This window comes from Tamlana carrageenivorans (genome assembly GCF_002893765.1).
In the GTDB taxonomy this organism is placed as follows: domain Bacteria; phylum Bacteroidota; class Bacteroidia; order Flavobacteriales; family Flavobacteriaceae; genus Pseudotamlana; species Pseudotamlana carrageenivorans.
This window is the reverse complement of sequence record NZ_CP025938.1, coordinates 403701-519043: the sequence shown is the minus strand read 5'-3', so window position 1 is coordinate 519043 and position 115343 is coordinate 403701. Positions and strand designations below refer to the sequence as shown.

Here is a 115343-nt window from a genome sequence, read left to right as displayed (position 1 = left end):
ATAAGCGAAAAAGCACCAAGGCATAGAAGGGTAAAAATATATTCATAATGATTGCGATTTAAAAAGCCGAAATTAAAGATACATCATTAATCATGGAATTGTTAAAATTAGTTTAATATTTTTTGTTTTTCGATGTGTTCTAAATTCACTGATTCTCGATCTAAATCAGATTGTTTTAAGTCTATACATTTTATAATCTAAAAGGTTCTCAAGATGATTGAGTTAAATTATAACATGTAGATAATCGATTACAATTATAGGTGTGGTTAAAATTATTTTTTACATTAGCGTGAATAATAACTTGCTGAACTCCAAATTGGAACAAATCGATAATAATAATTTAGAAGCCTTCATTCCTCTTTTAAAAGCAGGGGATAAAGCTGCTTTTAAAGTTATTTTTGAAGCCTATTATAAGCGTTTATATGCATTTGCTTTAAATTATGTGAAGAATACTTATGCTGCTGAAGACATTGTAACTCAAGTTTTATTAAAACTTTGGCAAAAACGACAAAAGATTGATACCATAAAAAATTTAAAATCGTACCTATATACTATGGTTAAAAATGCGGCTATCGATTTTAATAAAAAGGAGAGAAAAATGATACGGCTTGATGTTAAAAAGCACGATACAATTCCGTTAAAAAATCAATTTATTATTGAAGAGGAAACCCATGCTATTTTATTTCAGGCCTTAGAGCGTCTACCAGAAAAATGTAGAAAGGTTTTTGAGATGTCTTGTATAGATGGTGTAAAATATAAAGACATAGCCGAAGAACTTCAAATTAGCATTAATACCGTGAAATCGCAACGCGCTAGAGCCGTAGATTTACTTAAAGCCCAATTAAAAGACTACCCGTTTTTTCAAGTATTATTGGCTACTTGTTAAAAAAATGTAAATTTTTTTTATTTTTTTTCCACCCTAAACCTGTTTTTTATCGTCATATTAATAAAAGATCCTGTGTTATATTGGTTTTTTGATAATTTTTTGATTTCAAAATTATCATGTTAATAATAAGGATTAAGAAAGCATTGATAGGAAAATGGCAGATTATAAACTAACAGAATTTCAAATAGCAGAATTAATTTATAAGTCTGTAAGCAAAACTATCTCGGTTGAGGAACAAGCGGTTTTAGATCAATGGTTAAGTGTTGCATCTAATCTAGAACTTTACAATAAAATTACAGATCGACAAAATATTCAAGATAAGTTTGCAATTTATAAGCATATAGAAACCGAAAAGGCTTATAAAAACATTGAAGCCCGTTTATTTGAAACGGATAATTCATCTAAAGCTTTTAAACTAAAACATTATTTAAGATATGCAGCTATTCTTATAGTGTGTTTGGCTTTTGTATATGCTCTGAAAGATAATTTTTTTACATATAACGACCCGTTTGTAGTGCCAAATGAAAACGTGGTGCTTCAGTTGGAAAATGGCACCGTGAAAATAATTAGAGAGGATGGTTCCACGCAAGTAGTAGATGAAAATGGCCAAGTAGTGGGGAATCAGTCTGGAAATAAAATCGCATATAATAAAGTTAATGATCAAGCGGAAAAACTGGTCTATAATACTTTAAAGGTGCCCTATGGGAAACGTTTTGAGATTGAGTTATCTGATGGTACAAAAGTTTATCTTAACGCTGGAACATCGTTAAAATACCCCGTTCAGTTTATAAAGAATCAAAAGCGTGAAGTTTACCTAACGGGTGAAGCTTTTTTTAGTGTCTCGAAAGATGAAAAGCACCCTTTCTTAGTGCATACCGATGATTTAAATGTACAAGTTTTGGGTACCGAGTTTAATTTTTCAAGTTATCCTGAAGATGATGAAGTTAACGTGGTTTTGGTAGAAGGAGCTGTTAATTTGTTTACAACCAACAACCAGGAATATAGTAAGCGTTTAAGTCCAGGTTTTATGGGAGTATACCAACGTGGTTATTCTGGAGAAATTTCAACAACACCAGTTATTACAGATGTTTATACCTCTTGGATACATGGTGGATTGGTTTTTCGAAACATGACATTTGGTAATATTTTGAAAAAAATGGAACGGCATTTTAATGTGACTATAATCAATAATAATGTTGAATTAACCGATGAAAAATTTAATGCCAGTTTTAGAGATGAGCCTATTGAAAAGATTTTAGAATATTTTAAAATCACATACAACATTGATTACACTATTAAGAAAAATATAATAACGATTAATTAAAAGCAAATTTTGCCTATGACGTAGTTCATTCTGTATATCATACCATTCGGTATAAGACCACAAGCATATCTTTAATCTTCAAGTTAAAATGAAGAACAAAAAAATCGGAAAATGGTGACGCATTTCCCGATTTATAAAAGATGTGATTAAACTAAACTTAATAACCACAATTAAACATTTCAAAAGTATGAAAAAACTTCTTAACAAGAGAAGAAGCTATCATCGTCCACCACTAAATTTCGATTTAAAGATGAAGCTCAGTGCTCTATTTACATTAGTTGTATTTTTTACCTTACAAGCTAATAATTCGTATTCGCAAAAAGCGAAAATATCGTTAAACTTAAATAACGTTACGGTTCATCAAATTATAGATAAAATAGAGAGCTCTACAGAGTTCCGGTTTGTCTATAAAATAAAAGATGTAAATCTAGAACGCACCCTCTCTATTAATGTAGAAAAGGAATCTATAAATAATGTACTAAGCAAAGTATTTCAAAGCACCGATACCGCTTTTCGTATTGTAGATAGGCAAATATTTTTGCTAAAGGAAACGTCTAATGGGACAGAAACCAAGGTTTCCACTGCTTCAGTGGAGTCATTAGGAGTTCAGCAAAATTGGATATTGAAAGGGACAGTTGTCGATAACTATGGCATACCTTTACCAGGTGCTAATATTATTGAAAAAAATACAACTAATGGCACACAAACCGATTTCGATGGGAATTTCACTTTAACTGTTGCTAGCAAAGAAGCGGTTCTGGAAGTGTCCTTCGTAGGATATACCACAGCGAATGTACCTGTAAATGGTCAAGCCGAATTAGATATTGTTCTTACCGAAAATGCTGCTGCTTTAGATGAAGTTGTAGTTGTGGGGTATGGTACTCAAAAAAAGGCCTTAGTAACAGGAGCAAGTGTTCAAGTTGATGGCGATGATTTAACTAAAATGAATACTGCAAATGCCCTTCAAGCGATGCAAGGGCAAACGCCAGGGATGCAAATCACCTCGACTTCAGGCCAGCCAGGAGAAAGTTTAAATGTCGTGATTAGAGGCGTTGGATCTACCTCAGGTAGTAACCCTTTATATGTGGTCGATGGTATTTTAACTGGTGATATTTCGTATTTAAATAACTCCGATATTGAATCTATTTCGGTCCTAAAAGATGCTGCTTCCGCTGCAATTTATGGCTCGCAAGCATCAAATGGAGTGATTTTAGTAACTACTAAAAAAGGAAAACGTGGGTCTGCTCAAATTACTTTCGATCAGTTTTACGGACTCCAATCTTTGGCTAGAAAGGTTGATTTGTTAAACACTAAGGAATATGCGACCATGGTTAATGAAGCAGCCCTAAACTCAGGGAAGAATCCCTATTTTACAAACGACCAGATCGCTAATTTAGGAGATGGAACCGACTGGATAGACGAGATGTTTGTAGATAATGCAGCGACTCAAAATTATTCTATAGGGGTGTCGGGAGGTTCAGAAACTTCAGTGTATTCTTCTTCACTTTCGTATTTCGGACAGGAAGGTATTGTAGGTGGTCGTGATTTATCGAATTATGAACGTTATAATTTCCGATTTAATTCTGAACATAAACTCTTTAATGATGTGGTAACCTTTGGTGAAAATTTAAGTTTTGCTTACATCAAAAAAAATGGTATTGGAGTCGGTGATCAATATAACAACTCTTTAAGAAGTACTTTTAGAGTAAGTCCTCTGCTGCCGATGTATGACAGCAATGGAGATTATTACGACACCAGTAACGATAGTGCGCCATGGTTGTCTGGTAGCGCCAACCCTTATGCCGAAATGCTGTATAATAATCAAAATGAGAGCGATAACCAGAAGCTTCTAGGTAATGTGTACTTGGAAATTGAACCGATTAAAAATTTAACCTTTAGAACCACTTTAGGTTTAGATTATTATGCTGGTGAAGGACATTCTTATAGTCCAACTTATAATTTATCTATTTATTCCTTTAGAGAGCAGGATAATACCTCGCAAAGTATGAATAAAGGGAAGTCTATAACCTGGGATAATTTGTTAACTTACAAATTTGATGTTGCAGAAAATCATCATTTTGAAACGATGGTGGGATCCTCTTCAATTAATTATGATGGGACTTACATCAATGGATCTAATGTAAATAATATTCTAGGCGGATTAAAATACGCTTGGCTAAATAATACAACCAATAGCACGGGAGCCCCTCTAATGAGCGTTGGTGGTGGAAAATCTGAAAACAGAAGAATGTCTTATTTCGGAAGATTTAACTATAATTTTTCAGAGAAGTATTTAATCAATGCGACTTTTAGAGCAGATGGTTCGTCAAATTTTCATCCTGATAATCAATGGGGATACTTTCCTTCGGTTTCCGCCGGTTGGATTGTATCAAACGAAGATTTCTTGAAGGATTCTGGCGGTATAAATTTCTTTAAATTGAGAGGAAGCTGGGGGCAAGTAGGAAACCAAAATATTGATGCTTTTCAATTTTTAGCGCCTATACAAACAGAAACTACTAATTATATTTTCGGAAATGAAGAAGGTGTTTTAACGCCAGGAGCTTACCCTAATAGGTTGCCAAATAAAGATCTGAAATGGGAAACTTCAGAGCAAATAAATGTAGGTTTTGATGCGAGGTTTTTCAATAATGCGTTAAGCGTTAATTTCGATTGGTACAAGAAAGACAACAAAGATTGGTTAATTATAGCACCTATTTATGCAACAGCAGGCGCAGATGCTCCATTTATTAATGGAGGTAACGTAACCAATACAGGCGTTGAATTGGCTTTAAATTTTAATAATAATATTGGAGCTTTTAATTACAATATTTCAGCCAATGCCGCGTACAATGATAATAAAGTAGGTGAAATTCCAACAGCCGATGGTATTATTCACGGCGAAACCAATCAGTTATATGATAATGCACCAGAATTTTATAGAGCCGAAGACGGTTTTCCTTTATGGTATTTCTGGGGGTATGAAACCAATGGTGTTTACCAAACACAACAGGAAGTAACTGATGCAGGAATTCAGCCAAATGCCGTGCCAGGGGATATCATTTATAAGGACTTAAATGGAGATGGTAGAATAAGTATTGAAGATAAAACCATGATTGGAGATCCTAATCCAGATGTAACTTATGGTTTTTCTTTCTATGCAAACTACAAAGCTTTCGACTTTTTATTATCGGCTAACGGTGTGGCTGGAAATCAACTGGTGCAATCTTATAGAAACCCAGGTGCTTTTAATAATTATACTTCAGATATATTAGAACGTTGGACGGGTGAAGGCTCTTCTAATACCATTCCTAGAGTCACCGAGGATGGTAAAAATTTCGCAGATTTTTCAGATTTGTATGTTAAGGATGGCGATTTCTTAAGAATAAATACCTTAACCGTTGGTTTAGATTTAGCGAAATTAAGATCTAGTAAGCCCTTATTTGCTAAAGAATTAAGAGTATACTTCTCAGTATTAAATCTTTACACTTTTACCAAATATGAAGGTATGGATCCTGAAGTAGGATTCGGAACAGATGGTTCGTCATCTGGTGTCGATATTGGATATTACCCAAGGCCAAGAACCATAATGATGGGCTTAAATGTTAAACTTTAAAAACAAAAAAAATGAAAATTAGATATATATACATTTTATGTTTAGGGGTTTTATCTCTAGGCTCTTGCGATATAGAAACCGAGCCCTTAACACAGTTAACCGATACCAATTTTTATACCACCACCGACGATGCTTTTACCGCGTTAGTAGGTTGTTACGACGGTCTCCAAGTCGCAACAGGAGCTTCAGGTGTGGGACTTCCAGTGGCAACCGAGATTTTTTCAGATGATTGCTTTGGTGGTACAGGAAATGCCGATGCCTATAACTATGCGGCTTTAGATGAATTTGATATCACCAGAGCTCCAAGTTTCGTCGATATTTTTAACGATAACTGGGTGGCGTACTATAAAGCCATTTACCGTTGTAATGTGCTGCTTTCAAAAATGGATCAAATTAATTGGGAGGGTAACGATACTTTAAGAATGACTATTGAGTCTGAAACCAAGTTTATTCGTGCTTATGTTTATTTTGAGATGGTACGCCTTTGGGGTAACATTCCGTTATTAACAGAGCCTTCAACAGAAAATATACCACAAGCCGATCCTGCCGATGTGTATCAGGTAATTGCTGAAGATTTACTTTTCGCTTCTAATAACCTCACAACAGGAACTTATAATACGGTTGATGCGGGTCGCGTAACGAAATGGGCAGCTAAATCTCTATTAGCTCGTGTGTTTTTATATTATACAGGATATTACGGTACGTCAGATTTGGTTGGTGTAGTTTCAAAACAGGAGGTCTTAGCGCATTTAGAGGATGTTATCGCATCTAGCGGTCACGGATTAGTTGATGATTTTGCAAGTTTGTGGCCTGTATCGGCGGCAGCGGCAGGAATAAATTATGCAGGAGAAGATAATGAAGAAATCGTATTTTCAATTCGCTATACTTATACTAGTGATTACAACGGAAATACCGATGGGAACCATTGGTTGGTTTTATTCGGAATGCGTGAGTATTCTTATGTGCCTTACGGAAACGGTTGGGGCGTAACTGTAAATTCAAAACTTTGGGATGCCTACAGCGATACCGATATGCGTAAAACTGCTACAGTTATTTCGGTAGATGATGAAGGTGTTCCGTTTGATAAAATTGACAACCAACGCGAGTATACAGGGTATTACAATAAAAAATATACGCCTATGTCTATTTTGGATGAAGACGGCAATCCAATTTCTTCAGTAAATGAGTATGGGGTTACCGATTTTCAAATCAATCAATACCAAGATTATGTAGTGTTAAGGTACGCCGATGTGCTTTTAATGGCGGTCGAATTAGGTAGCTCAAATGCCCAAGCTTATTATGATGAAGTAAGACAACGCGCCTATAAATCGAATTTTGTGAGTAAAACCGTTTCTCAGGACAATATTTTAGAAGAAAGACATCTGGAATTTGCTTTAGAGGGGGTACGTTACTACGATCTTTTACGTCAGGGCGTAAACACGGCAGCTTCAACCATTGCCGAAACAACCACTTTGTTAAGTGGCGGTGTAGCAGAAACGAAAACAATTTCTGCTAGTAATATTCAAGCGACTAGTGGCTTGCAACAAATTCCAAATACACAAATTACATTGTCTGGTGGAGTTTTAAAGCAAAATGCTGGATGGTAATTTTTAACTAAACTAAATTTTTTAAGAATGAAAAATATTAAAAATCTATTGGTATCATTTTTTGTGTTTGGAGTGGCGTTTTTAATGACCTCTTGCGAGCCAGAAAATCATGCTTTGGGAAAAACACTCGATAAATCTGATATCAAATACAGTATTGAACAAGATTTTACAGTCGACCCTGGAGGAAATACGGTTATCATGACCAATGAAACCAAAGGAGTGACTTTAACTTGGGACTACGAAACAGGGCGCTCAAACAAAGCTACAGAAGTGGTTAAGTACGCTTTTAAAGGTGATTATACCATTAAAATTACGGCAGTAACTCCTGGTGGTTTGGTCGAGCTGGATCCAGTTACAATAACAGTTACCGATGATAATTTAAGTTATGTAGATGATCCATTATGGAACTTGCTATCTGGTGGTGTGGGAGAATCTAAAACATGGGTGCTCGATTTAGATGCCAATGGCGTTTCTAAATATTTTAACGGCCCCATGTATTTTTACGGAGTTGATAATGCCTGGTTAGAAAGTGGCGGTCCTTGGGATGGTGGTGATACTGGTTGCTATGGCGACGATTGTTGGAATTGGAGTCCAGATTGGATAGGTAATGAGTGGATTGCTGCTCAAGGCGATTATGGTACCATGACGTTTAGTTTGGATGGTGGGCCATTTTTAACCACCGATCATTTGATGATTCCGAGTTACGGACAAGAATCTGGCACGTATTTCTTGGATGCTGATGCTAAAATATTGACGACATCGGGAGCAACGATTTTACATACCAATGAAAATGATGCTTGTGTAGACAATTGGTATACCATGAAAATATTTTCGATCACCGAAAACACACTTCAACTTGGTGTTTTAAGAAAAGATAGTTGTGATGGTGCTGCAACCCTAGTATTTAATTATATCACCAAAGAATATAGCGATAACTGGGTGCCCGAAGATCTTCCAGATCCTACGCCAGATATCGATCTTGACGGCGGAACAGTAGATGATCTACTCACAACCACGACAACTACATCTAAAACTTGGTACATGAGTCCAGATAGTCCGTTTGATTGGACCGACCTCGACGGAAACTTGTTAAATGGTTGGCAAACTTCAGCCGATTATGAGGCTGCAGGATGGCCAGGATATACCTCGGCCGACGAAGCTACTGTAATCAATAATAAAATTACATTTTCTAACGACGGTACCATTTCAACCATAGATAGTAATGGGGTACAAAGTGATGGAACTTATGTAACCGAGTCTGGAACCAATATCATTACATTTTCAAACATTACTCCTACATTTCCAATAGGAAGTTCTTGGGCTACAGCTACTACGACTTCTTTAAACCAATGGAAAATTGTTAAAACAGCCAAAACAGCGGGTGTTGTAACCGATATATGGTTTGGGAAAAGAGATGAAACTGGAAAGAACGAATACATGGTGTTCCATTTTGTTTTAGATACTGGTGGTGCTGTAACGCCTTCACAACCAACAGGAACTGAGTTGACTTTCGATAATTCTAAGTTTGTGTATGGTGATTTGGAAGGTAATGGTAATCTCAGACTCGAATTCTTTAATGAATTTGGAACTACTTTTTCCGATCCACCACTGAATCCTAACGATGTGGCTATAACCGACCGTATTGAAATTACCTTTACGCTTAGTGGTATCAATTTAGCTAGTGGCGCAGTAGGTAATTACACAGCAGATTACCAATACGCTTCCGCAGGCTGGGCCTTTGGGTATTGGGGTGAAGGCACAAAAAATAGTGGCGACACCAATATTACTGGTGATGGTACTTATACTGTTATACTCACGCCTGGACAGGATGTTTCTGGAGCCGTAGTTTTCGTGATCGATATTTTTGGTTTAGGCGCTGATATTACCGACCTGACAGCAGTTACGGCAACGGTAGACAAGATAGAAATGTTTTAAATCTTATACATTTTGATGGTTTTCCGTTTTGTATTAATCATGAATTCGGAAAATGATTTGAATTTGTTGAGGAGTATTAAGTGCTTAGGGTTTTACTGCGTATTAGTAAAACCCTACACTTAATATTTTCCATTCAGCTGAGGTTTTGTTGACGCTTTCAAAAGAAATCCAAGAAGCCTTATGAAATGATCTGAATAATCAAATTCAAAATGCGTACACAAAAAAATAAATCACATTCAAATAAAAATGATTAAAAATAAATTAATCTTCGGCCTGTTAGGGTTGTTTTTAGCGGCTTGTGCTATCAAAGAAAAGTCTTTTTCAAGTACCGATCGAGGGATTCTAATTCATATTCCCAAAAATGATAGTGCCGATGCTAAAACAATTAGTTTAGAGGTTTTGGGTAACGCCCTCATTCATGTGTCGGCAATACCCGAACAAGCATTTCCAAAAGACAGTAGCTTAATTATAGTAGACCCAAATAATAAAGTAGCTTTTGATGTTGTAGAAATAGGAGATTCCGTAAAGTTATCAACCAAAAAAGTAAACGCCATGGTGTCTCTTATGGATGGCGGTATTCGGTTTAAAGATAAATCGGGAAACCTAATTTTAGCTGAAGCTACAGGTGGCGGCAAACGGTTTAACCCCATTGAAGTAGAAGGTACGGAGGGCTATACCGTACGTCAAATTTTTGACTCCCCATCCGATGAGGCCTTTTATGGTTTAGGTCAACACCAAGCCGATGAGTTTAATTACAAAGGCAAAAGCGAAGAGTTGTTTCAGTATAACACCAAGGTTTCTGTACCGTTTATTGTTTCTAATAAAAATTATGGTTTGCTTTGGGATAGTTATGCGCTAAGCAGATTTGGTGATAGCCGTCCGTATGTACAGCTCAATGAGTTGTTCACTTTATATGATAAAAACGGCAATAAAGGTCAACTTACAGGTACTTATACGTCAAAAGAAAAAGGTGTAGAAACTTTGATTAGAGATGAGAAATCTATCTTTTTTGAAGATGTTAAAAGCATAAAAAACTTACCTCAAAATTTCCCATTAAAACAATCAAATGTCACTTATGAAGGGGCTATTGAAGCTTCCGAAACAGGCGAATTCAGCTTTACCTTATATTATGCAGGCTATGTAAAAGTATTTATAAATAATGAATTGGTAGTTTCAGAACGTTGGAGAACAGCGTGGAATCCAAATAGCTATAAATTCAAACTAAATTTAGAAGCAGGAAAATCCGTGCCCTTACGCATTGAATGGCAGCCAGACGGAGGAAGTTCATATTGTGGTTTACGTGCCAGAGCGCCTCAGCTAAAAGAAGAAAAGGATAATCAAGTTTGGTGGAGCGAAATGAACAAAAGCTTAAATTATTATTTTGTTTATGGCGAAACCATGGACGATATCATTAAAGGCTATCGAACACTTACGGGTAAATCGCAAATTATGCCTAAATGGGCCATGGGCTACTGGCAAAGTCGTGAGCGCTATAAAACCCAAGACGAAATTTTAGGAGTTTTAAAAGAATTTAGAGCGCGGGAAATACCTATTGATAATATTGTATTGGATTGGAATCATTGGGAAGAAGACCAGTGGGGAAGTCATGAGTTTGAAAAAAGTCGTTTTCCAGACCCAAAAGCTATGGTCGATTCTATTCATGCCATGCATGGTAAAATGATGATTTCAGTATGGCCGAAATTTTATAAAAATACCGAGCATTTTAAGGAGTTTGATAATAAAGGTTGGATGTATCAACAGGCCATTAAAGATAGTATTCGGGATTGGGTAGGGCCAGGGTATATAGGTTCATTTTATGATGCTTATTCCGCAGGGGCTAGAAAATTGTTTTGGAATCAAATTTACGAGCATTATTATCCTTTAGGTATTGATGCCTGGTGGATGGATGCGAGTGAACCTAATGTTTTGGATTGTACCGATATGGATTATAGAAAATCGTTACAAGGCCCTACAGCATTGGGACCTTCAACCCAATATTTTAACACCTATGCCCTCATGAATGCCGAAGCCATTTATGAAGGACAACGTAGTGTAGCGCCCAATAAACGCGTGTTTTTATTAACCCGTTCAGGTTTTGCAGGATTGCAGCGTTATTCCACAGCGACGTGGAGTGGTGATATTGCCACGCGCTGGGAAGATATGAAAGCTCAAATTTCGGCAGGACTAAATTTTGCTGTTAGTGGTATTCCATATTGGACTATGGATATTGGTGGTTTTTGTGTTGAAGATCGCTATGTAGCTGGTCAAACGATTTATAATAAGACAGGGAAGGAAAATGCCGACTACAAAGAATGGCGAGAACTTAATACCCGTTGGTACCAATTTGGTGCATTTGCTCCCTTGTTTAGAGCACATGGGCAATACCCTTTTCGTGAAGTTTGGAATATTGCACCCAAAGAGCACCCTGCTTACCAATCCATTACTTATTACACCAATTTGCGCTACAGGTTAATGCCGTACATTTATACACTAGCTGGCAAAACTTATTTCGACGATTATACGATAATGCGTCCTTTAGTCATGGATTTTAGTACAGATAAAACGGCAGAAAATATAGGCGATCAATTCATGTTTGGACCAGCATTTATGGTGGCTCCTGTGTATGAATACGAAGCTCGGAACAGAGCTGTTTATTTTCCTTCAGAAACCCAATGGTACGACTTCTATTCAGGTGAATCTATTAATGGAGGACAAACCTTAAATATTGATGCGCCATATGAGCGAATACCTTTATTTATTAAAGCTGGATCCATTATTCCAGTAGGACCAAAAATTCAGTATACCGATGAGAAAAAAGCTGAGAATATAACACTATATGTATATGGAGGCCAAAATGGAACTTTTAATTTATATGAAGATGAAGGCGGAAATTACAATTACGAAAAAGGCGATTATGCGCTTATTCCATTTCGTTATAATGATGAAGGTGTATTAACTATAGGAAATCGTCAAGGCGAATTTAAAGGTATGCTTAAAGAACGCACTTTTAACATCGTTTTTGTAGATCAAAAGAATCCAAAGCCTTTTGATTTTGAATCCGAAGGGCTAACCGTAACCTATGATGGTACAGAACAGACGATTTCTTTAAAATAAAGATGAAATACTTATGAAAATCAAAAATAAAATACCTCCTACACTCATGATTGTCCTTGCAGTCATAGCGCTTTCTTGTAAGGAGGAAAAACAGAGTTCAGAACAAACAGAAACCAATATGGTTGAAGCTAACGTCGTCTATCAGGGTACCGAAATTAGTTTAGAAAACGAAATGAAAATCGATACGCTACTTTCTAAAATGACTTTGGAAGAAAAAGTTGGCATGCTTCACGGCAATAGTATGTTTGCAACTGGAGGTGTAGAACGATTAGGGATTCCAGAACTAAAAATGGTTGATGGTCCCCTGGGAATTCGTGAAGAAATTTCGCAAGACAGTTGGGCGCCCGCCGGATGGGATAACGATTTTGCAACCTATTATCCTGCGGCAGGTGCTGTGGCAGCCACCTGGAATCCTGAGCTGTCATACCTGTTTGGAAACAGTGTGGGAGAAGAAGCGCGAGCACGTGGTAAAGATATGTTACTGTCTCCTGCAATTAATATCATTAGAACGCCACTTGGTGGAAGAACTTACGAGTATTTCACCGAAGACCCTTTTCTTAATAAAAAATTAGCGGTGCCTTTTGTGGTGGGATTACAAGAAAATGACGTGATGGCTTGTGTCAAACATTTTGCCGTGAACAACCAAGAAACCAACAGAGGAACAGTTGATGTTTTGGCCGATGAGCGCACGCTTCGTGAAATTTATTTGCCTGCCTTTAAAGCAACGGTTGTTGAAGCACATGCTCACAGTTTAATGGGGGCTTATAACAAGTTTAGAGGCGACTATTTGTGTGAAAACGATTATATGCTGAACAAAATTCTAAGAGATGAATGGGGGTTTCGAGGTGTTGTGGTGTCCGATTGGGCTGCGGTACATAGTACGGTAAAATCTTTAAAAAACGGTTTGGATATCGAAATGGGAACACCAAAACCTTTCAATGAGTTTTTTTTAGCCGATAAATTAATTGCTGCCGCTAAAAATGGAGAGATTTCAGAAGAAGAAATTAACAAACATGTGAAACGTATTCTACGAGTTTTATTTCAGGTGAAAGCCATAGATGGCGAAAATAGAGTGAAAGGTAGCCTTGCAACCGAAGCACATTATAAAGACGCCTATGATGTTGCTGCTGAAGCTGTTGTGCTGTTAAAGAATGATAAAAACCTATTACCCTTAAAATTGGAGGGGGTAAAATCGATAGCTGTTATAGGTAACAATGCTAAAAAAACGAATGCTCTAGGCGGATTTGGTGCTGGGGTTAAAACCAAAAGAGAGGTGACGCCTTTAGATGGTTTAACCAATAGATTGCCAGAAGGCGTAAAAATTAATTATGCTGAAGGGTATTTGGAGCGCTATTCTAAAAACGAAAATGATAAAAAGGAGGAGGTGACCTTACATGGACCATTAACTGTTGATGAACTTGATGAAGCCAAATTGAATGAAGCTATTGAAGCGGCTAAAAATTCGGATGTGGCTATCATTTTCGCAGGATCGAACCGCGATTATGAAACCGAAGCTTCAGACAGACGGAATCTATTTCTGCCATTTGGTCAAGAAGAGCTCATTAAAAAAGTATTGGAAGTTAACCCAAACACCATAGTTGTAATGATTGCGGGCGCCCCTTTTGATTTAACTGAAATTAAAAAAGAGGCTTCAACTTTAGTATGGAGTTGGTTTAACGGATCGGAAGGTGGTCATGTTTTGGCCGATGTAATTTTAGGAAACATCAATCCTTCAGGAAAATTACCCTGGACCATGCCAAAACGTATTGAAGACTCTCCGGCACACGCTACACACAGTTTTCCAGGCGAAGCTTCGGTAAATTATACAGAGGGAATTTTAGTAGGTTACCGTTGGTTTGATACTAAAAAAATAGAACCATTATATCCTTTTGGTTACGGATTGTCGTACACCAGTTTTGAGTTTTCAGAGTTAAAAACCAATAAAAAAGAATACGAAGTAAATGAAGTGATTGAAGTGACTTTCGATATAAAAAACACAGGAGATCTTGACGGAAAAGAAGTGGCGCAATTGTATGTTTCAGATCCAGAATCTTATGTTGAAAAAGCTGCTCAAGAACTAAAAGGTTTCAAAAAAGTATTCGTAAAAAGCAGAGCTTCAACACAGGTTACCATACAATTGCCTGTTAAAGAATTGGCGTATTATAACGAGGTTATAAAAGATTGGTTAGTAGAACCAGGAACTTACAAAATAAAAATAGGAAACTCTTCTAGGAACATAACCGAAGAAGTTTCAGTAAACATTAAGTAATCAATTCGGAATATATCATGAAAACAATAAACATTAAATTCGTAATTACTGCATTTGTTTTTTTTACTCAAATGGGTTTGCTGTCTTGCAACTCCGAATCTTCTTCAGATGATATTCCAGACAAGGAGGAGGAAATACTTAATACCCTAACTGTAGATAAAACTACAATAGATTTGGAAAGCATAGAAAGCAGTACAGATATCAGCATTACAACCGATGTTGATACCTGGGTAATTAGTAGTTCTGGAACCAGTTGGATTACTTTAAGTGAAATCTCAGGAACTTCTGGAACCAGTATTGTTAAAATTACAGCCTCCGAAAACTTAAGTATTCAAGGGCGCTCTGCGGTTATAACCGTAAACGCTAATAATGTTGATGCTGTTAAAATTACGGTTTCTCAAGCAGGAGCATCTTCGGCAAATGGTATATATCCAGATTATAATACCAACTCCATCGCTGCCGATCCTACGGGAATGAGCAGTACCGCAGAAGAAATTGCTGCTAAAATTTCATTAGGTTGGAATATAGGGAATACACTCGAAGCTACTGGAGGCGAAACCGCTTGGGGAAATCCAATGGTAACTAAGCAACTCATCGACTTGGTTAAGGCGAATGGGTTTAATTCCATACGTATTCCTTGTGCTTGGGATCAATATCTAGAAGATGTTGATAACGCAAAAATTAAAGAAAGTTGGTTAAATCGTGTGAAGGAAGTGGTGCAATACTGTGTGGATAACGATATGTATGTGATATTAAATATTCACTGGGATGGTGGCTGGTTAGAACTTAATGTTAATGAAGAAAGTAAAACTCAAGTTAACGCAAAGCAAAAAGCCTACTGGGAGCAAATTGCAACTCATTTTAGAGATTACAACGAGCGTTTGCTATTTGCAAGTGCTAACGAACCACATGTGGAAACTGCCGAACAAATGGCTGTTTTAAACTATTATCACCAAACTTTTATCGATGCTGTTCGTGCTACAGGAGGAAGAAATTCTTATCGAACACTAGTGGTTCAAGGCCCTTCAACAGATATTGAAAAAACAAACAATTTAATGTCAACTTTACCAACCGATTCGGCTACAGACCGTTTGATGGCAGAGGTGCATTATTATACACCATACCAGTTTGCCTTAATGACAGCAGATGAATCTTGGGGAAAAATGTTCTACTATTGGGGAACAAATTATCACTCAACTACTGATGCTGTTCGTAATACCACTTGGGGAGAGGAAACCGATTTAGAAAACTATTTCAAATTGATGAAAACCCAATTTGTAGATAAAGGAATTCCAGTTGTTTTAGGTGAGTTTGCAGCTATTAGACGTACTACTTTAACAGGCGATAATTTGCAATTACATTTAGATTCTAGAGCTTATTATTTAAAAACGGTTGTACAGCAAGCTAAAGCAAATGGCTTATTACCTTATTATTGGGATGCCGGTGGATTAGGGGATCTTGGTACCGGTTTATTTGATAGAAGTAATAATTCTGTTTTCGATACTCAGGCTTTGAATGCCTTAGTTGAAGGGTTAAATTAAAGTTTAAAAAATAGAATTTATGAAAAACCCTTATTTTCAATGTTTAATTATTTTGTTAGTTGCGTTTAGTGTACAAGCACAAAACGCTACTAAATTTTTTCCGAAGGAAGATTTAATGACCATCGGGATTTATTATTATCCAGAACATTGGGATAAAAGGGACTGGGAACAAGATATTAAAAATATTTCAGAATTGGGATTTGAGTTTATCCATCTTGCCGAATTTGCTTGGGTAGATATGGAACCTCAAGAAGGTGTTTATACTTTCGGTTGGTTAGATGAGGTTATAGACTTAGCAACAAAGTATAAGTTGAAGGTTATTTTAGGCACGCCAACAGCCATTTCGCCCGTTTGGATGGGCATAAAATATCCAGAAATTTATTTAATGGGTTCAAATTATTTGCGAGCCGAACACGGTACACGTGCCCAGCAATCGCTTACGAATCCAGTTTGGCGAAGTTTTTCAAAAAAACTAATTACAGAATTAGGAAAAAGTTACGGGAAAAATCCAACGGTTATAGGATGGCAATTGGATAATGAACCAGAAGCCAAAGCAGATTATAGTCCGTCGTCACAAAAGGCCTTTCAGAAGTGGTTACAAAGTAAATATGAATCGATTGAAGCTTTAAATTTTGCTTGGGGCACTGCTTTTTGGAGTCAGCGTTATAGTGATTTCAGCCAGATTAAAATCCATAATGCCAATCATGTTGGCTGGTGGGGTACAAATCCGCACGCACTATTAGATTTTAAACGCTATTCTGCAGACGTGCAAGCCGAATTTTTAGACTTTCAAGCTGAAATTCTTCGTCCGTTAATTTCAGAAAAACAGTATATAACCACAAATTACACGGCTACAACATCAACTTCAGACCCAAGACGTACTAAAAAGTTAGATTTTAACGCCTTTACATCGTATCCCAATAAAGGACAAGCTAATATTGGTGAAAACGGATTCAGATTAGGCGATCCTAAAGAATTGTCTTTTGCATTAAGTTTTTATAGTCCCGAAAATCATGTTTCGGGGGTTATGGAATTGCAACCAGGGTTTGTAAATTGGGGAAACATCAATCCGTTACTTCAACCTGGCGCCTTACGCATGTGGCTTTACCACTGTTTTGGTGGCGATTTAGCATTTGCTTGTTCGTATCGCTACCGACAAATTAATTATAGCTCGGAGCAATACCACGGCGGTATAACAACTTTAGACGGTGTAACCTTATCGCAAGGCGGAAAGGCTTATAAACAGGTTATTGATGAAATGAAAATGCTTAGGAAAGCCTATAATTCAAAAGCCAAAGCACCAAAAATATTAGAGGAAAGAAAAACTGCTTTGCTATGGAATTACGATAATTTATGGAGTATGAGTAGGCAAGGGCAAACGAGTCAATGGCACACACTTTCGTTTTTTCAAAAATATTTAGAAATCACAAAGTCGTTTGGAGTGGCTTCAGATATTATTTATGAAACGGACGATCTAAGTGCTTATAAAGTGGTTATTGCTCCAGCTTTCGAGCTGGTTGATGAAGCTTTAATTAAAAAATGGGAAACCTATGTGAAACAAGGTGGAAATTTAGTTTTAACGGTTAGAACAGGTGTTAAAGATAGAAACGGACATTTATTTAGGTCGGGATATGGCGAACAAATTTATCCGTTAATTGATGCTCAAATCGATTATTTCGATCAGTTATTACCGCATATGAAGGGGACGATTTCCAGCAGTCAAAAGGAATATTATTGGAACAATTGGGCAGATTTAATCAACGCAAACAAATCAGAAAACGTTTTGGCGACTTACACCAACCAGTTTTATGCTGGTAAAGTTGCCGTGGTTACAAATAAAATAGGAAAAGGAACGGTGACTTATATTGGTGTGGATACGGATGATGCCCAATTAGAAAAAGATGTTTTAAAAGAAGTTTATAAGAACGCGAATATTAGCACTGAAAATTATCCAGAAGGTGTTTATGTGCAGTGGCGTGATGGCTTTTGGGTGGCTGTAAATTATGCTTCTAATCCTTACGCGTTAAAAGGCTTAGAAAGTGCAACGTTTTTAATAGGCGATAAAGTCATTAAATCAGGAGGTGTTTCGGTATGGAAGCCATAATAACCTTATTAAATTAGAAATATGATTTCTATTCAAAAAATATTTATACTAGCTACTTTGTTTGGTTTTTTTAGTTATGACTATCCTGTGGTTGGTCAAGAGTTTCAAAACGTTCAGCGACTTTGGTATACATCCCCTGCCGAAGATTGGAACAACGCCTTGCCTGTTGGAAATGGTAGGTTAGGGGCGATGGTATTTGGAAACCCGATTCATGAACGTATTCAGTTGAATGAGGATTCTATGTGGCCCGGAAGTGCCGAATGGCCAAATTCTAAGGGCTCTCCAGAGGATTTAGCAGAAATTAGAGCTTTAATTAAAGCCGGAGAAGTACATCTAGCCGATAGTTTAATAGTTGAGCGTTTTTCCTATAAAGCGGTGGCTAGATCACACCAAACCATGGGAGATTTGTTTATTGATTTTGAAGACAAAAAAGTGTCAAATTATACAAGAACCTTAAATTTAACCGAAGCCTTTGCGAGTTCAAATTATGAGATGGATGGCTATAAAGTGACTCAAAAAGTGTTCGCTTCCGCGGAAGATGATGTGCTTGTTGTAAACATATCCACTGAAAACCCAGAAGGCTTAAATTATAATTTGAAATTGAGTCGGCCGCAAGATCAAGGGCGTGAAACGGTTCGTGTGTATTCTATTTTAAATAACACTTTAAAAATGGAAGGCATGGTAACGCAATATGGCGGGATGCTAAATTCTGTGCCAATCGAAATTAATCATGGCGTTCGATTTGAAACTTTGTTACAGGTTAAAAACGATTCAGGATCTGTTTCAGCAAACCAAAACGAACTTCATTTAAATAATGTCAAAGCGGCTACGATTTATATCGTGTGTAATACGTCGTTTTATACCGAAAATTATGCGCAAAAAAATGAAGAGACGCTCAAAAAAATTAATAGTTCTTCTTACCATAATATCTTAAATCGACATATTGAAGATTATCAAAGCCTATTTTTAAGAACACAATTAGACTTAGGGCATCATGAGCTAGATTCATTACCAACAAACGAACGATTAAAACGTATCAAATCAGGAGAGAATGACATAGATCTAACAACTAAATTATTTGATTATGGTCGTTATTTATTAATTTCAAGTTCGCGTCCAGGTACGAATCCAGCAAATTTACAGGGTATCTGGAATGAACATATTCAGGCACCTTGGAATGCCGATTACCATTTAAATATCAATTTGCAAATGAATTATTGGTTGGCCGATGTCACTAATTTAAGTGAGTGTCACCAGCCACTTTTTAATTTATCTGATCGCTTAATAGAACGCGGAAAAATATTGGCTAAGGAACAGTATGGTATGCGCGGTACAGTAGCACATCATACAACCGATTTATGGGCAACACCTTGGATGCGTGCCGAAAAACCCTATTGGGGTTCTTGGATTCATGGTGGGGCTTGGGTGGCTCAGCATTATTGGGAGCATTATCGTTTTACAGAAGATGTAGACTTTTTAAAAAAGCGCGTGTATCCGGCTTTAAAAGCTTATGCCGAATTTTATTCCGATTGGTTAGCTTTAGATCAAAACGATAATTCTTTGGTGTCGTACCCAGAAACTTCTCCTGAAAACGCTTATCTGGCAGCCGATGGTAAACCTGCAGCGGTTTCGAGAGGTAATGCTATGGGCTATCAAATTATAGCCGAAATTTTCGATAACACGATAGCAACGGCTCAAATTTTAGGTTTTGAAGATAACTTTATAAAAACCATTTCCGAACAAAGAAGTCGTTTACGTGCAGGTATCCAAATAGGTTCCGATGGTCGACTTTTGGAATGGGATCACGAATATGAGGAGCACGAAAAAGGACACCGGCATATGTCACATTTGTATGCCTTGCATCCGGGTGACGATATTACCCTTCAAAATCCAGAGCTTTTTGAAGCAGCTAAAAAAACCATTCGGTATAGATTGGATCACGGTGGAGCTGGCCCGGGATGGAGTCGCGCATGGATTATCAATTTTTTTGCTCGTTTACTGGATGCTCATGCTGTAGAAGAAAACATTCAGTTATTCAAAGAGCGTTCTGTATATGGAAATCTATTAGATGTGCATCCGCCTTTTCAAATTGATGGTAATTTTGGTTTTACAGCTGGAATAGCAGAGGCGCTTTTACAGTCGCATGAAGGCTTTTTGAGGATCTTACCAACCTTGCCAAATTCATGGAAATCAGGAACAATTTCGGGTTTGAAAGCGCGTGGTAATATTCTTGTGGATATCTCTTGGGAAAATAACCAGCTTAGGGAGTTAACCCTGACTTCTTCAGTGACTAAAGATGTATCTTTAGTCTATAAAGGAGAAACAAAACGAATTCGATTAATAAAGGACACATCGTTACATCTGGATAAAAATTTAAACTAAATAACTATGAGAATGTACCTTTTAATGCTGAGCTGTATTTTTAGCATCGTCGTAAATGCACAAGTAGAATTGCCTTTATTGTTTTCAAACGATATGGTGTTGCAACGCGATAAACCGATTCCTGTTTGGGGATGGGCCAGTGCAAATGAGCAGATTGAGGTGGTTTTTCATAATCAAATTCATAAAACTAACGCCAATCATCACGGGCGTTGGAAGCTTGATCTCAATCCAGAAGCAGCAGGAGGCCCTTTTACTTTAATTATAAAAGGTAAAAATATAATAGAGATTTCTAACGTCTTGGTTGGAGAGGTCTGGTTGTGTAGCGGACAATCGAATATGGAATTTACAGTGCGTCAGGCGAAGAATTTTGAAGAAGAGGTAAAAGATTCAAATTACCCCATGATTCGACAGTTTTATGTTGAAAATGATATGGCATCTCAGCCAAAATCAAAATTAAAGGGAGGGAGGTGGACGGTGTGTAATGCCGAGAATGTCGCGGAGTTTACAGCCGTTGGCTATTATTTTGCAAAAGAAGTTTATTCAAAAATAAAGGTGCCCATTGGTTTAATTCATGCGTCTTGGGGTGGTACTTGTGTGGAAACGTGGGCCAGCAAGGAAGCTTTAAAATCTAATAAGGAATTCAAAGCCGTAATAGACAAACTTCCTGAGACTGATATTCATGAAATTGCTAGAATTCAAAAAGAGAAAAGAAGAGCGGCGATTGAAAAATTACAAGGTCATCCTGTAAGTTCAAAGGAAGAATCTGAATATATAAAAGCAGTATTCAACGATAAAAATTGGCCAGAAATGCAGGCTCCTATGCTTTGGGAAAATCAGCAATTAGGCAATATAGACGGCATCGTTTGGATGCGCAAAACCTTTCAACTTTCAAAAGAAGATATAGATAAGGATGCGGTGCTATATTTGGCTAAAGTAGATGATGTGGATGTGACTTATGTTAATGGTGTTGAGGTTGGAACGACTTCACAATACGACGCCCAAAGAGTGTATAAGGTGCCTTCAGGTGTGTTGAAAGAAGGAAATAATGTGATCGCTGTTAAAGTTATCGATTATACAGGCGGCGGCGGTATTTGGGGGGCGCCTTCAGAATTAAAATTAACAACAGAAAGCCGTGTTGTTCCGCTTTCTGATACGTGGAAATTTCAAGTCGTAGAGCTTAAAAGCGACGTTTCTCCCAACGATTTTCCATCTTTGTTGTACAATGCTATGATTAATCCGTTGGTCCCTTTTGCTATACAGGGTGTTTTATGGTATCAAGGGGAAGCAAATGTGGGGCGTGCTGTACAGTATAAAGATGTTTTCCCTTTAATGATTAAAGATTGGAGGAAACAATGGAAACAAGGCGATTTCCCTTTTTATTTTGTGCAACTTTCGTCCTTTGATGAGTTTGGAGGTAATAGTATGAGAGGGAGTCGGTGGGCCGAATTAAGAGAAGCCCAAGCGGCAACCTTAGAGGTGAAAAATACAGGAATGTGCGTGACTACAGATATTGGAAATGCCACAGATATTCATCCAAAAAACAAACAAGATGTGGGTAAGAGATTGGCAGCTGTTGCGTTAAATAAAACCTATGGAATTGCACAGGTTTATAGTGGTCCAATTTTTAAAGGTATGGAGATTAAATCTCCAAAAGTCATATTAAATTTTAATCATATAGGTTCAGACTTGATGGTGATGCCTAATGATAATGCCTTACAGGGGTTTGAAATTGCAGGAACAGATGAAGTTTTTTACCCGGCTAAAGCTCAAGTGGTTAATAATACGGTTGTGGTGCAAAGTGATAAAGTATTAACTCCAGTTGCTGTGCGATATGGTTGGGCTGATGATGCTGGGCTTTGTAATTTTTATAATAAAGAAGGTTTTCCTGCAATGCCGTTTAGAACAGACTCTTGGAACACGATTACAAAAAAAGTAAAGTATTTGTCTTCAAATTAACATAGAGAATTTTAATTTTCATGGATATCGAACCTGTTTTATGGTTTATCTAAAATTTATGATTAGAAGCTATAATTGTAAGCAAATAATAAAAATAACACTGTTAATTATGTGTTTTTATACCTTTAGGTTGCATTATTAATAACATACAAAAAATGGTGCTTTTATCTATCATATAGTAGGAAAAACACAGTGCCAACTAGCCTTGAAAAAACATGAAATCAATACCTTTTGTTTGTTATACAAACTAAAAATATGGTAAAAAGATGCTTAAAAACGCTTTGTTTTTGAGGGGATTTCATCACTTTCACTTAATTATGATGAATTTAGGAAAAAAATTATTGTAAATAAATTTTAAATGATTACATTTGTGTAATCGATTACATAATAATTTGACATGAAAAATTACGACATGAGATACGCTTCAAGTCCTGAAGCAGTTAAAAAGTACGACACACAACAATTACGCGACGAATTTTTAATTCAAAATTTATTTAGCCAAGATGATATCAAGTGGGTGTATACGCACTATGATAGGTTTATGATTACGGGAGTAGAGCCTGTTGAAAAAGCAGTGACGTTAGAAACGATTGATCCTTTGAAGGCTTCATTCTTTCTAGAGCGTAGAGAAATGGGGATTATAAATATAGGTGGTGCTGGTACCGTTACCGTTGATGGCACCGTTTATGAAATCGATAACAAAGAGGCTCTTTATTTAGGCCAAGGAAATAAAAGCGTCATATTTAAAAGTAATTCTGCTGATGCACCTGCTAAGTTTTATATCAATTCAACACCCGCACATAAAGCCTATCCAAACAAAAAAATTGGAAAAGACGATGTTGAGGTTATCGAGTTAGGTGCTCCAGATACTGCTAATGCGCGTACCCTTAGAAAATATATTGTTAATAGCGTTGTTGATGTTTGTCAGCTGCAAATGGGAATGACCTCATTAAAAACGGGAAGTGTTTGGAATACCATGCCTTCGCATGTACATGACAGACGTATGGAGGTTTATTTTTATTTCGAAGTTCCAGAAGATCAGGCCGTATGCCATTTTATGGGGCAACCACAAGAAACAAGACATATTTGGATGGCTAATAACGAAGCTGTTATTTCTCCGCCATGGTCCATTCACTCTGGTTCTGGAACAAGTAACTACACCTTTATCTGGGGTATGGCTGGTGAAAATCTAGATTATGGAGATATGGATGTATGTAACAACAATGAATTAAGATAAAAAGATAAAGATATTATGTCTGTAAAATTATTTGATCTCACCGGAAAAGTAGCCTTAGTAACAGGAGGAGTTCATGGTTTAGGTATGGCAATGGCTAAAGGTTTAGGGGCAGCAGGTGCAACATTAGTGATAAATAATAGCACGCCTTCAACCTTAACTTATGCCATAGAAGACTATAAAAAATGTGGTTTAAAAGCTTATGGTTATTCCTTCGATGTGACCAACGAAAGTCAAGTTATTCAATCGATTAAACAAATTGAAGAAGAGGTAGGCCCCATAGATATTTTAGTTAATAATGCCGGGATTATAAAAAGAACCCCAATTATAGATATGGAGGTTCTAGATTTCGAACAGGTACTCAAAGTAGATTTAGTAGGCCCTTTTATTATGGCTAAGCATGTTGCTAAAGGTATGATTGGTAGAGGTGGCGGGAAAATTATAAATATTTGCTCCATGATGAGTGAATTGGGAAGAACTTCTGTAAGTGCATATGCAGCTGCTAAAGGAGGTTTAAAAATGCTAACAAGAAGCATGGCTACGGAATGGGCTAGGCATAACATTCAAACCAATGGAATTGGTCCGGGCTATTTTGCGACGTCTCAAACAGCTCCAATTCGTGAAGATGGTCATCCTTTTAACGAATTCATTATTAACAGAACGCCAGCAGCACGATGGGGTGATCCTGAAGATTTACAAGGCGCAGCAATTTTTTTAAGTTCTAAAGCGAGTGATTTCGTTAACGGACATGTGGTGTATGTTGATGGCGGGATATTAGCAACTATAGGGAAACCTTCCAACGAAGATTAAAATTTTTAAAACATGAGTAGGACATTTATTAATGACAATTTTCTTTTAGAAAATAAATATGCTGAAGAGTTGTATCATAATTACTCAAAAAATCAGCCTATCATAGATTATCATAATCATTTACCTCCAGAACAAATAGCCGAGGATAAAACTTTTAATAACATCACGAATGTTTGGATTAATGGCGACCACTACAAATGGCGTGCGATGCGAACTTTAGGGATAAACGAAAAGTTTATTACGGGTGATGGCTCTGATAAAGACAAGTTTTTAAACTGGGCTAAAACGGTGCCTTACACGATGCGTAATCCATTGTACCATTGGACTCACTTGGAATTAGCAAGGTATTTTGGTATTACCGATTTGCTGAGTGAAAAAACAGCAGAAAGCATTTGGGAACAAACCCAAGAAAAATTAAATTCGGATGGTTATAGCTGTAGAGGGCTTCTTAAAAAGTAAATGCTGAATTGGTTTGTACTACCGAAGATCCAATCGACACTTTAGAACATCATCAAAAAATAGCCACAGAAAACATCGGATTTAAAGTAAGTACAGCTTTCCGTCCCGATAAAGCTATTTTAATTTCTAACGAAGGTTATAACGATTACTTAGTAGAACTGGGGAAAGCCGCTGGTGTTTCTATTAATTCATTTACAGATTTATGTGATGCTCTAAGGAAAAGGATTCAGTTTTTCCATGATAATGGCTGTAGATTGTGTGACCATGGTTTAGATCAAATTTACTACGAAAATTATACCGGAGCAGAAGTGAGTGCCATTCTTCAAAAGCAATTAGCTAATAAAACCATTACCAATGAAGAGGCGCTAAAATTCCAAAGTGCGGTATTGGTATATTTATGTGAATCTTATCATGAATTTGGTTGGGTACAACAATTTCACCTAGGAGCTCTAAGAAATAACAACGCACGTATGCACCGTATTTTAGGTCCAGATACGGGTTGGGATTCTATTGGAGATTATCCGCAAGCGCAAAAGCTATCCGCTTTCTTAAATGCTTTAGACAGTAAAGATAAATTAACGAAAACCATTATTTATAACTTGAATCCGGCAGATAACGAAGTGATGGCTACCATGATTGGTAACTTTAATGACGGTAGTGTAAGAGGCAAAGTGCAGTTTGGTTCTGGATGGTGGTTCTTAGATCAAAAAGATGGCATGACCAAACAATTAAACGCCCTATCAAATATGGGATTAATTAGTTGTTTTGTTGGGATGTTAACCGATTCACGCAGTTTCTTGTCATTCCCAAGACATGAGTATTTTCGTCGTATACTTTGTAACCTTTTAGGAGATGAAATTTTACGTGGCGAATTGCCAAATGATATGGAGTGGATCGGAAAAATGGTTTCGGATATCAGCTATCATAACGCGAAAAATTATTTCGATTTTTAAACCAATATAATGTGTAACCCTAATCTTCTTAGTCCCGTGTTAAGGAGTTTTTAAAGCGAAATTTATTGTGCCTACAGTACAGGTCAATGAATTAAAAAGTTTTCAATTTCAGAGTATAATGAAAAAATTAAATAGAGAAAATGTAGGATTGGAAAAAAAACATCCAATTAAAATAGTTCAATTTGGAGAAGGTAATTTTTTAAGAGCCTTCATTGGATATGCTTTTCAAGAACTTAATAAGGCAGCCGATTTTAATGCTGGTATTGCTGTTGTTCAACCAATTGATAGAGGTTTAGTAAAAATGCTAAACGATCAAGATGGTTTATATACCCTTTTTATGAAGGGGATTAAAAAAGGAAAAGACATCCAAGAGATTGAATTAATTGATAATATCGTAAAAGGTGTTGACCCTTATGCTAATTATAACGAATATGTCAGTTTAGCAAAAGAAGAATCTCTAGAGTTTATAATTTCAAACACTACTGAGGCAGGAATTGCTTATGTTGAAAGTGACACTGCTGAAATGCAACCACCTAGCTCATTTCCAGCGAAATTAACTGTGCTTTTACACGAGCGTTTTAAATATTTTAATGGTGATTCTAATAAAGGACTTACCATCATTCCTTGCGAACTCATTAATCATAACTCTGAAACTTTAAAAGAAATAATATTAAAGTATATTACTGATTGGAACCTTGGAGAGGATTTTAAAACTTGGATTTTAAAGCACAATGGTTTTCATAGTACTTTGGTGGATAGAATTGTTCCAGGTTATCCAAAAGATGACATTGAGGCTTATAATGCACAATTAAATTACTCAGATAATTTAATTGTAGCAGCCGAAGTTTTTCTATTATGGGTAATTGAAGGAGGAGAAGATTTGAAAGCTAAATTGCCATTTGATAAAACCGATTTAGATGTTAAGATTGTAGGTGATATGCAACCTTATAGAACTAGAAAAGTTCGTATTCTAAATGGAGCACATACCGCTATGGTGCCATTTTCTATCCTTTACGGAAATAAAACAGTAAAACAATCGGTTGATAATGCCTTTACAGGGCCATTTATTCAAACAGCCGTTTTCGATGAAATCATTGATACTTTAGAAATGGATAAAGACGAGTTAAATAGTTTTGCTGATGAAATTTTCGACCGTTTCAGAAACCCATTTATCGTACATAACTTATCTAGTATCGCATTAAATACCGTTTCTAAATTTAAAGTTCGTGTTTTACCGAGTTTATTAGGGTATGTTGCGCTTCATAAAAAAGTTCCAACTAACTTAACTTTTGCTTTCGCGTCGTTAATTCGTTTTTATAAAGGCACCTTTAATGGAGAAACTTTACCTGTTCAAGATAGCGAAGATATCGTTGCTAATTTTGCCAAAATTTGGGAATCCAACGATTACAATCAAGTCGCTAAAGCAGTATTAAGTAATACGGAGTATTGGGGAGAGGATTTAACTAAAATTGAACAATTAACCGATGCAGTTGCCTTGGCTTTAGAGGAAATTGATGCAAACGGTATTGAGGCAGGATTTGCTAATTACAGCAAGAAATTTTAAGTACATAGTGTAACTTTAACAAGTTAATAGCATGCAAAAGAAAATAATAAAAGTAAACAAACCGGATAATGTTGCTGTAGCTTTAGTGAATTTAAAAGCTGGAGAGGTTGTTTCTTTTGAGGGAGAGGATATTAAAGTGCTTTCAGATACGAAGTCGAAACATAAGATTGCTTTACAGAAATTTGAATCTGGAGACAGAATCATCATGTATAGTGTTCTTGTAGGGACCGCAAATGGAATCATAGAAAAAGGTGATGTTTTAACGGTTGATAATGTAAAACATCAAAGTGAGAAAGTTTTTGGAAAAACAGAATCCTTTAGTTGGACAGCTCCAAATGTAGATAAATGGAAAGATAAAACCTTTATGGGGTATCACCGTCCCGATGGCCAAGTAGGTACCGAAAATGTATGGTTGTTTTTTCCTTTAGTGTTTTGTGAAAACAGAAACATTGAAATTTTAAAAGATATTTTCGAACGCGAGCTTTTAAAACAAAAGGTGAATCCGCATCAAATGTTGTTACGTTCACTGGTTAGTGGACACGAAGAAACTGCTGAAACACCAACATCAACCGATGTATTTAAAAATATAGACGTAAAATTTATCACGCATCCAGGTGGTTGCGGCGGTATTCGTCAAGATTCCGAAATTTTAGCAAAACTATTAGCAGGTTATGTAAATAACCCCAATGTCGCAGGGGCTACGGTTTTAAGTTTAGGCTGCCAGAACCTTCAAATTAGTGTGTTTAAAGAAGCTTTAAATGCGATAAATCCTAATATGGAAAAGCCTGTTTTAATTTATGAGCAGCAGCAAATGGGGACTGTCGATGAGATGTTAACAGCAATCGTTAAGGATTCTTTTGAGGCCATCAAAGAAGCTAATAAGCAAGAACGCCAACCAGCACCAATATCTAAATTAAAAGTAGGTTTAGAGTGTGGTGGTTCCGATGGGTTTTCAGGAATTTCTGCAAACCCAACTTTAGGTGCTGTTTCCGATTTATTAGTCGCGCTTAATGGTACTGCTGTTTTAGCTGAATTTCCTGAGTTATGCGGTGTAGAACAAGAACTGGTAAACCGTTGTGTAGACGAGGAAGATGGTAAGAAGTTTTTACAATTAATGAAAGATTTCGAAAAATCGGTGGTCGATGCAGGCTCTGGATTTGATATGAATCCGTCTCCAGGAAACATTAAGGATGGTTTAATTACCGATGCGATGAAATCTGCTGGAGCTGCTAAAAAAGGTGGTACATCACCTGTAGTAAGTGTTTTAGATTATGGTGAGTATATTAAGGAGCCTGGTTTAAATTTATTATGTACACCAGGAAACGATGTAGAAAGTACGACTGGTTTGGTAGGATCTGGATGTAATGTCGTGTTGTTTACTACGGGATTAGGAACGCCAACAGGAAACCCTATTGCACCAATTATAAAAGTCTCGTCTAATACCGAACTTAAAGAAAAAATGCCTGATATTATCGATATTGAAACTGGTGCTGTTATACGTGCTGAGAAATCTATTGATGAAATGGCTGAAGAGATGTTAGATTTTATCATTGAAGTGGCTAGTGGTAGAGTACAAACCAAAGCTAAGCTGTTAAATCAAAATGATTTCATTCCTTGGAAACGCGGAGTGTCCTTATAGTCGCAAAAAATATAAATGGAACATAAAAAAACCAAGATTGAAAAATCTTGGTTTTTTTATTATATCGCTTGGTCGTTTTTAATCGGAATGGCTTCTCTTAAAGAGGACTGTCTGATGATTAATTGTGGATCGAGAACCACTTTCTTTTGAGAACGAATATTTTTAGAGTTATTAACTTCCTCTAAAAATACTTCGGCAGCTAATTTTCCCATTTCAATTGGAGACTGGTCTACAGACGTAATAGATAGCTCCATGAGCTCTGTAAAGGGTTCGTTACTAAAACCGATGACGCCCATATCTTCAGGTACGCGTAAACCATGATCTTTAATTTCCTTAATAGCTCCCAGGGCAGAGAAATCACTAGCAGAAAATATGCCATCAGGAGGATTATCCATTTCTAAAAACGTTTTAGCCACTCTTCGGCCTTCTTCAACTTTACTAAATGCTTCAATAACTAAGTTTTCGTTAAATTCTAATCCATTATCTATGACAGCTTGTTTGTAGCCCAAATACCTGTTGTTAAATATTTGTAGGCGTCTGTCGTTAGAAATATGGGCAATGCGCTTGTAACCTTGATCAATTAAATGTTGGGTAGCTTCGTAAGCCCCCTTAAAATCATCTATTGTTACAGAGCTTACACCATTAATATCTTTTCTTCTATCAAAAAATATCAAAGGAATATTTTCCTTTAATACACTGTTATATAGGTCGTCGTTATCTCGTTGAATGTTTGGAATAGACATGAGAATACCATCTACTTGCAGATTTAATAATGAGTTGATGTTACTGGTTTCTATACGCTCATCATCATGGCTCTGACAAATAATAATGTGATAACCTTCAGGGTAAAGCGTTTCTTCGATACCTCTAATAACAGAACCAAAAAAGTTTGTGTTAATTCGTGGTACCACGACCCCGACGTTATAACTTTTTCCACTCTTTAAGGCCTTAGCAAGTCTGTTTTGCTCATAATTCATCTCGCGAGCAGTCTCTAATACGAGCTTTCTAGTAGCCACACTAATTTTAGGGTTGTCATTTAATGCACGAGAAACAGTAGCTGCTGTAATGTCTAATTTCTTGGCAATGTCATAAATTGTAGTTTTTTTCTTCATTAATAAGATGGGTATATCTTCACGTCAAAATTAACTAAAAAAAATGTTTGACCAAATTTAGTTTTATATGGTAAATTATTGGCGTAAATGCTTAGTTGGTTATCTAGTTAGCTTACATATTCAAAAGGGAAAAAGCTTTGAGTGTATGTTGGGTTTTTTATTTTTCACCTAATAATAACTGTAAATGATAATGCAATATAGCATTAAAAGTAATCGATTACAAAAATTAAATCAAAAATAGAAGGAAAATACGCTCATACCAATCGTTTTATATAAATTAAATATGTTAAATGTAAGAATATGAAGATTTAGTGGCTTTTTATTTACAAATATCATATTTTATCTTCATATAAACGATAAAGAGCTCATTGTTTACAAGGCTTCACTGCAGTTTAACTTCCTTTTTATTGGAGGTTATAATTTCCTAAAAAAGACTAATTTATTTATAAATTAACAAAATTTTTAGAAAAAAACTCACAATATTTGGTTATTCAATTTTTTTTCAGTTCTTTCGTAATCGATTACATGTAGTGTAGTCAGAAAACTAAACTTTAACTAAACAATTTATTGAACTATGAAGAGTAAATCTTTATTGCTGAAATGTGCTAAGCATTTCGGGGCATTAATTGTGTTTTTATTTTTAAACACCCTATACGCCCAACAAGGAACTACAGTGACTGGAGTCATAACCGATTCCGAAACTAATACACCGCTTCCTGGTGTAAATGTTATTGAAAAAGGTACTAGAAATGGTACCTCTACAGATTTTGATGGAAATTTTACACTTACCGTATCTTCTTCAAATGCACATCTAGAACTTTCTTATATAGGATATAAGACTCTCGACGTTGCCGTTGCGGGAAAATCAAGTATCACGGTGGCCCTAGAACCAGATGCACAATCGCTAAACGAGGTTGTTGTTGTTGGTTATGGTAGTGTTAAAAAGAAAGATTTAACCGGGTCAGTTGGTACGGTTGGACCTGAAGCTTTAACCGAAAGGAATATAACAGATCCTCTGGAGGCGCTTCAAGGTAATATTGCTGGTGTTCAAATTGCTTCATCAACCGGACGTCTAGGAGATGGTTACGATATTAGCATTAGAGGTCAAAACACCTTTAATCCAAATGCGCAACCCTTGTTTGTTGTCGATGGTGTTCCAACAGATGGTATCGACTTCTTAAACCCACAGGATATTGCTAGAATTGATGTTTTAAAAGACGCATCATCTACCGCTATTTATGGTTCTAGAGGTTCTAACGGTGTTGTAATTGTTACAACAAAAAATGGATCGACTGCGAAGGCAGGCTTACATGTATCGTTTGATAGTTTTTTTGGAATTAAGGAGGCTGCAAGAATTCCTGATTTCATGAATGGAGAAGAATGGTTCACATACCATAAAACGGCTTATGCTGGTGGTAATTGGAATCGTACTCCAGATGAGGTTTTAAATGCAGCAGCTGCAGAGAGTAGTAATTCATTACTTAGAGAACGCGCTGCAAATGGTTTTAATTTCGATTGGGTTGATGCTGTTTTAAAAACTGGTGTTCAACAAAATAATTATGTGAATATTTCTGGTAGATCAGAAAGTGGCTTAGGCTATAATATTGGTATTGGTGCCCAAAATGAAACTGGTAATATTGAAAATGAATCGCTAGATAAGTATACTTTTAAAGCAGGTATAGACCATAGGTTAAACAATAAGTTTACCCTTGGTGTTAATTTAACTTTTGCTAATACGGTTGAAAACTTAGGTAGTAATGATGCTATGGAAAGTGCTTTTAGATTTAGCCCATTAATGAGTCCTTATGACCACCGTGATGGAAGTTTAATACAAAGACCAGGTAAGGTTCGAACCACAGCAGATGATGCTTGGTTACTGAATAAAACAAGTACGGTTAATCCACTGGTAGATATTGCTAATGTAGACAACGAAAGAACAAGATGGAACGGTATTGCAAGTGCATTTTTACAATACAATGTAAATGATTGGCTTTCTTTTAAAACATCTTATTCTGGAAACTACCAAAACCTAACTCATAATAGCTTCTTTGGCGCTTTATCTATTGAAGGAGGAAGAAGAAACAATATGTCATCGGCACAATCTTATAAAGAAGAGGTTTATGCTTACACATGGGATAACCAATTTAATATAGATTATAGTTTTAACGAAGACCATAATGTTAAACTTTTAGGGTTGCAAACCATGTATGCTAATAAAGTGACAAGATCTTTTCAACGTGGTGATGATTTTCCTTTTGAATCAACATCTTATAACAACATTGCATCTGCCGATGGAGCCGTTTATCTTTTTGATCCTACTGGTACTTTTGACGGATTACCATACGAGAAAAATACACTTTTGTCGTATGCACTACGTTTAAATTATGATTACAAAGGAAAGTATTTGCTTACCCTATCCAATAGATGGGATGGTTCATCACTTTTAGGAAATGATAGAAAATGGGATTCTTTTCCTTCAGCAGCTTTAGCTTGGAGAATGATTGATGAAGATTTTATGGCCAACCAGTCTACGGTCTCCGACTTTAAAATAAGAGTAGGTTATGGATTTACTGGAAACAACGTAATTGATACCTATAGTACACAGCGTTTATTAAATGAAAGAGTTTTTTACGATTATAATGGCGCTACAACAACTGGCTGGTTAGATCAATTGGCTAATTCTGAATTAGGGTGGGAAAAAACAAGAGAATATAATATAGGTTTAGATTTTGGCTTTTTTAATAATAGAATTACTGGTAGTGTAGATTACTATGACAAACTATCAGATGATTTATTATTAAGACAACGATTACCTGTGGAATCTGGATACGAAGATATTGTTAATAACATCGCATCGGTAAGCAATAAAGGGATTGAAGTACTTTTAAATACAGTTAACGTTCAAACGTCTAATGTGCGATGGGAGACCACATTCACGTTTACTAAAAATAATAACAATGTAGAATCTATTTCTGATGGTGTTAACAGATTATTTTTAGATTCGGATGAAGTGATTCAAGTAGGTAAGCCTTTAAATTCATATTACAATTATAAATTTAATGGTATTATTCAAGAAAACGAAGCTGGTAAGTTTGGACAAGCCGAAGGTGAAGCTCAAGTGTTAGACGTTAATAATGATGGCGTTATTAATCCTGATGATGATAGAATGATATTAGGAAATAGCGATCCAGATTGGTCTGGTAGTTTCTTTACTAAATTATCGGTTGGTAATTTCGATATTTCTGCATCTGTTATTGCTAGCGAAGGACAGTTTGTTTACAGCCCATTTCATGCCAATTTTCTAAATACAAGAGATAGAGGTAGAAATAAATTAAACATTAAAACTTACATTCCTCAAAATGCTGGAGGATTACCAGTGCAGCCTTCTAATGATTACCCATTAGCTAGAGGTGAAGGTGATTATTGGAATTCAAATGGCGTGGGCTACTATAAAGATGTTTCTTTTGTAAAAGTTAAAAATATATCTCTAGGGTATAATTTTAACGATAATATTATAGATAGACTTAAGATGAAAAATCTAAGAGTTTATGCTAATGTTTTAAACCCTTTTGTATTCAGTGATTTTGATGGATTAGATCCAGAATGGGCAGGATCATCATTTCAAAGAGGTGGTGTTTCTTCTATAACTTATCAATTAGGTTTAAGTGTTAAATTTTAATAAAAAAGAAAATGAAAAAAATAATATTAAGTTTTAGTATTTTAACAATGATGCTAACTTCTTCTTGTAGCGATTACTTGGAAGAATCAGCAAAACATAGTGAGTCTCCAGATTCGTTTTATACATCCGAGGTTGGTTATAACTCATTAATGGCTGCAGCATACACGCAATTAAGAAATATATACGGACAGGAACCTTATTTATTTTGTTCTGGTACCGATTTATATGCAGATGGAAAAAGTAATGGTCCGGTGGGCTTAACCTCTTATACGGCTCTTGCTGCTGGAAGTGAAAATATTTATGAACTGTATGAAGCAGGCTTTAAGGCCATACGTGTTTTTAACACCGCGCTACACTATAATGCATTAACAAGTCAAACAAGCGATATTGACGCTAAAAGGGGTGAGGTACTTTTTTTAAGAGCACTTACGTATTTTACTTTAGTACAAACTTATGGCGGCGTGCCTTTAATAGATCAGTACGTAGAAGTACCTGGATTTGCATACAGTCGTGAATCGGCAGAAACTATTTATACACAAATTCTGGAAGATTTAGAAACTGCAAATACCTTAGTGCCTTCTGGTAGTTTTAATGGGAAAGTTACTAAAAGAGCTGTAACACATTTGTTGTCTAAAGTTCACCTAACTAGAGCATATGAAGATTTTGCTGCTTCTAATGATTTTGCCAATGCTGCAAAATATGCCGATGAAACCATTGCTGGGGAATCACTTACTATCCCTTTTGATGAGTTATGGGATCCAAGCAATGATTTAAATGATGAAACCATCTTTTCAGTACAATATGATGCAACTTCTATAGCAGACGACCCTAACAATAATGGTAACCAACAGCAAAATTTCTTTGGACCTTATATGGGTGGAGCTGAAATTGCTGGTGATTTCCCATGGCGAGCAGAAAGGTTAGTAGTAACCAAAAGAGCTTATGATCTTTTTGAACAAAATGATGCTAGATTTACAGCCACTTTTATGCCTGAAATTTATGAAAGATACTACGATTTTTATGATGTAGCCGATAAGTCACAATTACAAGTATTGCATTACTATGCGCGTACTCCAGCCGATACCATTGGTTATAGAGCTAATAATCCAAAAGTAACATTTCATATGTATCCAGATATTTTTGCTGGAAATGGGGTTAATGAGGATTTTGGAACTATTCCTGTTAAAAAATTCGATGACCCAACATCGCCTTTTTCATTAGGAAATGGTACAAGTACTAGAGATATTGTATTAGCTAGATTAGCGGAATCTTATTTAATTGCTGCCGAGGCTTATTTAAATTCTAATCCTTCACTTGGTTTAGAAAGACTTAACGAAGTAAGAAAAAGAGCAGGTGTAGCCCCTGCAACGGCTGCCGAATTTGATATCGATTATATTTTAGAAGAACGAGGAAGAGAATTAATGGGTGAATACCACAGATGGTTTGATTTGAAACGTACAGGTAAATTAGTTGATTATGCTTCTGTGTATAATTTTCAAGTAGATGCGGGTAACTTTGTTGGTAAAGATGGCGTTCTCAAAATTTTACGTCCAATCCCACAAGAAGTTTTAGATTTAAATCAGAATAAAGATTTCAAACAAAATCCTGCATATCAATAGTAATTAAAGCGGTTAGTTTTAATATTTAAGTTAGTTTTAAAAGGAGGTTTCTTGTTTATAGAAGCCTCTTTTTTATTCTAAGGTTTTTGTTCAGTATGTTAGGGTTGCGATTAAATAGATTTACTTTAAGGAATTTAAAGTAAGAAAATAACGAAATCATTGTTGTTCTTAGAGGGCTATTGCTGTATAGTAATTATTAGTGTCTCAAGTAGTTTAAATTGGTTTTTGAAACGGTGATCCTCTAGATTCATTTATCTGTTTTTAACAAATACCTAAAATAAATTAACTAAAAATATATGAAAGTTTCTGTAAATTTTTTTAAATTTGTAATCGATTACATTGAAACTGATTTATAGAAATAGATATGAACAAATTTTTGAAATTCTCAAGCCTTTTTATGGTTTTACTGGTTATGGCTTCGTGTAGTAGCGATGATGATGAAACTAAGGAAGAAAAACCAGCTGAGGTATTGGTTACAAATATTACCATTATAGGTAATGATATCACAGATGGAAAACCTATTAATTTGTCGGCCGATCTAGCACCTTCTGATGCTACGAATACAAACGTAAACTGGAGTGTGTCCGATAAAAAAATCGCAGAAGTTAGCTTGTCTGGCGTTCTCACACCAAGAGATAACGGCGAGGTTACGGTTATAGCAACCGCTAAAGATGGTAGCGACGTTACAGGTGAATTGGTAATTAAAATTTCTGGCGTAACACACGGCACCGTTTTAAAGGCAGAAAATATGTTACTATGGCAACGTAGTAATGGCGGATGGCCCAAGGAACCTCATAATGACTTTTCAGGATACAATCGAGAACAAACCGCCGCAGAAAAAGCTCAAGCTATAAGTGAAAAGGAAAATACAGATACGACTATAGATAACGATCACACCATTGGTGAAATTCGTACCTTATTAGAGGCTTATAAACAAACCTTTAATCCGGCATACTTGAATGCAGCAGAAAACGGCTTGAAATATCTTTTTGAAGCGCAATACGATAACGGTGGATGGCCTCAATATTATCCAGACCGAAGTGGTTATAGGTATCAAATTACATTTAATGATAATGCTATGGCTAACGTTATGGAACTGATGTGGGATATTTATAAAGGTGAAAATGACACAGAGAACTTCGATGAAAGTTATAGAGCTTCGGCTAAAACAGCTTTTGATAAAGGGATAGAGGTAATTTTAAAAACACAAATTACAGTAAATGGAGTGAAAACAGCCTGGTGTGCACAACATCATGATGTGACTTTACAACCCGCTAAAGCTAGATCGTATGAGTTACCATCAATTAGTGGATCTGAATCTGTTGGTGTGGTGCGAACGCTTATGTTGGTAGAAAGTCCTTCTTCAGAAATTAAGCAAGCTGTTCAGGATGCTATGCAATGGTTTGAAGATGCAAAATTATACGATATCGATACTAAAAAAACGACAACTAATGGGCAAGCAGATGTCGTAGTTGTTTCATCCCCAGGAAATATTATTTGGGCACGCTTTTACGATTTACAAACCAACGAACCATTTTTCTGTGGCAGAGATGGTATTAAGAAAAAGACGCTTGCAGAGATTGAGCAAGAAAGAAGAGCAGGCTATGCTTGGTATGGTAACTGGCCTTCAAAAATAGAAACAGAATATAAAAACTGGAAAAGTAAACTGGGTATTTAAAAATTTAGTAGTGTTTTAAACACAGTTAGTTTTTTATTGTTCAGAGGTGCTTATGTTTGGCCATAGGTACCTCTTTTTGTATGATATGGTTTAATATTTATTTTTGACTATTGACTATTGACTATTGACTATTGATTATTGATTAATGATAATTGAGTATTTAATGAAAAAGGTACAGTTTACTAGCAAATAGTACATTGCTTACTACTAACAGCCTACGGCCTTTCAAATTGAATATTTACCATTAATCATTGAGTCATTATTGAAAAAAGTATAGTTTAATTGCATACAGCCTACTGCCAATAGCTTTTCAGAACACCTTATTCAAAAAATTTACAGTATAGGTAAAGGTGGTTTCAAACCAAGGGTGTACCAGCCAAAAGGAATGCGGACTATCCGGAATGGTGTGCACTTCGTTGTAAATGTTAAAGTGATTAAGGCGCTTCACCATATCATCACGACCAGCATGAAAACGAGGTTGAGCGCTATTAATAAAAAGTGTTGGAGGTGTGTGCTCGTTAACATATTCTAAAGGAGAGGCTTCCTTCCAATTTGACCAATTCTCTTCTCGGTTACCACCTAGCCAAATGCTAGCCATTTTTCCTTCATCTCCCGCTTCAGGGTGAATGAACGATACGATACCATCGACATTAATTATAGCTTGTACGTCATCAGATATAGAAGCTCCTGATTCATAAATTTCAGCATTTGGGGTAACACCAACTAAGGTGGCTAATTGAGCACCTGCTGAGGTTCCTAAAACAGCTAATTTATCCGGGTTTATATGGTATCTCGCCGCGTGCTTTTTTACAAATTTTATAGCATCTTTAATATCAATAACGGCTGCTGGATAGGGTGCTTCTAATCCGAGTCGATACGACACAGCAATGCCAATAAAACCGTTAAGGGCTAAATGCTGCGCCATAACACGTTGGTTCTCTTTTTGTCCCGTAAGCCAACCTCCTCCATGGATAAGCAATACGGCAGGATGCATTTTAACATGTATTTCCTTTGGTATGTAAATGTCAAGCTTTAATTCGGTAGAATCTGCAGTTTTGTAAACGATGTTTTCTCCATAAAAAATTTGATCTGTAATTAAGGGTTTTATGGGACTGATATCCTCATAATTTTTCTTTAGTTTGTCATAAGTTTTTTCAACAGTATAGGGCGTAAATTCTGATGCTTTTTGAGCCCAGATGGAGCTGCTCACACTCAATAAAAGCATTAATACTAGGGTTTTAGATACATGTTGCTTTTTCATAACGTAGGATTTAATTCTGGTATTTCTTTATAAACAAATCGAGCATCTTCAGTTGCTTCTTTGGGATGAAAGTGTTATCGGGATTCGGCGATACTTACAATAAAAGCGTAAGGCGATTTTCAGCCACAGCACTATGTATTTTTGTTTGTTGCATCGTCTTAATTTCTATAAAAAAAAACTTGTCAAAAATATTAATAAAGCTTGAGCTTATATAACTTTTGACAAGTTTAGATTTCAGATTCTACCCGTTTTAAGTCCTAGGGCTTATATTTTATAAGTTTATTTATTTTTCAACCTTAAAATAATCAATATCGGCATAACCGCCACGTTTAGCTTCCATAGTACTAACTGAAAATAAACCCACTTTAGCACCAATCCATTTGCCTTCTTTAGCTTTAAATGGTTTGCCTATTTTTTTGAATTTTTTTCCGTTTTCAGAATAACTGAATTGACACATGGCGTTTGGTCCAGTAATGGCTACTTTAAAATAAGCCATATTCGATTTAAGCTTTTTTTCTTCTACAACCACTTCTGAAGCACCATTAATAGCATCTTTACATACGACTTGTTTGATGAAAAAATCGCCATGATCGTTGTTAATACTCAGCGACGCATAATCCATACCCATGATAATTAATCCAGCCGATTTACCTAGTTTTGCTTCTTCAGGGATTAAAGTGATTTTCGTTGTTGCCGTAAATTGGGGAGCCGGAAACTTTTGAAGCAATAGATTAGGCATGAGCCATAAATTGCTTAAAGGTTCGGTGGGTTTTATGGAAAACAATCTCAAATAGTCATTTCCTGGTAACTTCGCATGCCAAACCACATCGTTATTGGCGTTCCATTGCCATTGTAAGCCTATATTTTGACCGTCAAAATTATCGGTTTCGTAAGGTGTTTCAATCGGATAGCTTTGCCCTACGTTAGGTTTTTTATGTGTTTTTACGGGTTCACCAATACCATTGCCATCGTAATCTTTTCCCATAACTGGCCAATCGTTTTCCCAAGTCATGGGTTGTAAATGCACGATACGTCCGTAGGCATTAACGTCTTGGAAATGGTAAAACCAGGATTCCCCCTCAGGTGTTTCTACCCAAGCCCCTTGATGCGGCCCATTAATTTTGGTACTACCTTGTTCTAAAACGATCTTCTCTTCATAAGGGCCGTAAATATTTTTAGAACGTAAAATGAGTTGCCAACCCGTTGGAACACCTCCAGCAGGAGCAAAAATGTAATAATAGCCGTTTCGTTTGTAAAATTTAGACCCTTCAACGGTTTCGTGATGGTCATGACCATCAAAAACATGGGTGCCTTTATCTAACACTTTGGTGCCTTCGGGGTTCATTTTATTAACACTAAGTAAGCTTTTTACCCCGGCACGACTTCCTGCGTAAGCATGTACCAAATATGCATCGCCATTATCGTCCCATAAGGGAGAAGGGTCTATAAGTCCTTTACCAGGCATCACAAGAACGGGGTCGTCCGACTTGCCGTAAGGGTCTTTGGTTTTAACCATATAAATCCCAAAATCGGGATCGCCCCAATAGATGTAAATTTCGTTATTATGATAACGAATGCAAGGTGCCCAAACCCCATTACCATGTTGTGGAATTTTAAAAGTTTCAGCAGGAACCTGCTCTGGTAAAGCATGATTAATAAGTTGCCAGTTTACCATATCTTTTGAATGTAAGATTGGTAGGGCAGGAGCAGCATTAAAACTTGAAGCTGTCATATAATAATCATCGCCAACACGCACAACATCAGGATCGGAATAATCGGAATATAATATCGGGTTGTTATAGGTGCCGTTGCCGTTATCGGCAACCCAAACTTCCGAAACATAAGGTTTCTCGGTTTGGGCTATGAGAAGTGTACTAAATAAGCAACAGAAAATTAAAGGATATAACTTCATTGAAATGCTATCTTATTTATTTAATTCTAAACTAGCCATAATGAAAGGCCCTGTACCTTTAGGGTCGTTAGAACGAATTATTTCTCCTATGTAGTATTCGTACGAGCCGTCACGGTAAGGGTCTCCGCCTAAACCAGCTACACCACAACATTTGTTTAGGTTTATTACGCCGTTTTTTTCTACAGTTACTAATTTATCAATAAGTACGTCATAGGCTTTTTCTGCAATGGTTAAATACTTTGCAGGTAAGTAGCCTTTATTAGCACCTTTAGCAAATGTGTAAGTGAACATAGCAGTTCCTGTAGCTTCTAGATAGTTTCCTTCACGAGCGCCTTGGTCGAGAACTTGCCACCATAATCCAGATTCATCCTGAACTTTAGCAATGGCTTCTGCGTATTCGTTTAAGTATTTTATGATGCGGGCTCTTCCTGGGTGATCGCTAGGTAAATCATCTAACACATCAACCATCGCCATACCGTACCATCCCATACCTCTAGACCAGAAGTGTTGTGAATTTCCAGTGTCTTTATTCGCCCAACGTTGTTCTTTACTTTCATCCCAACCATGGTAAAGTAACCCCGTTTCTTTATCCTGACTGTGTTTTTGGATCAGATCAAATTGAAGTACTACATCATCATAAATGTGTTTTTTCTTAGCCTCATCTTCAATGTAAGTTTTAGCATAGCGCAAATGGAAAGGTTCTGCCATATATAAACCATCTAACCACATTTGATACGGGTATATTTTTTTATGCCAGTAACCACCTTCAGAAGTTGTAGGTTGCGACTCCATTTGGCTGTTTAAAGTTTCCATAGCCGTAAGGAAACGTTGCTCCTTAGTTTTAGGGTATAAATACAGTAAAACATCGCCAGATTTTATCATATCTAGATTTTGATTGGATAGCTTATAAGTTAGAATGGTACCTGTGCTATCAATCATTTCATCGGCATAATCGTAAATATATTGATAAATTTTTTCGTTTTTAGTTTGTTCGTAAACACGTGCTGCGGCGTCTAAAACTAAGCCGTTGGTATAGCTCCATTTTGGCTTATCTCTAAAATCCAAAAGCGAGGCTTTTGGAAAGCGTTCAATTTCAGAAAGCATCATGCGTTCCGACCATTTTAAAGTTTCAGGTACCACCTTTTCAACAGCAGCGGTTTCTGCTTTAGTTTCGGTTTCCGATTTGGCATCTTTACACGATGTGGTGGTTAAGCCTAAGGCTAGTGCAAATAATGCGATATAGGTTGTAGTTTTCATTTGTTTAAATTTTGTCAAGAACCTTTGGTTCGGTTATTTAGTTATTTCGATGGGTAATGCCCTTTGTTTTCCAAATGCCCATTTTGGGCTTTCATAAGTTTATTTAGTTTATAGCGTCGGTTTGATCTAAAGTTGCTAATTTGTTGTTGAGGTCGGCGATAAAAGCCTCTTCAGTTTTAATCCCGTTAGGTTCTTGTTCCCAAGCTCCTAAAAAGTAGTAAGTCACAGTTTTAGTGGTTGGTTTGAATATCACAAGATGATCATGTTGGCCTTCTTTTTGCTCGGCTACTTCTTCAAGTTTATAGAAAAGTGCCATACCTAAATTATCTGGAGGACTAGCTAAGGTTTGAACTCCGTAAGTAGCAATATAAGCCCATTTTTTGCCTACCTTTTTAGTTACAGGAATACCTTTTGCAATTACGATACCCGTACATAATCCTTCAATTTCTTTTGATGGCGTTAATTCAGCCTTTGTGAAACGATCTTCAGGATAAATACTTAATACCGATTTTAAATCGATGCTGTCATCACCCGTTTTCCAGTCTTTATAAGAAATCGTAATAGCTGATTCGCTATCGGTATTTGAAATAGCTGCATGGGTATCTTTCACGTTTTGGAAATGTACTATGGTATCGGCTACAATACGACCGTAACCACCAATACCCATTGATTTTCCAGCTTTTAAAATATCTTGTCCCCAAGCTGATGCTTCGTGGTAAGAATCGAATCCATCTTGTCCAACTTCAGGAAGCACCATAGTGTCAACCTTTTTACCAAAAATGTCGATAGCATTTCTCCAATCTAGGTACAAGCGGTAGCCAACCTGACTGTTTTCCCAACCAGGACCTTCATAACGAATGTACCATGTGTGATCGGTATGTTCTTCAGGAACTTGAAGTTCATCTACATTTTTAAACGAAGTACTACCACTGTATTCTTGGTGGCTTCTAGGGCCATCAACCCATTTTCCGCCTTGAGCGATAGAAATTTCTGCATAGGTTTTAGGAGCTTTATTATTTTCTTTTACAACTTCAACGGCTGTTGAGGTTTCTGTTTTAGTTTGGTTGTCTTTGCAAGCGTATAAGCTTAAAAAGGCAATAGATAGTATGGCTAATTTTTTCATGTTTTATTTTTGAAATGGTTTTTCTTAATAAAATAAATTGAATGTCTAAAGTCAATCGTAAGCCATAACGTCAACCTGAACTTGTTTCAGGTGCTCAAACACAATCGCGTATCGATGTTTGCAAGTATTATGTCATGCTGAAACGAGTTTAGCATGACACGAAAAATAACGTTATAACCCAATTTAGACCTTCAGATAAAATAAATAAGCTCTAAATAACTGGAATCGTTTGATGTAAAAGAAAACAACTTTAATTCAAACTATTTAGGGCTTATTTAAAAATCATTTGAGTGTTGTAAGTTTAGTATGATTTGCCGTTTATCGTGGTGTTTTCAAACACGATAGGTTCGGAATGTTCAACTTTCATTGGGGTTTTGGCTCCTTTAATGTGTACGTTTGTAAAGGTGACATTTTCTATTTTAGCTTCTTCACGACCATTAATTAAAATTCCGTATTTCCCACTGTTTTCTACCGTCATGTTTTCTAAATGCACATTTTTGATCGATGGAATATGGTTGCCCTCCTGGTTGGCGTATATACCGTAGTGTAAGTTGATGCGTAAAGCAGCTTCTTTAACTTGCCCCACTTGAACATCTTTTACAAATAAATTTTCTACGAAACCACCTCTAAGCGTATTGGTTTTAATACGAATGGCACGGTCTAGGTTTGGACTATCCATTTTACAGTTTCTAACAAACACATTTCTTACTCCAGCAGAAATTTCAGAACCCAGCACCACGCCACCATGACCATCCTTCATGTAGCAGTTTTCTACAACAATATTTTCGCTGGCAATATTAACGGCACGACCATCTTCATTTCTACCAGCTTTAATGGCGATACAGTCATCACCAGTATCAAAAGTACAGTTGGCAATATGTACGTTTTTGCTGTATTCAGGGTCGCAACCATCGTTGTTTGGACCGTGGCTCGATACCGTTACGCCATCAATTCTAACATAATTGCAACGTAAAGGGTGAATTACCCAGAAAGGCGCATTAGTAATGGTAACGCCTTCTAGTAATACATTTTCGCAATCCATAGGTTCGAAAAAGGTGGGACGCAGTTGGTAGCCGTCTCCAAAAGTTCTATCGGCTACAGGAATTTGAGCTTCATTCATTTGGCGTAAACGTGGTAAGTTAATCGAGTCGTGCTGTTTTACAGCACCTTCAACATAACCATATTTATCTTTACCGCACCATGGCCACCAGTTTTCGTTACTTCCTTGTCCGTTTAAAACCCCTTTACCTGTTACGGCAATGTTGTTTTGCTTGTATGCACGAATAAGCGGTGAATAATTCATCAATTCCACGCCTTCATAAGAGGTGTGAACAATGGGTAGATAGTCTTTGTGGTTGGTTGAAAAAAGGACCTGAGCACCTTCTTCTAAATGCAGGTTGACATGACTTTTTAAAACAATTGGTCCCGTTAAAAAATCACCGGCAGGAATAATCACTTTACCACCGCCTGCTTCATGACAAGCATCGATAGCTTTAGCTATAGCTTCTGTATTCAAAGTTTTTCCATCGGCTACAGCGCCATAATCGGTAATGTTGAAAGTGTTATCCGGAAATTCTAGAACTTTTATGGACTTAATAATGTTATCGGCCTCAATAAAAGAATCTGCTTTTGCTACCACTTCTGGTTGCTTCGATTTTTCTTTACAAGATTGCATGGTGAAAGAAAAAAATGCCATACAAACTATGGCCAACAGAACTGTTTTTTTTTGTGTTTTCATTTAGAATAAGTTTAATTGTAATCGATTGTATAAAAATACTAAAGTTGGAACTGTTAGCATAATTTTAGTGTATAATATTACGTTAATAATTTGATGGTAAAAAGGGGTATAGTGTTTTAAATATTTGTATTCCAATTATCTATGTCTTTTAGAACATTTTCCCTGTTGAATTTTTTAACGTTTTTTTTAGTCAGTTTTTTGGCCCAAGGAACTCGGTTATTCGAAGCGCCAGGTCCGGATGTATTATACTCGCCATAAAAGGTGGTTTTTTCGGCATGTGGTTTGTTCCAATTATGCCATCCTTCGGGTTTGATATGCTTGTCCATAACACAATCTATCCACACAGTTTGGGCATAATCTCGCCACGGACGGCCAAGGTAGAAACTGTTTTCTTCTGCGTTTCCTGTAATCTTACAATTTTTGAACACAAAACCATAAGCAGATGATTTGTTGGTTGAAGCGGCTGTTATGTACCCTTTGTTTTTACAATAGATTTCACAGTTTTCAAAATATCCCGTAGACCAACCGAATATAAAATCGACAGTGCCTTCAATGTAACAATCTTTATAGTATTGGCGGCTATTTTCACCATGTAAGTATAGGGTGTCTTGGTTTCCAAGAAATCTGCAATTTTCAAAAATCACTTTATCACCATCCACACGCACCGCTACGGCCTGACCTACGGGGCCTGCACTATTTTCGAACGTGATGTTTTTTGCGGTAAAATTATTGCCAAATACATAAAAGGATGTGGAACCAGTGGTTCCAACTTCCTCACCAAATATGTTATGTTTTTGAGCAAAATCGTCGTAAGTTAAAAGGGTTTCGGTTTTACTTTCACCTATAAAAGTGACTTGTGTTTTAGAGGCTGGAAGCACGAGTTTTTCTTTATATACCCCTTTTTTAATATAGATTTTTGTTTCTTTTTTTCTAAAATCGGGAACGGCATTAATAGCCTCTTGAACGGTTTTAAAATCGGAAACCCCAGTTTTGCCCACAACAAAATCGTAGGCCACACCGTTTATGATTGTTTTTTGGTGCGTATACACCACTAAGTTGTTGGTGTAAACTTCAATATTGCTATACTTTTTATCCAAGTTGTTTAAATGGGCATCATTTTCATTGGGGTTGAGTTTGTGTTTTTTCTCCCAGTCGTCCGGCATTCCATCTTTGTCGCTATCTAATGGAGCTTTTTCGGATTTTAAAATGGGCCATCCACCAACATTATCTTGGGAATCTATAATGCCGTTTTTATAATCAGCACTCCCTTCTTTGGTGTTGTGAACCACTCTAGCATCTGGTGCATCTCTAAATAAACTCGCGCCAGCATATTTTAATACCTTTTTGTAAGCCTCTTCGGCGGTATCGGTTTTTATGTTTTGGTTTATTGAGATTTCAGATTCTAATTTAGCCTCTAAAGGATTTTCACATTGTACACCGCCATTCCAATTGTTTTTTGAAATTTCATCATAACCATGTACATAATTGCCGTTCACATAAAATTGACCATAAGGTTCAGAAGGATCTACGATACGGTCTAGTTTTGAAGAAGTTGTTGCAGGACCCGATTTAAAATAATTGTTTACGAGGTTGTATCGCCCTTTTTCGCCGCCATAAATATTGTTTTCGCCCCAATTATAAATCACATTATTTCTGAAATCTACAAACTCATTTTCGGAGTTTGCTGTGGTTTTAGATCCGCTAAACCTTGGGTTTCTACTGTTATTGCTAACTATTAAGTTGTGATGGAATGAGGCTTTTACACCGCCCCAAATACCACCATAGCCATGAGCCCCTTTTTGATGTACCGATCGGTTTAAGGCTTCGGAAATGATACACCATTGTAGGGTGAAATTTGTATTATCGTAAAAGGAGGCATTCTCATCGGTAGCCCAACTAATGGAACAATGATCTATGATAACGTTGTTGGTATTTCTACAACCTAGGGCATCGCCTTCTACATTGTGGGTGTCGCCCATTCTAAATCTTAGATAACGGAGTATCACATTATCGGCTTTTATGGTGAACGGATAGCCTTTAATGGTAATACCATCACCAGGTGCGGTTTGCCCTAAAATGCTGAGGTCGCCACGATTTACATCCAAATCGGATTGTAATTCAATAGTTCCAGATACAGCAAAAATAATGATTCGTGGCCCTTTTTTAAGTATGCCTTTACGCAGGCTACCTGCGCCACTATCATTTAAGTTGGTTACGGTATATATGAGTCCACCTTTACCTCCTGTGGCAAATTGTCCAAACCCTTCAGCCGTTGGGAAAGCTAAATTTTGAGCATGGATAGAACAGGCTAGGAGTAGGGTGATAAGATATAAAAGTGTTTTTTTGAACATAAAAAACGATGTGTTGTTATTCATTATAAAAATATGGATTTCGGGGCTTATAAGATTTTTGAATTAAGTTTTCAAAGATTTAAATGCTACCAATTAACTTAAAAGCCATATAATTTGGCCTCATGGATACAAAGCCTGTACTGGGTTTTTGATATTAATGGACGTTCTGTAAAGCAAGTTTTAAGAAACAAAAAAGGTATACACATGGCATACCTTTTTTTAATACAATCAATGAAAATTTGGATTATAACCAACGTGGGTCACCAATATTATTGTCTATAATTAACTGGCTAGTTACTGTAAAGTCGCCATTTAACGGATCAACAAACCCAGGGTTTTCAGTAAATCCAGCACTGTCGAAAACAGTTTGTCCTGAATTGAAGAACCCATCAGCATTGTGGTAGTTGTTACTTCCAAATGTTGGATTAGGATCTGTTCTACTCTGGTCTGAATAACCTTCAGAAGATGTTTCTGTAATCAAGTTGTTTTGAGATGTAAAAGTATTCGTTTGGAATCTCACATACATCAATCTTTTAGAGCTAGAATCTGAGCAACCATATAATGTGCAGTTTTTCAGGATAATATTACAATTTTGACCAGTTTGCGTTTGTGAACCAGCGTCGTCAATTCTGAAGAAATCACGACCAGGAGCACAGTTGTTAAAGGTAGAGTTAGTCACTGAAACATTAAATACATTAGAGTTTCTAAAGTCGATGAAATCACCACCGTTTGTCCAAATATCTGTAACGATACAATCGTCTACAACCACCGATTGGACGATAGCGTCTGTCGTGCTACCGGCTATAAATGATTTGTTGTAATCACTAATAACACAGCCTGTAATAGTTAACGAGTTGTAGTTATCAGCCTCGTTATATCTTACTACATCTTGGTTGATTGTTTGTCCGTTACCTTCTCCCATTAATACTAAATCAATTAAGCTAACATCGGTTGCACCAGCTAATACTGAAAAGGCTAGTTTAAGCTGTGGCTTAAAATCTGGGTGTAAACCTCTAATCGTGATTGATTTTGTTAAATCTACTTCAGCCGACTGCGCGGTGTAATCACCTTCTTTTAAAAGTAAAATGTCTCCAGGCATGGCATTATTAATAGCCGTAACAATATCATCAGTTGGAGATAATAAAGTGTTATTTCCAATGGCAATAGTTGTTGTAATTGTAGCGTTACCTCTGTTTTTTGTGTTATTAAATAAAATAACTTTATACTCAGTTTCTGGAGTTAATCCATTAACCGTGGCTACACCAGCTGCTTTTTCATCAGCAGTGATATCGTGAATTACGGCACCATCGTTGAATGATAAATGCGTTACATTAGCGCCTGCTTCCCATCTTAAGGTGGCGGTAGTTGGTTGTGCATCACCCGGTTGGTATGGCGCCATTATTTGCTCCGATAAAGTGGTTACCTCGCCGTAAGCATATTTAGAATCGTCTAGTTCTCTAGAACTAAGTGCTTTTACTCGAATAGAATAAACCGTTTCACCTTCTAATCGAATTAACACAGGTAGCTCAGAGCTTTTCACGTCTTGAGACAAGAAAATGGTGTTAAAATCTGGGTCGTCAGCACTAAACTCAACGAGGTAATCAGAAATCCCGTCTTCTATGGTCCAATTAAGTTCCACATAGGTTTGATTTCTAACTGTCGCTTTTAGGGCTACAGGCGCGAACTCTCTTTCGAATTCAAGTTCTTCTACTAAATCTTCGTTGTACCCACAGCTGTTAACAAGAACAGTTAGTACCAAAGCGAAGATGGTTTTATATAAATATTTAGTTTTCATAATCATATGCTTATTTGTTGTTTTATTATGATTAATAACCGTAATCATTAGTCAAGGTGTTATTACTTCCATCAATAAATACTTGCCAAATTGGCCAGAATTGCTTGGTGTCAGGGTCGGCGCTATATAGCGTGTTGGTTCTATCTTCAGTAACACGATCCCAGTTGATTGCTGTATAATCTGGTCCTGGGTTATAAATTTCACCTCTATTTAAACCGTAAGTAATTAAGGTTTCGTTGTCGGCGGCATATTTATAGTAAATTGTTGATGGAACATCAGCGTATTCACCAGTACGCGCTTTAAGGTTGATTAACTTATCTTTAGTTTCTGCTAATTTAGTACCTAATAAGTTCCAACGGATAAGTGCTTGTTTACGTTCCATTTCACCTGTAAACTCGAATTTATGTTCTTCAACAATAGCATCAAGCATGGCTTGTTTACTTCCTAAAGCATTTACATAAGCATCCACCTTCGTAGCATAATCAGTGGTTTTGAACGCTCTTCTTCTTAATTCTTTTAAGTAAGGCGCAGCTGCTCCAGGACCTTGTAACTCATTGGCCGCTTCAGCAGCAATTAATAAGACTTCGGCATAACGCATGTATATTTTATTCATGCCATCGTCGTTAGTAGATGTAACACGTCTATTCATCCATTCATAACGGTACTTTCCAAAATACCATCTTTTTGAATCGGTATATTCTTGTTGGGCAAAACCATATTCAGGGTTACCTATGTCAACAGCTGTACCCCATTCATAAGGGATGCATGTGATGTCTCTCCTTTCGTCAGCTTCATCAAAATCGTAAAACAAGTTGGCTACAGGTCCTGCTTGACCACCTCTAGGTTGAGCAGTATGTTGGTCTACACTTGTGTGTCGGATACCGAAGGTAAAGGTTACACGACCACGACCATCGGCAAAAGGAATTTCCCATAAAGACTCTAAACCAGCATTGTAGTTTTCTTCGTTAAGGTTTCTCCATAAACCTTCAAAAGTAGGGAAGAGGCTAACTGTGCCACTAGAAATAACCGATTGACATTCTGTTAAGGCTAATTGATACATGTTAGCAACGGATAATTCTGGATCCTTGCTACGTCTAATACCATCAGGGTACTGTTGATATCCACTAGCTGCCATGGCTATACGTGCTCTTAAACCTTTAACAAAAGCTTTGTTGATACGCTCAACACTAGTAGTTAAGTTGGTTTCGTTTGGCCATGCTACTAAAGTTACGGCCTCACCTAAATCTGCAATGATTTGTTTGTAAACTATGTCACGGCTTGATTTTGGTAAGTACACGGTTTCACTGTTAATCGGTTCGAAACGTGCAATGACATCCCCCCAAGCTTTTATTAAATCGGCGTAATACACGGCACGAAGTGTTAAAGCTTCTCCTAAGTACTGCCCAAGTTCCGTCCCGGGTTCTGGGTTACCATAAGTTCGGATACCTCTAATACAAATGTTTGCGCGCTCAATGCCTTTGTACATTTCAGCCCAAGCATTGTCGTCACGATTCATAGAGGCATTATTAGCAGTTGCTACATATCGAGCCAATTCACCTTCGGCATCGCCGTCATTTTCAGAATCGTATAAATATTCGGTATCTGTATTTGTACCGTAAAAAGGTAGAAATCGCCCTCTGTACGAGTTGGTTTCCATCATGGGTTCAATAATACCGTCAATCGCCCCTTTTGTTAAACCTGGGGTAGAGAATATCAATTGCTCATCGAGTGTTGATTTCGCAGGAGCTTCCATGAAATCTTCACCGCAAGAGCTTAGCATTGCTGCTAATATTAATCCTGTAATTATTAAAATTTTATTTTTCATCTTCTAAAGAATCTTTTTATTAAAAGTTTAGGTTAAGTCCAAAAATGATTTGTCTACTTTTTGGATAAGGAGAGTAATCTACTCCAGGAGTCAATGGTGTTCTTCTTCTAGTGCTTACTTCTGGATCTAAACCAGAGTAATTTGTAAGAATGAAAACGTTATTAGCAGATAAGTAAAATCTTAATTTAGATAAACCTGCTTGCGACGAAAATCTTTCAGGAACAGTGTAACCTAAAGAAATGTTGTTTAATCGTAAGAACGAACCATCTTCTACAGCCCAGTCGCTAAATACGTAACGAGCCATATAAGGAGACCACATGCTTGTGTTTTCGTTTAATGCCGCTAATTGCGTAGGGTCTGTTACAAGTTGTCCAGTATTCGGATCAATATTGTTCCATCTTTCACCTTCAGCCATAATAGAGCTTAGGTTTCTATATTGGCCATTCGGGATGTTTGCTGTTGTAAACTCGATTTTATTAGCGTTATAAACATCATTTCCAACACTCCAGTTAAATGCAGCTGTAAAATCAAATCCATAGGCATTAGCATTAATGGTTAAACCGCCTGTAAAGTCAGGATTGGCGTTACCAATAACAGATATATCATCATCATTTACTTTGCCATCACCGTTAACATCGACTAGCTTCATTGAACCAGGTCTTAAGGTACCAATAACATCTGTACTATTTACCACACCTGATTTTAAAGTATACTCTTGAGTTACTGGATCATAATTAAAATCATCTACCTCATAACGGCCTGCATTTTTAAATCCAACCATAGTCCCTAATTGACCACCAACGGCAATTTCATATTCATTTCCAATTTGAGAAGACGCCCAATTGGTACGGTCGTAGAAATCTTCCATTACCCCTAAGGAGTTAATTCTGTTTATGTTTCTAGACATATTTATCGCGAAACTTAAACCAACGTTCTCTTTATTAATAGCAGCAAAGTTTAAAACACCTTCAAGACCTTTGTTTTCAACTTCACCCATATTTCTGTACTGGTTATCATAACCTGTACCAGGTGTAGGGAATCTAATTAGCAGATCGGTCGTAATATTTCTGTAGGCCTCAATAGAACCGCTTAATGTGCCTTTGAATAAATCGAAATCAAGACCTAAGTTTTGAGTGATGGTAGTCTCCCATTTTAAATCTGGATTGGCTAAGTTATTTTCTGGAGCCCAGAAATTAGCCACATTATTAATACGAAGGGTTGGACTAGATCTAAAATTTTGTACAGTTTGTCCAACAGGTATGTTGTTGTTACCTGCTTCACCGTAACTTACCCTTAATTTAAGCGTATTAATCCAACTTACGTCATCTAAGAAAGCTTCTTCAGACATTTTCCATGCGAAAGCGGCAGAAGGGAAGTAGCCCCAACGGTTTTCTTTAGTAAATTTACTAGAAGCATCTGCACGAAAAGTTGCAGTTAATAAGTAACGGTTTTTAAAATCATAATTCATACGACCGAAGAAAGATAATAACTTATCATCTGGGCTATAAAAATTATCAATTTCAATTGGAGTTCCTTGAGTCGTTAAACGCATGGCATTTTTAATATCAAAGAAGTCTGGTAGGCCATGAACCGTATTTGATAACCTATTGCTCTCTGAAAAAATCCACTCATGACCAACAAGAACTTTTAAACTGTGATTTTCGTTTAATATTTTATCAAAATCGTAGTTAAAAGTATTTGCATTTCTGAAACGGTTTCTTTTTCTGTCATAGAATTCTATAGCTGGTTGGTTTGGGAAATCTGTTTTATCTGTAACATAGTAAGTGGTCTTACCATAGAATCTGTAATCCTGATCGTTGTAGTTATCTAAACCTAAATCTGTTTTAAAAGTTAGGTCTTCAGTCATTTTCCAAGAAAAACTACCTAATAAGTTAAAGTTTTTTCTAAGCTGTAAACGTTGGTTGTCATGTACAGCAATAAAAGGGTTAACCAATTGGTTGGTTATATCTGGATCTGTTTCATCGGTACTAAGTCCTGAAATAGGAATTGGAGAATAGGATACACTGTGTTTTAAACGTGAATCGGCAGAAGATACCTCATTTTGTTCGTTAGCACCGCCACCATTAATTTCGGTGTCTGAATAACGGAAAGTCATCGATAAATCAACCTTATCACTGGCTTTATTTTTTAAAGCAAACGACAAGTTGTTTCTTTTGAAGTTAGACCCCACCATAATAGCTTTTTCATCATATAAAGCATAGTTGAAGTTAAAGTTGATTTTCTCAGAACCACCACGAATCGATAAGTTACGGCTTTCAACCTCACCCATTTGTCCGTAAATTTGCTTTTGCCAATTATTACCCTTTACTCCTGCGTATTGGTCTTGATCTTGCCATAAGCCGAAGTACTTTTCGTAAGATTGTAAGTTATCTCTTAACATAGCATATTCGTGCTGCCATTTCACGAAATCTTCTGGATCTAATACGTCAATGGTATTGGCAATAGTTTTAGCACCGTAAAAGGCATTAAAGTTCACTTGAATTTTTCCTTCCTTACCACTTTTAGTTGTAATGATGATTACACCATTCGCACCACGAGAACCGTAGATTGCGGTTGAGGAAGCATCTTTTAATACGGTAAGACTTTCGATATCTGTGGGCGACACATCACTCATACTATTAACAGGGAAACCGTCAACAATAATTAATGGGGAAGCGTCTTGAGTTAAAGATCCGCCACCACGTACTCTAATTTGAATCTCAGAATCCGGAGAACCTTCAGGAGACGATACTTGTACACCAGCCATACGCCCTGTTAAAGCTTCGGCCACACTAGCGATAGATTGTTTTTCTAAAACTTCACCACCTACATTAGCAACAGAACCTGTTAAATCTGATTTACGAGAAGTTCCATAACCTACAACGATAACTTCGTCTAGAGATTCTAAACTAGGTTTAAGCGTTACGTTAATAACACTGTTACCTGAAATATTCGCCTCATGAGTAATGTATCCTACATAAGAAAACACTAAAGTCGCATTGGCATCCACATCTGGTAAGACATATTTACCATCAAAATCGGTTGTTGTACCTTTGGTCGTTCCTTTTACAAGGATAGTTACTCCGGGCAACGGACCCCCTATGTCGCCATCCAGCACCTCTCCTTTAATGGTAGTCGAATTTTGAGCATTAACGCTTTGAGCGCCTAACAATAGCAATCCTACAAATAGGGCCAAATGCGCCTTTCTGTAGGGACTAAATTTTTTTCCTTTAAAAAAGGAAAAAACTTGATTTGATAAAAAAAAGTTAGTCATAAAGTATTAAAGTTTAGTTATAAATTAAATATTTCATTTCCGATTTGTAGGCACTTAATTGGTTGTTTAGCGCAACTACTTGTAATCGATTACAAAGATATGTGAATTATAACAAAAACCAAATTAAAAGTTAATAATCGATTGGTTTGTTGTTAAAATTATCCAGTTCGTCAGTTTTAAGGATTATAGTTGTTGTTTTGTGTAATTGTTATTTTTTAGAAAATAAAATGAATATTCCTTATTGTAATGATGTATAAATATAGAATATTTGTGTTATTTGAAAAAAAGAAGAGCTAAAAATTTTAGATTTACTTCAGTCTAAATGTTAATTTTAGCATGTTATTTATGTTAAAAATCATACAATATTGAAAAGTTTTTAAGCGCTCTGTTTTTTATTATAAAATAAAAACACCCTTCTAAAATAAAAGTTTAGAAGGGTGTATGGTGTAATCGGTTAAAATGTTACAGACCTACTTTTTTAGAAGTATTTTGTCTGTGACTTTAGAACTCGAGTACGTTTTTATTAAGTAAACACCTGTTTTAAGTTCATTTAAGTTTATTTGCTGAATGTTTTGTGATTCTAGCTTTAAAACCAGAACGCCTTGAATGCTATAAACTTCAACTTTTTCAACTTGAGAAGAACCAGTAATGTATAAAAAGTCTTTTACAGGGTTCGGGTAAAGTTTCAATGTATTTGATTGTTCACTATCTATACTTAAGGTGTCGTATTCCAGATTCATATAATATAAATTGGCGGTATCACCTTTTGTTATTTCGTGACTTCCTGCGCTTAAAGATATACTAGCTATACCGTTTACAATATCATAAGATACCCCGTCAATTTTTATGCTTCCACCTTGGGTTTCGTTAAATACCAATGTTAAGGTAGAGGCCGATACTGTTGAAAAACTGATGCTTGTAGACGATTCAATTTTTAAACATTGTGTTAGGGTTAAGGCATTGTAAACAACGGTTCCCTTAGATGTAGAAAGATTTCCGCTTATGGTATAAAAAGAACTGTTCTTTCCAGAGGTCGTATAGTTATGTTCCTCGTCTCCACTTGGTGAAGGTGCTGGAGCTGCTGAAGGTGTTGCTGTAGCTACATTGGATTCTACAGAGGCATCGGCGATCACCCAGTAGAAGTAAGGTGTATCGTTGGTTACGCTTAAATCTTCATAAGTTAGCGTATTGGCATCTGTGATATCTGTTAATTTTGTTCTGGTAGATAGGTCTGAACTTGTGTTTCTATAAATAGTAAAGGAGTTGGCCGCATAATGGCTTACAGTCCATTGAAGAGTTACACTCATGTTGCCAGGCGTTGCATGAAGTGTTACTTCTGGGTCTGGACCTTGATCACCTTGGATACAAACTAACGACGTGGCGTAGCTTGTTAGTTTCGCTTTTAAAGCAGAATCTACAGCGTACGACGTATCGTCGGTAGCATTATTAAAAGTCCAAGTAAAATCCCCACCAAACATGCGTCCAGCATAAGCCATAGTGTTGTTTTTAGCGTCTTCGGGCGAATCGGCTGTGTAACTATACATGATAGACCCATTAGTGTCGAAGTTGTTATGCGTGTTCGAGCCTTCGTAGGAAGTTACAGAGCTCGGAACCGGTTCATTTCTGCTGTTAACCACATAAGCATCGAAATCTACCGTAGAATTTGGAAAACTTGAATCGCCATAGGCTACAAAGCGTCGAGCGCCTTCAATATAGTTGTTGTAAGCTTTAATTGCCCCACCATCTTCTTTAGAAAAAGTTGGCATGTTGCTATAATCGTTAGCGTTTTTACTTTCATCAAATACATCCGACCCTTGCATAGACGTAAGAATAGGGTATTTACAGTTTCTAAAATAGTTAGCTTCAACAAATACTGAGGAAGCGTTTGTAGCGCCCACCCCATATTTAGAATTCCCATCGTAATAGTTGTTGTAAACATGCACGCTGTGACTTCTAATACGCGGGTGACGACTATCGGAGTGGTCGTACCAGTTGTGGTGGTAAGTTAGGTATTCTGGAGATTCGGTGCCATTACCTAAAAGGTTTGATTTTCCTGAATCCCAAAAATGGTTGTATGAAATGGTGACATAGCCCGATCTTTTACTGTCTAAAGCGCCATCGCCTTTAGCTTGGTCGGAATCGCCTCCTGCGCCACCGTAAAAGAAATCGTTATGGTGTACCCACACATAAGCGTTATCTTGTTGTAATCCAATATTATCGCCTTCATCACTGTCGCAATTCATGGTGGCGATGTTTCGAATTTCGACATTATTTGCGTTTTTAATGCGAATACCCCAGCCGTCGGCCGTAGCATCGTCGCCAACACCTTCAAGCGTTGTAGATTGCGACGTATTGTTTTTGTTTTCAATAACAATATCACCTTTATCCATATAATCTAAATCTGTAATTTGTCCGATTAATCGAACAATTAAAGGGCGATTATCTTGACCTTTTTTAAAACCTTCCAAAATATTCTGCAGACCAACACAAGGGTTGGCGTTTGCTCCAGTGACGTTTAATTCAATGGTGTTTTTGGTGTTTTCGGTAATGTATAGGATTACGGCGTTTGGTTTTACCGTACCATCCAAATTATAGGCACTTGGGTTGCCGCCGTTAGAAAATGCAAACCCTGTACGGTCATGTGGTAAAACCGTGATGTTTCCAGTGGTGCTAAGCGGGCCTTCAACGCCTGATATGACTGCAGCGACACTTATGGTATAGGTTCCTGCTTTGAGGCCTAGGAGGTCTGCACGCTGGTAACCCGAGTAGCACCTAATAAGTTGGTCGTCAATTTTTTTGTTGTTATACCCTTCGCCAGAGTAATACACGTTATAATGGTCGGCACCATTTATAGGGTCCCATTTTACGTAAGCAGATTCTAGCCAACCGTTAGCTTCGGTGATGTTGACATTTTGTGCTATGATGCTGAGGGTAGACAGCATAAGCATTGTAAAAAAAAATAATTTTTTGAACATAGTTTAAGTGGTATTTAGTTAATAATGGTTTGTTGGTTTCATCGACTTGTATTTTTAATTGTCTTAATGTAATCGATTACTCAAAATTATATTTATTTTTGTAAATTCAGTAGTTAATTCCTTTTATTCGATGAAAGGTTTAATTTTTTAATAAATCAGGACACGTACTATCCAAAAGCTTAATAGTGAGGGCTAGTTTTAGAAGTAGATATAAAATTGTTCGATCTGTAATTTGTTAATTCAAATTATTGACATACTTTCGTGCAATCGATTACTTTTATTCCGGTCTTATTGCTTGTTCATACTTTCCGTCCGGTAAGGATAGCTTAATAGTATGGATTGAAGCTTTTTTCAACTATAAAAAACTTGGCAGCTCCTTGAATATTTAAAGAACCATTTTAAAAGGAATATAAAACGAAATGGTTCAGGTATTACACAGCGCTGCTCTACTAAACTAAAGAGTAACTTAAACTAAATTAACAATGAAAAAAAATTCCTTTTTTATGATGATGGCATTGTCCCTTATGGCATTTATGGCTTACGGACAAACAACAACGACCTACGAGTTAGGCGTTGAAACCAATTTAACAGAGACCTCTCCTGGGTCGGGGATATTAGCCTCGGCTGATGGAAAAATTAGAACGCCTGATGCCACCACAAATTACCACAGTTCAGGCTATGGCTATGTTTTTAAAGGCGGAAATATTTTAGAGTTAGATGTTGCAAGTGGCAGCACAACGGTACGTTTTTATGGTTCTGTTTATAGTAATGGAAATATGGATGGCGGCACAACATCTGGTGGATCAGATTTAGGAAGTCACGATGTGAAAGTCTCTATCGATAAAACAGGAACTTACGAGTATACCTATTTAGGAGGAGCAACTACATTGTATTTCACTTTCACAGGTTCTGATGCTTATACACCTAAAATTGAAGTCGTAAATACCGCAGTTACCGTGGTGAAAACGCAAGTTTGGGATTTCGGTGCAGAACAACTTGATGCGTTTCTTTACGACAATATGCTCGATGAAGCGGCAATAAATGCTTGGTACCCTGGTGTATCTCCTGGAACTTCAGGTGAAAACCTACCAGAATCATTTGATGCTGGTCCGTTAAACTGGACAGGAAAACCTAGTTCAGATCGATTAAGAACGACCAATACCAATCTAACCCGTACCGATGAAAATATTAATGGCGTAACCGGGTATACAGGAAGACTATATCAAAATGGGGCGTCTTCTAGCACGCAAAGACTTTGGACTATCGATTTGGATGAAGATGATGAGATCACGATATTTATGTTGGCTCAAAATGGTGTAGGTGAACTTCATTTTGAAAACACAACGGCAGGCGATCAAAATGATGTAGTTACTGTTGGCGCTACTTTACAAGAAATAAATTTTATAGCAAAAAGTGCTGGAACTTTTAAAATCTACGATCCAGCTGATAAACCTAGTTATTATAGAATACATAGAAAGCCAGCCGAATTTGTTACTGTAGCCGTGACTATTGATGAAGCTGCTGCAGCAGGTATTCCTAGCGGCTATACTTTAGATTTTACCAATCGTGAAACGGGGAAAGTATTCTCAGAAGTTGTTTCGTCTGGAAGCTGTAATGTAGCTTTGCCTATTGGTCATAGCTACGACTTAAGTCTTGGTGGCGCTAATGGTTATGTGATATCAAACGGATTAACCTTTGATGCGACTAACGCGACAACCACGCACGATGTTACTGTTGCCAAAGTAGATTTACATACTTTAACCGGTTCTATTACAGGTTTAACCGATTTAAGTAAATTAACATTAACCTACGAGCCAGATCCTGCTGTAAATACGGTTTATAGTCCAATCGTTTCTATAAATACAAGTGCGGCAACTTACTCGGTAGACCTGGAGTCTGGTGTGGAATATACCATTATTGCAGAAGGTGTTGATGATTACCAAATGTCTAGTAACACCATTACTATTAATGCTACTCAAACTACCGATATAGATTTTACAGCAAAACCATTGTACACCGTAGCTGTTAATACACCAGATTTAGATGCTACACAGCATGCTGCATTGGAATTAACTTTTACCAATTTAAACGATAACAGCTATGTGTATAGTTTTACCAATGTTGATGCGGTGACTTTACGCGATGGCGTATACACCGTAAGTTATGGTGGGTTAGATGCCTATGCGCTTGAATTAGCTCTTACAGCAAATTTAACTGTTAACGGAGCCAATACTGCCATTAATTTAACTTTTAATCCGGTTACAAACTGGAGTTTCGATGATAAAAACATCGTAGCAAGTGATACTCATTATAAAGGTTTAGTAATTTCTGGTGTTAAAAATGAAGTAGCTAAAGGGCACTTAGTAGCAGGAAATTCGAACACGATTGAAGTATCTATGAATCCGGGCGATAAAATGATTGTGTCTTACTACTATCAAGCGAATTTTTCTATTGAAAGTGGGACACCGGTTATAGGAAATAGTAACAGCACCAGTTTGATTGAACGTGTTGAGTATATGTATACAGAGGCTACAGCAGGAACTGTAACTTTAAATGTATTAGGTACCACTTATTTTACTAATATTCAAGTGACGCCAGCGGTAGCTTTTGCCGACACAATTACTGTAGGTTCTGGTAAAGATTACCTGACTATTAAAGAAGCTTTAGTAGCCATAGCTGAAATGGATCGCCCAAATGATGAGCGTGTTACGGTTTTAATTGATCCAGGGAACTACGAAGAAATGTTAGTGATTAACGTTAAAAATGTCACCTTAAAAAATGCATCTTTATCTCCAAGTATTGCCATTCTTAATAAGGGTGTTGATATTGATGCGAATGCGGTTAGAATTACGTCTTACTACGGACAAAAATATAACTTCTATAGCCAAGGACCAGATAACAAATGGAGTGCTGAAGCTTTAGCCGTTAACAAAGCGAACGGGTATACAATCTACGAAAATAAAGAAGGTACAGGTGGCGGATCGTCGTACTGGAATGCAACAGTTGTTGTAGCTGCTGATGGATTTACTGCAGAAAATATTATTCTGGAAAACTCCTTCAATCAATACATATCTTTAAAAGAATCTCAAGATGTTGTTGAAGCTAAAAAATCGGCTTCAGTACCTGTAAGACCAACAGATTACGGTAATACCGATGTTCAAGACCGATCGAAAGGTTACGTCACCCAAGCTGCTGCCATTGGTATCGCAAATAACACCGATAAAGTGACTTTAAATAATTGTCGTGTGATTGGGCGTCAAGATAGTTTCTATGGTGGGTCAGGATCTCGCCTTGTGGTGTATAAAGGTGCTATGATGGGGGCTGTAGATTATATTTTTGGTGGTATGACCGCTGTATTCTATCAAACAGATTTTGTACTAAATACCAGCGACTCCTCTAGTGATGCGGCTTATATTACAGCAGCTCAACAAGATAGCGGTAGAGGGTATTTAATGTACCAATGTCATGTTAAATCCACCATTCCAGGGGTTGAAACGGCTTCTCAACATGGTTCTAAACCAGGTTATTTTGGCCGTCCTTGGCGAGCCAATACCAGTGAAGTTGTGTTTCTAGAAACGACTATCGATGCATCAACCTATCCTGGTTCGGAAGGTTTGTCACTAATTAGTCCAGAGGGTTGGACAAACTCTTTAAGCGGTGAATCAGATTTAATGTATGAATATGGAACCATAGAGAAAGCACCAGTTGATAATTCGGCTAACCGGGCATCATGGTCTACCGTATTAACCGCACCAGTATTAAAAGATGGTACCGATGCTGTACCGTTTGAGTTTACAAAAGGTAATGATAACTGGGATCCTATTTCTGTTCTTGTTTTAGATGTAACTAATCCAGCGGAAGCTGCCAATACGGTATTGATTAAAGGTTATAACGGTCAGATTTATATTTCGAACGTGAAATCTCAAACTAAAATTGAAGTATACAATATCACAGGAGGCGTTGTAAAAACATTTAGTACGTCTACAGATCGTAGTTTTCAAATAAATAATGGCATCTATATTATTAAGGTGAAGAATGCCGAGGGTGTTAAAGTGGTTAAAGTTTTAGCACATTAAAAACCAAGTAAGCCTATAAATTAGGTTTTTAAAGAAGTAGGAGGCTGTCTCAAAAAATTGAACAAATCGTCATGCTGTACACGATACAGAATGTCATATCATTGAGAATTTAATGATTATGAGCATCTGAAATGAATTCAGATTGACGTAAAATCAACTTTTTAGGACAGCTTCTTTTTATTTAGGAAAAACCGAATCTCTTAACGTTAATAGGTGATAAAAATGTTACAGAACTGTGTTTTTTTCACGAAATAACAAAAAATTGAATGTTAAAAATGAAAATTATTTTGTTTAATCAGAAATAATATATAATTTAGGCAATCGATTACAATAACTAAATTTAATAACTAAAAACTTTTTAAAAATGAAAAAACAATTACTTCTAATTATTTTACCAATTTTACTTTTTTCGGTAACAATACAAGCACAAATAGTCTCTGATGAGGTTTGGGACTTAGGTGGCAATACTTCAGAATTTCCAGCAGGGGATGATTACGCCACAACAACTACCATACGAGGATTAAATATTGTGCCTGGAGGCTCAACTTTTGGTAAAAGAGAACCTAATGCTCAAACGTGGCCGGATGGCTATACTTCAGTGAATCGTTTTAGAGGTCAAGGAAGTAGTGCGGTAGGTACCGATGGGTTGCCAACACGACGTTACTTCCGTTTTGAAGTAGGTGGTGCAGTAGCTGTTAAAGTTTGGTACCGATTTAGTGGGACAAGTACACCTCGAGCATTAATTATTAGCGATGGTAATGGGAATGTATTAGCTAAACTGGATAGTCCAGGGGATACAGATACGCGTTACCTAGAAGTGGATTATACCGGTAAGGGAACTGATATTCATATTTTTTCATCTGATAACGCTGTAAACTATTATAAAATAGAGGTGAGTTCTACACTTTTAAGTAATAAAGATGTTAACTCAAAAGTTTCAACTCATGTACAAGCGGTTGGAAACCAAGTGTTAGTTTCTAATGTCACAAGTGCAACGTCTATCAATGTTTACACGCTTACGGGAGCTTTAGTGAAATCTTTAAGAGCTTCTTCAGATACTAGATTCTCCTTAAAATCAGGTTTTTATATCGCAACCGTTAAAACGATTGAGGGAGAGAAATCAGTGAAATTATTAGTGAGATAATAATTCTACAACAACAACAACAACTTATTTGAACTAAAAAAGGGTGTCCGTTATGGATGCCCTTTTTACTTTTAGGGCAGCTTGTATTTTAAATTTCGGTGTTTTGGGCACCAATTAATAGGTTTAAATCTGCAAGATTTAGTAATTTTATGCAATCGATTAAAATGAATTAAATTTATGCGTAATTATAAGCTATTATTAGTGGGTTTTATGGTGGTGTTTGGTCTGCAAATTCAGGCGCAAGTGCATCCCAAATCATGGGGAAGAATTGTGCATCAAGAGGAAGGTGCTTGGTTTGCCTCAAAAGAAGCTATAGACATTGCAGAAAATGTATTGATTTACCAACGCGATATAGGAGGCTGGCCTAAAAATATTCAAATGCAAAAACACTTAAGCGCTTCAGAAATATCCCAGTTAAAAAGACAGAAGTCTAGCAGTAAAAATGTGACCACCGATAATGGTGCTACTATTCAAGAAATGTTGTTTTTGTCCAAGGTATACCGACAGGTGCCTGACCCGCGCTACAAATCGGCGTTCATTAACGGCGTTCAATACTTATTGGAAGCCCAATACGACAATGGGGGATGGCCTCAGTTTTATCCCTTAAGAAAAGGGTATTATTCTCATATTACCTACAACGATGATTCCATGGTTAACATTCTCGAGCTTTTAAAAGCCTTGAAGGAGCAGTCCGATGAATTATCCATCAAGTTGCCACCACAACTGCTAAACAAAGTTGAGGTGGCTTTTAATAAGGGAATAGACTGTATTCTTAAAACACAATACAAACAAAACGGGGAGTTAACCGCCTGGTGCGCGCAGTATGATGAACGTAGTTTACAACCAGCAAAAGCACGATCCTACGAATTACCATCTTTAAGCGGAAAGGAGTCTGCCAATATTGTAGCGCTTTTAATGTCTATAGATAAGCCTTCTGCAGAAATTATTAATGCTGTAAATAAAGCAGTGGCATGGTTTCAATTGGTAAAAATAACCAACTTAAAACGCCAACCTATTCGTGATGCTAACGGTAATTATATTGATATGAAAATGGTAAAAGTCCAAAATGGCGAGCCCATTTGGGCGCGGTTTATGGAGCTGGACGATAATACACCGTTTTTCTGTGATCGCGATGGCATAAAAAAAGCGACTTTAGCCGAAATTGGAATTGAACGTCGCAGTGGTTATGCTTGGTATACTGATACGCCTCGAAAAATTTTAGCTAAATACCCAAAATGGAAGTCTAAATACGATACGAAGCCTGTGAAAAAATCAGCTAAAGATCCTTATAACATGGTGGTGGCTAAAGATGGTAGTGGCGATTTTCATAACATACAGGATGCCATTTATGCCGCAAAAGCCTTTCCTTACCAACGGGTTATTATTCATGTAAAAAACGGGGTTTATAACGAAAAAGTCCATGTGTATTCTTGGAATACTAAAGTGACTCTAATAGGAGAAAGTCAAGAACATACCATCATTTCATATAATGATTATTTCTCTAAAACTAATTTAGGTAGAAACAGCACTTTTCATACATCAACAGTATTAATTGAAGGCGACGATTTTATTGCTAAAAATTTAACTATAAAAAACACGGCAGGGCAAGTTGGGCAGGCCATTGCGCTTTCTGTAAATGCTAACCGTTGCTATTTTGAAAATTGTAAACTTTTAGGTTTTCAAGATACCTTATATACCGCTGGAGAAGGATTTAAACAGTATTTTAAAAACTGCTACATCGAAGGGAGTACCGATTTTATATTTGGTGAAGCTACGGTGTTGTTTGAAGGGTGTCGCATTCACAGTAAATCAAATTCATACATCACAGCGGCTTCAACCCCTCAAGGCGAGGCTTTTGGTTATGTTTTTAAAAACTGTAATATTACAGCCGATGCTGGTCTTGATGCCGTGTACTTAGGGAGGCCTTGGCGCTTACATGCCAAAACGGTTTTCATGCATTGTGAATTGGGCAATCAAATTTTACCCGAGGGCTGGCATAATTGGAATAAAAAGGAAGCCGAAAAAACAGCTTTTTATGCCGAGTATAACAATACAGGAGCTGGATTTCAGCCTGATAAACGCGTTGGCTGGTCGCACCAATTATCTAAAAAAGAAGCTAAAAAATACACCGTTGATAATATTTTAGGAACCGATTTTAGTAAAAACCATAAATAAATGACACATCTTAAATTAAAACAATACGCACTTGCCTTAGCCATGCTATTTTTAATAAACGGTTTTGCTCAAAACACAACCATATATATGATAGGCGATTCGACCATGGCCAATAAAAAGAATCCAGAAGTAAACCCAGAACATGGCTGGGGACAAGTTTTGCCACCTTTTTTTAAAGATGAGGTGACCATCGATAACCGGGCTGTAAACGGTAGAAGCTCCAAAAGTTTTAGAGCCGAAGGACGTTGGGATGCCATTATGAAAACCTTAAAAAAGGGCGATTATGTGTTTATCCAGTTTGGGCATAACGATCAAAAGAAAAAATCGCCAGAGCGTTTTACAAATCCGCATACGACCTACCGTCACAATTTGATTAATTATGTATTAGAAACACGTGAAAAAGGCGCTATACCTATTTTGTTTTCATCCATAGTGCGACGTAATTTTAACGAGCAAGGCGTATTAATGGATACCCATGGTGCTTATCCCTTAGAGGTGCGTTTAGTGGCTTCAGAGTACCAAGTGCCTTTTATAGATCTTCAGTATAAAACTGAAATTTTGGAAACCAGCTACGGTGTAGAGAAATCAAAATTACTGCATCTTCATTTTGAAGCAGGAACCTCTTCTTATTATAAAGCCGCCAAACATGATGACACCCATTTGTCTAAGCTCGGGGCCACAGAGGTGGCTAAATTAGCGGTTGCCGAATTAAAGAAAAACGTCCCTAATATTGCAAAACTATTAAAATAGAGAAGCTGAATTTATAAAGTACATGATTCATTTTAACGCGATTTTAACAGACTTTATAGGGGTTCATGACTTTTATCATAAAATACACTTGGGTTTATGCAGAACTTTGCGCCGTTAATGTAAAACAGTGGTTCGTTTTTCATATAAAATGTTTGGTTAGTTTAGAACTGTTCAGTCTTTTTTAAGGTTGAACAGTTTTTTTTTGGCAGCAATCCTGCGGTAAGTGTAGTCGTATTACGATCGTCCAAACACTTTGTTTAAAAAGTTAACACTATAATCTAAGGTCATGTCAAACCAAGGATCCATTAGCCAAAATGCTGGTGGAGCATTTGGAATGGTGCGTGTTTCGGTGTAGGTTTGAAAAATTTTCAATAAGGTTGTCATATCGCTTTTTCCAGCATGAATTTCTGGATTCGGACCATTAATAAAGAGTACAGGAGGTGTTTGTTCTCCAACATATTGAAGGGGTGAAGCTTCCATCCATGATTTTTCATTTTTATCGCGCGAACCGTTCAGCCAAATGCTAGCCATACTATTTTCGGTAGGCGCATTACGATGAACTAAAGACACAATACCGTCTATATTTATAACCGCCTGAACTTTTTCAGAGATATCATCATCTGTACTGAAAACTTTAAGGTGTGATGTTGTACCCGCTAAAGTAGCCAACAATCCTCCAGAATCGGCACCCAAAACAGCAATCTGATTAGGGTTTATTTTGTACTTTTTAGCATTTTTTCTTACCCATTTAATGGCATCTTTAACATCGAAAACAGATGCAGGATAACGGGCTTCTAAACTCAAACTATAAGCTATAGAAATACCTACAAAACCTTTTAAAGCCAGATGCTGCGCCATAACGCGTTGGTTTTCTTTTTGCCCTGTTAGCCAACCTCCCCCATGAACGAGTATAACCGCTGGCATAAGTTTTTTAGACTTTTTGGAAGGACTGTAGACGTCTAACTCTAATTTTTTTTGACGGGTTTTCTTGTAAACAATATTCTCGTCATACTTAATATCTTCGGTAATTAGAGGGGTAATCATTTTAGCCGAATCATAATTCTGCTTTGTAGCCTTATAAATGTCTATAATATTATAAGTGCTTTCACTTGTTTGCCCCTGAGACCAATTTGGGGTACAACAAAATACAAATAGTAGTAGACTACTCATTTTGAATAATAAGTTCATGATGTCAAGTTTAGTATGAGCTCAAAGTCATTTCAAATATTTTGAGGGAAGTCTTGAAAAGGAAAGAGCTGCGATTAGTTGATTTGGGTTTTTATCCTTTTAAAATATTAATGGAATATTTTGAAAAAGGTTGTGGTGCAATTTTGGCCGAAAAATACACAATTTCACTAAATTCCCTAAAGCAATCTTAAAATTTAACATTAATTAAATACCTGTGAAACCCTATAAAAGATTATAAATTTGGAACAATCATTTAATCTAATAAACCCGTTGTGCATTTTAAATAATGCTAATTTTAATATTATTAATGTTTCTCCCAAAAATAAACTTATTGATATACTGAATAGTTGTTAAAGCAGTTATCTTAGCTACGATTCTTGTTTTAAAACCTTCAAAAGTTTTAGCATAATTGCGTCTTATCATAAATTGGTCACAAAGTTGTGAAAATAATGTTTCTATCCTTTTCCTCTTTTTTCTAAATACATAAGGCTGTACTTTGTAATTTTTTTGATTGCTTCTCATAGGTGTATTTAGCGTTATATTACAGGTTTCAAACAAGTTAAGCTGTATTTCTGTTGATAAATAGCCTTTATCACCAATTAATGTACAATCGCTTATTTGCATCTTAATATCTTTAAGATAATTAATATCGTGTACAGATGCTGGACTCAAATCGATACTTTGAAAGACACCATTTACAGAACAAACAGCGTGCAGTTTATAACCGTAATAATTAGAACTTTGAGCTGCACAATAACCTTTATCTGGAAATGCATAAGTGTTTTCTTTACAAATCTTTGAACGAGAACTGCGTGATAATTTACAAACTTCTAAGGGCATACTATCTACTACAAAATAATCTTCAAATTCATTAAAATGGGAAGCTAAGCTTAACCTGATACTGTTGAGCTTATTAACTAGTTTTCGTCTTCTTCTATTGTAGACACTTCTCTCTATTTTTGATAATAGGGAATCTGGAAGTTTTCTAAAAAGGTCATTTTCACTATCTATTCCCATAAATTCGGCAGTAAGACTCAAACTGATAAGTTCTAAATCACTAAGCTTTGGTTGTCGTCTTTGATAACTTAAAAGTTGTTCTTTCGATATTTTTCTTAATACTTCCAATATTCTTTCGTAATTTGCACTCAAGTTGTTCATTATTAATGATTTGTAGTTAAATCAATTTACTGATTTTCAGTAAGATGAACAACTTTTTTCTTTTAAATCATAATGCACAACGGGTTAATAAATTAAAATCCATAATTTGAATTACTTAAGCGTTTATGAGCCGTTTCTTAAAACAAATAATTGTGTTTTTAACGGTTTTTTAACAGGACTGGTGCGGGTTTATGATATTTATCATGAAATACACTTGGGTTTATGCAGAACTTTGCGGCGTTAATGTAAAACAGTGGTTCGTTTTTCATATAAAATGTTTGGTTAGTTTAAAAACTGTTCAGTCTCCGAGAAAGCTGAACAGTTTTTTTTTTGCAACAAACCCTACCTTATCATCTACGTTTAATTTATCAGTTTCAACACAAGATAAAAAAAGTGCAGATACATCATAAAACGATATTTTTTTACTTCAGGTAGACTATTTATAAAGAGTTTTTTTAACTGTTTTTTAACGGACTTAGTGCGGGTTTATGATATTTATCATGAAATACACTTGGGTTTATGCAGAACTTTGCGGCGTTAATGTAAAACAGTGGTTCGTTTTTCATATAAAATGTTTGGTTAGTTTAAAAACTGTTCAGTCTCCGAGAAAGCTGAACAGTTTTTTTTTGCAACAAACCCTACCTTATCATCTATGTTTAATTTATCAGTTTCAACACAAGATAAAAAAAGTGCAGATACATCATAAAACGATATTTTTTTACTTCAGGTAGACTATTTATAAAGAGTTTTTTTAACTGTTTTTTAACGGACTTAGTGCGGGTTTATGATATTTATCATGAAATACACTTGGGTTTATGCAGAACTTTGCGGCGTTAATGTAAAACAGTGGTTCGTTTTTCATATAAAATGTTTGGTTAGTTTAAAAACTGTTCAGTCTCCGAGAAAGCTGAACAGTTTTTTTTTGCAACAAACCCTACCTTATCATCTACGTTTAATTTATCAGTTTCAACACAAGATAAAAAAAGTGCAGATACATCATAAAACGATATTTTTTTACTTCAGGTAGACTATTTATAAAGAGTTTTTTTAACTCTCGATTAACGGTAAAATTTTGATCTTAAAATATCATCAAAATTCCTTCCGTTAGCTTGAGGGATTAATCAGATTCTGATGGTCAGAATGTTTTTTAACGGCCTTAGTGTCGGTTTATGATATTTATCATGAAATACACTTGGGTTTATGCAGAACTTTGCGGCGTTAATGTAAAACAGTGGTTCGTTTTTCATATAAAATGTTTGGTTAGTTTAAAAACTGTTCAGTCTCCGAGAAAGAGCTGAACAGTTTTTTTTTGTTCCTATTTTTAAAAAGTTAAGAGCGGTATTTTCACCTTTACTAATTTCTTTTTTTTGTCCCTATAATTTTGTTACATTTGACTTCGAATAACAAAAAATGTTAAAATGAAAATAATGAAATGTTTAAGTCTAGTGACTTTAGTTTTACTAGTAGTATCTTGTAATAATCAGTCTGCAGTTTCAAATAAACCTATTAAAACCGAGTTGGATTCTGTATCCTATGCGATAGGTATGGATGTTGCAAAAAATGTAAAAATGAGTTTTGATGATTTTGATAATGAATTGTTTGTTCAAGGCTTTACTAATGTTTTAGATTCAACAAATATATTATTAGATGAAGCTACAGCACAAAAAGTTGTAAGAGCATTTTTCCAAAAGAAACAACAAGAAGATGCTGCCAAGCGTGCCGAAGAAGGTGAGAAAAATAAAGTGGAAGGGCAAGAGTTTTTAGCTAAAAACAAAACCAAAGAAGGTGTGCATACTACGGCTAGTGGTTTACAATATATCGTTTTAAAAGAAGGTACAGGAGCTAAACCAACTAAATCATCTAAAGTAAAAGTTCATTATCACGGTACTTTAATTGATGGAACTGTTTTTGATAGTTCGGTTGATAGAGGAGAACCTGCAGAATTTGGAGTAACACAAGTTATTAAAGGATGGACAGAAGGTTTACAATTAATGTCTGAAGGAGCAAAATATAGATTCTTTATTCCTCAAGAGTTAGCTTATGGCGCTAATCCAAGACCAGGAGGGCCAATTAAACCTTACGCTACATTAATTTTTGATGTAGAGCTTTTAGAAGTAAAATAAGTGATTTAAATACTTAAATATATAAAAAAAACAGGAGGCTTAGCTTCCTGTTTTTTTGCTTTAAAACGGTATTAATTCTTTACTTTTCAAACATATTAATAATCATTAGTGTCCGATAAAAGATTTAAAAAGCGGGATTTCCAAGATAGGATTTCCCGCTTATTTTGTATCTTGAAGTTATCACACATCCAAGATATGAATAAAAGTAAAAACTTTAGCGGACACCCCATAATCAAACAGGTATTAAATTTCATTTTGCCCAAAGATGTTCATCGGACAGCCAAAAAGCACAACAGCGATCGCTATACCAAAAAGTTTACCACCTATGAGCATTTGGCCACTATGGTATTTACCGTGATCAGTGGCTGTAGCTCACTTCGTGAGGTTTCCAGTATTATGCTTGCCTGCGAGGGAAAGATCAACCATCTAGGACTCACGGACTTTCCAAAACGCAGTACCTTGTCAGATGCTAACAGGAGAAGAAGCTCTGAAGTATTTGCCGATATTTATCATTTACTCTACAAACGTTACCATCGCTTTTTATCGGACAGCAGACCCTTAGAACCTGCAGTGAAGAACCTTAAAATCGTTGATTCCTCGACCATCCCCCTATTTAGCGACATTCTTAAAGGTGTAGGAAGGAACCCGCTCAACGGCAAAAAGAAAGGAGGTATCAAGATGCATACTATGATAAACGCCATGGAAGACGTTCCTTGTCTGATTAAGTTTTCAAGCGCGGCCACGCACGACCACACCTTTTTAAAAGACCTGGAACTCAAGAAGGGCTCTTATGTGGTTTTTGACAAAGGGTATGTGGATTATGAGCAATACCAAAAATGGACACTGGAAGATGTTTACTTTGTGACTCGGCAAAAGGACAATGCTCGCTATACAAGCCTTGAAGAGTTTGATATCTCCAATAAAGTGGACGATGCTGTCTTAAAGGACGAAAAAATAGGGCTTACGGACAAAAACGGCAACGCTTTTTCCCTGAGGAGAATCGCTTTTTGGCACGAAAAGCACCAAAAAGTTTATGAGTTCATCACTAATAATTATGATCTTGATGCAGACAAAATAGCCGACATCTATAAAAATAGGTGGCAGATTGAGACGATGTTCAAGCGGCTTAAACAGAACTTTCCGCTAAAGTATTTTTTGGGAGACAATCAAAATGCCATCGAAATACAAATCTGGGTCAGTTTGATAATCCAGCTCATTATGCTTGTGATCCAAAGAAAAGCCCAAAGAAACTGGGCTTATTCCAATATGATGTCCGTCATACGATACCATTTGATGACATATATCGATTTGTTCAAATTCCTGAAAAACCCAGAAGCTAATTGGGAAGAGATTACAACCAAAAACATTGGGCAATTAAGCCTTTTTGACCCATAAGGAGGTTCTGTTTTCAAAATAAAGAGTGCGATCAATAAAAAAGGCCAACACCAAAGCTTTTTTAGCTAATTCTGTTTTTTATCGGACAACAATAATTAATAATAGAAATCAATCCTGTCCTAAATAAATTTTAGATAGGATAAATCCAACCATTTTACTAGTTTAATAGTTTATATTTTTGAATTTTCAAAAAAGAACCCCTTGTATGTGCTTATTGGGTGGTGGTTGTTCTTTTGCAAACGGATTATCTAGCCATTTATGTAAATTTACTTTCACAAAAAGATTTAATCTAATAAAGGCTACTAAATTAGATAAATACCAAGGATGCTTTGCTTGTGTTTTTAGCGCTTTTAAAATGAGAATGGTAATTAATGCCGTCCAGATCTGTATCATAACCGCATTTTGACTAGTTCCAATGAAAGACTTGATGTGTAATTGCTGTTTGATGTCTCTAAAAAATATTTCCACTTCCCATCTAGCCTTATAAAGCTCCGTAATAGTGTTTGCTGTCCAAGACTTCTGATTGGTAATAACCTCAATAGTTTGTCCATTTTTATCATCCCACAAGGCAACCCTGCGAAGTCTTTTGGGATATTTCTCTTTTGTCTTAGCGCCTGTTAATTCAATGATTTCATCTTTTAGAACGTGTTGATGCCTGTTTTCTGGCAATTCTAACTCTTTGACTGATTTAAATTGAATATTGTCTTTATGTCTGACTACAAAATTGACTCCGTTGCTGTCCCAAATCTTTAGTAAATCAAAATCGTTGTAAAACCGATCAGCAACAATAACACTTCCTTTTAAAAGCGGGATGTCGTAAGCCCCTTTATTATCCGCTGTTTTGCCATCTGTAATATTTACATAAGCTGGTAAATGACCATCATAATCAAGCAAGGTGTGCATTTTTACAGCTCCTTTTTTAGTCTTGTATTTTGCCCAATCAAACAAACTTAAACAAAGACTTATCACGGTTGCATCTAATAAAAATATTTTGGACTTTATTTTGAAATTAGTACGCTTCATTCCTGCTTGCTGTCCTAAACTCTCTAATAATACATAATAGTAGTCTCTGAAAAGCTCCCAGCTTCGATGTTTATTTTGGTAGCTTATAGTAGATTTTGAAGGCGCTGCTAACATGCCTAAATGATTCAGGTTTCCTGTTGCTGAACGCAATCCGTTGCTGATATCTCTAACAGATTGACTGTTCGCAAATTGACAAAACAACATCGATACTAAGTGAGACCAACTGTCAAATCCTTTTTGATGTTTATCTGTGTTATGAAACCTGACTAATTTATTGAACCTTGACTTTTCTAATTTTGTGATTATTTGAGAAAACAGCGTTATATTTATCATCTGAGAAAGGTTTTTTTGTGGTGCACCACAAAGGTAACTTTGCGGAACAAAATTTCCTTTCTCTTTTTTAATCGTTTAGGACGCTATTGAATAGAAATGAATTATTTGAAAATAAAATTACTAGTGGTGTTATGTTTTTGTCAACTAACCCAAGCTCAAAACCAAATGAAAACAGCAGTCGATTCGGTAAGTTATGCTATTGGTATTGATGTCGCAAAAAATGTAAAATCGAGCTTCGACGAATTTAATGCCGATATCTTTTTTAAAGCTTTTGTTGAAAGTTTCAATAATGGTCAAACTTTACTTGATGAAGCGGCGGCTAAAAGCGTTATAAGAAATTATTTTCTAAAGAAACAAAAAGAAGAGGCCGACAAACTATCTAAACCAGGTACCACCTTCTTAAAGGCGAACAAAGCTAAAGAAGGGGTTTACACCACAGCTTCAGGTTTGCAGTATAAAATTTTAAAAGAGGGTACAGGTGAGAAACCGGCTAAATATTCTAAAGTTAAAGCGCACTACCATGGTACTTTAATAGATGGAACCGTTTTTGACAGTTCTGTTAACCGTGGTGAGCCCATAGAATTTGAGGTTTCGCAAGTTATAAAAGGTTGGACCGAAGGTTTACAACTCATGCCGGTAGGTTCAAAATACATTTTTTATATTCCTCACGACTTAGCTTATGGCGCGAATCCAAGACCTGGAGGAGTTATTAAGCCTTATGCGACTTTAATTTTTGAAGTGGAATTATTGGAAATTTTATAGTATCTGATAGAGTCTTGATTTGCTAGGTTCTTATCTTAATCCCTGCACTTGTAGTAGTTCTTATTTTTTGTAACTATATTTTACATAGAATAAGCCTTGCAAGTTGTAACTTTGTAGCATAAAAATAAAATCGTATGAACCATAAAGCAGGTTTTGTAAATATTATAGGGAATCCTAATGTGGGTAAATCCACCTTAATGAATGCCTTTGTAGGTGAAAAATTATCCATTATCACTTCTAAAGCGCAAACCACAAGGCATCGTATTTTAGGTATCGTTAATGGCGACGATTTTCAGGTGGTTTTAAGTGATACGCCTGGAATTATAAAGCCAGCTTACGAGCTTCAGGCATCGATGATGGATTTTGTGAAATCGGCCTTCGAAGATGCCGATGTGCTTATATATATGGTTGAAATTGGAGAGCAAGCTTTAAAAGATGAAGCCTTTTTTAATAAAATAAAAAGCTCTAAAATTCCTGTGCTTTTATTGTTAAATAAGATAGATAAGTCAGACCAAACACAATTAGAAGAACAAGTGCAATCATGGACTACTAAAGTGCCAAATGCCGAAATTTATCCCATCTCAGCGCTTGAAGGTTTTAATGTAAACGAGGTGTTTAATAGAATTATAGATTTACTTCCAGAATCTCCACCGTTTTACCCAAAAGATCAGTTAACCGATAAGCCGGAGCGCTTTTTTGTGAATGAAATTATTCGCGAAAAAATACTTTTACACTATAAAAAGGAAATTCCTTATGCGGTAGAAGTGGATACTGAGGAATTTTTTGAAGAGGAAAACATTATTAAAGTCCGTTCGGTTATTATGGTTGAACGAGAAACCCAAAAAGGTATTATCATTGGTCATAAAGGCAGTGCTTTAAAACGTGTGGGGGTTGAAGCGCGAAAAGATTTAGAAACCTTTTTTGGAAAACAAATTCACATCGAATTGTATGTTAAAGTCAATAAAAATTGGCGCAGTAATGCGAATCAGTTAAAACGTTTTGGTTATAATAACTAAATCTAATACTAACTTGATGTTTGGATAACACTCAGGTAATCTGTGTGTTGTAGGTTTGACGCAGAATTCTATTTTATAGGTGCTATTTGATTTCGATCAAGCGTAGGTACAAAAAAAATAGGGTTGAGTTAGTTGGTTTTAAAAGCTTTAATTGGTCCTGTAGTTAAGGCTTTTCTTTTTTAATACCTCATTCATAAAATCGTTTAGCAAATGCATTTCTTTAATACTGGAGGCTTTACCAATACTGCCTGCAAAATATAGGGCAATCCAAAGTATAATCATGAAAAGTACAATGCTAAACTGAATGGTATAATCTTGTTCGAGCGTCCAATTGGAGTAGGCCCATATTGCGAAGCCTATAAAAGTACCTGCTACTAAAAAGTGTAAAAACATGAATAAAGTCCAAACTGTAGGACTCGGCCCAAATAGCCCATAAATGCGACTCGTATGGTCGTCGATGGCCGTTATTTCCAGATGAAGCTGGGGTGACCAATAGGTTTGTTTAGCCTTTGGAAGTTTAATAAAAACATGCTCGTCGATTACAGATACAATAAAATCGGATTGCATGGTTTTAGCATTTTTAAAATCACTTAAAATGACTTCGTTATATTGAGGAATTTCAATTTTAAATCTTGGTCGTAAAACAATATCATTGGATAAAGCCATAGAAGCGTGGTTTTGGGATAGTAAAATACTATTTTTTTTGATAAAGGCTAAATTTTATTCTTTTCATAAAAAAGATGTGACAAAGAGTATATTTCCTATTTTTGCACCAGTTTTCAGGACAGCTTAAATAAATCGCTTTTAACCTGTTAACCTTAAATTGAGATTATGAGTAATATAGTAGCCATTGTAGGTAGACCAAATGTTGGAAAATCAACGTTTTTTAATAGATTGATTCAAAGACGTGAAGCCATTGTTGATGCCGTAAGTGGAGTGACACGCGACCGTCATTACGGAAAATGTGATTGGAATGGTAAAGAGTTTTCTTTAATCGATACAGGAGGTTATGTTTTAGGAAGTGATGACATCTTTGAAGAAGAAATTGACAAACAAGTTGAGTTAGCTATTGATGAAGCTGATGCCATTATTTTTATGGTTGATGTTGAAGCAGGGGTAACCGGAATGGACGAAGATGTGGCCAAACTGTTAAGACGTATTAATAAGCCTGTTTTTTTAGTTGTTAATAAAGTAGATAATGCCAAACGTGCCGAAGATGCTGTAGAGTTTTATGCGCTAGGTCTAGGTGAATACTATACCGTTGCCAGTATTAATGGTAGTGGTACAGGTGATTTGCTCGACGCTTTGGTAAAAGTATTGCCAGAAAAAGAAGATGTGGTTGAAGACGAACTACCTCGTTTCGCCGTAGTAGGGCGTCCAAATGCGGGAAAATCCTCTTTTATCAATGCCTTAATTGGTGAAGATCGTTATATCGTAACCGATATTGCAGGAACAACTAGAGATTCTATAGATACCAAATATAACCGCTTCGGATTTGAATTCAACCTCGTGGATACTGCTGGTATTAGAAGAAAGTCTAAAGTAAAAGAAGATTTAGAATTCTATTCGGTGATGCGAAGTGTTAGAGCCATCGAGCATGCCGATGTTTGTATTCTGGTTTTAGATGCTAATCGCGGATTCGACGGTCAGGTGCAAAATATTTTTTGGTTGGCCGAGCGCAATAGAAAAGGTATTGTTGTTTTAGTGAACAAATGGGATTTGGTTGAAAAAGATCATAAATCGGTTAAAGAATACGAAAAAGCCATCCGATTGCAAATGCAACCTTTTACCGATGTGCCTATCGTGTTTATTTCAGCATTAACCAAACAACGTATCTATAAAGCTATTGAAACGGCTGTTGAGGTGTACCAAAACCGTAGTAAGAAGATAAAAACAAGTCAGCTTAACGAAGTTTTACTACCCATTATTGAAAACTACCCACCACCAGCATATAAAGGGAAATTTGTGAAAATTAAGTATATTATGCAGTTGCCTACTCCGCAACCTCAATTTGCTTTCTTCTGTAATTTACCACAGTATATTAAAGACCCGTACAAACGCTTTTTAGAAAATAAATTACGCGAACATTTTGGATTTAACGGGGTGCCAATAAGTGTTTATATGCGTAAAAAATAGAATTTATCAATCCCATATTTACTGTTGATTAAAAATATTTTATTCAGATTTTGGATAATGGAGTTTTAGAGTATTTGATATAAATTTTGAAACTTTCATTTTTATAAAATTTCCCTAAAACATATATTTTTATGGCAGATATTGGTTACTTTTAGCCCTTCAAAATAATATTTATGAGTCAGATTATTACCTTCGGTGAAGTTTTAATGCGTTTATCGCCATTCGGAAATAAAAAATTTATTCAAGCCAATACATTAGAGTTCTATTTTGGAGGTACCGAATTAAATGTGGGACTTTCTATCGCTAATTTTGGGGGTAATGTTAAGCATATTACCTGTATTTCGGACGATTTTATTGGAGATACCGCTATTTCTTATTTAAATAAATTCGATTTAGATACCACTGCTATTGTTCGTTCTGGTCGCCCTTTAGGCGTTTACTTTTTGGAAGTTGGTGCTGTAATGCGCCCAAGTTCCATTTCCTATAACCGATCGCACTCGGCATTTTCAAGTATTCAACCAGAAATGGTCGATTGGGAGTCGGCTTTAGCCGATGGTTCTTGGTTTCACTGGACTGGAATTACGCCAGGATTAACACAAGGGAGCTTCGATACCTTAAAAGAAGGCTTAAAATTAGCAAAGAAAAAAGGGATGCAAGTTTCTGCCGATCCAACCTATAGAAGTGGGTTATGGAAATACGGTGTGAACGCCAAAGATGCCTTAGTAGAATTATTGCATTGTTCTACCATTTTTATTGGTGGTATTAATGAAATGAATGAAGTTTTAGGTACCGAATACGGTTATACTAACGAAGAATTTATTGAAGCTAGTAAATTACTTATGGAAACCTTTCCTTCCATTGAAAAAGTATTTGATAAAATAAGAACTTCTATTAATGCTTCTTGGCATAAAATTAGAGCTAGAATGTGGAACGGCGAAGAGTTTAGAGAAACTCAAGATTTCGATATCACGCATATTGTAGACCGTATTGGTACTGGAGATGCTTTTGCAGCAGGACTCATTTATGGCTTACAACATTTTGATGATTATAAGTCTATGGATTACGCAAGTGCAGCCTGTGCTTTAAAGCATACGTACGAAGGTGATGTGAATTATGCCACCATCGATGAGGTTACAAGAATTTTAGACGGAAACGTTTCTGGACGTTTTAATAGATAAGAGGCGTTGTGCTTTTAAAGATAAAAGGAAGTTATTCGGTTTAGAATAGCTTCTTTTTTTTGTACTATTTTTATTTCAAGATAATTTTGTGCTGCAAGTGGTTAATTTTGTGTTACTTATCTCTTTGTGCCTCCTGTAGTTTTGTTTAGAACTTAAACTAAACAAGATGAAAAATTCAAATTTTTACCAAAAGCACCGGAAATTTTTTCTGAGTGCAACGAGCTTTTTATTGCTTACAATTGTGGCATATGCTCAAAAACCAACCAAAACTGAGAATCCTTCCGATCAATGGGCAATTAAGTGGAATGCCTCCGATGAGTTTAATAATAGCACGCCAGATTGGGCTAAATGGATCAAAACAGGGAACCTTCCTAACACCACAGCATGGAAGTGGGACAACCAGCAAAATGTTAAAATATCAGACGATGGAGTTGCCGCTCTAACCATGCGTCAAAACCCGAATAATGCTTCAGATAGTGGTACCTATTTCAAATCGGGAATTCTTAAATCCTATAATACCTTTACTTATGGCTATTTTGAAGCTAAAATTAAAGGTGCACATATTGGAGAGGGCGTTTGTCCTTCGTTCTGGCTATACAGTAATTTTGATTACACTGTAGGTGAAGGCCAAACTGTTTACAGCGAAATAGATATTGTTGAATTACAACAATTCGATTGGTATGAAGGCCACCAAGACGATGTTAGAGATATCGATTTAAATCTTCATGCTGTAGTTAAACAAAATGGACAAGGTGTTTGGAGGCGACCAAAAATGCACCCAGACGAACAATTAAATAAATGGAGAGCGCCTTGGGACCCAACTCAAGACTTTCATATTTATGGTTGTGAGGTAAACGAGCAAGAAATTATATGGTACATAGATGGCGTTGAAGTAGCTAGAAAACCTAATACTTATTGGCACCGCCCAATGAATGTTACTTTGTCACTCGGACTAAGAAAACCATTTGTGGAATTCTATAATAACCGCAATAATGCCGTGAACCCTGAATCTAGTGCCGCAACTAGAGAGAAACTAAAGGACATTCCAACAACCATGTACGTGGATTATGTTCGTGTTTGGGAAAAGAGTGACACCTCGGTTACACCGCCAAGTTCATCGATTGGAGTGATAGAAAATAACGGGTTTGAATCCGGCGATTTAACCCATTGGGATGCTAGTAGCGGGGCTTCAGAAGTTTTAAGAAACAATGCGAGTAGTGGGCAGCATGCTGGGTATGTAAATAATTCGAGCATCGCACAATTAGTGACTTTAAAAGCGAATACAACTTACAAGGTTACAGCTAAAGGTAAAGCGGCTAACTCAGGAGTTTCAACCTTTTTGGGTATTAGCGAATCTTCAAGCAATACGCTTATTGGAAATTATGAGTTTTATAGTACATCATATAGTACAGGTGAAGTTTCTTTAACTACAGGTAATAGTGATACCGTTTACCGTATTTGGTATTGGTCATCAGGACAAGGTTATTGTGATGATTTTACCCTTGAAGAAGTTGACGGAGACGCTAGTCAGCCGGTAGCTGTTACTGGAGTAAGTTTAAATAAAACGACGGCGACTATAGAGAAGGGAAATTCAACAACGTTATCTGCTAACGTGTCCCCGCAAAATGCGACCAATAAAAATGTAACTTGGCAGGTTAGTAATAGCCAGGTGTTGTCGGTGAGCAACGGACAAATAACAGCATTAAAGGCAGGGAATGCCTCGGTAACAGTAACGACACAAGATGGTAATCACGTAGCCAGTTGTAATATCACGGTTACAGAAGTAACCGGTGATGGAAGTGGAGATGATGGATCTAGCAATACAGAGGTACCTCAATCAGGCCAAACTATTTCATTGAAATCTTCAGAAGGACTGTTTCTAACGGTAAATACGGGTGCTCAAACCGCTATACAGGCTACACAAAATAATGTTAATAGTAAAGAGCAGTTTGTTGTTGTTACTGAAGGAAATTTTATAGGTCTGCAATCTGTTAGTACAAACAAATATGTAACCACGGCATCAGATAATACCATAAAATGTGGTGCTTCAGGGGTGTTTAATAGACAGCAGTTTGCTTTTGAGTCTAATGGTTCAGGAGGCTTTTATATTAAATCAAAAATTAATGGTTTGTATTGGAAGTTAGATCAAAACAGTTCGGCTAAAGGAATTTCAGCAACAGCTTCTAAAAATCAAGCGTCTATTTTTAACTGGGATGTTGTAGGAGCAACCAATAAGCAACAAACCTTAAAAACATCGAATGATGAAAGTTTAGCTGCCGATAAAATTAATGTGTATCCTAACCCTTATTCGAGTGGTGAATTAACTATTAAATTGGCAAAGGCGTATACAGGATCTATAGAGTTCAAAAATATTAATGGTCAAGATGTACTAAGATTAAATGTGAATAATCAGAACCACATTAATATAAGTAATTCAGAACTTCGTTTACCAAGAGGCTTGTATTTTATAAGTTTAAATATTGAAGGAAAAACCATGGTGAAAAAATGGCTTGTGAATTAGTATTTTAGTCATTTCTATATTGAAGTAAGAGCATTAAAAAGTCCGTCCAAAAAACTTGTTTGGACGGACTTTAATTATAAGACACATGTGTAATGTGTCGAAGTTATGATGTTTTATTTAATGATTACCAGCCCCCAGAAGCACCGCCGCCGCCGAAGCCACCGCCACCAAAACCGCCTCCGAAACCACCTCCAAAGCCACCACCAGAACTTCCGCCCCAGCCGCTAGAACCTCGATTGTAGTTACCACGCCCCATATTGCTTAAAATAATAGCGTCCCAGATATCAAAACCTCCAGAGTTATTACCGCCATGACGTCCACCGCCACCGCCGCGTTTGTTTTTAATATAGGACAGAATAAACATTAAAGCAATAAATCCGAAAACAAGAAATGGGATTACCGAATTTTCTGGGTTGCCCGAAGTAGGGCGAGATTCTTTATATTCGCCCTGCATGACTTCAAAAATCGCATCAGCACCTCTGTTTAATCCGCCAGGAAAATCACCTTTTCTAAAATATGGAAGGATGTCGTTTTCAATAATACGCCTGGACATGGCATCGGTTAAAAGATGCTCTACGCCATAGCCTGTGTTTATAGCAATTCGGCGGTCATCATTCGCTAGAAGAATTAATATGCCATTGTCTTCTTCGGCTTGACCAATTCCCCAAGCTTCACCCCATTGGGCGCCTAAAAAGTTAATGTTTTCGCCTTCGGTAGAACGAATAATAGCGACAACAATTTGCGTTGAGGTCGTGTCGGAATACCTAACCAGTTTTTGTTCTAAATTTTGTTTTTCGCCACTAGAAAGTAAGTTCACATAATCGTAAACACTAGTTTGGAATTTGGGCTTTTCAGGAATTTTAAATTGAGCAAAAGAAATACTCATGCTAAAAAGCATCAAAACAACGCCTAAGCCTAAACTTTTAAAGTTAAATATAGATGTTGTTTTGTGTTTTAAATAGGTCATAAAGTTTTAGCCTTTTGAGATGTCGTTAGGAAGCTCGTTGATGTCATCAGTTTTATAAGGAAAGTACTTTTGTAGCCTGTCGCCAGACCTTAAAACACCATCAATCAAACCTTGTTTAAAATGGCCTTTCTTAAAGTGGGCCTGCATAATGTCTTTGGTGCAATCCCAAAAATCGGGTTCAACCACTTTATTGATGCCTTCATCACCATAAATAACAAAAGATTTATCTGCAACGGCTACATAGATTAATACGGCATTTTGAAGCTTTGTGTTATCCATTTTTAAATGATGGAAAACTTCTAAAGCGCGATTTGTGGGGTCGCTATTTGCCGATTTTTCAATATGCACACGTATTTCTCCAGAGGTATTTAATTCGGCCCTTTGGATGGCGTCAACAATTTCTTGTTCTTCTTTAGCGGTTAAAAAATCTTCTTTATTAGACATGTTTTAGAACTCTACTGTTGGTGCGTTTTCACTGCCTGGAGCACTTTTAAAGCGTGCCATTTCTTCAAAACCAAAAAGACTGGCTAAGAGTTTAGCAGGGAATTTTTTTATGAATTTATCGTAAATGTTAACCTTTTCGTTATAGCGATCTCTGGTTACATTAATGCGGTTTTCGGTGCCTTCTAACTGCGATTGTAGCTCTAAGAAATTTTTATCGGCTTTCAAATCTGGGTAGCGTTCTACGGTTACTAAAAGTTTAGAAAGCGCTCCGCTTAACCCTTGTTGAGCTTGTTGAAATTGTGCCATTTTTTCTGGTGTCAGGTTGTTGGCATCAATAGTTGTTTTTGTAGCTTCAGAACGAGCCTTAATAACGCCTTCTAAAGTTTCTCTTTCATGCGCGGCATAACCTTTTACTGTCGATACTAAATTCGGAATTAAATCGGCACGTCGCTGGTACGAGCTTTCAACATTAGACCAAGCTGTTTTGGCATCAGCTTCATATTCAACTGCGGTGTTGTTAAAGTTTTTAGCCCAAGAGTAAATTCCAATGACAACAATAGCGACGATAATCCATGGTAAAAATTTCTTCATGATGTTCTAGTTTAAAGGTGTTGTTTTATTTTAATGAGTTGATTTTTTATGCTTTCTAACTTGCTAACAATTTCAAAAGTATTTAGAGCTTGTTTTTTTTCTTCTTTCAAGTGCGTTTTAGCTCCATCAAGGGTAAAACCACGCTCTTTTACCAAATGATAAATAAACTTTAAGTTTTTAATGTCTTCGGGGGTAAACTTTCTATTGCCTTTAGCGTTTTTCTTAGGTTTAAGAACATCAAATTCTTTTTCCCAAAAACGTATTAAAGAGGTATTCACATCAAATGCTTTGGCGACTTCACCAATACTATAATAGCGTTTTTCTGGGAGGTCTATATGCATTAATCTAATGATTGATTTTCTAATGAAGCATGCTCCAATAGTTTATTAAATTCTTCTGCGGTTAAACTACCGTAATAGAAGTTGATAGGGTTAATGCGTTCTCTATCTTTAAAAATCTCGTAGTGTAAATGTGGTCCTTGAGATCGCCCTGTACTGCCCACAAATCCGATTAGGTCACCACGTTTTACTTTTTGGTTTTTTCTAACATTGTATTTGTATAAATGCGCATATAAACTTACGTACCCATAGCCATGATCTATTCTAATATGGTTACCATAACCTGTCGATTTTGAATCGGCACGAGTAACAATACCATCACCTGTGGCGTAAACTGGCGTACCTCTAGGGGCCGTAAAATCCATACCCCGGTGCATTTTTCTAACCTTTGTAAAAGGGTCGCTACGCATACCGTAACCTGAAGCCATTCGGGTTAAATCTTTATTGCTTACAGGCTGAATAGCAGGAATGGCAGCAAGTAGTTTTTCTTTGTCTTCGGCAAGTTTTGTAATTTCATCTAACGATTTGGATTGTACTACAATTTGCTTCTGTAAAATATCCAGACGTTTATTGCTTTCAATAATCAATTTAGAGTTATCAAAACCTTCTAAATTTTTGTAGCGATTTATTCCACCAAAACCAGCACGACGTTGTTCTTCAGGAATGGGGTTGGCTTCAAAATACACTCGGTAAATGTTATTGTCACGCTCGGCAACATTCGCCAAAACAGTTTCGGCGTGTTCCATTTTTTTATTCAGTAATTCAAATTGTAATTGCGCGTTTTGAAGCTCTCTTTTTAAGGCGCGCTCTTTTGGCGATTCAACATACTGACTTCCAATAAAAACGAATATAAAAGCGAAAAAAGCCGTTCCTAAAATAAAGAAAAAGGCATACTTAAAAGTAGTGCGTTTTTTACGCTGTATTTTTCTATAGGAAAGCGTATCAGGATCGTAATAATATTTTACCTTACTCATTTCTTAAATTATGCTATTTTTGCAGCGCATTGAAGGTGTTTTTTCATCTTCGGTTATGCCGTTAACCGACAAACCTACAAAAAATTATTATAAACAATTTTAATAATAGTAGCTTTGAAGTTTAATGCTGAACCAAATTTAAAATAAATTTGTAGCATAAATATAAAAATTGTTTCGCATAATCGCTAATAGATTCGAAATAAGGTGTTTAAAAATATTACATGAAATCACAAGACGTCCGCGCTAAGTTTTTAAGTTTTTTTGAAGAAAAACAACATAGTATTGTGCCATCGGCACCCATGGTTTTAAAAGATGACCCAACCTTAATGTTCGTTAATGCAGGTATGGCGCCTTTTAAAGAATACTTTTTAGGGAATGCCGAGCCTAAAAATAAACGTATTACAGATACTCAAAAATGTTTACGTGTTTCTGGAAAACATAATGACCTTGAAGAAGTAGGGTATGATACTTATCACCATACCTTGTTCGAAATGTTAGGGAACTGGAGTTTTGGCGATTACTTTAAAGAAGAAGCCATCGCTTGGGCTTGGGAACTGTTAACCGATGTTTTTGGTATCGATAAAGATATGCTTTACGTTTCCGTTTTTGAAGGCAATAAAGAGGATGGCCTTGATATGGATACCGAAGCTTTTGATATTTGGAAAAAATACATTTCAGAAGATCGTATTCTAACGGGTGATAAAAAAGATAACTTCTGGGAAATGGGCGATCAAGGACCTTGTGGACCTTGTAGTGAAATACATGTAGATATCCGTTCGGCGGAAGAAAAAGCTAAAGTGCCAGGAAAAGATCTTGTAAACCAAGATCATCCGCAGGTGGTTGAAATTTGGAACTTGGTTTTCATGCAGTACAACCGTAAGGCAAACGGTTCTTTAGAGTCCTTACCGAATAAACACATTGATACCGGAATGGGCTTTGAGCGTTTATGTATGGTTTTACAAGGCGTACAGTCTAATTACGATACCGATGTTTTTACGCCTATAATTAAGGAAATTGAAACCATTACCAATAAAACATATAGAAAAGACGAAAAAGTAGACGTTGCTATACGGGTGATTGCCGATCATGTGCGTGCTGTGGCCTTTTCCATTGCCGATGGACAGCTGCCAAGTAATACAGGAGCAGGTTATGTAATTCGCAGAATTTTACGTCGTGCCGTGCGTTACGGATTTACGTTTTTAGATAAAAAAGAACCTTTTATTTACAGACTTGTCGACGTTCTAGATAAAAAAATGGGCAAGGCCTTTCCAGAGCTAAAAGCCCAAAAACAATTGGTCGAGAACGTGATTAAAGAGGAAGAACAGTCTTTTTTAAGAACCCTAGATCAAGGTTTGGTGCTTTTAAACCGAATTGTTGAAGAGACTAAAGGCGATACCGTTTCTGGAGCAAAAGCTTTTGAGTTATACGATACTTACGGCTTCCCAATCGATTTAACGGCTTTAATACTTTCTGAAAAAGATTTAAAATTAGATGAAGCTGGTTTTAATGAAGAGCTTCAAAAACAAAAAAACCGTTCGCGAGCAGCTAGTGAAACCTCTACAGAAGATTGGACTATTTTAATTGAGGATGAAGATGAAGAATTTATTGGTTACGATGCGCTTCAGGTTAATGTGAAACTAACACGATACCGAAAAGTGAGTTCTAAAAAGGACGGCGATATGTATCAGTTGGTATTTAATTTAACACCGTTTTATCCTGAAGGTGGTGGCCAAGTTGGTGATAAAGGTTATCTGGAAGATGCTTATGGCGATGTGGTTTATGTTTTAAATACGAAGAAGGAAAATAATGTCATCATTCACTTTACAGAAACCTTACCAAAGCATTTAAACGAGCCATTTAAGGCGGTAGTCGATGAAAAACAACGTCACAGAACCGAATGTAACCATACTGCAACACACTTGTTACATCAGGCCTTGCGTTCTATTTTAGGAACTCATGTGGAGCAAAAGGGGAGTGCGGTACATTCAAAATATTTAAGATTTGATTTCTCGCATTTTTCTAAATTAACTGAAGATGAAATTCGAGATGTGGAAAGTTTTGTAAATGCAAGAATTAATGGAAAAATTCCTTTAGTTGAAAAACGCAATATTCCTAAAGAAGAAGCTATCGCTGCTGGAGCTATGAGTTTGTTTGGTGAGAAATATGGCGATACGGTTCGTTCTATTCAGTTCGGACAATCTATCGAACTTTGTGGAGGGACACACGTAAAAAATACAGCCGATATCTGGCATTTTAAAATTGTTTCTGAAGGCGCTGTAGCGGCAGGAATTAGGCGTATTGAAGCCATAACCGGCGATGCGGTTAAAGATTTCTATTCGGAAAATAACCGTTTGTTTATTGAAATGAAAGGCTTGCTTAATAATGTCAAAGAACCTGTAAAAGCACTTCAAAATTTACAAGAAGAAAATACAAGCCTTAAAAAGCAAATTGAAGCTTTGTTGAAGGATAAAGCAAAAAATATAAAGGGCGAACTTAAAAGTGAACTCACCGAAATTAACGGCATTCAGTTTTTAGCAAAGAAACTCGATTTAGACGCGGCAGGATTAAAAGATGTGGCTTTTGAATTAGGAGGCGAAGTAGAGCATTTATTCTTGTTATTCGCTACCGAAAATGAAGGTAAAGCCTTGTTGTCTTGCTATATTTCTAAAGATTTAGTTGCTAGTAAAGGCTTAAATGCTGGACAGGTCGTTCGTGAATTGGGTAAATTTATTCAAGGCGGCGGCGGCGGACAACCATTTTTTGCAACTGCTGGCGGGAAAAACCCAGAAGGGATCGCCCAAGCGTTGGCGGAAGCTAAGAAGTATGTGAGTTAAATAATAGTTGCAAAGTAACAAAGTAACAAAGCTGCAAAGTTTCAAAAGTAGATTAGTATCTCTGAAGCTTTGCAGCTTTGAAATTTATAAGCTCCGAGTATTTGTAACTTTGTGTTTCTGAAACTTTGTAATTCTGAATCAAAAATATGAACCTTCAAACTAAAATACCTTTAAAAAAAAGCTCTAGTCATTTAATAGATTATAGCTCTAAAGTGTTTTTAATGGGCTCTTGTTTTTCTGAAAATATAGGGGATAAACTCACTTATTTTAAATTTCAAACCAAACAAAATCCGTTTGGGATTTTTTTTCATCCTCTAGCCATTCATAAGCTTATTAGCCGCGCGATTTCCAGTGCACATTATAATGATGCCGATGTGCTATTTCACAACGAACAATGGCATGGTTTTGATGCGCATTCTAAATTAAGTAACGTCTCAAAAGAGCAACTTCTAAAAACTTTAAATACCCGTTTACAAGAAACATATAACGATTTAAAATCGGCTTCACACCTGGTTATTACTTTAGGAACGGCTTGGGTGTATCGTTATAAGGAAACGAATCAGGTTGTGGCAAACTGTCATAAAATTCCGCAGAAGCAATTTTCGAAATCGTTGTTGTCGGTTCACGAGATTGTTGAGGTATTAAAGTCTATGGAAGCCCAGGTAAGACGAGTTAATGAGCAAGTATCCATTATTTATACCGTTTCACCAGTTAGGCATTTAAAGGATGGCTTTGTGGAAAACAATCGAAGTAAAGCGCATTTAACCTCGGCTATTCATCAGTTTTTAGATGAAAATGAGGCTAACATGACATCCAATTCATTTTACTTTCCTTCTTATGAAATCATGATGGACGAGCTTAGGGATTACCGTTTTTATGCTGAAGATATGGTGCATCCCAATGCCTTGGCCATTCAATATATTTGGAATGCTTTTGTTGACACTTGGATTTCAAAGAACGCTTTAAAAACTATGGATGTTATTGATGGTATTCAAAAAAGCCTTCAGCATCGTCCCTTCAACGAAAAATCTGAAGCTCACCAAAAGTTTCTTCAAAAATTAGAATCTAAAATAGTAGATGTAAAAAACTGTTACCCGTATATGTCCTTTTAATAAAGTTGTAATTTTTAAGCGACGTTAAAGAATGCATTAAGCTATTGTTTCATCTTATTTTAATTGCATTTTATCGAAAAACATATTTGTCCTTCTATGAATAGTTGTATCTTTAAAGCTGCTATTAATCAGTTTATCCAAAAAGCATCATGAGCCAAGTTTAAAAGGGGGTTTTTGGTGCTTTTTTTGTGGAACTTTGTCGGATGCTTTCTTTAATGTCAAATTTGTATTGAAATAATATACTAAAAAGGGTGATTTATTACCGTCATTTCAATTTAGTATTGGTATATCATCTTATAAGATTTGTTTAACATTATGGTAATACAAAGCGCCTAAATCTCTAGTATCTTTGATACTGTTTAGTTTAGACAACTTAATTAACATTGGTAGACTTCATCTGTCGAAGGAACTGATGTTTTTTTGTTTTAAGAATGAAAATTTTTCTAACTTAGTACATGCGAAAAATTTTAATTGGTGTTGTTATTACTTTGGTTGCGCTTTACGCTGTCAAGTCTTGTGAAAGACAAAAAGCTGAAAAAACCAAGCTTGTAGAAAACTCAGCGCTCATAAAACAGCAAATTAATAATGTAGGGAAACTAGTGGTTACCGAAGGCCACTTTAGTCAGGTTTTTAATTATCAAAACTCAAAAGATCTTTTAGGGAATTATCTAACGCTTGAAAAGAAAGCTTTAGTGGTTGTAAATGCTAATGTTACCGTGGCCTACGATTTAAGTAAAATTGAATTCAAAGTTGATGAAGCCTCAAAAACATTGTCGATTTTGAAGATTCCTGAAGAAGAAATTACCATAAGTCCCGATTTTGAATATTATGATGTTCAGGCCGATTTTTTAAATCCCTTTGAGGCTCAAGATTATAATAAGATTAAAAACATTGTTAATGCGTCTTTAAAGAAAAAGATAAATCAATCACAATTAAAAACAAATGCCAAAAACCGGTTGATTAGTGAGTTGTCTAAATTTTATATTCTAACCAATTCTTTAGGTTGGACTTTAGAATACAACCAAACGCCCATTAATCAAGTCGATGATTTTAAAGGTTTAAAGCTCTAGTTTTTTATATAAGGACATCCAGCCGCCTCCATTGATGGCTTCAATATCATTAGATTTTAAAATAGCGGCAGCACTTGCCGATCGTATACCGCTAGCACAACAAGTTATAACAGGTTTTTGAAGTTTCTTAATACTTTCAATTTTAGAGCTAAGTGTTTGTAATGGTATATTTTGTGAACCCGGTATAGCACCTTGCTGGTATTCTGAAACCGATCTAACATCTAAAACAATAGCATTTCGCGATTTAAAATCCTTGATTTTTTCGTTTTTGTTACCGAAAATAAAACTAAATATGCCCATAAGTTATGAATGTTTTTCTGTAAATATATTTCTCTTTAATTAAAACGAAGGTAACAAGTGTTACTGTTTTTTTTATGTATATTCATCCCAAATTATTCTAAATTTATGGAAGCCTACGTAAGCTTAAATATAGAAAATAAAGTGGGACACATTGAGTTTTTTCATCCTAATAGAAATTCGATGCCTAGTGATGTTTTGCAAAAACTCTCTGAAACCATATCCGCAGCAGGAAATCATCCAGACATTAAAGTAATTGTTTTAAAAAGTGAGGGAGACCGCACGTTTTGTGCTGGCGCTAGTTTCAATGAGTTGGTAGAGATTGATGATGCAGAAACCGGACAGCAATTTTTTTCTGGCTTTGCTAAGGTTATCAATGCCATGCGTACTTGTCCTAAACTTATTATTGGACGTGTACAAGGTAAGGCCGTTGGAGGAGGTGTTGGTATTGCTGCGGCTGCCGATTATTGCCTGGCTACACAATATGCCTCTGTGAAGTTAAGTGAGTTAAGTATAGGAATTGGTCCCTTTGTTATTGAGCCTGCGGTTACTAGAAAAATAGGTAAAACAGCCATGTCGCAAATGACGATTAATGCCGAGGCGTTTTTCTCAGCCGGGTTTGCGAAAGAAAAAGGCTTATACGGAGAAGTTTTTAATACCGTAGAAGAATTGGATTTAGCTGTTTCAAGTCTTACAGAAAAATTAGCAAGCTATAACCCTGAAGCGTTAAAAGAAATGAAAGCTGTTTTTTGGGAAGCAACCGATCACTGGGATGCCCTTTTAGCCGAACGCGCCCAAATTAGTGGTCGATTAGTTTTAAGTAAGTTTACAAAAAAGACGTTGAAACGATTTAGGTAGAAAGAGAAAAGCTGTTTAAAAAGTACGAATGAAACTGTTTGTCGGGACTGTAAACTATTTTGTGTTTTTGCTGTTAGTTAGTTTAAAAATGATTTTGAAATTCATAGGCAAAAAATTTACTTTTAAATTTTTATTTTATGAACTCAGACTTAGAAAAACAATTAGACGCCTTGATCGGCAAAATCAGCAACAAGGAGGACTTTGACCAGGTCAAGGAACAGTTGCTTAAACGTGGTATTGAATCACTTTTAAAAGCAGAAATGACTGCCCACTTAGGGTTTCAAAAAGGAGGTTCTGTAATTGAGAACAACCAGCGCAATGGTTTCTCAGAGAAAACTATCAAGACTCATAACGGCGAACAACGCATCAAAATCCCCAGAGATCGTCAAGCGAGCTTTGAGCCTGTTATTGTCCCCAAACATCAATCGATTAGTCAAGAATTAGAAGATTGTATTCAACTGCTTTACGCCAAAGGTATGAGCAATAGCGATATTATTGATTTTATTGAAAGTACCTATGGAGTGCAGTATTCCACATCACAGGTATCCATTATCACCAATCAATTATTGGAAGACATCAAACAATGGCAGAATAGACCTTTAGAAGACGTATATCCCATTGTCTGGATAGATGCTATTCATTATAAAATACGTCAAGAAGGCAAGGTAATATCTAAAGCCTGTATGATAGTTTTAGGGGTGAATACCGAAGGGCAACAAGATATTTTGAGCATGAGTATTGTGGAGACAGAAAAGGCAGCTGCTTGGATGTCCATTTTAGACGATCTGCGCTCTAGAGGCGTAAAAGATATCTTCTTTCTGTGTTCGGATAACCTCTCTGGATTAGATAAAGCTGTAGAAGCTATTTTTCCAGGTAGTATACGTCAAATATGTATCGTACATCAAATTAGAAACTCTTTAAAATATGTGAGCTATAAGGACCGCAAATCAATAATGGTCGATATTAAAGCTATTTATCAAGCCGATAATGAGAAATTCGCTTTAGAGGCTTTCGAAGTCTTTAAACAAAATTGGGAAGATAAATACCTCTCTGCCGTACAGTCTTGGGAAAACAATTGGGATAATTTGACCGCGTTTTTAAACTACCCAAAAGAGATTAGAAAACTTATATATACTACCAATATCATTGAGAGTTTTAATGCCAGTTTAAGAAAATATACACGCAACAAAAAAGTCTTTCCTCATGATGATGCAGCACTGAAATCCATATATTTAGCAGCTCAAAGCATCAGCAAAAAATGGAAGAAAACACGATTTAAATGGGGCCAAATTTACAATCAATTGTATATTTGTTTTCCAAACAGGTTATAATCTATATTATTTTAACCTATGAATTTTGAAATTATTTTTCAAAAACACAAAATTTTGGATAAACTCTGTTGTTTGTCTGTCTGATTTCTATGGCAATACCAAAGTAAGACGTTAAATATTAGATATTAGAAGTAAAAAGTTTAAAGTTAGGCTTAATAACAACATTTCGCCCTTGCATACATAAAGCTTAAAGCATTTAGCATATAGCCCTCCTATGTCAGTCTGAGCATTCTAAGTTAAAAACAAACTTTTAAGCAAATAATTTTACAAAAGGTTCCTCTCTTTTGGCTACTGCAAATATTCTTAATACAAGTTTATTAGCTACAGCATTAATTACGCTCATATGATGTTTTCCATCTTTTATTTTACGGTTATAATATGCTTTCAATTGAGGGTCGTGTTGGACAGCGGTAACAGCTCCTTTTGTCAAGATAGCTTTTAATGATCTATCTCTTAAAAAATGAGTTCTAGTCTTACCCTTTATGCTACTTCCGGATTGATATGGAAAGGGAGCTAAGCCACAGTGGCAGCTAAATTTTCGTGGGTTATGAAATTTTGTGAAATTAGCTGTTTCCGTGATACACTTTATTGCAATTACTGGTCCTACTCCGATTATAGCTGTCACTTTTTCATAGCTGCTTTTTAACTTCAAATCAGCTTTGATAATATTTTGCATCTCATTTTCAATATTTTTTATACTCTTTTATAGCGATTGATATTGTTTTTTCTCTTCTTTAATCAACATCTTCACATCTATGGTTCGATTTAATATCTCATTGGCCTTTAAGCTATTTTGGACTTGAACGGACATTTTAACGTAACGTTCCCTTGCGGTAATGAGTGCTTTGAGCCTACCTAAGTTTTCAGCAGGTAATTGGTATGGCTCTAATTTGTGCTTATTTGTAACGGCATATTCTGCTATACGATAAGCATCCTTTGTATCACTTTTACCTCTTTGAATGCCTAGAGACTTTTTAAGTTCTAAAAGATTGATAAGGTAGAAAACGAACTTTTTTTGACTCAAACAGTCTACTAAAGCAGCTCCATAATGTCCTGTGTGTTCTAAAGCAAAAACAGTATTAGTGTTATCAAAACACTTCAGCCATTTATTGATAGCTTTATGTTGATTTTCTAAAACTCCTCTGCTTTTCACCTGTACATCACTGTTTCCTAAGGTGCAGTAATCTAGAGTGTCCTTAGAAATGTCAATTCCTATTACTAAATTTTTCATAACTTTGAATTAGCTATTAAAAACCTGAAAAACCAATAGGTCTGTGTACTAACGCTATTATTAAGCCTTTAAGCTTTACATTCTAAATGGTACTAAACCTAAAAGAGGACAAGGACTAATGCTCAAGATGAATCTTAAATTTCAACAGTCGAAATAGTTCACCTTGTCCTCTTGTTTTTCAGAAATTTAATAAGGTTAAACTTCTTGTAAATATAAAATGTAAAACTAATAGCCTGTCGAAGACTAATTTATACAAAATATCAATTAAAGAGATATTTCGACAAGCTCAATACGACACTAAAGGATATCTTTTAATTAATCCTTTAAGTTATAATTATTTCTTTGGTTCCATTCCTGGAGGATATTCTGCCATAATTTGAGCAACAAACTCCTTAATAAGGGTTTCTTTTTTCTCTCTATTTTGGGTGAGGAATCCCGTACCTAAACCTTGCCATACCAATTCATGACTTTTGGCATCAATAAGGTCTATGTACAACTGGCCTTCGGTGCTTGTTGAAACACTAGGCTGATCCCAGCCCCAACCCCAACCAGGTCCCATGCCCCAGCCAGGACCCCAACCGCCCCAACCCCAGGCGCCATAACCCCAAGTGTTGTTGTAAACGTCTACGCGTTGGTTGGATTTTGTAAATAAACTAATGAGGATATCGGGATTTTCAGATTTAGTCATTCCTTTGTTTATAAGTTCGGCTTCAATGGCTCTAAGAATTCGGCGCTTATCTAAATCGCTAATTTCGGCTTTATCAATGCCGTTTTTAAAGAACGCAAAGGTTTTGTATGTGCTGAAATCTTTGTTCTGGTCGTAATCTGTAGCGACTTTAATCGAGTTGCATGAAGTCAATATAACAGCTATTAGGACTACGGATAATATTTTAAAAAGATGTTTCATAGGACAATTGTTTTAAAATGATCATATTTCTTTCTTATGCATCAATAATTGTACCAGTTAAGTGTTTTTTTAAACGGTAACCTATAATTTAGGGGTTTGTGGTTTGTCGTTTTTTATCGTAACCGTAAGGACAATGACGACAACCACTTTGGCAACAATAACCGCGTCTTAAATGGTATTTTTCTGTAAAACAGCGATAACCTTCTGGTGTAAGGTAATAATCGCCTTCTTCAAGAGGTATTATTTTTTTCATTAGCAACAAAGATAGTGTAATACGGTTTATGGAGGAAAAAATATTCCTTTTGTATCTTATCTCAAATTCATGAATAAATGATTTTTATCTCTAAATATTTGATTCCTAAAGGGTATTTGGGACTAATCCTTTATCCTTTTATCATTTTAAAACAGAAACCACTTTTGGAAGATAAGGTGTTAATTAATCATGAGCGTATGCATCTAAAACAACAGCTCGAAATGTTGGTGTTGCCGTTTTTTTGTATTTTATGTATTGGAGTTTTTATGGCGTTGGTTGTGCTATTTCAATTGGAAAAAGGCTTATCGGAATATTTCTTTTGAACGCGAAGCTTATTCTCATCAAACGGACTTAGAATATTTAAAAATTCGTCAATTTTGGGCATTTTTAAAGTATCTTCGCAACTATGATATTTAAGCTTGAAAATAGCGTTAACCAGCAAGTTGATCTTCATCATAAAAACGTTGAATTGTACGTAAAACGAGAGGATGCCATTCATCCGTTTGTATCTGGAAATAAATACCGGAAATTAAAATATAACGTATTAGAGGCACAAAAAAAGGGGATTAAAACGCTTGTGACTTTTGGCGGAGCTTATTCCAACCATATTGCAGCCGTTGCAGCGGCAGGACAATTATTCGGATTTAAGACCGTTGGCATAATTCGCGGTGAAGAATTGTGGACTGAAATAGATAAAAACCCAACCTTAAGTTTTGCCAAGCAACAAGGCATGCGTTTTAAATTCGTGACACGAGAGGCATACAGGCGAAAAACTTCAGCAGATTTTATTGCAGCTTTAAAAGCTGAATTTGGAGATTATTACCATGTTCCCGAAGGTGGTACCAATGCTTTAGCCGTTAAGGGTTGTGAAGAAATATTAACTGAATCCGACCAAGTTTTCGATTATGTTTGTTCGGCTGTAGGGACTGGCGGAACCATTTCGGGCCTTATAAATTGTTCAAAACCTGGTCAGCAAGTATTAGGTTTTCCTGCTCTAAAAGGGGACTTTTTAAAATCAGATATCAGTAAATTTGCAAAACAATCTAATTGGGAATTGATTACCAACTATCATTTTGGAGGCTATGCCAAAATAAATGAAGAATTGGTAGCGTTTATCAATCAGTTTAAAACCGATTATCAGATTCCCTTAGATCCCGTTTATACCGGTAAAATGCTATTTGGAATTTTCGATTTAATCGAAAAAGGATTTTTCCCTAAAGGATCGAAAATTTTAGCCATTCATACTGGAGGCTTACAAGGTATTGAAGGAATGAACGCCCTATTAAAAAAGAAGAACTTACCATTAATTATGTCGTGAAATGAGAAAAATAGTACTAGTGTTTTGTTTGGCCGCTGTGGTTTTTAGTTGTAAATCTAAAAAACAGGTGGTTACAAAAAAGCCTCACAAACGTACCGAACATGTTGCAAGAAAACAAAAACCTGCTGAGGTTGAAAAACACCAAGAGCCAGAAGAAGTTAAGCCAGCGCCTAAAGTTTTTGCTAGTAGTACCGAAGCTTATATCTATAACTATCATGAAACGGCTCAGCAGGAAATGGCACTTTATGGCATACCTGCAAGTATTACCTTAGCTCAAGGGATTTTAGAATCGGGATCGGGAAAAGGCCGACTTTCCGTAGAGGCCAATAACCATTTCGGAATTAAATGCCACGGATGGAAAGGTGCTAAAATTTATCATGACGACGATGCGGATCAAGAATGTTTTAGAAAATATAAAGACGCTAAATACTCGTTTAGAGACCATTCTTTGTTTTTAAGCGAAAGAAAACGCTATTCTAAACTTTTCGATTTAAAAAAGGAAGACTACAAGGGGTGGGCAAAAGGATTAAAAGCCGCAGGGTATGCCACCGATAGAAAATATCCAGACAAATTAATTAGTCTTATAGAACGCTATAAACTGTATTTGTATGATGAGGCCGTTTTGGGAGACAAGTATGTGACATACGACATGCCTACGGTTCAGTCAGGTCAGACCTATACTGTTGAAAAAGGCGATACCCTTTATGGTATTTCTAAGCGCTTTAATTTGACTGTAGAACAACTTCAAAAAATAAATGGTTTACGAGGGACCGCTTTAAGTATAGGGCAGGTTCTAGTGGTTGAACCATAATAAAATAAGACTTATGATTTATAAAAGAAGCAGCGCATTATTTGCTGAAGCAGAAAAAGTAATTCCAGGTGGTGTAAATTCACCAGTAAGAGCTTTTAAAGGTGTTGGAGGAACACCAATTTTTGTAAAAGAAGCCAAAGGCGCTTATTTGTACGACGAGGATGGTAACCGATTAATTGATTATATCAATTCTTGGGGACCTATGATTTTAGGGCACGCTTTTCAACCTGTTGTTGATGCAGTAGTTGAGAAAGCTAAAAAAGGAACCTCCTTTGGGATGCCTACAGAAATTGAAACAGAAATTGCGCAATTAGCCGTTTCTATGGTGCCTAATATTGATAAAATTAGATTCGTAAATTCGGGGACCGAAGCTTGTATGAGCGCCGTACGTTTGGCTCGTGGTTATACAGGAAAAGATAAAATTATCAAGTTTGCAGGTTGTTACCACGGGCATTCCGATTCCTTTTTAATACAAGCGGGGAGTGGTTTAAGTACTTTTGGTACGCCCAATAGTCCTGGGGTAACCCAAGGAACAGCTAAAGATACTTTGTTAGCAAACTACAACGATATTGATAATGTAAAAGCCTTAATGGAGGCTAATAAAAATGAAATTGCTTGTGTTATTGTTGAGCCGGTTCCTGGAAATATGGGCTGTATTCCTCCCATAAATAATTTTCTTGAAAATTTAAGAATACTTTGCGACGAACATCATATACTATTGATTTTCGATGAGGTCATGTCTGGTTTTAGACTCGCAAAAGGAGGGGCGCAAGAGCTTTATGGCGTAAATGCAGATATTGCTTGCTTCGGAAAAGTGATAGGTGGCGGATTACCAGTTGGTGCTTTTGCAGCTAGAGCAGAAATTATGAATCATTTGGCGCCATTAGGTCCGGTGTATCAAGCGGGAACCTTAAGTGGAAATCCTTTAGCGATGGCTGCAGGTTTAGCCATGTTGAAAACATTAAATGAAGATGCTGAAATATTTGAAAGATTAGAAGCCAAAACAAAATATTTACACGAAGGCATTGCCAGAGTGTTAACCGAAAACAAGGTGACGCATACTATAAATAGAGTAGGCTCGATGATTTCGGTGCATTTTGATGAAGCCGCAGTAGTCGATTTTGAAACCGCAGCAAAAGGAAATAACGAATCGTTTAAAAAGTTTTTTCACGGATTATTAAACGAAGGGGTGTACATCGCACCAAGTGCTTTTGAAACTTGGTTTATTACGGATGCTTTGAGTTATGAAGATTTAGATTTTACTATTGAAGCGGTAAATAAAGTTTCAAAAAGTATGTAGAAACTTGTTCTTTTAATAAAATGAAGGAGACTGCCCATAAAGTATATACCATGTCATATGGGGTTTGTTGAGTTGTTTTTAACTAACTGTTAATCATTGTGTTTTTGGTGAGTTTAGCCTGATGAATAAAGTTTAATAGTCTTTTTAGGTAGTCATTGTACAAATTTTAAAGCGAGGTTAAGGTAGATTGATGATATGTTCTAAAAATGCGTAGAAAGTGAAAAGAAAACGTTTAATGTTTAGGAAATTGATAACATAAATTGCAGCTTTCACTTATTAAGCTTATTTTTAATGTAATAGAGACTTAAACGATTATTAAAATTAAAAAATATGAAACGCATTATTACATTACTTTGTTTAACCATATTATTTATTTCTTGTGAAGGGGAACGAGGCCCCGTAGGTCCTGAAGGCCCTCCAGGAGTAGATGGTTTGTTAGGGCTTGCTTTTGAAATTGAAATCACTTTTAATCAATCTAATAATTTTGAACATATAGAAGATTATGGTTTCGATGTGTATCCTTCCGATGTGGTTTTAACCTACATCTCTTGGGAAACCGATAACGGGACTGAAATCTGGCGCTTATTACCTCAAACGACATTTTTACAAAATAGCGCTGTTTTAACTTATAACTTCGATTTTACTCAAAATGATGTTCGGATTTTCTTAGATTCTAATGGCACTTTTAATTTGGTAGATTTAACTCCCGAATGGACCGATAATCAGGTGTTTCGAGTTGTTGTTGTGCCTGCCGATTTTGTTTCTGATATCGATACGAGTAATTTGGATGCGGTTATGAAAGCGACTAACATTGAGCATTTTAAAAGTTTATAATCCGGCACATAGGATTACTGGTAAAACTGTTTACAGCAGAATTTAGCCCAGTAGAATATAAAACCAGCCGCTTTTCTCCAATGAGAAAAGCGGCTGGTTTTATTAAGCTAATCCATATAAATGAGCTTCAGCTATTTAATTGTTTTGGTATTTCCCTTTACGGTCACCATTTTTATGTTTTCTATTAGCTCGTTGCTTCTGTTTTTTCATGTTTTCAAACTTTTCAAACTGCTCTTTGCTCAAAATTTTCTGCAATTTTGCTTTTTCTGCAATTTTAGCGTCTAACATGGCAATTTGTTTGTTATAGCGTTCTTCGCTAGTCAATTTTTTAGGCGCTCCCTTGTCTTTATTCGCTTGGCGTTCGGCCATCATGGCTTTGCGTTTCGTCGCTTTTTCTAAGTTTAAGGCTTGTATGTCTTCTTGTTGAGAAGCATTTAAGTCTAAAGCTAATGTCATTCTTTTAGTCTGTAGCGTTGCCATTTGCTCTGCCGTCAAATCCATTTGTGCATGATCGCCTCTGTGGTGTTTTCTGCCTTCTCTACCTTGTTCTTGTGCAAATCCTTGTAAACCTATAAGCGCTATTGCAATTAATATTATTTTTTTCATCATTAATATTTTTAAAATTATACCCTTAGGACTTCCGTACTTTTAAAAGGTTTAATGACTTTTTGGTTTTTTAACTAAAGGTTAACGCTTTTTCCTTAATGGCGGTTTTAAAAATAGATTAGGAGAATTAGTCTACATCCAAGGTGGTTACGTAATAAATAGGGATCCCTGTTTCTGTAATTCCTTCTATTCTTATCCCGTATTTACTTCTAGTGTCGCTTGTAAAAAAAGATATTTCTTTGGTATTTATTGGGGCATCTGTAAAGGTTATTGTTGGCTCCCAGTGTAACGTTGTTCTTAGATCTTGTTTAGCAAGATTGGTAAAGTCATCCTCATAATTTGGAGCATAATATTCTCTTGCCGTATAAAACCCCTTTGTAGTAAAGTTGATAATGCCTGGTTCGTTTTTAATGTTAATGTTTCTTTCAAACTCTCCTGTTTTGGTGTATATAGCAATAACGCCTACACCAACATTACTATAGGAAGCTGCTTGTGCCCCTGTTAAAACATCAATAAAATCAACTTCGTCTCCGGTCATATTGAAAACATCTAGAACGTCTACCGGAAAATCATCCACTAGAATTCTAGTAACCGGTTTGTTTCTCATGTAAATGGAATCTCCGTAAGTAATAATGCCTGGAATGTTTCTTAATAATTGAAAAACGGTTAAATGACTTTGGTTTTTGTAGTTGGCCATGTCAAGGCGTCGTGTTGCAGAACCATAATTTGTTCTACTATTAAGTTCGGCTGTTCTTTTCGCTTCTTCAGATTCCTTTTTTGCTGTGATAACAATCTCATCTAGTCTCGTGGCATTTTCTAAGTAAATTGAATCTAAAGTAGAAATCGTTTGAGCTTGTTTAATAAAGTTGGAGATTTTTGTTGTGTCCTTTAATATCAGCTTTAAAACGTCTTCTTTAACGACTTTAGGGCTGTCGTAAAAAGGTTCATCAAGGTAAATGGACACCTTTTTGTTTTTAAGGTCTTCAGATTTAAAATCATGAACTCTGGCTTCTAATAAAACCTTTATAGAGTCATTAAAAACAAAAGGGCCGTATTTAAATGCTCCCAGTGATGTTGCTTTTTGATTTTCCTGATAGGGTATTCTACCCATGAAAGTCATTCTGGTATGTGACGCTAGTCTTGATTTTGTGCCTTCAAGTGCTGTGGTATATCCTGAAATATAGATGCCTTTTTCTTCGCTAAATTTTGGTTTAAGAGATTTTTCGTAAAGTAAATCGGTCCACTTAAATCGTCGCCATCCATGAGTTAACATGATTAGGTCTAACTCGTAACGGCGTCTCGGGTCGTTTTCTTTTTCAAAAAAATACCCAGGGTTTTCTATGGAACCTCGAATGTCTGAATTCAGTAAAAGATACGTTTTAATATTCTCGTCGGTTGTTTTTTGATCGATGGCGTCTAAGTCGGTAATAGACATCGAAATTTGACCTTTTAACGAAGCACCATTTTTATCCTTTAAACTTAGTTGCATGGCAACTTTTTCTCTTGTTTTAGGATTGTTATTACTTAGGTCTAGTTGTAAGTTTACATCGTTTTTTGAGGTGTCAATAAAAACTAATCGTTCACAAACGGGATTGCCATTATTGTCGAAAAGTGTAAAGCTAGTTACGCCATCTAATAAAAGTTCGGTGTTTAGGGTAACTATGTACTCATTTGTAGGTGTCGTTTCATATTTTTCGTACACCAATTTGCCGCGTTGGTGACCTACTAGAAATGTGTTTTTTAAACCAATTGAATGGTTTGAAGCAGCTTTAATGGTTATTTTATCTCCCGAATTAACTAAACTAAGGGTATGGCCAGAGGGGAGTGCATCAGGCAGTGGGTATTTAAATTCTTCATTATTAATCATGATGCTGGCATAAAAAGAGGTGTTTTCTTTAGGGGTTAGGGTGGTGATGCCTATGCCATATTGAGAAGTTTTAAAACTAGAGATGATATTATTTTCAGAATCTTTTATATGCCCTTGCAGGTTCGTATTATTGTAATTCTTTACTTGTATGGCTATTTTAGACGACAAGTTGTTTACAAGGTTGCCACCTTCTGGGTAAAAGTTAATTTCAGGTTTATTAGGTCTAGTCCCTTGTAAATTTTGAGCTGGGTTTGCTTCCTTTAAATGTAAAGGTATACGATTTGAATTGTAGTCAATAATTGAAATTTCCTTTTGAAAGAGGTCATTTTCTTCCCCGTTTCTCATGTAATTGGTATAGGCGCGAAGTAGGTATTTACCAGGCTTAATATTTTTTCTAATATTAAAATCGCCTGCTACACTTAGGGTGTTTGTGAAAAGTTGTTTCTTTGAAATGATAGAATCTTGTTCGTTAATGAGTTCGACGTAAATGATGTTGCTTTTTTCAGATTTTTTGTGCGTTATACCATTTACTAAATAGGCGGTAAACCAAATATCGTCACCTAAAGCATAGTATGGCTTATCGGTTTGTACATATATTTTTTCGGGATAGCTGTTTGAAGCATATTGGCCTATTTTCTGCAAGACTAATACACGAAAATGGTTTGTAACAGTAAAAGAAAGGCATGTTAGCAAAGTAAGTCCAACGATTATTTTTTTAATCATCTTCAGTTTAGTTTATTGGGGTGGTTAGTTTTGCTAAATATAGGAAGAAATTGTATTCGAAATCACATGATAATAGTGGCTTTTTTTATTCGTAATAAATTTTTCAAAAACGAATAAAATTTGAGGTTTCCTAGATTGTTTAAAAAGCTTTTTTTACCAAACGTTTAGGGGCTTCATTTGAATCCATAATGATTTCAAATTCTATAATTCCAAGAACCAGTTCTTCTTGCGTGATTACTTGAACGCGCCAAAGCCCGGCTTTTACATTGTTTTTGTAGGTGTAACCGCGATAACCTTCATTTCGGCCTCCCGTAATGTTGAAGCTAATATTGTCGTAAGTGATCCAGGATTTTTTAACATCATCATACCATTGCCAACGATGAATAATAGATTTTTTTAATGCCGTTGGAGCAAAAATAGATGAGAAAATATAAACCGGTTTATTATCAGATCGTACAAATTTAGAACGGTGGTCTCTCCAAAAAATGTAAGGCTTCTTTTCTTCGTAGGTAACCATGTATGTATTGTTTTTTACACTAACATTATGGGCTACAATACCTGTTTGAAGGGCTAGGGGGACAGGTGGAATAAGTTTAAAATGATAAAATAAATTGATACAAAGGTATATGGAAATGATGAGGGTGATTAATTTACCTAAGTGGATTTCCGCTCGGGTACTCGGACTCTTTTTATAAATTGTTATGATAAGTGTTAAGGTTATACCCAGGCTTACTAGCCCAGAACAAATAAAAATAAAGTGGCCCATTTCCCTTAATAAAACAGGAATCATAAAGGCAAAAAAGGTAAAACTTATAAAAAAATAAATGCTAAATTGTAAATACTTATTGGAGATTCGTTTTTTTAAAAATTCATTTGCAAATAAAAGGGCAACTAAAATAACAAAGAAAGATGCGGTTTTTGATATGGAAACACTTCTTGAAAAGTATATCACGTAAGCACTCGAAAGTCCTCCGAAAAAAAACTGAATGGCTAGAGGGAAATAGGATTCAATGCGTTCAAGTAGGGTGTTTTTCCATTTGCCATCGTCGGCTAGATTAAAAAGGTACAGAGTAATCGTTAAGGTGGTCATATGGGAACATAAAACAACTAAATCGTAGGTTCTGTCCATGCGACCAAGGGTTAACGTATCAAAGATGAAACCGCCAATAAAGAAAAGTAGCGGAGCGTATTTTTTATGTTTTCGAAGAAATTGCAACAAAGGGCTGTTTTTTAGCCTCACTAATTTTCCTTTCATAATTTCGTATCGGGAAAACAAATATAACGGAATATTAGATTGGGTTACCCATTAGGAATAACTATTCAGTTAATTTCGATGGTTCTAATTAACATTTGTTTCTTATGAATCATGAAATTTAGAGCCGCGCTATGAGTAAAATTAGAAGTAACGCCATTAAAAAGCATTTCCAGACAAACAGGATTTAAAGTGAAAAAGACTTCAAAACTATGATTTTGAAGCCCTCTTTCAAACAAAAAAAACTAAACTAAATCTATTGTTTTATCAACTTCACTGTTTGATAATTACCCGAAAGGCTAATAATCTTAACTAAGTAGATATTTGAAGGGAGATTTAAAATGTCAAATTCCTGATTTTTATTAGGGTTGCCCTTAAACTGTTTTACCAATTGACCAGTAATATTGTAGATAAGAACTTCTGAAGCAGTCTTATTAATTTTAAAACCATGACTTGTCGGATTTGGGAAAATCATAAACGTGTTTTCAAAAGGGTCTTGATCGTCGCTTAATGTTTTAGCAGGTTGATTACCATATATTTTGAAGGTGCCTGGTTGAAGTGTAATAGCATCGGTAGCTTGAATACTGGTGTTTCCAGTTTCGTCCATTAAGTCGTACCACGTGCCGCCAGTGGCAAAATTTGGGTTTACTGTTTTATCGGCCGTATCAAAATTCGAAATGATAACTACATCATTTAATTGTGAAGTAGGTAGGCTGGTATTCCAAACACGAATTCTTGGTGTTAAAGTTCCCGAAGTAATGCTGTAGTCGCCTTCAAAAACATCTTCGTTAATTTTTAAGTCGTTCAATCGGGCCCAAGTATCATAAATAGATTTTCTGTCTGGGTTTTCTACCCATTTAGCAATCCATTGCGGTTGTGGCTTAGTGTCTAATTTACAAGTTTCTCCATTAATCGTTCCGTTTGAACAAGTGAAAATAGAGTTTTGCATGCCTAATTCTCCAAAATGCCAAATCATTTTTGGTCCTGGAATAGTAAGGGTTACTGCGCCTAAAGCTTCCATTCTTTTAAGAGCAGTACTTAATGTTTTGATATTATAAGAACCGTTCGAATCGCCAAATTGTAAGTTTTTATACATTAAGCGTTCCTCATCATGACTTTCGGCATAACCAACTAAACGTTTGCCTGTAAACCCTCGAGATTTGTTCCCCATACGATCAATGTTTGAGTTTGAAGCATAACCCATAGTCAGTTGGTTGTAAGGACTGGTCATTTTTCCCCACATCATAATACCTTTACCTTCTCCAATACGGTAATTTGCCCATTGTTGTTCTTCAGTATCAGTGCCTAAATGTTCAAAAATAACGTAGTGTGTGTTATCTAAACTCCAAGAATAATCGGCGTATTGTTTTAAAATAGCAACACGGTCAGAACGATATCCGTTGGTACAAGACTCATCGGTTGCTGTACATTGCTGCGTAAAACCTTTGGTTAAATCCCAACGAAACCCATCAATTTTAAATTCGTTAATCCAGTGGTTAACAACACGCTCTACATAGTATTGTGTTTTTGCTTGTTGGTGGTTAAAATCCATGCCAACGCTGTAGCTGTGTTTGGCTTCCGTATTGAAATAAGGGCTTTCAGTACTTGGTTCGCCCCAGCCATCGCCATCGGGATCATTCATCCACATGCGTACCATCGGGTTTCTTCCGTAGGCATGATTTAATGCAATATCTAAAATAACGGCAATACCATTTTGGTGACATACATCGATAAATTCTTTAACCTTATCTTCCGTACCATAAAACTTATCTAAAGCCATGTGGAAGGAAGTATTGTAACCCCAACTTTCATTGTCTTCATACTCCATAATAGGCATCAGTTGAATGGCATTAATATTTAGATTTTTGAAATAATCCATACGATCAATTAAATCTTGAATATTTCTATCGGCATCAAAGTCACGAATTAAAACCTCGTAAATAATTAGGTCTTCTTTTTTAGGCTTATTGAAATTTGTAACCGTCCAGTTGTAGGCGCTTTTTCCTGTTTGAAGCACTGTAACTTCGCGTTCTTGTCCGGCCGGATAAGCTGGTAAATTCGGATAAGTTTCTGAAGGAATTCCAGGGTCGTCAAAAGGAGATAAGACTAAAGTTGAAAACGGATCGGCGGTTTTTACCATAACAGGTGAATTGGCAATAGGCGTTTCATCGACCACCCAATATTGATAAGTTTCTATCTTTTGCGCGGTTAAGCCAGTTAATTCTAACCAAAATTTCCCAGAAGCCGGATCTTTTTTCATGGCGTAAGCCGAAGTAGGGGTCCAATTATTGAAGCTTCCAGCTACATACACAAAATCTTTTAAAGGGGCATCAAGAACCAAAGTCGCTTTTGTAGCATCACCTGAGTTATAGTTTATGCCGTTTTCTAATCCGCTAGGCATGGTTTGAGATATGGTTCCAGGATTTACGACAACCGAAAATGATTTTTGAATCGTTTCTGCACCTTGTGTCACTGTTAAGGTGTAATTTTGATTGCTTGTAATGTTTGGATGTGTGTAAGAATAACTAGTTGCATTTGTTTTTACATTGATGGTAGTGCCATGACTAGCCAAAGCATAGTTTGCATTGCCGTTGCTATTTGAAGCTGTAATCGTAAAATTTCCACCTGCCGAAATTATGGTTGTACTATTTTCTGTAGGGTTACCTAACGTAACTTGAAAGTATCCTACATTTACAATGAAATCTTTACATCCTGAAGCTTTCATTTCTTGATTGCCAGAGGCATTTCTAAAAACCATTCCCATTTTAGTTGCCGAATTGGCTTGAGAGTCGGTTAAATTATAATAGGTTTTTGGAGTTATGGTTATGCTCCAAATACCATTGCCTTGGTTAGTCATTTCTCCTACGCCGTTATTGGTTCCCCAGTCTCCAACAACACTATATTCCCAGGGGTTTGAGTCGTTTCCAATTCCGGAATGCATATATACTTTTGAAGGATTGTTTAGGGAATTACAAGCCGTATTAGAATTTATATCTATGGTTATGGTAACTGGTTCAGTAGTTTTAAATGTACTAGGGTTTGTAGTTAATTGTGAATAACTAAAATGAGATACCACTATAAGTAGTATACTGAGTAATATTTTTTTCATGTGGGTTTAAATTAAAGACAAAAAGGGCTGTAATGTTAGTTACAGCCCTTTTCGTGTGATTAGTTTTTTGTAATTGAATATTTAGGGTTGCTGGTGTCTGAAAGGTTTAAAACAATATTGTAATTACCTGCTGTAATCGCAATATTAGCACCACCATCTTCAAGTGTTCCATCGGCACCATCGTCTCCGTAATTAATGCCCCAATCGTTGTTTGCCCTAAACTTCATCGCACCGTTTGTAAGTGTTACATTGTTTAAATACCAAACACCTTCTTCAGCATAATTTAAATTCATTACAGTATCTGGACCATCCCATCCGTTAGGTGTCGCATCTCCAACAAGCCCCCAAAGTTTTTCAATAGGCTCTAATGAATAGTTTAAATCGTTTAAATTTAATGTCACTAGATAATTACCAGCTTCAACTAGAATGTTATCACCACCATCGTCTAAAGATCCATCGGCACCAGTATCACCGTAATTAAAGCTCCAATCGTTATTTCTTCTAAATTTCATTTCACCTTCCGTAAGCCTAACAATGGCACGCCATTGATCTGAAGTAGGGTCGTAGCTAAGAGGCATGTCTGGACCGTCCCAGCCGTTTGTTGTTGCACTGCCTACTAAGCCCCAAGTGTAGGGTTCTATGCTATAAGTTAATGTGCCGTAATTGAAAGTAACCTTGTAAGTTCCTGCAGTAACAATAATATTGTCTCCACCAGGTTCTAAAGTACCATCTGCACCCGTATCGCCATAGTTTACATCCCAACTATTATCTTGTCTAATTTTAATTTCACCATCCATTAATGTAACATAGGCCGCAAAAATATCTTGATCACTTGTTTTGTAGAATGGCATATCTGGTCCATCCCAACCATTAACGGTTGCACTACCAACAAGCCCCCAATCTGATGATAAGTCTAATATATTGGCATAACCTGTAACATCTATAGCGTTAGTGTTAGATACAGCAGCAATTTCAAAAGTTCCTATAATACCTTCAACTTTTACATCTAGGGTTGTTTTTGTTTCAGGTTCAACTTCCAGCGTTTGTAATATCGTATTAAGTTGTTCGGTTAATAGCGAATATTCTAGGTTGTCACCAACTTCTCTTTTAACGGCGTTTTTAAAATAATTTCCAGCAATATCGAAGTATACGATGTATTCAGGCGTTGCATTATAGCCATAATCTGGTTTCGTCCAATTAAGCGATAAGGCATCACTACCTTCGTTTTCTTTAAGTAGAACAAGTTCGCTTTCGGAAGCAGAGAGCTCTGTTGTTGCAGTAGGATTTAGCACTGTGTTTGTGTCGTCCATACTGCAGCTATATAATGCTAAACTTACTAACATTATACTAAATAACTTTGAAATTATATTTTTCATATTAGTGTGTTTTTTATGTTAGTATCCTGGGTTTTGTGTTAAGTTCGGGTTGATTAAAATGGTGTTGTTAGGAATAGGGAAAAGGTTTCTAAACGAATCTGTTCCTGTGCCATCTGCTTGATTCCCTTTAAAAGGCCACACATAACTATCGGATGTAAAATAGTTGTAGCGAATTAAATCTGTACGTCTTTGACCTTCCCAGTATAATTCTCTAGAGCGTTCGTCTAAAACAAAATTTAAATCCAAGTTAGCTGCAGAAATATTACCAGAGGTATTACCATATGCACGCGTTCTAAGTTGATTGATTAAATCTACTGCTGTAGTTAAATTACCGCTACCTCCACGTAAAGTGGCTTCTGCGTAATTCAGGTAAATTTCTGGAAGACGCATAATGGCTAAATCTGGATCTGTAAATTCACCACGTTTGTCGTTTCCTTGAACACCGTTAGAATCGATGTTTTTAAATTTTACACAAGCGTACCCATCTGTGAAAGTTGGGATACTTGAAATTTCTAGAGACTGCCCATCTGTATACCACATAGCACGCATATCGTTTGCTTGGAATTTTTGAACTAATGCTGATGTAATACGGTTACCACCCCAACCTCCATTAATACCATAGGCTGCAGGATCCATAGAACCACCTACTGCAGCGTGTATTAAAAATGTTGTTCCGCCGTAGGTAGTAGAAGAAATCCCATCAAAATTAATAGTGAAAATGAATTCGTTTTGTGCACCGTTAGAATGGTTGTCGGCTAAGAATAATTCATCATACGCCGTACCATTTCCATTAGCATCATTTGTGTTTAAGCTGTAAGATGAGTTTATCACTTCATTAGAAAATGTAATACATTCGTCGAATCGAGAAGTTCCAGTCCAAACTTCAGCATTTAAATATAATCTTGATAATAAAGCCCATGCCGCAACGCGATCTACGCGACCATATTCGTTGGCTTGACTTTCAGGTAGTAGATTTTGAATATCTAATAATTCAGACTCTACAAAATCAAAAATTTCGGTTCTACTACTTTGAGTTGGTAGCTCTGTTGAAATTTGAGTTAGTAATGGTACATCCCCAAAGAAATCAATTAAGTTGTAATACGCAAAAGCTCTTAAGAATCTAGCTTCAGCAATAAAGGTTTGAGCTTCGGTATCTTGCAAGGCTGAGGCGTTTGAGATAAAAGAATTACAAAATGAAACTTCTTGGGCTAAACGTAAGTACATAGCACCTGTAAAATCGTTATTTGCAGTCCAAAACATACCGTGTAAATCAGGCAATCCTGGATCGCCCCAACCTACAACAGCGTGATCTGTTGTAATTTCGTTAAGGTTAAACAGCATACGTGTGTATTGTGAAAACCCTTGGTTTATGTCACTAATATCTGGAGAACCATCGTCGCCACCATTTTGACCGGTTAAGGCTAAACTGGCATATAATTTTGCTAAGGCGCCTTTGGCTTCAGTAGTATTAGCAAATACATCTTGTTCTGTAAAGCTATCTGGGTCTATTGGGTCTTGATCTAAATCAGCATGGCATGATACCAATGCAATCGAGATCGTTAAAATAGGAATGAATTTTTTTATAATATTTTTCATAAGTCAATGTTTAAAAGCTAACGTTAAGTCCTAATACGAATGTTCTTGGTCTTGGGTAGAAATTATTATCAATACCGCCATTAATTTCTGGGTCTAAACCATCATAGTCTGTAACTATTAGCAAGTTTTGAACTGAGCCATATAATCTGAAACTACTGTTTTTAATAGCATCATCAATTGTGTATCCTAAAGTTATGTTGTCAATTTTAAAGAAAGAGGCATCTTGAACAAAGTGATCACTTCTAAAATTTTCATCGGTAGGAAATACAAAGCCATTATCTAAATAACTTGAATGAACATTAGTTAGATAGTTGTTTGTTGTAGGAATGATATTATTGGAATAAGAACTAGCCGAAGCGATATTGTTGTAAGCATAATTTCCTAAGTTCGCTCTCGTAATTACGGATAGATCCCATTTTTTATAATTCAAATTGGTGTTTAATCCCATAATCACATCAGCATAAGGGTTTTTGTAGATGTACTTATCTTCGTCGTTAATTACATTGTCTCCGTTTCGGTCTACATAAGCGCCTTCAATAGGCTTTCCGTTAGCATCGTAAACTTGTTCAAATACAAAAAAACTATATGGAGCTTCTCCTTCGGTATGAATTTGAACTTGATTCCCAGTTCCTCCACTTATATTACCAGTTTGTTGATCGAAAGGTAAATTGGTGATTTTGTTATCGTTTACTGCAATGTTGTAGTTAATAGACCATTCAAAATCTTCTGTTCTAATTGGAACAACATTTACAGCGAATTCAACCCCTTTGTTTTCCATATCTCCAATGTTTTTTTCAATTCTGCTGCCAAAATTGGTAAAAGGATCAATAGTTGCTGAAGCGATTAAGTCTTTTGTTTGTTTTATGTATCCATTTAATGAGCCTGAAATTCTTCGGTCTAAGAAGCTGTAATCTATACCAACGTTAAGTGTATTACCGACCTCCCAACGTAAATCCGGGTTAATAGGATCTGGTCTATAGGTTTGGTAAAAAATATTACCAAATTGGTAGTTGGCACTAGATTGACTGCCTGTATATCGCGTTAAAAATAAGTAATCGGGTAAACCGTTAACGTTTCCAACTTCACCATATCCCACTCTTAATTTCAGTTCGTTAAAATTCAAATCTTCTAAAAAAGATTCATTATGAATATTCCAAGCTAAGGCTATCGAAGGAAAGTACCCCCAACGATCATCTGGGTTTAATTTTGAAGAGGCATCAGCTCTTAAGGTTGCTGTAACTAAATAGCGCCCATCATAATCGTAATTCAATCGCCCGAAATAAGAAAGCAATACGTTTTTCGATTTGTCTATAAATTCGTAGGTTACCTTGTTCGCTTCATCTATGCTATCGTAGCTATAGTTGTCGTACTCAAAAGATTGATAAGAATACCCTGCAACGGCTGTTATATCATGAACCTCGTTAAAGGTGTTGTTGTAGGTAAGATACGCGTCAAAAAGTTGGTTTGTTGTTTCGTTTTCGAATTTAGTATTCGCCCCGTCCCAAGTAGGATCTGTGGTTGGCATAAATTCTGAGGTGTTAGTACGCCCATGACTGTTTGATTTGTCAAGTCCCACATTTACCGTCGCTGTAAGATCTTCGAAAAAATGCAATTTATAATCTAATTTAGCATTCATGATAAGGCGTCTTACTTCCGATTCGTCATCTTTTAAGTTTAATAAAGCAACTGGGTTAGTACCTGCTAAGCTAGGTTTAAGTCCGTTGGCTTCAGTCCAAGACGAATATCCTGCAAACGGAGAATTAGTATCGTAAACTGGTTCGGTAGGCGCATACGAACTGGCAGAACCGATGGCATCTCTATTGGCAAAAAAGTTTTCGGTATAATTACCTCTTGCGTTTAATTCTATCTTTAAATGATCGTCAAATAGTTTTGGTGTCAAGCTAATAGAACCCGTAGTTCTTTTGAAACTATCACGTTTTAAAATACCACCATAATCGGTATATGATACCGAAGCTCTCATGGGTACGCCCCAAGCAGCGCCTAAAGCACTAAACGAGTGGTCTTGCCCATAGGCATTGCCGTAAATTTCATCTTGCCAATCGGTGTCGTAATTTTTTAAAAGGCTTAAAGTTGTTGCGTCTGCTCTTGGAAGGGTTGGTACTACTTGTCTAAACTCTTCTGCATTTAAAACATCTAGTTTAGCAATAGGAGTTCCTACAGAAGTTAAGGTGTTAAAGTTGAATTTAAAATCTGATGATTTCCCTTTTTTAGTGGTTACGATAATCACCCCATTGGCAGCACGAGACCCGTAAATTGAAGTTGCAGAGGCATCTTTTAAAACGGTCATGCTTTCAATGTCATTAGGATTCACCAAGTTTAACGGATTTCTAGAACCACCAATACCACCTTGGTCTAATGGAATACCATCCAATACAATTAAAGGGTTGTTGTTAAGTGAAAGCGAGCTGTTTCCACGAATTCTAATTTCTTGTCCGTCGCCAGGCGCTCCACTACTAGAGGTTACCGATACCCCTGCAACTTTACCTTGAATTAATTGAGGCGCGTTAACAATAGGGCCTTGGTTAAAGTCTTTTGTTGTTACTAAATCGGCAGCGCCAGTAACATCTTCTTTTTTAGCGGTACCATATCCAATAACAACGACTTCATCTAACATGGCGGTGTCTTCTTTCATCTCTATATTAAGGATTGCTTGGCCGTTATAAGTGATTTCTTGGGAAACAAAGCCTATAAAAGAAAACTCTAAAATGTTGCCTTTGTTAACTTGTAGGGAGAAATTTCCATCAAAATCGGTTACTGTACCCGTGGTGGTGCCTTTAACGATTATGTTTACACCGGCTATGGGAATATTAGTTCCGGCCTCCGTTACCATTCCGCTAACGGTATTTTGCGCCAATACGAAGGCTGGGGCAAAAAACAGTGTGAGTAATAAACTATTAATAAGTGTCTTCATACGATTAATTTAAGTGTGTATTTAGTTAAGTTGGTTGCTTATATTTTTACTTCTCGAGGTTAAAATTATGTAAACAGAATGTTAAAAAAGAATTATTGTTTACGAAATTCTTAACGAAAACGTTTGCGTGTTAGTAAGTTTTTTAATTTATAGTAATTTTAGGCTTAAAAATTAAGAATGTGTTAATATTACATTTTTTTGTGTTTAAACTAATATCTTTACTTGAATAAAAAGCGAAACATGAAACGTAAAATAACTTTAAAGCAAATCGCCAAGGAATTGGGTGTGTCTATAGGTACCGTATCTAAAGCTTTAAAAGGTAGTCACGAAATTAGTGAAGAAACTAAAGAGAAAATCCAGGCTTTTGCCAAGTATTATAACTACAAACCCAACAATATTGCTTTAAGTTTAAAAAACAGAAAGACAAAAACCATAGGTATAATTATTCCTGAAATTGTACATCATTTTTTCACAAGGGTGATTCAAGGCATAGAACATCTAGCTAACAAAAAAGGCTACAATGTAATTGTGGGCTTGTCTAACGAGTCTTTTGATAAAGAAGTGATTAATATGGAAATGTTAGCTAGTGGCAGTATTGATGGTTTTATCATGTCCATTTCTAAAGAAACCCTATTAAAACAGGATTATCATCATTTAAATGAGACGATTAACCAAGGTATGCCCATTGTGATGTTCGATAGGGTGGTAAGCGAAATTCGTTGTGATAAAGTGATTATAGATGATGTGGAAGCTGCAAAAAAAGCCGTAAATAAACTGATTGCCAATAACTGTAAACATATTGCTTTGATAACCACTATGGACTATATAAGTGTTGGAAGGTTAAGAACTCAAGGTTATATTGAAGCTTTAAATAAGCATGAAATTACTACCGAGGCCAATCTCATTTTAAAAGTAGACGACAAATTAGTTTCCGAAGATTATATTGATGTTTTAGAAAAGGAAATCAAAGCCTTGTTTTTAATGAACCCAAATATAGACGGCGTTTTTGCTGTTAATGAACTGTATGCGGTTACCGCTATGAAGGCGGCCAGAAATTTAGGGAAACGTATTCCAGAAGATCTTCAAGTTATAGGTTTTACCGATGGTGTATTATCTAGACATGCCACCCCAAGTTTAAGTACCGTAACCCAATACGGACATAAAATAGGTGAAGTTGCAGCCTCGTTAATTATTGAAAAGATTGAAAGTGAATCTTCCGAAGACCCTGTAAGAACGGTAGTTATAGAGACCGAATTGATTGAACGTGAGTCAACAAAATAAATTTTAACATGGTCGAATAAAAAACTTTTGTATATTTGCCGCATATCAAGACTTATATTTTTACTTCTCACTAATAAGTTTTGATAAGTATTTTTTTCGCTTATCAAATAGTATTCAACTAAATATACTATTAATGAAAAAGCGCACCCTTAGTTTCTGGGAAATTTGGAACATGAGTTTCGGTTTTCTAGGAATACAATTCGGATTTGCATTACAAGGAGGCTTTATGTCTCGAATTTTCCAAACCCTTGGAGCCGATAAAGACGCCATCCCTTTGTTGTGGATTGCAGCACCTTTAACCGGTTTACTGGTTCAACCCATCATTGGTTATTTAAGCGACCGCACGTGGAGTACACGTTGGGGCCGCCGAAGACCCTATTTCCTTATAGGAGCCGTTTTGAGTTCCTTTGCTTTAATTCTCGTGCCACATTCACCTACACTTTGGATAGCAGCTGGTTTTCTTTGGATTTTAGATGCTTCAATTAATGTATCCATGGAGCCTTTTCGTGCATTGGTAGCCGACAAATTACCCGATTCTCAGCGGTCTTATGGCTTTGTGGTACAAACCTTAATTATTGGCATTGGAACCTGGGTAGCTAGTAATTTACCTTGGATGGTATCTAAGCTTGGCGTTAGTGATGCAGCCCCAATGGGTGTTGTGCCTATGTCGGTTAAAGTAGCCTTTGGTATTGGAGCGGTAGTGTTTCTGCTTAGTATATTGTATACCGTTTTTACAACTACAGAATATCCTCCCGAGGATATGGAAGCTTTTGAAAAGGAGAAAGCTCAAAAAAACAGATTTGTTTCAGACATTCTAAACAATATTAGTAACATGCCTTCCACTATGAAAAAATTGGGGCTTATTCAATTTTTCAGCTGGTTTGCTTTTTTTACTATGTGGAGTTTGGCAAACCCGGCTTTAACAGAGCATGTATTTCATACACCTGCTCCAATCGAATCGGCTTACGATATTTCAATTCCTGAACAAGCCGCCGCTTTTGATGCCGAAAATACAGCCTTTCAAAAAGCATCCAATCTTGTAGGATCATCTATGGGTGTTTATGGCTTATCTTCAATGGCTTTTGCATTGGTTTTAGCTTTTTATACCTCTAAAAAACGCATTAATCGAAAATATGTACACATGTTTTCACTCATCCTAGGTGGTATTGGGTTTTTAACTATGTATTATGTGCCATCACCAAGTTTTTTGAAATACTCATTTATTCTTGTAGGTATTGCCTGGGGTAGCATTTTGTCTATGCCATATGCCATGCTCTCTAGTTCGGTAGACCCGAATAAAATGGGAGTGATAATGGGCATTTTTAACATGTTTATCGTGATTCCGCAAATTATTGCAGCTATTGGAGGAATCAATTTTATTTCCAATTTGTTAGGAGAAGAAGCTATTAATGCCATGCTAGTGGCTGGGCTAAGTTTAATTATTGCAGGACTTTGTAATTTATTTATTACAGATAAAAATGCCATTTCGTATCAACCAGAATTAGAACAGTAATGAAAAGAAAAGGATTTATTTTCGATTTAGACGGTGTTATTGTAGACACTGCAAAATATCACTTTTTGGCATGGAAAAACCTTGCCCATAGTATGGGATTCGATTTTACCGAAACTCAAAATGAACAACTTAAAGGCGTGAGTCGGGTAGACTCCCTAAACAAAATATTGGCTTGGGGAAACACAACGGTTTCCGAAGACAAATTTCAAGCCTTAATGACCTTAAAAAATGACGAATATTTAGGCTATATCGATAAGATGAACGACTCTGAAATCTTAATCGATGTGCCTAAAGTTCTAGACTTTTTAAAACAAAACAATCAAGGTATTGCCTTAGGTTCTGCCAGTAAAAATGCTAGACGCATCCTTGAAAAGGTAAAGCTAATTTCAAAATTTGATGCGATTGTTGATGGTAATGATGTGAGTAAAGCTAAGCCAGATCCAGAGGTGTTTTTAAATGCGGCTTCAGCTATAACATGTGATCCAAAAGATTGTGTTGTTTTTGAAGACTCTGTTGCAGGTGTACAAGCCGCAAACCGTGCTAATATGATTTCTATTGGCATAGGAAGCAGAGCGGTATTACATGAAGCCGATTATGTTTTTAACGACTTCAGTGAAATTTCAGAAGGCTTCATTAAGGAGTTAATTAATCAATAAAAAACACAGAATAAAGTAGGTGTGTTATTGCTAAATCAGTTTAAAACACCTTTTTAGTTCATAGTTATCGAAAAAAATGAATCAAGATTATATAAAACCAGACCATTGGTCGATTATTGAAGAAGGATTTGATGTAGAACGCGTTAAATCGTCAGAAAGTTTATTTAGTATTGGTAATGGAGCCATGGGGCAACGTGCTAATTTTGAAGAACATTACTCCGGACCAACATTTCAAGGAAGTTATATTGCAGGCGTGTATTATCCAGATAAAACCCGTGTAGGTTGGTGGAAAAACGGTTATCCTGAATATTTTGCAAAGGTCCTTAATGCACCGAGTTGGATTGGGATTAATGTGTTTGTGAACGCCAATACATTAGATTTATTCACTTGTAAAAAAGTGAGTGAATTTAAGCGTGAATTAAACATGAAAGAAGGCTGGTTGTCTAGAACCTTTAAAGCCATCATGCCAAATGATATCGAAGTTTTAGTAGAAACCAAACGATTTTTAAGTGTCGATTTGGATGAGGTTGGAGCCATCGCTTACAACATCACGCCTTTAAATGCTGATGTAGATATTACTTTCGAACCCTATATAGATTCTGGAGTCACCAATGAAGACACCAATTGGGATGATAAATTTTGGGAAACTACGGCTGTAACTCAAAACGGAACTCAAGCTTTTATTGAAGCACATACCTTAAAAACGCAGTTTCATACCTGTACTTTTATGGACTCTCGATGTGCTTTAAATGGAAAACCTCTGGATGTAAATCCTAAGGTTTCGCACCTAGATACCCGTATCGGCTTTGAGTACAGTGCGAAAGTAAAGGCCAACGAAACTTTTTCGATCCATAAATTTGGGGGTTATGTTGTTGATAGAAATCATGATAAAAAACAACTGTTAAAGGCAGCAAAAAATGTACTCACGCTTTCTGTAGATTTAGGCTTCGAAACTTTATTAAAGCAACAGAAAGAATCATGGGCTAAAATTTGGG

75 protein-coding genes and 2 pseudogenes (2 of these 77 cut by a window edge) are annotated in these 115343 nt (G+C 36.3%); 44 read left to right on the top strand and 33 right to left on the bottom strand.

Going from position 1 to position 115343, the window contains the following annotated elements; all coding sequences use genetic code 11:
* Positions 1–38 carry the 5' end (the start) of a DUF3575 domain-containing protein gene (locus C1A40_RS02235; protein ID WP_277871389.1) on the bottom strand. 673 nt of this gene lie to the left of the window's left edge, so only the first 38 of its 711 coding nucleotides appear in the window; the start codon lies at positions 36–38; its stop codon lies off the left edge, out of view.
* Between the two features lie 251 nt (positions 39–289).
* On the opposite strand from C1A40_RS02235, the gene C1A40_RS02230 reads away from it, so the two are divergent.
* The 16 genes and pseudogenes from C1A40_RS02230 (at position 290) to C1A40_RS02155 (ending at position 29390) form a co-directional block, all read left to right on the top strand.
* Positions 290–886: an RNA polymerase sigma factor gene (locus tag C1A40_RS02230; RefSeq protein WP_158651243.1), complete on the top strand. Its 597-nt coding sequence runs from the start codon at positions 290–292 to the stop codon at positions 884–886.
* 154 nt (positions 887–1040) lie between these two features.
* Positions 1041–2210 carry a FecR family protein gene (locus C1A40_RS02225; RefSeq protein WP_102994469.1) on the top strand — a complete coding sequence of 390 codons (1170 nt, stop codon included), beginning with the start codon at positions 1041–1043 and terminating at the stop codon, positions 2208–2210.
* Positions 2211–2397: 187 nt separating this feature from the next.
* Complete coding sequence (locus C1A40_RS02220) at positions 2398–5823, top strand: TonB-dependent receptor (protein WP_241910470.1); 3426 nt, start codon at positions 2398–2400, stop codon at positions 5821–5823.
* A gap of 11 nt (positions 5824–5834) precedes the next feature.
* Positions 5835–7430, top strand: a complete 1596-nt coding sequence (locus tag C1A40_RS02215) for a RagB/SusD family nutrient uptake outer membrane protein (RefSeq protein ID WP_102994467.1) — start codon at positions 5835–5837, stop codon at positions 7428–7430.
* Positions 7431–7457: 27 nt separating this feature from the next.
* The gene (locus C1A40_RS02210) at positions 7458–9365 is read left to right on the top strand and encodes a hypothetical protein (protein ID WP_102994466.1); all 1908 of its coding nucleotides are present in this window, start codon (positions 7458–7460) and stop codon (positions 9363–9365) included.
* A gap of 246 nt (positions 9366–9611) precedes the next feature.
* Positions 9612–12479 (top strand): glycoside hydrolase family 31 protein, encoded by a 2868-nt coding sequence (locus C1A40_RS02205; protein ID WP_102994465.1) that lies wholly within the window; start codon positions 9612–9614, stop codon positions 12477–12479.
* A gap of 13 nt (positions 12480–12492) precedes the next feature.
* Positions 12493–14748 carry a beta-glucosidase family protein gene (locus tag C1A40_RS02200; RefSeq protein WP_241910469.1) on the top strand — a complete coding sequence of 752 codons (2256 nt, stop codon included), beginning with the start codon at positions 12493–12495 and terminating at the stop codon, positions 14746–14748.
* A 17-nt stretch (positions 14749–14765) separates the two neighbouring features.
* Complete coding sequence (locus C1A40_RS02195) at positions 14766–16289, top strand: cellulase family glycosylhydrolase (RefSeq protein WP_102994464.1); 1524 nt, start codon at positions 14766–14768, stop codon at positions 16287–16289.
* Positions 16290–16308: 19 nt separating this feature from the next.
* Complete coding sequence (locus C1A40_RS02190) at positions 16309–18393, top strand: beta-galactosidase (RefSeq protein WP_102994463.1); 2085 nt, start codon at positions 16309–16311, stop codon at positions 18391–18393.
* Between the two features lie 21 nt (positions 18394–18414).
* The gene (locus tag C1A40_RS02185) at positions 18415–20775 is read left to right on the top strand and encodes a glycoside hydrolase family 95 protein (RefSeq protein ID WP_102994462.1); all 2361 of its coding nucleotides are present in this window, start codon (positions 18415–18417) and stop codon (positions 20773–20775) included.
* A 6-nt stretch (positions 20776–20781) separates the two neighbouring features.
* On the top strand, positions 20782–22731 hold the full coding sequence (locus C1A40_RS02180) for a sialate O-acetylesterase (RefSeq protein ID WP_102994461.1): 1950 nt from the start codon (positions 20782–20784) through the stop codon (positions 22729–22731).
* Positions 22732–23128: 397 nt separating this feature from the next.
* Positions 23129–23968: a 5-dehydro-4-deoxy-D-glucuronate isomerase gene (gene kduI / locus C1A40_RS02175; protein WP_102994460.1), complete on the top strand. Its 840-nt coding sequence runs from the start codon at positions 23129–23131 to the stop codon at positions 23966–23968.
* A 15-nt stretch (positions 23969–23983) separates the two neighbouring features.
* A complete protein-coding gene (locus tag C1A40_RS02170; RefSeq protein ID WP_102994459.1) occupies positions 23984–24775 on the top strand; it encodes a gluconate 5-dehydrogenase in 792 nt (263 codons plus the stop codon).
* 12 nt (positions 24776–24787) lie between these two features.
* Positions 24788–26187, top strand: a pseudogene (gene uxaC / locus C1A40_RS02165) (glucuronate isomerase).
* A 118-nt stretch (positions 26188–26305) separates the two neighbouring features.
* Positions 26306–27751 (top strand): tagaturonate reductase, encoded by a 1446-nt coding sequence (locus C1A40_RS02160; protein WP_102997114.1) that lies wholly within the window; start codon positions 26306–26308, stop codon positions 27749–27751.
* A gap of 31 nt (positions 27752–27782) precedes the next feature.
* On the top strand, positions 27783–29390 hold the full coding sequence (locus C1A40_RS02155; RefSeq protein ID WP_102994458.1) for a UxaA family hydrolase: 1608 nt from the start codon (positions 27783–27785) through the stop codon (positions 29388–29390).
* 59 nt (positions 29391–29449) lie between these two features.
* Here the strand turns inward: C1A40_RS02155 and C1A40_RS02150 are convergent, their stop codons facing one another.
* Entirely contained in the window at positions 29450–30502 is a 1053-nt protein-coding gene (locus C1A40_RS02150; RefSeq protein WP_102994457.1) for a LacI family DNA-binding transcriptional regulator, read from the bottom strand.
* 574 nt (positions 30503–31076) lie between these two features.
* Between C1A40_RS02150 and C1A40_RS02145 the strand changes: the two genes are divergently transcribed.
* The 3 genes from C1A40_RS02145 to pelA (C1A40_RS02135) all read left to right on the top strand — a co-directional run bounded on the left by C1A40_RS02145 (position 31077) and on the right by pelA (C1A40_RS02135) (position 37478).
* Positions 31077–34181: a SusC/RagA family TonB-linked outer membrane protein gene (locus C1A40_RS02145; protein WP_102994456.1), complete on the top strand. Its 3105-nt coding sequence runs from the start codon at positions 31077–31079 to the stop codon at positions 34179–34181.
* Positions 34182–34192: 11 nt separating this feature from the next.
* Positions 34193–35800: a RagB/SusD family nutrient uptake outer membrane protein gene (locus tag C1A40_RS02140; RefSeq protein WP_102994455.1), complete on the top strand. Its 1608-nt coding sequence runs from the start codon at positions 34193–34195 to the stop codon at positions 35798–35800.
* Between the two features lie 364 nt (positions 35801–36164).
* Positions 36165–37478, top strand: coding sequence for a pectate lyase (gene pelA, locus C1A40_RS02135; RefSeq protein ID WP_102994454.1), 1314 nt, complete (start codon positions 36165–36167; stop codon positions 37476–37478).
* 310 nt (positions 37479–37788) lie between these two features.
* Here the strand turns inward: pelA (C1A40_RS02135) and C1A40_RS02130 are convergent, their stop codons facing one another.
* From C1A40_RS02130 to C1A40_RS02085, 10 genes are all read right to left on the bottom strand, one after another.
* Positions 37789–38739 (bottom strand): alpha/beta hydrolase, encoded by a 951-nt coding sequence (locus C1A40_RS02130; RefSeq protein WP_241910468.1) that lies wholly within the window; start codon positions 38737–38739, stop codon positions 37789–37791.
* 283 nt (positions 38740–39022) lie between these two features.
* Positions 39023–40651, bottom strand: a complete 1629-nt coding sequence (locus C1A40_RS02125) for a glycoside hydrolase family 43 protein (protein WP_102994453.1) — start codon at positions 40649–40651, stop codon at positions 39023–39025.
* A gap of 12 nt (positions 40652–40663) precedes the next feature.
* The gene (locus tag C1A40_RS02120) at positions 40664–41908 is read right to left on the bottom strand and encodes a glycoside hydrolase family 88/105 protein (protein ID WP_102994452.1); all 1245 of its coding nucleotides are present in this window, start codon (positions 41906–41908) and stop codon (positions 40664–40666) included.
* Between the two features lie 103 nt (positions 41909–42011).
* A complete protein-coding gene (locus tag C1A40_RS02115; protein ID WP_102994451.1) occupies positions 42012–43031 on the bottom strand; it encodes a DUF4861 family protein in 1020 nt (339 codons plus the stop codon).
* A 301-nt stretch (positions 43032–43332) separates the two neighbouring features.
* Positions 43333–44769, bottom strand: coding sequence for a glycoside hydrolase family 28 protein (locus tag C1A40_RS02110; protein WP_102994450.1), 1437 nt, complete (start codon positions 44767–44769; stop codon positions 43333–43335).
* A gap of 116 nt (positions 44770–44885) precedes the next feature.
* Positions 44886–47120 carry a pectinesterase family protein gene (locus C1A40_RS02105; protein WP_102994449.1) on the bottom strand — a complete coding sequence of 745 codons (2235 nt, stop codon included), beginning with the start codon at positions 47118–47120 and terminating at the stop codon, positions 44886–44888.
* A 244-nt stretch (positions 47121–47364) separates the two neighbouring features.
* Positions 47365–48915 carry a DUF5123 domain-containing protein gene (locus tag C1A40_RS02100; protein ID WP_158651242.1) on the bottom strand — a complete coding sequence of 517 codons (1551 nt, stop codon included), beginning with the start codon at positions 48913–48915 and terminating at the stop codon, positions 47365–47367.
* A 31-nt stretch (positions 48916–48946) separates the two neighbouring features.
* Positions 48947–50740 carry a RagB/SusD family nutrient uptake outer membrane protein gene (locus tag C1A40_RS02095; RefSeq protein WP_102994447.1) on the bottom strand — a complete coding sequence of 598 codons (1794 nt, stop codon included), beginning with the start codon at positions 50738–50740 and terminating at the stop codon, positions 48947–48949.
* Between the two features lie 19 nt (positions 50741–50759).
* Entirely contained in the window at positions 50760–54014 is a 3255-nt protein-coding gene (locus tag C1A40_RS02090; RefSeq protein ID WP_102994446.1) for a SusC/RagA family TonB-linked outer membrane protein, read from the bottom strand.
* Positions 54015–54484: 470 nt separating this feature from the next.
* Positions 54485–56989, bottom strand: a complete 2505-nt coding sequence (locus C1A40_RS02085) for a pectate lyase family protein (RefSeq protein WP_102994445.1) — start codon at positions 56987–56989, stop codon at positions 54485–54487.
* Positions 56990–57471: 482 nt separating this feature from the next.
* Here C1A40_RS02085 and C1A40_RS02080 point away from each other — a divergent pair, with 482 nt between their 5' ends.
* The 4 genes from C1A40_RS02080 to C1A40_RS02065 all read left to right on the top strand — a co-directional run bounded on the left by C1A40_RS02080 (position 57472) and on the right by C1A40_RS02065 (position 65134).
* The gene (locus C1A40_RS02080) at positions 57472–61065 is read left to right on the top strand and encodes a pectinesterase family protein (RefSeq protein WP_102994444.1); all 3594 of its coding nucleotides are present in this window, start codon (positions 57472–57474) and stop codon (positions 61063–61065) included.
* A gap of 364 nt (positions 61066–61429) precedes the next feature.
* Complete coding sequence (locus C1A40_RS02075; RefSeq protein ID WP_102994443.1) at positions 61430–62209, top strand: T9SS type A sorting domain-containing protein; 780 nt, start codon at positions 61430–61432, stop codon at positions 62207–62209.
* Positions 62210–62386: 177 nt separating this feature from the next.
* On the top strand, positions 62387–64384 hold the full coding sequence (gene pelA, locus C1A40_RS02070; RefSeq protein ID WP_102994442.1) for a pectate lyase: 1998 nt from the start codon (positions 62387–62389) through the stop codon (positions 64382–64384).
* Complete coding sequence (locus C1A40_RS02065; RefSeq protein WP_102994441.1) at positions 64385–65134, top strand: rhamnogalacturonan acetylesterase; 750 nt, start codon at positions 64385–64387, stop codon at positions 65132–65134.
* A gap of 234 nt (positions 65135–65368) precedes the next feature.
* Here C1A40_RS02065 and C1A40_RS02060 read toward each other — a convergent pair whose 3' ends face one another.
* On the bottom strand, positions 65369–66322 hold the full coding sequence (locus C1A40_RS02060; RefSeq protein ID WP_102994440.1) for an alpha/beta hydrolase: 954 nt from the start codon (positions 66320–66322) through the stop codon (positions 65369–65371).
* Positions 66323–66601: 279 nt separating this feature from the next.
* Entirely contained in the window at positions 66602–67480 is an 879-nt protein-coding gene (locus C1A40_RS02055; protein WP_102994439.1) for an IS982 family transposase, read from the bottom strand.
* Positions 67481–68898: 1418 nt separating this feature from the next.
* Between C1A40_RS02055 and C1A40_RS02035 the strand changes: the two genes are divergently transcribed.
* Together C1A40_RS02035 and C1A40_RS02030 are read left to right on the top strand one after the other, a co-directional pair.
* Complete coding sequence (locus C1A40_RS02035; protein WP_102994435.1) at positions 68899–69603, top strand: BamJ family beta-barrel-assembly machinery protein; 705 nt, start codon at positions 68899–68901, stop codon at positions 69601–69603.
* Between the two features lie 195 nt (positions 69604–69798).
* On the top strand, positions 69799–70998 hold the full coding sequence (locus tag C1A40_RS02030) for an IS4 family transposase (protein ID WP_102994434.1): 1200 nt from the start codon (positions 69799–69801) through the stop codon (positions 70996–70998).
* A gap of 186 nt (positions 70999–71184) precedes the next feature.
* On the opposite strand, the gene C1A40_RS02025 is transcribed toward C1A40_RS02030, so the two are convergent.
* Positions 71185–72354 carry an IS4 family transposase gene (locus C1A40_RS02025; protein ID WP_102994235.1) on the bottom strand — a complete coding sequence of 390 codons (1170 nt, stop codon included), beginning with the start codon at positions 72352–72354 and terminating at the stop codon, positions 71185–71187.
* A 165-nt stretch (positions 72355–72519) separates the two neighbouring features.
* On the opposite strand from C1A40_RS02025, the gene C1A40_RS18630 reads away from it, so the two are divergent.
* Complete coding sequence (locus tag C1A40_RS18630; protein ID WP_277871385.1) at positions 72520–73116, top strand: BamJ family beta-barrel-assembly machinery protein; 597 nt, start codon at positions 72520–72522, stop codon at positions 73114–73116.
* A gap of 134 nt (positions 73117–73250) precedes the next feature.
* Positions 73251–74132 (top strand): GTPase Era, encoded by an 882-nt coding sequence (gene era / locus C1A40_RS02015; RefSeq protein ID WP_102994432.1) that lies wholly within the window; start codon positions 73251–73253, stop codon positions 74130–74132.
* 147 nt (positions 74133–74279) lie between these two features.
* Here era and C1A40_RS02010 read toward each other — a convergent pair whose 3' ends face one another.
* A complete protein-coding gene (locus C1A40_RS02010; RefSeq protein ID WP_102994431.1) occupies positions 74280–74798 on the bottom strand; it encodes a GTP-binding protein in 519 nt (172 codons plus the stop codon).
* Between the two features lie 165 nt (positions 74799–74963).
* Here C1A40_RS02010 and der point away from each other — a divergent pair, with 165 nt between their 5' ends.
* The 3 genes from der (at position 74964) to C1A40_RS01995 (ending at position 79967) form a co-directional block, all read left to right on the top strand.
* Positions 74964–76268 (top strand): ribosome biogenesis GTPase Der, encoded by a 1305-nt coding sequence (gene der, locus C1A40_RS02005; RefSeq protein WP_102994430.1) that lies wholly within the window; start codon positions 74964–74966, stop codon positions 76266–76268.
* A 173-nt stretch (positions 76269–76441) separates the two neighbouring features.
* Positions 76442–77446 carry a sugar kinase gene (locus C1A40_RS02000; RefSeq protein WP_102994429.1) on the top strand — a complete coding sequence of 335 codons (1005 nt, stop codon included), beginning with the start codon at positions 76442–76444 and terminating at the stop codon, positions 77444–77446.
* 166 nt (positions 77447–77612) lie between these two features.
* Positions 77613–79967, top strand: coding sequence for a family 16 glycosylhydrolase (locus tag C1A40_RS01995; RefSeq protein WP_102994428.1), 2355 nt, complete (start codon positions 77613–77615; stop codon positions 79965–79967).
* Positions 79968–80091: 124 nt separating this feature from the next.
* Here C1A40_RS01995 and C1A40_RS01990 read toward each other — a convergent pair whose 3' ends face one another.
* The 5 genes from C1A40_RS01990 to C1A40_RS01970 are packed head-to-tail and all read right to left on the bottom strand — an operon-like array spanning position 80092 to position 83281.
* On the bottom strand, positions 80092–80934 hold the full coding sequence (locus C1A40_RS01990) for a TPM domain-containing protein (RefSeq protein ID WP_199287734.1): 843 nt from the start codon (positions 80932–80934) through the stop codon (positions 80092–80094).
* A gap of 6 nt (positions 80935–80940) precedes the next feature.
* Positions 80941–81378: a TPM domain-containing protein gene (locus tag C1A40_RS01985; protein ID WP_102994427.1), complete on the bottom strand. Its 438-nt coding sequence runs from the start codon at positions 81376–81378 to the stop codon at positions 80941–80943.
* A 3-nt stretch (positions 81379–81381) separates the two neighbouring features.
* The gene (locus tag C1A40_RS01980; protein WP_102994426.1) at positions 81382–81969 is read right to left on the bottom strand and encodes a LemA family protein; all 588 of its coding nucleotides are present in this window, start codon (positions 81967–81969) and stop codon (positions 81382–81384) included.
* Between the two features lie 11 nt (positions 81970–81980).
* Complete coding sequence (locus C1A40_RS01975; protein WP_067151157.1) at positions 81981–82310, bottom strand: MerR family transcriptional regulator; 330 nt, start codon at positions 82308–82310, stop codon at positions 81981–81983.
* Complete coding sequence (locus C1A40_RS01970) at positions 82310–83281, bottom strand: M23 family metallopeptidase (RefSeq protein WP_102994425.1); 972 nt, start codon at positions 83279–83281, stop codon at positions 82310–82312. The genes C1A40_RS01975 and C1A40_RS01970 overlap by 1 nt, the downstream gene beginning before the upstream one ends.
* A 221-nt stretch (positions 83282–83502) precedes the next feature.
* On the opposite strand from C1A40_RS01970, the gene alaS reads away from it, so the two are divergent.
* From alaS to C1A40_RS01955, 3 genes are all read left to right on the top strand, one after another.
* Positions 83503–86115 carry an alanine--tRNA ligase gene (gene alaS / locus C1A40_RS01965; RefSeq protein WP_102994424.1) on the top strand — a complete coding sequence of 871 codons (2613 nt, stop codon included), beginning with the start codon at positions 83503–83505 and terminating at the stop codon, positions 86113–86115.
* Positions 86116–86261: 146 nt separating this feature from the next.
* Positions 86262–87227, top strand: a complete 966-nt coding sequence (locus C1A40_RS01960; protein WP_102994423.1) for a GSCFA domain-containing protein — start codon at positions 86262–86264, stop codon at positions 87225–87227.
* Positions 87228–87682: 455 nt separating this feature from the next.
* Positions 87683–88297 carry a DUF4230 domain-containing protein gene (locus tag C1A40_RS01955; protein ID WP_102994422.1) on the top strand — a complete coding sequence of 205 codons (615 nt, stop codon included), beginning with the start codon at positions 87683–87685 and terminating at the stop codon, positions 88295–88297.
* On the opposite strand, the gene C1A40_RS01950 is transcribed toward C1A40_RS01955, so the two are convergent.
* Positions 88286–88597 carry a rhodanese-like domain-containing protein gene (locus tag C1A40_RS01950; protein WP_102994421.1) on the bottom strand — a complete coding sequence of 104 codons (312 nt, stop codon included), beginning with the start codon at positions 88595–88597 and terminating at the stop codon, positions 88286–88288. The genes C1A40_RS01955 and C1A40_RS01950 overlap by 12 nt on opposite strands.
* A 105-nt stretch (positions 88598–88702) precedes the next feature.
* On the opposite strand from C1A40_RS01950, the gene C1A40_RS01945 reads away from it, so the two are divergent.
* Complete coding sequence (locus tag C1A40_RS01945) at positions 88703–89452, top strand: enoyl-CoA hydratase/isomerase family protein (RefSeq protein WP_102994420.1); 750 nt, start codon at positions 88703–88705, stop codon at positions 89450–89452.
* Positions 89453–89589: 137 nt separating this feature from the next.
* The gene (locus tag C1A40_RS01940) at positions 89590–90783 is read left to right on the top strand and encodes an IS256 family transposase (RefSeq protein WP_102994202.1); all 1194 of its coding nucleotides are present in this window, start codon (positions 89590–89592) and stop codon (positions 90781–90783) included.
* Positions 90784–91033: 250 nt separating this feature from the next.
* Here the strand turns inward: C1A40_RS01940 and C1A40_RS01935 are convergent, their stop codons facing one another.
* From C1A40_RS01935 to C1A40_RS18065, 4 genes are all read right to left on the bottom strand, one after another.
* Positions 91034–91459, bottom strand: coding sequence for a transposase (locus tag C1A40_RS01935; RefSeq protein WP_102994419.1), 426 nt, complete (start codon positions 91457–91459; stop codon positions 91034–91036).
* 27 nt (positions 91460–91486) lie between these two features.
* Positions 91487–92014, bottom strand: coding sequence for an IS110 family transposase (locus C1A40_RS01930; RefSeq protein ID WP_102994418.1), 528 nt, complete (start codon positions 92012–92014; stop codon positions 91487–91489).
* Between the two features lie 334 nt (positions 92015–92348).
* Entirely contained in the window at positions 92349–92921 is a 573-nt protein-coding gene (locus tag C1A40_RS01925; RefSeq protein WP_102994417.1) for a DUF4136 domain-containing protein, read from the bottom strand.
* Positions 92922–93009: 88 nt separating this feature from the next.
* Positions 93010–93174, bottom strand: coding sequence for a C1orf53 family protein (locus C1A40_RS18065; RefSeq protein WP_158651241.1), 165 nt, complete (start codon positions 93172–93174; stop codon positions 93010–93012).
* Positions 93175–93251: 77 nt separating this feature from the next.
* Between C1A40_RS18065 and C1A40_RS01920 the strand changes: the two are divergent.
* From C1A40_RS01920 to C1A40_RS01900, 5 genes and pseudogenes are all read left to right on the top strand, one after another.
* Positions 93252–93591 (top strand): annotated as a pseudogene (locus tag C1A40_RS01920) (hypothetical protein).
* The gene (locus C1A40_RS01915) at positions 93581–94492 is read left to right on the top strand and encodes a 1-aminocyclopropane-1-carboxylate deaminase/D-cysteine desulfhydrase (protein WP_102994416.1); all 912 of its coding nucleotides are present in this window, start codon (positions 93581–93583) and stop codon (positions 94490–94492) included. The pseudogene C1A40_RS01920 and the gene C1A40_RS01915 overlap by 11 nt, the downstream one beginning before the upstream one ends.
* Position 94493: 1 nt before the next feature.
* Positions 94494–95303 carry a glucosaminidase domain-containing protein gene (locus tag C1A40_RS01910; protein ID WP_102994415.1) on the top strand — a complete coding sequence of 270 codons (810 nt, stop codon included), beginning with the start codon at positions 94494–94496 and terminating at the stop codon, positions 95301–95303.
* Positions 95304–95316: 13 nt separating this feature from the next.
* Complete coding sequence (gene hemL, locus C1A40_RS01905) at positions 95317–96603, top strand: glutamate-1-semialdehyde 2,1-aminomutase (protein ID WP_102997111.1); 1287 nt, start codon at positions 95317–95319, stop codon at positions 96601–96603.
* 330 nt (positions 96604–96933) lie between these two features.
* Positions 96934–97437 carry a hypothetical protein gene (locus tag C1A40_RS01900; protein ID WP_102994414.1) on the top strand — a complete coding sequence of 168 codons (504 nt, stop codon included), beginning with the start codon at positions 96934–96936 and terminating at the stop codon, positions 97435–97437.
* Between the two features lie 135 nt (positions 97438–97572).
* Here the strand turns inward: C1A40_RS01900 and C1A40_RS01895 are convergent, their stop codons facing one another.
* The 7 genes from C1A40_RS01895 to C1A40_RS01865 all read right to left on the bottom strand — a co-directional run bounded on the left by C1A40_RS01895 (position 97573) and on the right by C1A40_RS01865 (position 110898).
* On the bottom strand, positions 97573–98046 hold the full coding sequence (locus C1A40_RS01895) for a Spy/CpxP family protein refolding chaperone (protein WP_241910467.1): 474 nt from the start codon (positions 98044–98046) through the stop codon (positions 97573–97575).
* A gap of 124 nt (positions 98047–98170) precedes the next feature.
* On the bottom strand, positions 98171–100633 hold the full coding sequence (locus C1A40_RS01890; protein WP_102994412.1) for a Plug domain-containing protein: 2463 nt from the start codon (positions 100631–100633) through the stop codon (positions 98171–98173).
* Between the two features lie 139 nt (positions 100634–100772).
* Positions 100773–101852: a DUF2914 domain-containing protein gene (locus C1A40_RS01885; RefSeq protein ID WP_338418070.1), complete on the bottom strand. Its 1080-nt coding sequence runs from the start codon at positions 101850–101852 to the stop codon at positions 100773–100775.
* Positions 101853–102141: 289 nt separating this feature from the next.
* On the bottom strand, positions 102142–104994 hold the full coding sequence (locus tag C1A40_RS01880) for an alpha-amylase family glycosyl hydrolase (RefSeq protein ID WP_102994410.1): 2853 nt from the start codon (positions 104992–104994) through the stop codon (positions 102142–102144).
* Positions 104995–105053: 59 nt separating this feature from the next.
* On the bottom strand, positions 105054–106370 hold the full coding sequence (locus tag C1A40_RS01875) for a SusE domain-containing protein (RefSeq protein WP_102994409.1): 1317 nt from the start codon (positions 106368–106370) through the stop codon (positions 105054–105056).
* Between the two features lie 18 nt (positions 106371–106388).
* Positions 106389–107966 carry a RagB/SusD family nutrient uptake outer membrane protein gene (locus C1A40_RS01870; protein ID WP_102994408.1) on the bottom strand — a complete coding sequence of 526 codons (1578 nt, stop codon included), beginning with the start codon at positions 107964–107966 and terminating at the stop codon, positions 106389–106391.
* 10 nt (positions 107967–107976) lie between these two features.
* Complete coding sequence (locus C1A40_RS01865; protein WP_102994407.1) at positions 107977–110898, bottom strand: SusC/RagA family TonB-linked outer membrane protein; 2922 nt, start codon at positions 110896–110898, stop codon at positions 107977–107979.
* Positions 110899–111138: 240 nt separating this feature from the next.
* On the opposite strand from C1A40_RS01865, the gene C1A40_RS01860 reads away from it, so the two are divergent.
* The 4 genes from C1A40_RS01860 to C1A40_RS01845 all read left to right on the top strand — a co-directional run.
* Positions 111139–112179, top strand: coding sequence for a LacI family DNA-binding transcriptional regulator (locus C1A40_RS01860; RefSeq protein ID WP_102994406.1), 1041 nt, complete (start codon positions 111139–111141; stop codon positions 112177–112179).
* A 133-nt stretch (positions 112180–112312) separates the two neighbouring features.
* On the top strand, positions 112313–113692 hold the full coding sequence (locus C1A40_RS01855; protein WP_102994405.1) for an MFS transporter: 1380 nt from the start codon (positions 112313–112315) through the stop codon (positions 113690–113692).
* Positions 113692–114348, top strand: coding sequence for a beta-phosphoglucomutase (gene pgmB, locus C1A40_RS01850; protein WP_102994404.1), 657 nt, complete (start codon positions 113692–113694; stop codon positions 114346–114348). The genes C1A40_RS01855 and pgmB overlap by 1 nt, the downstream gene beginning before the upstream one ends.
* Before the next feature lie 76 nt (positions 114349–114424).
* Positions 114425–115343 carry the beginning of a glycoside hydrolase family 65 protein gene (locus C1A40_RS01845; RefSeq protein ID WP_102994403.1) on the top strand. Its footprint extends 1394 nt past the window's final position, so only the first 919 of its 2313 coding nucleotides appear in the window; its start codon is at positions 114425–114427; the stop codon falls past the right edge of the window.

Bases quoted from the DNA above. Each gene is read 5' to 3' on its own strand.
- C1A40_RS01935 (WP_102994419.1), bottom strand. From the start codon at position 91,459: ATGCAAAATATTATCAAAGCTGATTTGAAGTTAAAAAGCAGCTATGAA.
- C1A40_RS01955 (WP_102994422.1), top strand. From the start codon at position 87,683: ATGCGAAAAATTTTAATTGGTGTTGTTATTACTTTGGTTGCGCTTTAC.
- C1A40_RS02120 (WP_102994452.1), bottom strand. From the start codon at position 41,908: ATGAAAACTACAACCTATATCGCATTATTTGCACTAGCCTTAGGCTTA.
- C1A40_RS02150 (WP_102994457.1), bottom strand. From the start codon at position 30,502: ATGAAGAAAAAAACTACAATTTATGACATTGCCAAGAAATTAGACATT.
- C1A40_RS02225 (WP_102994469.1), top strand. From the start codon at position 1,041: ATGGCAGATTATAAACTAACAGAATTTCAAATAGCAGAATTAATTTAT.
- C1A40_RS02000 (WP_102994429.1), top strand. From the start codon at position 76,442: ATGAGTCAGATTATTACCTTCGGTGAAGTTTTAATGCGTTTATCGCCA.
- C1A40_RS01900 (WP_102994414.1), top strand. From the start codon at position 96,934: ATGAAACGCATTATTACATTACTTTGTTTAACCATATTATTTATTTCT.
- C1A40_RS02080 (WP_102994444.1), top strand. From the start codon at position 57,472: ATGAAAAAAAATTCCTTTTTTATGATGATGGCATTGTCCCTTATGGCA.
- pelA (WP_102994442.1), top strand. From the start codon at position 62,387: ATGCGTAATTATAAGCTATTATTAGTGGGTTTTATGGTGGTGTTTGGT.
- C1A40_RS02060 (WP_102994440.1), bottom strand. From the start codon at position 66,322: ATGAACTTATTATTCAAAATGAGTAGTCTACTACTATTTGTATTTTGT.
- C1A40_RS01940 (WP_102994202.1), top strand. From the start codon at position 89,590: ATGAACTCAGACTTAGAAAAACAATTAGACGCCTTGATCGGCAAAATC.
- C1A40_RS02065 (WP_102994441.1), top strand. From the start codon at position 64,385: ATGACACATCTTAAATTAAAACAATACGCACTTGCCTTAGCCATGCTA.
- C1A40_RS01855 (WP_102994405.1), top strand. From the start codon at position 112,313: ATGAAAAAGCGCACCCTTAGTTTCTGGGAAATTTGGAACATGAGTTTC.
- C1A40_RS01890 (WP_102994412.1), bottom strand. From the start codon at position 100,633: ATGATTAAAAAAATAATCGTTGGACTTACTTTGCTAACATGCCTTTCT.
- C1A40_RS01875 (WP_102994409.1), bottom strand. From the start codon at position 106,370: ATGAAAAATATAATTTCAAAGTTATTTAGTATAATGTTAGTAAGTTTA.
- C1A40_RS01880 (WP_102994410.1), bottom strand. From the start codon at position 104,994: ATGAAAAAAATATTACTCAGTATACTACTTATAGTGGTATCTCATTTT.
- C1A40_RS02010 (WP_102994431.1), bottom strand. From the start codon at position 74,798: ATGGCTTTATCCAATGATATTGTTTTACGACCAAGATTTAAAATTGAA.
- C1A40_RS01980 (WP_102994426.1), bottom strand. From the start codon at position 81,969: ATGAAGAAATTTTTACCATGGATTATCGTCGCTATTGTTGTCATTGGA.
- C1A40_RS01865 (WP_102994407.1), bottom strand. From the start codon at position 110,898: ATGAAGACACTTATTAATAGTTTATTACTCACACTGTTTTTTGCCCCA.
- C1A40_RS02210 (WP_102994466.1), top strand. From the start codon at position 7,458: ATGAAAAATATTAAAAATCTATTGGTATCATTTTTTGTGTTTGGAGTG.
- C1A40_RS01950 (WP_102994421.1), bottom strand. From the start codon at position 88,597: ATGGGCATATTTAGTTTTATTTTCGGTAACAAAAACGAAAAAATCAAG.
- C1A40_RS01860 (WP_102994406.1), top strand. From the start codon at position 111,139: ATGAAACGTAAAATAACTTTAAAGCAAATCGCCAAGGAATTGGGTGTG.
- C1A40_RS18065 (WP_158651241.1), bottom strand. From the start codon at position 93,174: ATGAAAAAAATAATACCTCTTGAAGAAGGCGATTATTACCTTACACCA.
- C1A40_RS02220 (WP_241910470.1), top strand. From the start codon at position 2,398: ATGAAAAAACTTCTTAACAAGAGAAGAAGCTATCATCGTCCACCACTA.
- hemL (WP_102997111.1), top strand. From the start codon at position 95,317: ATGATTTATAAAAGAAGCAGCGCATTATTTGCTGAAGCAGAAAAAGTA.
- pgmB (WP_102994404.1), top strand. From the start codon at position 113,692: ATGAAAAGAAAAGGATTTATTTTCGATTTAGACGGTGTTATTGTAGAC.
- C1A40_RS01915 (WP_102994416.1), top strand. From the start codon at position 93,581: ATGATATTTAAGCTTGAAAATAGCGTTAACCAGCAAGTTGATCTTCAT.
- C1A40_RS02075 (WP_102994443.1), top strand. From the start codon at position 61,430: ATGAAAAAACAATTACTTCTAATTATTTTACCAATTTTACTTTTTTCG.
- C1A40_RS01970 (WP_102994425.1), bottom strand. From the start codon at position 83,281: ATGAGTAAGGTAAAATATTATTACGATCCTGATACGCTTTCCTATAGA.
- pelA (WP_102994454.1), top strand. From the start codon at position 36,165: ATGAACAAATTTTTGAAATTCTCAAGCCTTTTTATGGTTTTACTGGTT.
- kduI (WP_102994460.1), top strand. From the start codon at position 23,129: ATGAAAAATTACGACATGAGATACGCTTCAAGTCCTGAAGCAGTTAAA.
- C1A40_RS02185 (WP_102994462.1), top strand. From the start codon at position 18,415: ATGATTTCTATTCAAAAAATATTTATACTAGCTACTTTGTTTGGTTTT.
- C1A40_RS02115 (WP_102994451.1), bottom strand. From the start codon at position 43,031: ATGAAAAAATTAGCCATACTATCTATTGCCTTTTTAAGCTTATACGCT.
- C1A40_RS02090 (WP_102994446.1), bottom strand. From the start codon at position 54,014: ATGACTAACTTTTTTTTATCAAATCAAGTTTTTTCCTTTTTTAAAGGA.
- C1A40_RS02160 (WP_102997114.1), top strand. From the start codon at position 26,306: ATGAAAAAATTAAATAGAGAAAATGTAGGATTGGAAAAAAAACATCCA.
- C1A40_RS02215 (WP_102994467.1), top strand. From the start codon at position 5,835: ATGAAAATTAGATATATATACATTTTATGTTTAGGGGTTTTATCTCTA.
- C1A40_RS02110 (WP_102994450.1), bottom strand. From the start codon at position 44,769: ATGAAAACACAAAAAAAAACAGTTCTGTTGGCCATAGTTTGTATGGCA.
- C1A40_RS02100 (WP_158651242.1), bottom strand. From the start codon at position 48,915: ATGAAAACTAAATATTTATATAAAACCATCTTCGCTTTGGTACTAACT.
- C1A40_RS02180 (WP_102994461.1), top strand. From the start codon at position 20,782: ATGAGAATGTACCTTTTAATGCTGAGCTGTATTTTTAGCATCGTCGTA.
- C1A40_RS02205 (WP_102994465.1), top strand. From the start codon at position 9,612: ATGATTAAAAATAAATTAATCTTCGGCCTGTTAGGGTTGTTTTTAGCG.
- C1A40_RS02125 (WP_102994453.1), bottom strand. From the start codon at position 40,651: ATGAAGTTATATCCTTTAATTTTCTGTTGCTTATTTAGTACACTTCTC.
- C1A40_RS02145 (WP_102994456.1), top strand. From the start codon at position 31,077: ATGAAGAGTAAATCTTTATTGCTGAAATGTGCTAAGCATTTCGGGGCA.
- C1A40_RS02035 (WP_102994435.1), top strand. From the start codon at position 68,899: ATGAAAATAATGAAATGTTTAAGTCTAGTGACTTTAGTTTTACTAGTA.
- C1A40_RS02195 (WP_102994464.1), top strand. From the start codon at position 14,766: ATGAAAACAATAAACATTAAATTCGTAATTACTGCATTTGTTTTTTTT.
- C1A40_RS01945 (WP_102994420.1), top strand. From the start codon at position 88,703: ATGGAAGCCTACGTAAGCTTAAATATAGAAAATAAAGTGGGACACATT.
- C1A40_RS01930 (WP_102994418.1), bottom strand. From the start codon at position 92,014: ATGAAAAATTTAGTAATAGGAATTGACATTTCTAAGGACACTCTAGAT.
- C1A40_RS18630 (WP_277871385.1), top strand. From the start codon at position 72,520: ATGAAAACAGCAGTCGATTCGGTAAGTTATGCTATTGGTATTGATGTC.
- C1A40_RS01895 (WP_241910467.1), bottom strand. From the start codon at position 98,046: ATGATGAAAAAAATAATATTAATTGCAATAGCGCTTATAGGTTTACAA.
- C1A40_RS01975 (WP_067151157.1), bottom strand. From the start codon at position 82,310: ATGCATATAGACCTCCCAGAAAAACGCTATTATAGTATTGGTGAAGTC.
- C1A40_RS01910 (WP_102994415.1), top strand. From the start codon at position 94,494: ATGAGAAAAATAGTACTAGTGTTTTGTTTGGCCGCTGTGGTTTTTAGT.
- C1A40_RS02030 (WP_102994434.1), top strand. From the start codon at position 69,799: ATGAATAAAAGTAAAAACTTTAGCGGACACCCCATAATCAAACAGGTA.
- der (WP_102994430.1), top strand. From the start codon at position 74,964: ATGAGTAATATAGTAGCCATTGTAGGTAGACCAAATGTTGGAAAATCA.
- C1A40_RS02095 (WP_102994447.1), bottom strand. From the start codon at position 50,740: ATGAAAAATAAAATTTTAATAATTACAGGATTAATATTAGCAGCAATG.
- C1A40_RS01985 (WP_102994427.1), bottom strand. From the start codon at position 81,378: ATGTCTAATAAAGAAGATTTTTTAACCGCTAAAGAAGAACAAGAAATT.
- C1A40_RS01960 (WP_102994423.1), top strand. From the start codon at position 86,262: ATGAACCTTCAAACTAAAATACCTTTAAAAAAAAGCTCTAGTCATTTA.
- era (WP_102994432.1), top strand. From the start codon at position 73,251: ATGAACCATAAAGCAGGTTTTGTAAATATTATAGGGAATCCTAATGTG.
- C1A40_RS01995 (WP_102994428.1), top strand. From the start codon at position 77,613: ATGAAAAATTCAAATTTTTACCAAAAGCACCGGAAATTTTTTCTGAGT.
- C1A40_RS02105 (WP_102994449.1), bottom strand. From the start codon at position 47,120: ATGTTCAAAAAAACACTTTTATATCTTATCACCCTACTCCTAGCCTGT.
- C1A40_RS02140 (WP_102994455.1), top strand. From the start codon at position 34,193: ATGAAAAAAATAATATTAAGTTTTAGTATTTTAACAATGATGCTAACT.
- C1A40_RS02130 (WP_241910468.1), bottom strand. From the start codon at position 38,739: ATGAAAAAGCAACATGTATCTAAAACCCTAGTATTAATGCTTTTATTG.
- C1A40_RS02085 (WP_102994445.1), bottom strand. From the start codon at position 56,989: ATGTTCAAAAAATTATTTTTTTTTACAATGCTTATGCTGTCTACCCTC.
- C1A40_RS01925 (WP_102994417.1), bottom strand. From the start codon at position 92,921: ATGAAACATCTTTTTAAAATATTATCCGTAGTCCTAATAGCTGTTATA.
- C1A40_RS02025 (WP_102994235.1), bottom strand. From the start codon at position 72,354: ATGATAAATATAACGCTGTTTTCTCAAATAATCACAAAATTAGAAAAG.
- C1A40_RS01870 (WP_102994408.1), bottom strand. From the start codon at position 107,966: ATGAAAAATATTATAAAAAAATTCATTCCTATTTTAACGATCTCGATT.
- alaS (WP_102994424.1), top strand. From the start codon at position 83,503: ATGAAATCACAAGACGTCCGCGCTAAGTTTTTAAGTTTTTTTGAAGAA.
- C1A40_RS02190 (WP_102994463.1), top strand. From the start codon at position 16,309: ATGAAAAACCCTTATTTTCAATGTTTAATTATTTTGTTAGTTGCGTTT.
- C1A40_RS02200 (WP_241910469.1), top strand. From the start codon at position 12,493: ATGAAAATCAAAAATAAAATACCTCCTACACTCATGATTGTCCTTGCA.
- C1A40_RS02155 (WP_102994458.1), top strand. From the start codon at position 27,783: ATGCAAAAGAAAATAATAAAAGTAAACAAACCGGATAATGTTGCTGTA.
- C1A40_RS02170 (WP_102994459.1), top strand. From the start codon at position 23,984: ATGTCTGTAAAATTATTTGATCTCACCGGAAAAGTAGCCTTAGTAACA.
- C1A40_RS01990 (WP_199287734.1), bottom strand. From the start codon at position 80,934: ATGACCTATTTAAAACACAAAACAACATCTATATTTAACTTTAAAAGT.
- C1A40_RS02055 (WP_102994439.1), bottom strand. From the start codon at position 67,480: ATGAACAACTTGAGTGCAAATTACGAAAGAATATTGGAAGTATTAAGA.